The following is a 112,672-nucleotide window of genomic DNA, read 5'->3' on the forward strand; positions in this document are numbered from 1 at the left end:
GGCCTCGACGCTGGCCAGCGCCATCCGCTTGGTCGTCCAGCGGTCGCGCAGGTCGGCGGCCGACGAGCGCTGCTGGGTGATCGAGCTGCCGTCGTGGCGGATCCGCCAGTGGTAGACCACCTCCGGCAGCACCCCGAACCGCCGCGCGCGCAGGAACGCCTCCGTCGTCGTCGGCTGGTCCTCGTAGCGCACGCCTTCCGGCCACGACAGCCCCGCGCCCTCCCAGAAGTCGCGGCGGAACAGCTTGTTCCAGGCGAACACGTCGCCGAGCACCTCCGGGTGCTCCTCGATGCCGAACGCGCCCGCCCGCGCGTGCAGCCGGCGCATCCACGGCGGCTCGGCCAGCCCGCCGTCCTCCCACCGCGCCACGGACCCGGTGACGAAGTCGGCGGCGTGGGCCTCCAGCCGACGGGCCATCAGCTCGTACGCCGCCGGGGGGACGACGTCGTCGGAGTCCGTGAACGCCACCAGGTCGCCCGTCACGTGCCGCAGGCCCTCGTTGCGCGCCGCGCCCAGGCCTCGGTTGGTCGTGTGGACGACCCGCACCCGCGGGTCGCGGGCGGCGTACTCGTCCGCGATGGCGCCGGAGGCGTCCGGCGACCCGTCGTCGACGACGACCACCTCGAGGTCGACCCGGCGGGAGGCCTGGGCGAGCACGCTGTCGAGGCACGCGGGGAGGTAGCGCTCCACGTCGTAGACCGGCACCACGACGCTCACCCGGGTCCGGCGCCGGGCCCACGGTCGCAGCTGCATGGCCCGACAGTAGTGAGCGATAGGCTCCCGGGTCGTGAGTGCCCCCGACGCCGTCCCCTCCGCGCAGCAGCCTGCGGACCCGTCCGCCGTCGACCCCGCCGACTACCCCCGCAAGGTGCTCTTCGTCGCCGGCGCGGGGCGCAGCGGCACCAGCACGATGGCCGGTCTGATGCAGATCCTCGGCCTGCACGTGCCGCAGCCGGAGGTCGTCGCCGACGAGACCAACCCGAAGGGCTTCGGCGAGCCGGCCTGGGCCGTCGAGCACCACGACCGCCTCCTGAAGGAGGCCGGCGTGCAGGTCAGCGACTCGCGCCCCGAGGCGTGGTTCGAGACCGGCCGGGTCTCCACGCGGGAGAAGGAGCGGATCACCACCGCCGACTGGCTCGAGTCGCACTTCGCGGTGAGCAGCGAGCTCGTCGTCAAGGACCCGCGCCTGGCGTGGTTCCTCTCGCTGTGGCGCGTCGCCGCCGTCCGCACCGGCGCCACCCCCGTCTTCGCCACGATGCTCCGCCCGCCGGCCGAGGTCGTCGGCAGCAAGCAGACCTACTACAAGAACCGCCTCGGCTCGGCCCACCTCGCGGCGTCCTGGCTCAACATGCTGCTGCACACCGAGCGCGCCACCCGCGGCTCCTTCGAGGGCGGCGACGGCAGCGCGCGGGTCTTCGTGCGGTACGCCGACCTCCTCGACGACTGGACCCGGACCTGCATGCACGCCGGGGAGACCCTCGGCCTGCAGCACGTGCTCCACGCGCGCTCGGAGCAGATCCGCGACGGTCACCGCTTCGTCGACCCCTCCCTGCGCCGGGTCACCCAGTCGCTGGAGGACCTCGGCCTCCCCAAGCGGCTCCACGACCTGACCGCCGACACCTGGTCGGAGCTCAACAAGCTCGCCGAGCCCGGCGGCGACACCCCCGACGTCCACGCCGCCCTGGACCAGCTGCGCGAGGCGTACGTCGAGCTCTACGAGGAGTCCGAGGCCATCTCGCGCTCCTCGGTCGTCGCTGCCGAGCAGCGAGTGCGGCGCGAGCTCAAGGGCCGCGGCCCGGCTGCCGGTCGCCCCGGGCCCGCTGCGGGCGCACCGGCTCCGGCCGCCGGCGGCGACCTGGCCGACAAGATCCCGCACGGGCTGCGCGCCGCGATCCCGCCGTCGGTGCGCCGCGGCCTGCGCAAGGCCGTCGGCAAGACCCGCCCGTGACCGCGCACCTCGGCCGCACCGGGCTGACCAACCTCGAGGGCCACACCGACTACGACATCACCTGGCCGTGGGCGCGGCCCGAGGGGCTGCGGCCCGGCACCACCGCGGTGCTCCGGGTCAAGGACGAGGCCCCGTCGCTGCCGTTCGTGCTGCCGCCGCTGCTGCGCGCCTGCGACCACGTGCTCGTCGTCGACAACGGCTCGACCGACGGCACCCCCGACGTCGTCCGCGAGACCGCCGAGCGGCACGGACGCGCCGACAAGCTGACGCTCACGTCGTACCCCTTCGCCGTCGCCCGCGCCGGCGCCGAGCACCTCGCCGTGCACGAGCTGTCGGTGCACTCGCTGTCGTACTTCTACAACTGGTGCTTCGCGCAGGTCGGCACCCGCTACTCGTGGAAGTGGGACGGCGACATGGTGCTGACCACCGAGGGCGAGGCGTCGATCGCCGACCTCGGCTGGCAGGTCGGCGAGGTGCAGACGATCGTGCGGGTGCCGCGGCACCCGCTGTTCCTCGCCTCGGACTCCCTCGGCTACCTCGACCTCGGGCTGCGCAACGCCGAGGAGTGGGGCTTCCCGATCGGGCCGGACTTCGTCTACACCAAGGCCTTCGAGTGGGAGATCCGCACGACGCCCGAGGACGTGCGGTCGATCGGCCTGCCGTTCGGGCTGTGCGTGGAGCTGAAGTACCTCGACGGCGACGAGTTCGCCCACTGGACCGACCCCGCGTCGTTCGCCACCTCATGGCGCAACAAGCGCAAGCGGCGTGAGTGGGAGGTCTTCAACGCCCTGCGGGACGGCACCGTCCCCGCCGGCGTCGTCCGCATCGAGGCCCCCGCCGGCACCCACATCGTCGACCACGTCACCCACGACTGGCTGCCCCGCGCCCCCCGCCCGCTCGACGTGGGCCCCCAGCGCCGCTGATCGTCCCGCTGGTCGACGCGGTTGGTTGAGAAGGGCGCGCCAGCCGGTGGGTTGAGGAGGGCGCGCAGCGCCCGTCTCGAAACCGAGCGTCGACGAGCGCCCCCGCTGGTCGAGCAGCGAGCGCCAGCCGGTGGGTTGAGGAGGGCGCGCAGCCCCCGTCTCGAAACCGAGCGTCGACGAGACCCGCCCCCGCTGGTCGAGCAGCGAGCCCTGGCGAGCGTCGACGAGACCCCGTGAGCCGACCACGGCCTGTGCCCCTCGCGGCTGGCCGCGGGGCGTGGGTACGCCGGGTGCGGGGTCGGGGCCTGCGGCTCCCGCCGGCCGGGCAGGCCCGGTCTACCAGGCCTGCGCTCGTTTCTCGCTCCGGCCCCGCCAGACCCATCCACGACCGGGCCTGCCCGCCCGTCGTCCGCCTCCGGCCCGACCCGCGCGGCGTACCCGAACCGCTCCGCCCCACGAGCCCCATGTAGCCCAGCAAGCCCACGGCCGACGCGACTCCTGCACATATCGGGGTAGATCTGCCCCGATATGTGCAGGAGTCACCGGTTAACCGGTGACCCCGACACCCGGCAGCACCCGCCGAGACCCGGCCGCGCCCGATGAGGCCCAGGTCACGTGGGCCAACCGTTCTCCCGGACGACGGGACGGGCGTACCGTTGCGAGCGCTGGACCCGCCCGATCGGGGGTACAGCACGGCACCACTCCATCGAGGACACGAGCACACCGTCCGGTACCCACACCGGCCCACGGACCCGAGAACCGGGCGAGCGGGTGGTCGGAGGGACTGGAACGAAAGGTTCGAACCATGACGCACCGACCCCTCGGGGTGGGCGTCGTCGGCGCTGGTCGCGTCGGCGCCGTCCTCGCCGCCGCCCTGGGCGCCGCCGGCCACCACGTGGTCGCCGCCGCCGGCGAGTCCGACGCCTCCCGTGCGCGGATCGCCGCGCTGCTGCCGGGCGTGCCGAACGAGAAGCCGACGACCGTCGCGCGTGGCTGCGACGTGCTGCTGCTGACCGTGCCGGACGACATGCTCGGCAACGTCGTCTCGATGCTCGCCGCGAGCGGCGCGATCCGCGCGGGCCAGCTCGTCGTGCACACCTCCGGCCGCCACGGCCTGGCCGTGCTGGAGCCGGCCCGCGAGGTGGGGGCACGGGTGGTCGCGATGCACCCGGCGATGACCTTCACCGGCACCGCGATCGACCTCGAGCGGCTCGGCGGCTGCGTCTTCGGCCTGACCGCGGGCCCCGACGAGCGGGCCGACGCGGAGGCGCTCGTCGCCGACCTGGGCGGCCGGCCGATGTGGGTGCCGGAGGAGATGCGCACGCTCTACCACGCCGGTCTCGCCCACGGCGCCAACCACCTGGTCACGCTGGTGACCGAGGCGATGGAGATGCTCGCCGCGGCCGGCGCCGACGACCCGTCCGGCACGCTGCGCCCGCTGCTCACCGCCGCGCTCGACAACGCGCTGGCCCACGGCGACGCGGCGCTCACCGGCCCGATCGTCCGCGGGGACGCAGGCACCGTCGAGGCCCACCTCGAGGACCTGCTCGCCAACGCCCCGCAGACGCTGCCGTCGTACGTCGCCATGGCCCGCGCCACGCTCGACCGGGCCGTCACCGACGGCCGGCTGCTGCCGATCCGCGCGCTGAAGATCCACGACCTGCTCGCCCGGGCGAGCGTGGCCGCGGCGGCGGCCGCCGGCCCGACCACGACCCGGGTGACCCACCTGTCATGAGCGACCGTCCCGTCCTCGCGCCGACGCGCGAGGAGCTCTCGACCCTGCTCGCCGACGCCCGCCGGGCGGGCCGCCCGGTCGGCCTGGTGCCGACGATGGGTGCCCTGCACGAGGGCCACGCCGCCCTGATGAGGGAGGCCCGTGCCCGCGTCGGCGACGGCCCCGTCGTGGTCTCGGTCTTCGTCAACCCGCTGCAGTTCGGCGCCGGCGAGGACCTCGACCGCTACCCGCGCACCCTCGACGCCGACCTCGAGGTCTGCGCCCGCGAGGGCGTCGACGTGGTCTTCGCGCCGAGCGTCGACGAGGTCTACCCGGGCGGGGACCCGCAGGTCACCGTGGAGCCCGGCCCGCTGGCGTCGGTGCTGGAGGGGCGCAGCCGCCCCGGTCACTTCCGCGGCGTGCTCACCGTGGTCGCCAAGCTGTTCGGCCTGGTCCGCCCCGACGTCGCGGTCTTCGGTCAGAAGGACTACCAGCAGCTGGCGCTCATCCGCCGGATGGCCGCCGACCTGTGCCTCGCCGTCGACGTCGTCGGCGCGGAGACGGTCCGCGAGGCGGGCGGCCTCGCGCTGTCGAGCCGCAACCGGTACCTCGACGAGGAGCAGCGCACCGAGGCGCTCGCGCTGAGCAGGGCCCTGTACGCCGCGCAGGAGGCCGCGGCGTACGGCCTCGCGCCCGCGCTGGACGCCGCCCGCGCCGAGCTGCGCGCGGCCAAGGCCGTCGACCTGGACTACCTCGAGGTCACCACCCCCGACCTCGAGCCGCTGCCCGACCCGGTCCCGCCGGGGACCGAGGCCCGCGTGCTCGTCGCGGCCCGGGTCGGCAGCACCCGCCTCATCGACAACATGGCGCTCCGGATCGGGGCCGCCACCGACGACCGAGACCAGCAGGGAGAGCGCTGATGCTCCGCACGATGATGACGTCCAAGATCCACCGGGCGACCGTGACCCAGGCCGACCTGCACTACGTCGGGTCGGTGACCGTCGACGAGGACCTGCTCGACGCAGCCGACCTGCTGCCCGGCGAGCTGGTGCACATCGTCGACATCACCAACGGCGCTCGGCTGGAGACCTACACGATCGCCGGCGAGCGGGGCTCCGGCGTGATCGGCATCAACGGCGCCGCGGCTCGCCTGGTGCACCCCGGCGACCTGGTGATCCTCATCGGCTACGGCCAGATGGAGACCGCCGAGGCCCGGGAGCACCAGCCGCACGTGGTCTTCGTCGACGCCGACAACAAGATCCTCGCCACCGGCCTCGACCCGGCCGAGACCTTCGGCGGCGACGGACTGGTCCGCGGCGACGCCACCGCGGCTCGCTAGCCTTCGCCCCATGGCCGGCCCCTCCACCGCCCCGCCGGCACGCCGCCTCCCGGCGAGGCTGTCCGCCCCCGAGCCCGGGTGGACCACCGACGCCGACGTCGTCGTCATCGGCTCCGGCATCGCCGGGCTGACCGCTGCGCTGCGGCTGCGCCAGCACGTGGAGAAGGTGCTGGTCGTCACCAAGGACGTGCTGGCCGCCGGGTCGACCCAGTGGGCGCAGGGCGGGATCGCGGCCGCGCTCGGCGAGGGCGACACCCCCGAGCAGCACGAGGTCGACACGCTGGTCGCCGGCGCGGGCGCCTGCGACCTCGACGCGGTGCGGGTGCTGGTGGGGGAGGGGCCCGAGGCGGTCCACGAGCTGATCGCGCTGGGCGCCCGCTTCGACGTCGATGCCTCGGGGCTGCTCGCGCTCACCCGCGAGGGCGGCCATCTGCGTGACCGCATTGCGCACGCCGGCGGCGACGCCACCGGTGCGGAGATCCAGCGGGCGCTCATCGCGGCGGTCGAGGCGGCGACCGACATCGAGGTCGTGCCGCACGCGCTCGCCGTCGACCTGCTGCTCGCCGACGACGGCGGTGTCGCCGGCGTGACCCTGCACGTGATGGGGGAGGGCGAGCGCGACGGGATCGGCGCGGTCCGCTGCCGCGCGGTCGTGCTGGCCAGCGGCGGCCTGGGGCAGGTCTTCTCCCAGACCACCAACCCTGCCGTGTCCACCGGCGACGGCATGGCGCTGGCCCTGCGCGCGGGCGCGACTCTGCGCGACCTGGAGTTCGTGCAGTTCCACCCCACCGTGATGTACCTCGGCCCGGACTCCCGCGGGCAGCAGCCGCTCATCTCCGAGGCGGTGCGCGGCGAGGGCGCCGTGCTCGTCGACGACGAGGGCCGCCGGATCATGGAGGGCGTCCACGCGCTCGCCGACCTGGCCCCGCGCGACGTGGTGGCCAAGGCGATCACGCGGCGGATGCACGAGACCGGCCGGCCGCACGTGTGGCTCGACGCCCGCCACCTCGGCGCGGACTTCTGGGAGCGGCGGTTCCCCACCATCCTCGCGACCGCCCGCAGCCACGGCGTCGACCCGGTGATCGAGCCGATCCCGGTCGCGCCGGCCTGCCACTACGCCTCGGGCGGGGTCCGCACCGACCTGTGGGGCCGCACCGACGTGCCGGGGCTGTACGCCACCGGCGAGGTCGCCTGCTCCGGCGTCCACGGCGCCAACCGGCTGGCGTCCAACTCCCTGCTCGAGGGCCTCGTCTTCTCCCGCCGCATCGCCACGGTCCTGCCCGGGGAGCTGCGGCCCTGGGCCGAGCCCGCGGCCGACCCCCGGGCCGCCGGCCTCGTGGCCGGCTCGGTGCGCCGGCAGCTGCAGGAGGTGATGACCGGCCGCGTCGGCGTGCTCCGCTCCGCCGCCGGTCTCGACCAGGCGGCCACCGAGCTCGACGCGCTCGCCGGCACCTCCTCGCCGACCGTCGACCTCGACGCCTGGGAGACCACCAACCTGCTCACCATCGCCGCGGCGCTCACCGACGCCGCCGCGCTGCGCGAGGAGACCCGCGGGTCGCACTGGCGCGAGGACCATCCCGAGCGCGACGACGCCCGCTGGGCCGGCCACTTCGACGTCCGCCTCGACCCCGCGACGGCGACCACCACGCTCGCCTTCGACCCCGCCCCCGCGACCGATGGAGGCCTCGGCCGATGATCACCCCCACGGCGTACGACGCCCTGCCCGTCGACCTGCTCGCCGAGCTCGAGGCCGCCGGGCTCGACCCGCGCGCGGTCCACGCGCACGTGCTGCAAGCGCTCGCCGAGGACGTCCCGACCGAGGACGTCACCAGCGTCGCGACGATCGCCGCCGACGCCCGCGCCGTCGGGGACTTCGGGGCCCGCGAGGCCGGCACCGTCGCCGGGCTCGGCATCGCCGCGCTCGTCTTCCACGCGGTGCTCGGCGACGCGGTCGAGGTGACCGACCGGCTGCCCGACGGCACCCGCGTGCGCCCCGGGGACGTCGTCATGCGGGTCGCCGGACCGGCGCGCGGGCTGCTGACGGCCGAGCGCACCGCCCTCAACTACGCCAGCCACCTCTCCGGCGTCGCCACCGCCACCGCGGCCTGGGTCGACGCGCTCGAGGGGACCGGCGCCCAGGTGCTCGACACCCGCAAGACCCTGCCGACCTACCGCGCGCTGCAGAAGTACGCCGTGCGGTGCGGCGGCGGGCTGAACCACCGCACCAGCCTCTCGGACCGCGCGATGGTCAAGGACAACCACGTGGTGGCCGCCGGCGGCGTCGTGCCGGCCTACCGCGCCGTCCGCGCGGCGTACCCCGACCTCCGGGTGGAGGTCGAGGTCACCGACCTCGACCAGCTGCGCGAGCTGCTCGACGCCGGCTGCGAGGAGGTCCTGCTCGACAACATGCCGACGGAGACGATGGCCGAGGCCGTGGCGATCACCGCCGGCCGGGCGCGGCTCGAGGCCTCCGGCGGCCTGACCTTCGACCGCGCCCGCGAGGTCGCGGCCACCGGCGTCGACTACATCTCGGTCGGCGCGCTCACCCACTCCGTCGACGTCTTCGACCTCGGCCTGGACCTCCACGAGGAGTGAGGACGTGCCGCTCCTCGCCGCCGACATCGGCAACAGCCACACCCAGCTGGGCCTCGTCCAGGACGGGGAGGTCACCGCGCACTGGCGCGTCGGCACCGAGGAGCGCCGCACCTCCGACGAGTGGTCGGTCCTCATCCGCGGCCTGCTCGGCCGCGACGCCGCGACCGTCGACGGGGTGAGCGTCTGTGCGACGGTCCCGGCGGTGCTGCACGAGTGGCGCGACATGCTCGCGCGCCACTTCGCCGAGCTGCCGTGCCTGGTCGTCGAGCCCGGGGTGCGCACCGGCGTGCCGATCCTCATGGACAACCCGCGCGAGGTCGGCTCGGACCGCATCATCAACGCGCTCGCCGCGGCGACGCTCCACGGCGGGCCGGCGATCGTCGTCGACTTCGGCGGCACCGCGACGACGTTCGACGTGGTGAGCGCGCAGGGGCAGTACGTCGGCGGGGCGATCGCGCCCGGCATCGAGCTCTCCCTCGAGGCGCTCGGCCGCCGCGGCGCGCAGCTGCGCAAGGTCGAGCTGGCCCGGCCGCGCACGGTCATCGCGAAGAACACCGTCGAGGCGCTCCAGTCGGGCATGGTCTTCGGTCTCGCGGCCCAGGTCGAGGGGATCGTCGCGCGGATGACCGCCGAGCTCGGCGCGGACCCCGCCGACGTCCGGGTCATCGCGACCGGTCACCTCGCGCCGCTCGTGCTGGAGGAGTGCTCGGCATTCACCGCGCATTCCCCGTGGTTGACGCTCCAGGGCCTGGAGCTGGTATTCCGCCGCAACATCCGTGAATGACGCGTCGACACCCGGACAATTCATCCCCGATCCCGGGTAAAGAATCGCTGATCGGCATTAGTGGAATTGTTTCCGGCGCATTGCGTCTGGCACGATGAAACTCGCCGGAAATCCCATGCCGGTTCCATTTCCGCTATTCGCAGGAGTCAGTGACCCATGGCCCAGAAGATCCACATCGTGCTGGAGGACGACCTCGACGGCAGCGAGGCGACCGAGACCGTCTCCTTCGGTCTCGACGGCACGTCGTACGAGATCGACCTGAACGACGAGAACGCCTCCGCGCTGCGTGAGTCGCTGGCGACGTACGTCGGTCACGCCCGCAAGGTCAGCGGTGCCCGCCGCGGCGGCGGTCGTCGCTCGAGCGGCGGCTCCTCGACCTCCGCGAACGGCTCCGGCGGCCCGACCGCCAAGGAGGTCCGTGAGTGGGCGCGCGAGAACGGGTACGAGGTCCCCGACCGAGGTCGCGTGTCGGCCGAGGTCCGTGAGGCGTACGACGCCGCGCACTGAAGCCCGCAGCACCGAAGCAGCACCACGCAGCACCCGCACCACCGCACGTCGCCCCCGGGGCATCCGCCGAGCCTGTTCGCTCTCAGCGGATGCCCCGGGTGCGTTGTGCGGGAACGCGTAGGCTGTCCGCGGGGTTGAGCCTCATGTCCCGTCCACCCCGGATGTGGTGGACGGTCCCCCAGATCTTGAGGAGCGTTGCATGTTCGAGCGGTTCACTGACCGAGCCCGCCGGGTGGTCGTGCTGGCCCAGGAAGAGGCCCGCATGCTCTCCCACAACTACATCGGGACCGAGCACATCCTGCTCGGCCTCATCCACGAGGGCGAGGGTGTGGCCGCCAAGGCCCTCGAGAGCCTCGACATCTCCCTCGAGGCCGTCCGCGCCCAGGTCGAGGAGATCATCGGCCAGGGCCAGCAGGCGCCCAGCGGCCACATCCCCTTCACCCCGCGCGCCAAGAAGGTCCTCGAGCTGTCCCTGCGCGAGGCGCTGCAGCTCGGCCACTCCTACATCGGCACCGAGCACATCCTGCTCGGCCTGATCCGCGAGGGCGAGGGCGTCGCCGCCCAGGTGCTGCAGAAGCTCGGCGCCGACCTCAACCGCGTGCGCCAGCAGGTCATCCAGCTGCTCAGCGGCTTCCAGGGCAAGGAGTCCTCGCAGTCCGCGGCCGCCGCGACCGGTGCCGGCGGCGACGCTCCGTCGTCCTCGCTGGTCCTCGACCAGTTCGGCCGCAACCTGACCCAGGACGCCCGCGAGGGCAAGCTCGACCCGGTCATCGGGCGCGAGCAGGAGATCGAGCGGGTCATGCAGATCCTCTCGCGGCGCACGAAGAACAACCCGGTGCTCATCGGCGAGCCGGGCGTCGGCAAGACGACCGTCGTCGAGGGCCTGGCCCAGGACATCGTCAAGGGCAACGTGCCCGAGACGCTGAAGGACAAGCAGATCTACACCCTCGACCTCGGTGCGCTGGTTGCGGGCTCGCGCTACCGCGGTGACTTCGAGGAGCGCCTGAAGAAGGTGCTCAAGGAGATCCGCACCCGCGGCGACATCGTGCTGTTCATCGACGAGATCCACACCCTCGTCGGCGCCGGTGCGGCCGAGGGCGCGATCGACGCCGCCAGCATCCTCAAGCCGATGCTGGCCCGCGGCGAGCTGCAGACCATCGGCGCGACCACGCTCGACGAGTACCGCAAGTACCTCGAGAAGGATGCCGCGCTCGAGCGCCGCTTCCAGCCCATCCAGGTCGCCGAGCCGTCGATCGCGCACACGATCGAGATGCTCAAGGGCCTGCGCGACCGCTACGAGGCGCACCACCGCGTGACGATCACCGACGAGGCGCTCGTCTCGGCGGCGACCCTGGCGGACCGCTACATCTCCGACCGGTTCCTGCCGGACAAGGCGATCGACCTCATCGACGAGGCCGGCTCGCGGCTGCGCATCCGCCGGATGACCGCCCCCGCCGACCTGCGCGAGTTCGACGACAAGATCGCCGAGGTCCGCCAGCGCAAGGAGGCGGCGATCGACGGGCAGGACTTCGAGGCCGCCGCGCGACTGCGCGACGAGGAGAAGCAGCTCATCCTCACCAAGTCCGAGCGCGAGAAGCAGTGGCGCGCCGGTGACATGGACGAGGTCGCCGAGGTCGACGAGGAGCTGATCGCCGAGGTGCTCGCCGTGGCGACCGGCATCCCGATCGTCAAGCTCTCCGAGGAGGAGTCCACGCGGCTGCTCAAGATGGAGGACGAGCTCCACAAGCGCGTCATCGGCCAGGACGAGGCCGTCAAGGCGCTCAGCCGCGCCATCCGGCGTACCCGTGCCGGCCTGAAGGACCCCAAGCGTCCCGGCGGGTCGTTCATCTTCGCCGGCCCCTCGGGCGTCGGCAAGACGTGGCTGTCCAAGACGCTCGCGGAGTTCCTCTTCGGCGACGAGGACGCGCTCATCCAGCTCGACATGTCGGAGTTCGGCGAGAAGCACACCGTCTCGCGGCTCTTCGGCTCGCCTCCGGGCTACGTCGGCTACGAGGAGGGCGGCCAGCTCACTGAGAAGGTGCGCCGCAAGCCGTTCTCCGTCGTCCTCTTCGACGAGGTCGAGAAGGCCCACCCCGACATCTTCAACAGCCTGCTGCAGATCCTCGAGGAAGGTCGCCTGACCGACTCGCAGGGCCGGGTCGTGGACTTCAAGAACACCGTCATCATCATGACCACCAACCTCGGCACCCGGGACATCGCCAAGGGCATGAACCTCGGTTTCGCCGGTGCCGCCGGTGGCCCCGGTGACTACGACCGGATGAAGAACAAGGTCTCGGAGGAGCTCAAGCAGCACTTCCGCCCCGAGTTCCTCAACCGCGTCGACGAGGTCATCGTGTTCCCGCCGCTGTCGCAGGAGCAGATCGTCGCGATGGTCGACAACATGGTCGCCTCCGTCGAGGTCCGCCTCCGCGACCGCGACATGAAGCTGGAGCTGACGCAGAACGCCAAGAACCTCCTGGCCCAGCGCGGCTTCGACCCGGTCCTCGGTGCCCGTCCGCTGCGCCGGACGGTGCAGCGCGAGATCGAGGACGTCCTCGCCGAGAAGATGCTCTTCGGCGAGGTCGGCCCCGGGATGATCGTGCTGGTCGACGTCGAGGGCGAGGGTCCTACCGCGACCTTCACCTTCGAGGGCCAGAAGGTCGGCGAGCTGCCCGACATGCCGCCGTTCGAGACCGCCGGCGTCGAGACCAGCATCGAGACGACCCCGGTCGAGGGCGAGGGCCCGAACGACGAGGCCTCCGGCACCGACGTCCCCCGCACCGGCGGCGAGGACTGACCGGCCTGCTCCACCTGCTCCACCCGTCACGGGCGGCACCCCTCGGGGTGCCGCCCGTGCGGCGTTCCCGGGGGTCCTCGGGGTCGTCGGCGGGGGGAGACAGGTTCACCGGTCAACCGGTGAATTGGTCGGCTGGACCGACCGACCTCTCGACCTGACCGAGAGAACTCGCACTCGACCGAGGAACCTTCATCGGTCAGGCGCGAGTTCCTTCGGTCAAGTGCCGAGGAGACCTCGACGCCGTGCCCGTCCGCGACGACGAGCGCCTAGGGTGGCGGCGTGCTCTTCACCGTCAGCACCGTCAAGGACACCCTGCCCAACATCGAGCGGTTCGTGACCGGCAACCTCGCGGGCGGCGTCGACCACATGGTCGTCTTCCTCGACGCCGGCGACCCCGAGGTGCGGGCGTGGCTCGACGAGCACCCGCACGTCACGTGCGTGCGCACCGACGCCTCCTGGTGGCACGGCGAGCGGCCCGCCGAGCTCAACGTGCGCCAGCGGATCAACGCCAACGTCACCAAGGCGCTGCTCAGCCTCGTCGAGGGGGCCGAGTGGGTCTTCCACGTCGACGCCGACGAGGTCGTCCAGGTCGACCGCGCCGTGCTGGCGGCGGTGCCCGAGGAGACCCGGGTGGTGAGGCTGGCGCCGCTGGAGGCGGTCAGCCGCAAGCACTGGGACGGCGACCCCACCTGGTTCAAGCGACTGCTCGACAAGCCCGACCTGACCCTGCTGCAGACCCTCGGGGTCATCGACCGGCCCTCGAACGGCGCGCTCTTCCACGGCCACGTCGACGGCAAGTCGGGCGTCCGGCCGGCCACCGATGTCTGGCTGACCCTCCACCACGGCGTGGACGCCGCCAAGGCCGAGCTGCCGGCGTACGCCGACGCCGACCGGCTGCGGCTGCTGCACTACGAGTCGTACTCGGGGGAGGACTTCGTCCGGAAGTGGACCTCCATCCTCGCCGCCGGCCCGATGGCCAACTTCCGCCCGGCCCGCGAGCCCACGGCGGTCGCCCTGCGGGCGCTGATCGGCAAGGGGCTCAGCGAGGAGCAGGCCGCGCCGTACCTCATGCGGATCTTCGAGCGCACCACCGAGGACGACTTCGACACCCTCCGCGACCTCGGCCTGCTCGTCGAGGTCGACCCGCGGCAGGGCACCCACGTCCCGGCCCCGGCGCCGGAGGGCGACCTGGACCTGCTGCGCTCGCTGCTCGACGGCATGCGCACCGAGCCCAAGCGGCCCTTCCACCCCGGCGAGCCGGCGGCCGCGGCCGAGGAGGTCCTCACCCGGGTCGCCGGCGGCAGCCGGTACGCGGCTAGGGGAGCGCGTAGGTTCCTGCGTCGGTCCTGACCGCCAGGCCGTCCTCGACCAGCCCGGCCAGGCAACGGACGCGCTGCGCCTCCTCGGCCCAGACCGCCTCCAGCCGGCTGAGGTGGACCGGACCGTCCGCGTCGCGCAGCACCGCCAGCAGGCGGCCGCGGCACTGCCGATCGGTGCCGGCCCAGGTCTGCACCTTCCGCGGGGGTCCGTCGTACGCCGGGTGGCCGGCCGCGCGCCACGCGCACAGCGAGGCCACGGGGCACTCGCCGCACCGGGGGCGGGTGGCGGTGCAGACGAGGGCGCCGAGCTCCATCGTCGCGACGGCCCAGGTCGCTGCGGTCGCCTCGTCGTCGGGCAGCAGCTCGGCCGCGGCCTCGCGCTCCGCCCTGGTCACGTGCTGGGCCGGCAGCTCGACGCCCCCGACGGTGCGGGCGAGGACCCGGCGGACGTTGGTGTCCAGCACGACGTGGCGGCGGCCGAAGGCGAAGCTGGCGACCGCGGCAGCGGTGTACTCCCCGACCCCGGGCAGCGCCAGCAGCGCGGCGTGGTCGTCGGGCACCTCGCCGTCGTGGCGCTCGACGATCGCCTGCGCGGCCGCGTGCAGCCGCAGCGCCCGTCGCGGGTAGCCCAGCCGGCCCCACATCCGCACGGCCTCGCCCGTCGGCTCCGCGGCGAGGTCGGCGGGGGTCGGCCAGCGCTCCAGCCACTGCTCGTGGACGGGCAGCACGCGTGCCACGGGCGTCTGCTGGAGCATCAGCTCGGAGACGAGCACCGACCAGGGGGAGGCCTCGGGCCGGCGCCACGGCAGGTCGCGCTGCGCCGCGGCGTACCACCGCAGGACCGGCTCGTGCAGGGCGCTCACCGCGACATCCTCCCCGAGGCGCGGTGACGCGCGGTGTGGCACCCCGGATCGGCCCCGGCTGCTCGCTAACCTGCGGCCATGACGACGCTCACCCGCGGTCCGCTGCCGCCCGCGGTGTACTGGCGGCGCCGGCTCGTCGTGCTGACCGTCGCGCTCGTGCTGGTGCTGGGCATCGGCCGGCTGCTGGGCGGCGGGAGCGACGGCTCCGACCCGGACCGGGCCGCTCCGGCCGCCGCCGACGCGAGCCCGAGCGCGACCGTCACGGTGACCCCGTCGACCGACGTCACCGCCGCCGCCACGCCGGGCGCCACCGCCTCGGCCGGGTCGGGGGAGAGCCGGCCCGGCGGCAAGGGCGGCACGAAGGGCGGCCAGGGGAACGGCGGCGCGAGCGCGTCCGCCGAGCCGGTGCTCGCCCCGCCGGTCGGCCGATGCGAGGGCACCGACGTCGCGGTCACGCCCGAGGTCGAGAAGGCCACCGCCGGGCGCGACGTCACCGTCGTGCTCAACCTGCGCACCGTCGCCACCCCCGCCTGCACCTGGCGGGTCACCCGGGCCAACGTGGCCCTGTCGATCACCTCGGGGCGCGACCGCATCTGGTCGACCCGCGAGTGCGGCAAGGTGCTCCCCGGCGAGGACGTCGTCGTCCGCAACAACGTCACCACGGCCGTGCCGGTCACCTGGAACGCCGCCCGCATGGACGACTCCTGCTCGCGCGTCACCGAGTGGGCCCTCCCGGGCTACTACCACGCCACCGCTGCGGCCCTCGGGGGTGAGCCGAGCGACGTGCAGTTCGAGCTGAGGGCACCGGTCGCCGCCACCGTCACCAAGACCGCGGAGCCCAAGCGCCGCTGACCGTTGGTCTCGGCCGGTTGAGGAAGGCGCGCAGCGCCTGTCTCGAAACCCCGTGACCGTGGTTGCGGCCCTGCGCCGCTCCCGGGGTTTCGAGACGGTTGCCAGCGCAACCTCCTCAACCAGCGGACGAGGGGCGGCGAGAGGGGCGGAGCCTCAGACGTAGCGCTCGAGGATCGTCGACTCGGCGAGGCGGGAGAGCCCCTCGCGCACCGAGCGGGCCCGGAGCTCGCCCACGCCCTCGACGGCCTGGAGGTCGTCGATGCCGGCGGAGAGGAGCTTCTGCAGGGTGCCGAAGTGCTCGACGAGCCGGTCGACCACGGACGCGGGCAGGCGGGGGACCTTGGCCAGCAGCCGGTAGCCCCGCGGGGCCACGGCGCCGTCGAGGTGCTCGGCGGTGCCCAGGCCGAGCACGCGGGCGGTGGAGGCGGGGTCGACGAGCTCGGTCGGGGTGAGCGCCTCGAGCTTGGCGATGACGTCCTCGGGGCTCTTGCTGCGCTTGCCGGTCGGCAGGTAGTCGCGGATGACCAGCTCGCGCTCGGCGTCGACGCCGGTGACGAGCTCCTCGAGCTGGAGGCTGAGCAGGCGGCCGTCGGTGCCGAGCTCGAGCACGTAGTCCTCGATCTCGCGGGCGATCCGGATGACCATCTCCAGGCGCTGGGCGACGACGGCGACGTCGCGCACGGTCACCAGGTCCTCGATCTCCAGCGCGGAGAGCGTGGAGGCGACCTCGTCGAGGCGCAGCTTGTAGCGCTCGAGGGTCGCCAGCGCCTGGTTGGCGCGGGAGAGGATCTGCCCGGAGTCCTCGAGCACGTGGCGGGTCTCCCCGACGTACGCCGCGATGATCTGCATCGACTGCGACACCGAGATCACCGGGAAGCCGGTCTGGCGGGCCACCCGGTCGGCCGTGCGGTGCCGGGTGCCGGTCTCCTCGGAGGGGATCGTGTGGTCCGGCATCAGGTGGACGGCGGCGCGCAGGATGCGCGTGAGGTCGGCGTCGACGATGATCCCGCCGTCCATCTTGGCCAGCTCGCGCAGGCCGGTGGCGGTGAACGGCACGTCGAGCACGAACCCGCCGGTCGAGATCGACTCGACCGCCTTGTCGTTGCCCAGCACGATCAGCGCGCCGGTGCGGCCGCGCAGGATGCGCTCGAGGCCGTCGCGCATCGCGGTGCCGGGGGCGATCGAGGCGAGCGTCGCGCGGAGCCGCAGGAGGTCGTCGGAGCGGTCGTTGGCCACCACGCATGTCCTCCTGGTCGGGTCGTCGCTGGTGCAGCCTAAGGGACGAAGGCCGTCACTCGCCCAGGGGCAGACGGCGCGCCTGCCGCGCGGTCAGCCCGAGGTAGTGCAGCGCGGCCGCCACCGACGGCACCTCGACCACTCGCATCCCCTCGACGGTGCGCGGCTGCTCGGCCCGCGGGTCGACCGGTGCGCCCGCCGGACGGGGCACCACGGCGGTCTTGAAGCCCAGCCGGGCGGCCTCCCCGAGCCGGACCTCGAGGTCGCGCACGCGCCGCAGCTCGCCGGAGAGACCGATCTCGCCCATCGTCACCACGCCGGGCGGCGGCGGGGTGGCCAGGGTCGCCGAGGCGAGCGCGACCGCGAGCGCCAGGTCGGCCGACGGCTCGTGCAGCCGGGCGCCGCCGACGGTGGAGGCGAACACGTCGTGGTTGACCAGCTTGAGCCCGACGTGCTGCTGCAGGACCGCGAGGACCATCGCGAGCCGGGAGGAGTCGAGCCCGGACGTCGTACGCCGGGGCCGCTCCTGCGCGGACAGCGTGGCGAGCGCCTGCACCTCGGCGAGCAGCGGGCGGCGCCCCTCCATCATCACCGCGACGCAGGTGCCGGCCACGCCGGCGTGGTGGTGCTCGACGAAGAGCCCGGTCGGGTCGGAGACCGCCGAGATGCCGTCGGGACCGAGGTCGAAGCAGCCCACCTCGTCGACGGGCCCGAAGCGGTTCTTCATCGCGCGGACCATCCGGAAGCGGGAGTCGCGGTCGCCCTCGAAGTGCAGCACCACGTCGACGAGGTGCTCGAGCACCCGGGGGCCCGCGATCGAGCCCTCCTTGGTCACGTGGCCGACCAGGATCGTGGTGATGCCGCGGGTCTTGGCCATCCGGACCAGTGCGGCCGAGACCTCCTTGACCTGGGTGACCCCGCCGGGCACGCCCTCGACGCCCGAGGCGCCGATCGTCTGCACCGAGTCGACCACCAGCAGCGTCGGCCGCACCTGCTCGACGTGGGTGAGCACGGCGCCGAGGTCGGTCTCCGCGGCGAGGTAGAGCTGGTCGTGCACGCCGCCGGTGCGGTCGGCCCGCAGCCGCACCTGGGAGGCGGACTCCTCGCCGGTGACGTAGAGCGTGCGGTGCTGGTAGCGCGCGGTCTGGGCGGCCACCTCGAGCAGCAGCGTGCTCTTGCCGACACCGGGCTCGCCGGCCAGCAGGATCGCCGCACCCGGCACGAGGCCCCCGCCGAGCACGCGGTCGAGCTCGGGCACACCGCTGGAGCGGTGGGCGGCGTCCTCGACCGCGACCTGGCCGATCGGCACGGCGGCGGTGGTCACCGGCGTCGCCGCCTGGCGCGGCGTGGGGGCGAGGGCGGCCTCGGCGACCGAGCCCCAGGCCTGGCACTCGCCGCAGCGGCCGACCCACTTCGCGGTCTCCCACCCGCACTCGGTGCAGCGGTAGGTCGGACGCGGTGGCTTCGGCATGGGCCGAACGCTAGGCGACCCCGCCGACAACGCCGCCGACAACGCTGGGGCGCGCCGCCGCGACGCCACCCGGACGGACGAGGAACGTTCGCGGCCGGCCGCGGTTATATTGCTTTGGAACGTTCCAGAGACATCCGGTCGGACGTTCGCCACGAACGCACGAGGCAACGCACGAGTCAACGCACGAGTCAACGGACGGCACGACGGGTGGAGGTCGAGGTGGCGCGGATCCCCGGGCGCTCGCCCACGGCCCCGCCGACCCTCGCCGACGTCGCGGAGCGCGCGGGCGTCTCGCGGCAGACGGTCTCCAACGCCGTGAACAACCCCGACCTGCTGCGCTCCGACACCCTGCTGCGGGTCCAGGAGGCGATCGAGGAGCTCGGCTACCTCCCCAACCGCGCGGCCCGCAACCTGCGCACCCGGGCCTCCCACCTGGTCGGCCTGCGGATCAACCCGGTCCAGGAGGGCACGGCGAGCGCGATCATGGACCGCTTCGTCCACTCCCTCGTCGAGACCTCCCGCGAGGCGGGCAAGCACGTACTGCTCTTCGCCGGTGACCCGCTGGACCCGCTGGCGGGGTACGACGACCTCCTGCGCTCGACCGCCGTCGACGCCTTCGTCGTGACCGACACCTACCTCGGCAACCCCCAGGCGACCTGGCTCGGCGCCCGGCGCGCGCCGTTCGTCGCGTTCGGCCGGCCCTGGGACAACCCGGCCGCCAGCCACCCGTGGGTCGACGTCGACGGGGCCGCGGGCTGCGACCTCGCCACCACGCACCTGCTCGACCAGGGACACGAGCGCGTCGCGTGGATCGGGTGGCGCAAGGACTCCTGGATCGGCGAGGACCGCCGCTCGGGCTGGACCCGCGCCATGCGCGAGCGGGGGCTGGCCACCACCGGCCTGGCCTCCCGCGTCGAGGACACCGTCGCCTCGGGCCGCGGCGCCAGCGCGGTGCTGCTGGACGAGGCGCGCCCGACGGCGTTCGTCTGCGCCTCCGACACCCTCGCGATGGGCGTGCTGCACACCCTCGCCGAGCGGGGGCTGGTCGCGGGCCGCGACGTCGCGGTGGTCGGCTTCGACGACTCCCAGGTCGCCCAGGTGGTGCCGCCGGGCCTCACCTCGGTCCGCCAGCCGCTCGAGCAGGTCGCCGTCGAGGTGGTCAAGGCGCTCGAGGGCCTGCTCGCCCACCCGCCGGCCGTCGGGCCGGGCGTGCTGCTGACCCCCACCCTGGCCGTGCGCGGGTCGTCGTCGGCCGTCGGCTTCGGGTCCTAGCAGCCAGAGGTCAGAAGGTCCGCCACCACAGGTTCACGGCGTAGTCGACGCTGGTGCCCTCGTGCTCGAGCAGCACCTGCTCGGCCACCGTCGTCGGCAGCTCGATGCGCACGACCGCCTCGAGGTCCTCGCGCGACGAGAACGACCAGCCGACGTCGAGCGGCACGCGCGTCCAGCCCTGCTGGGCCCAGAACCGCTCGACCACGTCGGGTGCCGGCAGGTGGGGGAACCCTCGGCGGAACCACCGTCCGAAGGTCGAGCGGGAGGCGTCGTTGTCGATGACGAACGCGGTGCCCCCGCGGCGTACGACGCGGGCGACCTCGGCCAGGCCGGGCTCGCACCCCGGCCCGAAGAAGTAGGCCCACCGCGCGTGCACGACGTCGACCGAGGAGTCCGGCAGCGGCACCGCCTGCGAGGTGCCCTGGAGCACCTCCACCCCCGCCAGCCGACGCGTACGCCGCTGGGCCAGCGCGACGAGGTCGGGGTGCGGCTCCACGCCGACGACCCGGGCGGCCGTGGCGGCGAACCGCGGCAGGTGGAAGCCCGTGCCGCAGCCGAGGTCGAGGACGGTCCGTCCGGACCAGTCCGCGACCGCGGCCATCGCGGCCTCGAGGCGACCGTCGGGGTCGACGGCACGGTTCTCGGTCTCGTAGGTCGCGGTGTGGCGCCAGATGTTCGGGCTCGGCACCGCGCCCTGCGGGATCCCCGGGACGGTCAGAGACGGACCAGCCCGGTGGGCGTGTTGACCTGCGCGGCGATGATGCCGGGGGTGCCGTGCGGGGCGACCCACTCGACCTTGACGTCCTCCAGCGGCGCCTCGACGGTCTCGCCGAGCCACTCGCTGACCCGCTGCGGGTCGCCGGCGATCTCCAGGCAGGCCAGGGACCAGTCGGGCGAGGCGGCGGCGGAGGGGTGGAGCTCCGCGGGGCTCTCCCACTCGACGAAGAACGGCAGCTGCGGGTCGGCGATCAGGCCGTTGACGCCGATCTGCTTCCAGCGCAGCTCGGTGCCGTCGGGACGGTGCCGGTTGCCCTGCGCGGCCTGGCGGCCGAGGCGGGACTCGACCGGCCCGATGTCGGGGACGGCGACGACCCAGCCGAGCCAGCCGCCGCCGAGCGCGGAGCGGGCGCGCACGGCCTGGCCGAAGGGGGCCTTGTCCGAGGCGGGGTGGTCGAGGACCTCGACGATCTCGAGGTAGGTGCCGCCGCCGAGGGCGAGCGTCATGTTGCGGGTGCCGAAGCGCGGGTGCACGCCTCCGTCACTGAACTCCCGGCCGAGCAGTCCCCCGATGCGCTGGGCGGTGCTGGCCAGGCCATCGGGTCCTGCGGCGTACGAGAGATGGTCCAGGCGCATGTCGGCATTGTGCGCGAGAGGCGCAGATCACCCTGACATCGGGGTGGGGGTCTCTTGACGTCGAGAGGTCTGCTGTGTCCGCCGTCGCCGCCCGGACCCGCACCTGCGGAGGAGGCCCTGCCGAGGCCGGGCCGAGGCCGTCCCGACCCGCGGCCGCGAGGGTGGGGTCAGGAGGTGTGCGCGTCGGGGTCGGCCGGGTGGAGCGCGAGGGCCGAGCGGGAGCGCACGTGGGCCTCGCAGTGCCGCGCCAGCTCGTCGTACGCCGCCTGGCCGACGAGGGCGACCAGCTCGGCGGCCGAGGTCAGGTAGAGCGGCTCGGGGGCGACGTGGGCCTCGGTGTTGCCGGTGCAGTACCAGTCGAGGTCGTGGCCGCCGGGGCCCCAGCCGCGCCGGTCGTACTCGCCGATCGAGACCTCGGTGTAGGACGTGCCGTCGGGGCGCTCGACGTCGCGGAACGTGCGCCGGATCGGCAGCTGCCAGCACACGTCGGGCTTGGTCTCCAGCGGGTTGCGGCCCAGCACGTAGGCGAGCGCGTGCAGCGCGCAGCCGGCGCCGCCGCTGCCCGGCCCGCCGGAGGCCGGGGCGAAGTCGGGGCGGTTGTGGAAGACGCACGCCTGCTGGTCGTCGACCACCAGGGTCAGGGTCTTCCGCTCGCCCTCGTCGTCGACCTCGACCCAGTCGGAGCGCTCGACGGGGCGGCCGGCCGGCTTGTGCTGCCAGAGGTCCTCGTCGAGCAGCTCCACGAACTCGGCGACCCGCTCCTCGTCGGCCTCGTCGGCGAAGTGCGCGCCGAGCGTGCAGCAGCCGACGTCGGGGGCGTCGGCGTAGATGCCGGCGCAGCCGCGGCCGAAGATGCACGTGTAGGCTGAGGTCAGCCAGGTCAGGTCGGCGCGGACCACCTCGGAGGCGTCGTCGGGGTTGACGAACTCGACCCAGGCACGGGGAAAGACGAGGTCCACTTCCGGCACGCGCGCCAGCGTACGGCGCCGGGCCACCGGCCCTGGTCCGCGGCGCTAGGTTGAGCGCCATGCGTCTGGGCGTCCTGGACATCGGGTCCAACACCGGCCACCTGCTGGTGGTCGACGCCCACGGCGGCGCGGCCCCGCTGCCGGCGTCGTCGTTCAAGCGGCCGCTGCGCCTGGCCGAGCACCTGGACGAGGCGGGGGCGGTCACGCCGGCCGGCATCGAGGCGCTGGCGGCGTTCACCGCCGAAGCGCTGGTGGTGGCCGAGGAGCAGGGCTGCGAGGACCTGCTGCCGTTCGCGACCTCCGCGGTGCGCGACGCGACCAACTCCGACGCGGTGCTCGACCACGTGCGCGAGCGCACCGGGGTCGCGATCGGCGTGCTGCCGGGGGAGGCCGAGGCGCGGCTGACGTTCCTGGCGGTGCGCCGCTGGTTCGGCTGGTCGGCGGGGCGGCTGGCGGTCTTCGACATCGGCGGCGGGTCGCTGGAGATCGCGGCCGGGCCCGACGAGGCGCCCGACGTGGCCTGGTCGCTGCCGCTGGGCGCGGCGCGCCTGGCCCGCACGTGGCTGCCGGCCGGTCCGGTCGACGACGCGTCGGTCCGCGCGCTGCGCAAGCAGGCCCGCGCCGAGATCGCCCGCGACGCGGGCCAGCTGCTGCGCGCCGGCCGGCCCGACCGGGCGGCCGCGACCTCCAAGACGTTCCGCTCGCTGGCCCGCATCTGCGGCGCGGCGCCGTCGGCCGAGGGCCCGCTCGTCCCGCGCACCCTCCCGCTCGACACGCTCCGCACCTGGCTGCCGAAGATCGCCGCGATGGACCACGAGGCGCTGGCCGCCCTGCCCGGTGTCTCCGCGAGCCGCACCCACCAGGTGCTCGCCGGCGCCCTGGTCGCCGAGGCGTGCATGGACATCTTCGGCCTGGCCGAGCTCGAGGTCTGCCCCTGGGCGCTGCGCGAGGGCCTCATCCTCGAGCGCCTGGACCGGATGAGCGTCCTGGACGGCCCGTGACCACCCCGCGGATCGGCCTGTCCACCTCCTCGGTCTTCCCCGAGTCGGTCGCGCACGCCTTCGACTGGGCCGGCACCCTCGGCTACGACGCCGTCGAGGTGATGGTCGCCCTGGACAAGGTCAGCCAGCAGCCCGCGATGGTCCGGCGGCTCTCCGAGCACCACGGCGTGCCCGTCTCCGCGATCCACGCGCCCACGCTGCTCTTCACCCAGCGGGTCTGGGGCACCGAGCCGTGGGCCAAGCTCCAGCGCTCGGCCGACATGGCCCACGAGGTCGGCGCCGAGGTGGTCGTCGTGCACCCGCCCTTCCGCTGGCAGAAGGAGTACGCCGCCGGCTTCGTCGACGGCATCGCGGCGCTGGAGGAGTCCACGGGCATCGCGTTCGCGGTCGAGAACATGTATCCCTGGCGGGCCAGCCAGCGCCGCGGGGTGGAGATGTACCTGCCGGGGCGCGACCCGTCGGCCGAGCCCTACGCCAACACCGTCATCGACCTCTCCCACGCCGCGATCGCCCACGACGACCCGGTCGCGATGGCCGAGCGGCTCGGGCCCCGGCTGCGCCACGTGCACCTCACCGACGGGACCGGCTCGGCCAAGGACGAGCACCTCGTGCCCGGCCGGGGCTCGGTCGACGCCGCCGGCTTCCTGCGGCACCTGGTCGGGGCGGGCTTCGCCGGCGAGGTGGTGCTCGAGATCAACACCCGCCGCTGCACCACGCGCGCCGAGCGGGAGGCCGACCTGCGCGAGTCGCTGGAGTTCGCGCGCCGCCACCTCGCGGGGCCCGCGACGTAACCTCCACACCATGTCGTTGCTCCGCCAGCCGCTCCTCGCGCTCTCCCGCAGCGCAGCCGTCCGCGAGCTCGTCAGCACCCTGCCGGTCTCCAGCGGGATCGTGCGCAGCTACGTGCCGGGGGAGTCGACGCAGGCAGCGGTCGACTCGGCCAGCGAGCTGGTCGACGAGGGGCTGCGGGTCACCCTCGACTTCCTCGGCGAGGACACGACCGACCTCGCGCAGGCCGACGCGACCGTGCGGGCCTACGTCGAGCTGCTCGGCCAGCTCTCCGCGCGCGGGCTGGCCCGCCACGCGGAGGTGTCGGTGAAGCTGACCGCGATCGGCCTCGCGCTGCCCGCCTCGGAGCGGGGCAGCGGGCCGCGGGTGGCGCTGGAGAACGCCCGCGCGATCTGCCGGGCCGCCCGCAACGCCGGCACCACGGTCACCCTCGACATGGAGGACCACACCACCACCGACGCGACGCTGGCCGTGCTGCGCGACCTGCGCAAGGACTTCCCCGAGACCGGCGCCGTCCTCCAGGCCTACCTCCACCGCACCGAGGCCGACTGCCGCGAGCTGGCCCACGAGGGCTCGCGGGTGCGACTGTGCAAGGGCGCCTACGACGAGCCCGAGGAGGTCGCCTACCAGTCGCGGCTCGACGTCGACACGGCCTACGTGCGCTGCCTGAAGATCCTGCTCGCCGGCCAGGGCTACCCGATGATCGCCACCCACGACCCGCGGATGGTCGAGATCGCCTCGTCGCTGGCCAGCCGCTACGGCCGCGAGCAGGGCACCTACGAGTTCCAGATGCTCTTCGGCATCCGCCCCGACGAGCAGCGGCGGCTGGCCGCGAGCGGGGAGACCGTGCGGGTCTACGTGCCCTACGGCGAGCAGTGGTACGGCTACCTGGTCCGCCGCCTCGCCGAGCGTCCGCAGAACCTGACATTCTTCCTGCGTTCGTTGATCTCCAAGAAGTAGCACCTCGAGAAGTCAGGAGCAGCCCGTGTCGCAGACCGCGATCCTCGGTGCCGGCGTCATGGGGGAGACCCTGCTGTCCGGCCTGGTCCGCGCCGGCCGCCGGGTCGACGACCTCCTCGTCGGCGAGAAGCGCGCCGAGCGCGCCCGCGAGCTCGAGGAGCGGTACGGCGTCGCCGTCGTGCCCAACGTCGACGCGGCCGCCAGGGCCGACACGGTCGTGCTCGTCGTCAAGCCGCAGGACATGGGCGACGTGCTGGCGGAGGTCGCCCCCGTGCTGCGGGCCGGTCAGCTCGTCGTCTCGCTGGCCGCCGGCATCACCACGGCGTACATCGAGGCCCGCGTGCCCGACGGCGTCGCGGTCGTCCGGGTCATGCCGAACACCCCCGCGCTGGTCGACGAGGGGATGGCGGCGATCTCGCCGGGCTCGCACTGCTCCGAGGCCGACCTGGCCGAGGTCGAGTCGCTCATGGGCTCCGTCGGCCGGGTGCTGCGCATCCCCGAGCGCCAGCAGGACGCGGTGACGGCCATCAGCGGCTCCGGGCCGGCGTACCTCTTCTTCGTCGTCGAGTCGATGATCGAGGCCGGCGTGCACCTCGGCCTGCCCCGCGCGACGGCCACGGACCTGACGATCCAGACCCTCGTCGGCTCGGGCAAGATGCTGCGCGAGACCGGCACCCACCCCGCGGTGCTGCGCGAGCAGGTCACCTCGCCGGCCGGCACCACCGCCGCCGCGCTGCGCGAGCTCGAGGTGCACAAGGTCCGTGCGGCGTTCCTCGCCGCCATGGAGGCCGCCCGCGACCGGTCGCGGGAGCTGGCCGAGGGGTCCTGACCCGCCCGGGGTCCTGACAGGGCCCTGACATGCTCGGGGCATGACCGCCGACGTCCGGTTCTGGTTCGACCCCGTCTGCCCGTTCGCGTGGCTGACCAGCGAGTGGGTCCGGGAGGTGCAGCGCCAGCGCGACCTCGCGGTCGAGTGGCGGTTCATCTCGCTGCGCCTGCTCAACAAGGACGTCGACTACGACGCGCAGTTCCCGCCGGACTACGAGGCCGGGCACACCGCCGGGCTGCGGCTGCTGCGGGTCTGCGCGCAGGTCCGCGACGACCACGGCCCCGACGCGGTGGCCCGGCTGTACGAGGCGCTGGGGCGCCGCATCCACGACGCCGAGCCGACCGACCGCGAGGTCCGCGGCACGGCGGCGTTCCTCGAGCCGGTGCTCGAGGAGGTCGGCCTCCCGGCCGCGCTGGTGGGCGCGCTCGACGACGCCGGGCGCGACGCGCAGCTGCAGGCCGAGACTGACGAGGCGCTGGCGATCACCGGCAAGGACGTGGGCACGCCGATCATCGCCGTGGCCGACGGGCCCGGGTTCTTCGGACCGGTCATCAGCCGCCTGCCCGCACCCGAGGACGCCGCCCGGCTGTGGGACCACGTCGTCGGGCTCGCGTCGTTCCCGGGCTTCGCCGAGCTCAAGCGCAGCCTGCGCGAGCGACCGCAGCTGCGCTCCTTCGGCGTCGAGCCCGCGGCCGCGGCCCCGGAGGTCGTCGAGGAGGACTGGCACGGCGGCAGCAGGAGGCAGCACCGCTGATGGAGACCTACCGGACCCCCGACGAGCGCTTCGCCGACCTGCCCGACGTCGCGTGGGAACCGGCGTACGCCGAGGTGCCCGACCCCGACGGCCCCGAGGGCGCCACGCTGCGGATGGCGTACGTCGACGCCGGCCCCGCCGACGCCCCGGTCGTCCTGCTGCTGCACGGCGAGCCGACCTGGTCGTTCCTCTACCGCCACGTCGTCGCCGAGCTCGTGGCGGCCGGCCTGCGGGCGGTCGTGCCCGACCTGGTCGGCTTCGGCCGCAGCGACAAGCCGACCCGGCCCGAGGACCACTCCTTCGCCCGGCACGTCGCCTGGGTGCGCGCGCTCGCCCTGGACCACCTCGGCCTCACCGACGTCACGCTGGTCGGCCAGGACTGGGGCGGGCTGATCGGCCTGCGGCTCGTCGCCGAGCACCCCGACCGGTTTGCGCGCGTGGTCGCCGCCAACACCGGCCTGCCGACCGGCGACGTCGACATGCCGGAGGTCTGGTGGGCCTTCCGCCACGCCGTGGAGCGGGCCGAGGTGCTCGACGTCGGCCGGCTCGTGGCGTCGGGGTGCGTGCGCGGCCTCGACGACGCCGTGCGGGCGGCGTACGACGCGCCGTTCCCCGACGAGGCCGCCAAGGTCGGCCCGCGCGTCATGCCGACGCTGGTCCCGACCCGTCCCGACGACCCGGCCACCGAGGCCAACCGGGCCGCGTGGGAGGTGCTGCGCCGCTGGGACCGGCCGTTCCTGGTCGCGTTCTCAGACTCCGACCCGATCACCGGCGCGATGGCGCCCGTCCTGCGGGAGACCGTGCCCGGCGCCGCCGGCCTCGACCACCCGGTCCTCGAGCGGGCCGGCCACTTCCTCCAGGAGGACGCCGGCCGCGAGCTGGGCCGGGTCGTGGCGGGGTTCGTCCGCGGCTGAGGCCCGACGGTCAGGGAGCGCGCAGCGCGCCGACCAGCCCCACCACGTCGTCGACGACGCCGCGGACCACCGGCAGCCGGGACAGGCGCGCCAGCCGGTCGACGACGGGGACGACCCGCTCGACGAGCACCCGGCTGCGCTGCTGGTCCGGGCTGGTGTCGTAGACCCAGAACAGCACCACGCCCATCTGGGCCAGCCACAGCAGCTCCGGCAGCTCGCGGCGCAGCCCCGCCGCGACCTTGAGGTCCGAGCCGGCCACGACCTGCTCGAAGACCGCGACGCTGGCCTCGCGCGCCGGTGCGGACTCCGGGCTGAACGGCGACAGCGGGCTCGCCGGGTCCGCGGCGTTGCGGAAGAACTGCCCCGCGAACGCGTGGTGCGGCCGCGCCACGTCCAGCCACGCGAGCAGCACCCCGCGCAGCCGCGCCTCGAAGGTCCGCTCCTCGGCCAGCACCCGCTCCGCGGCCGCGGCGTGCTCGACCTGCATCCGGTCGTAGAACGCCTGGACCAGGTGCTCCTTGGAGCCGAAGTAGTAGTAGGCGTTGCCGACCGAGACCCCCGCCTCGCGGGCGATCGCGCGCATCGTCGTGCGGTCGTAGCCCTCGGCGCGGAACAGCCGCATCGCCGCCTCGGCGATCGCGGTGCGGGTCTGCTCAGCCTTGGGCGATCGGGGAGCAGGGTCCGGCACAGCGCCCAGGGTAGTCAGCACCCGTCACCTCCCCGGTGCTCTCCGGCCCGCCCGGCCCGCCGGGGAGGCCCGGGAGGCCCGGGCGGCCGGTCGACCCGAGCAGGTGTCGCAGGCCGGCCGCGCTGCACGCGGCTCCGCGGGCCAGCGGCAGCCACTGCGGCCGCGCCAGCCGCTCGGCGCTCGCCCGGTGGCGGGCCGTCGCCCACAGGCACATCACCCAGGCGTGCTCCCCGGTCCACACCGCGCCGTCGTCCCTGACCACGGTCACCTCGCGCAGCGTGCGCCCGTGGTCGAGCCGCGGGAACCGACGCCGCGCCTCCGCCGAGCCCGCCGGCACCAGGTCCAGCCGCACGAGCAGCGCCTGGTCGGCCAGCCAGTCGCGGAACCGCGAGCACAGCGGGCACCCGGCGTCGTACAGCACGGTCAGGCCGGCGACGGGGCCGCTGACGGCGCTGGTCACGGGGCCGGGTACGGCGCGGCGACGTAGGACTGCGGCTCGAGCGGCGGCCGGCGCAGCTCCTCGAGGCGGTGGCGCCGGCGGATCGCGTTGAAGACGTAGACGTTGACGAAGTGGACGACGCCGAGCACGACGGCGACCACGCCGACCTTCACGCTGAGCTCCTCGACCATGCCGCGCAGGTCCGGCACCTCGCCGCCCACCCGGAGGTACAGGCTCACGAACCCCAGGTTGAGCAGGTAGAAGCCGACGACGAGCAGCCGGTTGACCGCCCCCGCGAGGTCGTCGTTGCCGGCGTAGACGTCCTGCAGGAACAGCCTGCCGTTGCGCGAGAGCGTGCTCGCCACCCAGATCGTGAGTGGCACGGCGATCAGCAGGTAGGCGGCGTAGGTGCCGACGGTCCAGTCCATGGGAGCTCCTTCGTTGAACGTGTTCAAAACCGACAGGGGGACCGTACGCGAAGTTTTGAACACGTTCAAGACGGTCGCGGCCGGGGGTGCTGCGCAGGCAGGCCCTCGGTGACGCGCCGTCGGTGCTCGGACAGCGCGGGGGCGATGGCGCCACGGCCGAGTAGCGTCGCGCCCATGCCGAGCTGTGCAGGGCCGTCGACCGTGGTCTTCGACCAGACGCTGGCGGGCTACGACTTCGGGCCGTCCCACCCGATGTCGCCGCTGCGGGTCGACCTGACCATGCGGCTGGCGACCGAGCTCGGTGTGGTCGGCCCGACCTCGACGAGCGGCCTGCGCACCTGCGCGGCTCCGATGGCCAGCGACGACCTGATCGCCACGGTCCACCAGCCGCAGATGATCGAGGCCGTCGAGCGGGCCGGCCGCACGGCCGAGCCCGACGAGCTGCACGGGCTCGGCACCGAGGACAACCCGGTCTTCCGCGACATGCACCGTGCGTCGGCGCACGTGGTCGGGGCGAGCGTGGAGGCCTTCCGCCAGGTCTGGGCGGGGGAGGTGCTGCACGCCGCGAACATCACCGGAGGGCTGCACCACGCCATGCCCGACCGTGCGAGCGGCTTCTGCATCTACAACGACGTCGCCATCGGCATCCAGCACCTGCTCGACAGCGGCGCGCAGCGGGTGGCCTACGTCGACGTCGACGTCCACCACGGCGACGGCGTGGAGAAGGTCTTCTGGGACGACCCGCGGGTGCTGACCATCTCGCTGCACGAGACCGGCCAGATGCTCTTCCCCGGCACCGGCTTCGCCGACGAGATCGGCGGCCCCGAGGCGCAGGGCATGGCGGTCAACGTCGCGCTGCCGCCCGGCACGTCGGACGCCGGCTGGCTGCGGGCCTTCCACGCGGTCGTCCCGCCGCTGCTGCGTGAGTTCGATCCTGAGGTGCTGGTGACCCAGCACGGCTGCGACTCCCACGCCCAGGACCCGCTGGCCCACCTGATGCTCAGCGTCGACGGCCAGCGGGCGGCGTACCTCGCCCTGCACGAGCTCGCGCACGAGGTCGCCGGCGGCCGGTGGGTCGCGACCGGCGGCGGCGGCTACGCGCTGGTCGAGGTCGTGCCGCGGGCGTGGACCCACCTGCTCGCGATCGTCGGTGGTGCACCGCTCGACCCGCAGCTGGCCACGCCCGGCGGGTGGCGCGAGCACGTGCGCGAGCGGCTGGACCGCACCGCGCCGTACCTCATGACCGACGGACGGACCCCCGCCTACCGCGACTGGCGCGACGGCTACGACCCCGACACCTGGCTGGACCGGGCGATCCACGCGACCCGGGTGGCGGTCTTCCCGTGGCACGGCCTGGACCCGATGCCGTAGGTCCGCGCAAGCGGACACGCCGGTCTGGCAGAAGTTTTTTCCGCCAACCCTTCCCCACCAGTCACACCTGCCCCTATTCTCACCGACAGCGCGCCCGTGTGATCACCGGTGGGGAAGCCAGTGGCGGGCGCAGAGAAAGCACGGTGCGCCATGGCTGCCAACCCGCCCGGAGACATCTCCGACGCGAATTTCCTCACCGTCGCCGAGGTCGCGGCGATGATGCGGGTCTCGAAGATGACCGTCTACCGGCTCGTCCACAACGGCGACCTCGCCGCCGTGCGCGTCGGCCGGTCCTTCCGCGTGCGCCAGGAGGACGCGGACGAGTACATCCGGCGCAGCTTCTACGACGCCGGCTGACTCCGCGCGGCGGTCCAGCGGCCCCGCGGGCCCACGCCTCGGCACCGATTCTGCGCAGTTCGGAGCGGCCAGTAGGCTGTGCCGGTCCCTCGGGCGACTCCCGAGGTGGCGCACAGCTGTCGAAAGGTATCCCGTGGGTTCTGTCATCAAGAAGCGGCGCAAGCGCATGGCCAAGAAGAAGCACCGCAAGCTGCTGAAGAAGACGCGCGTCCAGCGTCGCAAGCTCGGCAAGTAGGCCTGCGCGCGGCGGTGTGGTGACCAGCGGCCGGGTCGTGCTCGTCACCGGGGTCTCGCGTGACCTCGGTCGACGATTCGCGCGCTCGCTCGCCGCTGAGCCCTCCGTCGGACGCGTCATCGGCGTCGACGTGGTCCCCCCGCGGGGGGACCTCGGCGACGTCTCCTTCGTGCGGGCCGACATCCGCAACCCGGTGATCGCCAAGGTGATCGCCAAGGAGGACGTCGACACCGTCGTCCACATGAGCGTCATCGCCACCCCCGCCAGTGCCGGCGGGCGGGGGACGATGAAGGAGCTCAACGTCATCGGCACCATGCAGCTGCTCGCTGCGTGCCAGAAGGCGACGAGCGTCCAGCACCTGGTCGTGAAGTCGACGACGACGGTGTACGGCGCCAGCAACCGCGACCCCGCGATGTTCACCGAGGACATGGAGCCCCGGCGCGCACCGCGCAGCGGCTACGCCAAGGACGTCGCGGAGATCGAGGGCTACGTGCGCGGGTTCGCGCGCCGCCGCTCCGACGTCCGGGTCACGCAGCTGCGCTGCGCGAACGTGATCGGCCCGCACGTCAGCAGCCCGATCACCTCCTACTTCCGGCTCCCGGTCATCCCGACCGTCGTCGGCCACGACCCGCGCCTGCAGTTCCTCCACGAGGACGACCTGCTCGCCGTGCTGCGCCACGCCACGGTCGAGGACGTCCCCGGCACGTTCAACGTCGCCGGCGACGGGGTCCTCATGCTCTCCCAGGCCGTACGCCGCCTGCGCCGTGCGACCGTGGCCATGCCCGCCCCTGCGGTCGGCGGCCTCGGGTCGGTGCTGCGCCGCGCCCGGGTCGCGGACTTCTCACCCGAACAGCTGGCGTTCCTCACCTACGGCCGCGGCGTCGACACCACCCGGATGCGCGCGGTGCTCGGCTTCGAGCCGGCCTACACGACCGCGGAGGCGTTCGCCGACTTCGGCCGCTCGCTCCCGCCGACCGGTGGCCACGCCGACCGCGTGCTCGCCGCCGTCGAGGAGCAGCTCGAGCGGGGCGCCGCCCGGCCGCTGCCGGCCGCGCCCGCGTCCGTGGTGCCGCACCCGGCCCGACCCGCGACCGCAGACCCGGAGGGGGCCGACCATGGGTGACGCCGAGATCATCCCGATCGGCACGCGCGGCCGACCCGGCCGCGGCACCGGCAAGCAGCCGTCGTCGGCCGCCCGCGACCTCGCCGCCGGCCGCCGGGCGCGCCCCACGGCCACCGAGAAGGACGAGACCCTCGGCGAACCGACCCCCGAGGTGCCCGCTGCGGCACCCGCGACCGGTGTCCAGCCGGTCGAGCCTGGCCCGGCGCCGGCTCCCCGCCCGCCGGTCACCACCGAGGAGCGCGACGCCCGCGGCGTACCCCTCTCCGACTGGCTCGCCGCCTTCCAGCACGCCGCCCGCGAGGTCTTCGGTGACCAGTGGGAGCCGCAGCTGGCCCGCCTGCTGGCCTTCCTGCGCCGCCGGGTGACCGGCGACTACGTCGTCGACGAGTACGGCTTCGACGAGGAGGTCACCCAGCGGTTCTTCATGGCCGCGCTGCGCCCGGTCGCGGAGAAGTGGTTCCGCATCGAGGTCCGCGGGATCGAGAACATCCCCGCCGACGGCGGCGCGCTCGTCGTCTCCAACCACTCCGGCACGGTCCCCGTCGACGGCCTGATGACGATGGTCTCCATCCACGACCACACCGGCCGCTACCTCCGCCCGCTCGGCGCCGACCTGGTCTTCCGCACCCCGCTGCTCAGCACCCTGGCCCGCAAGGGCGGCGCCACCCTCGCCTGCAACGAGGACGCCGAGCGGATGCTGCGCGGCGGCGAGCTCGTGGGGGTGTGGCCCGAGGGGTTCAAGGGGATCGGCAAGCCCTACTCCGACCGCTACAAGCTCCAGCGCTTCGGTCGCGGCGGCTTCGTCTCCGCCGCCATCCGCACCGGCGTGCCGATCGTCCCGCTGTCGGTCGTGGGCGCCGAGGAGATCTACCCGCTCGTCGGCAACATCCCCTCGCTCGCCCGGCTGCTCGGCCTGCCGTACGTCCCGATTACGCCGTTCTTCCCGCTGCTCGGCCCGCTCGGCCTCCTCCCGCTGCCCTCGAAGTGGCTGCTGGAGTTCGGCGAGCCGGTCCGCACCGACGAGTACGACGCCGGCGCCGCCGACGACCCGATGCTGGTCTTCAACGTCACCGACCAGGTACGCGAGTCGATCCAGCAGTCGCTCTACACGCTGCTCATGCAGCGGCAGTCCGTCTTCCGCTGAGTTGTTTGGGACGGGCGTGTCGCTACGGAGCTTCGCTCCGTGCCGCTGCGCGGCCGGCGCCACGCCGCCGTCCTGGTGCCGCTGCGCGGCCGGCGCCACGCCGCCGTCCTGGTGCCGCCGTCGGCCGGCTGGTTGAGGAAGGCCGGCACGGCCTGTCTCGAAACCTGCCGGTGCAGGTCGAGTGGCCCTCAACGGTCTCGAGACGGTTCCTGGCGGAACCTCCTCAACCAGCCGAGGCCGAGGTAGTGGGGCTCAGGGGGCCTTGGTGCCGTTCGGCGGCTGGAGCAGGCTGCCGACCAGGTCGCCGACGCCACCGAGGACGTCCTCGATGACCTCGGGGAGGGTGGTGGGCGTGGAGGTGGCGGTGCCACCGGATCCGCCCTTGCCGCCGTTGCCGTTGTTCCCGCCGCCGAGCAGGTTGCCGATGACGCCGCCGAGGGTGGACGGCTGGGCGGACGGTGTGGACGCCGGTCCCTCGTCGGCGCCGCCGAGGACGGGCGGGAGGGTCGGCGTGTCGGTGGGGAGGGCCTGGCCGCCCTGGTGGGGGGACGTGCCCTGGCCGCCCTGCTGCTTGCCGCCGCCGTTGCGGGTCTCGCCGCGGGCGTCGGAGGCGGGCTGGGCGCCGGCGGGCGTGGTCAGCGCGCCGACCAGGCCACCGAGGACGTCCTCGACGGCCTTGACGGCGAACGGCGGGATGACCGAGATGCCCTCGCCGCCGCAGACGGTGCACAGCGCGGCTGCCTGGGCGTCGATCGTGGTGAGCAGCTGGGCGGCCTGGATGAGCGCCGCGCGGGCCCCGTCGGGCAGCTGCTGCTCGAGTTCGGCGAGCGCGTCCATGCTCGAGCCGGTGAAGTCGCGCAGCTCGGCGATCGCCTCGGCGTGGCCGTTGTCCTCGTAGTCGCTGATCAGCAGCTCGGAGGCGGCGCTGGCCTGCTCGGTGAACGACGCGAGCGTGCTGGCGATGGTCGCCGCGGCGGCGTCGTCACGGGCGGCCTCGGCGCGGCTGAGCCGCTCGACCTCCTCGAGCCGGCCCTGCGCGTTGGCCAGCAGGGTCGAGCCCTTCTGGTTGTCGCTGACGCTGATGCCGGTCTGGGCGTTCTCGATGGCCCGCTTGAGCGGGTAGAGCGTGTCGCCGGGCAGCGCGGACTGGGACGCGACCGCCATCGAGGTGGTCGCGCCGACGATCGCCAGGCCACCGACGGCGGCGGCGATCCGCCGGTCCCGCGTCGTACGTCGCGGCGCCAGCGTCAGCCGGGCCTCGGTGTCGTCGCGGGTGCTCGTCGCGGCGGGCACGAGCGCGGTGGCCGCCTCGGCCATCAGGCGCTCGCGCAGGTCGGCGACGAAGGCCGGCCGCGCCTCGACGGGCGCGGTGGAGCGCATCGCGCCCACGAGCTCGGCGAGCTCGACGGTCCGCGTGTCGTGCAGCTCGCGGGTCGAGGTGCCCTCGACCAGGGAGTTGAACTCCTCGGCGCGGCGTCGCGCCGTGAACACGGGGCTCATCGGATCAGTCCTGTCGTCTCGGTCGTGCCCACGCCACACTGCGCGGACACCCGGCTCAACGACGGGTCGAGGAGCGAGGTTACGCGGATCGTGACGCGGTGGACGTCACGGTCTGCGGACCTGCGGAGGAGGGCACCGGAGTCAGCCACGGATCCCCTCCGGCATCAGCTTGGCGAGGTTGCGGACGCCGCGCAGCTGCAGCTGCTTGACCGCCCCGTCGCTGCGTCCCAGCACCGCCGCGGTCTCGGCGATGCTCATCCCCTGCAGGAAGCGCATGACCAGGCAGTCGCGCTGCTCGACGGGCAGCTCGGTGAGGGCCTGCAGCAGGATCTCGTTGGTGAGGCCGGCGAGCACCGCGGCCTCGGGGCCCTCGGTGGCGTCGTCGTGCTGGCCCATGTCCTCGGTGGTCATCTCCAGGCGGGTGCGGCCGGCCTTGAAGTGGTCGGTGGCGAGGTTGCGGGCGATGGTCATCAGCCAGGCGCCGAAGTCCTTGCCCTGCCAGCGGAAGTTCTGCATCGACCGCAGCGCGCGGAAGAAGGTCTCGGAGGTGAGGTCCTCGGCCAGCGGCGCGGAGCGGGTCCGGTAGAAGAGGAAGCGGTAGACCGAGCCCTGGTAGTGGTCGTAGAGCAGCCCGAACGCGTCGGCGTCGCCGCCGCGGGCCAGCTCGACCAGCGCGATCAGCCGGGTGCGGTCGGCCTCGGACTCCTCCGAGGAGGTGGCCAGCGCGCCGTCGTCGTACGACGGTCCGCCCGGCCCGGAGGGCGGCGCGGGGGTGGGCGCGGTGCCGTCGTCGGCGATCGCCTCGGTCAGCAGCAGCTGCGCTCCGCCGGCCGTCTGGAGGGCCACGCCGCCGAGGAGGAGGGTCGCGACGTCGTGGCGCAGGGCGGCGAGCCCGCGCGCGACATCAGCACCGTCCCACGGCATGTGGACAACCCCTCCCGACCATCGGCTCCTCCCGAGCCGCCTCGATGGTAGGCCCGGTCACGGTCCCGTGGGAACGAAACCGTCCAGAACAGGTCTGGACCGGACGGTGCGCGGAGGGCCTCAGCGTCGGCGGCCGCGCAGCGCGACCCCGGCCGCGACGGTGCCGGTGGCGGCGCCGGTGACGGCCCCCAGCAGCAGCCCGGCGCGGGCGGCCTTGCGGCCGGTGCGGTAGTCGCGCACCCGCCACCCCTGCTGCCGCGCGTGCGAGCGCAGGCGCGCGTCGGGGTTGATCGCGCACGGGTCGCCGACCAGCTCGAGCATCGGGAGGTCGTTGTAGGAGTCGGAGTACGCCGAGCAGCGGGCGAGGTCGAGCCCCTCGCGGGCGGCGAGGGCCTTGACGGCCTCGGCCTTGGCCGGTCCGTGGAGCATGTCGCCCACCAGGCGGCCGGTGTAGACGCCGTCGACGTGCTCCGCGACGGTGCCCATCGCCCCGGTGAGGCCGAGCCGGCGAGCGATGATCGACGCGATCTCGATCGGGGCGGCGGTCACCAGCCAGACCCGCTGGCCCTCGTCGAGGTGGAGCTGGGCCTGGGCGCGGGTGCCGGGCCAGATCCGGTGGGCCATGGCCTCGTCGAAGATCTCCTCGCCGAGCTCCTCGAGCTCGGTCACCGTGTGCCCGGCGATGAAGCTGAGGGCGGAGTTGCGTGCCTCGGCGACGTGCTCGGGGTCCTCGACGCCGACGACGCGGAAGTAGGCCTGCTTCCAGGCTGCGCCGAGGATCTCGCGGCTGGTGAAGAAGTGGCGGCGGTGCAGCCCCCGGGCGAGGTGGAAGATGCTCGCGCCCTGCATGACGGTGTTGTCGACGTCGAAGAACGCCGCCGCGGCGGGGTCCGAGGGGTGGTGCAGCGCCCGCTCGACCTCCGCGGCCGAGGCCGCCGCCTCCCCGGCGAGCGCGGAGCGCTGGCGCAGGTCCAGCGGCAGGCGGGGACGCTCCGGCGGGGTCACGCCGTCAGCGTAGACCGGCGCAGGAGGGTCCGCAGGCGGCCGTGGCGGCGCGCCGGATGTGGAAGGATCCGGCCATGCCCGCCCCGTCCCGACCGGCCGACCTGGCCGACCTGGTGGCGGTGGCCGCGCAGGAGAACCCCGCCAAGCTCGCGCTGGTCGAGGCCGGCGGCCGCAGCGCGACCTGGGCCGGGCTCGAGGACGAGGTCGGCCGGGTCGCCACCGGGCTCGGGGCCGCCGGGGTCGTCGCCGGAACCCGGGTGCTGATGGTGCTCGGCAACCGGCTGGAGTTCGTGACGACGTACCTCGGGGTGCTGCGCGCGCAGGCCGTCGCCGTCCCCGTGAACCCACGCTCCACCCCCACCGAGCTCGCCCGCGTGCTCGGCGACTGCGGCGCCCGGATGGTCGTGGCCGACCCCGACACCGTGACCGCCGTGCGCGCCGCGGTGGCCGCGCTCGGGCCGGCGGCCGAGCAGCCCGCCCCGCGCGTCGTGGTCGTCGGCACGACGCTCCTGCCGGGGGAGCGGTCCTACGACCAGCTGCGCGCCGACCGGGCGCGGCCGGTCCCGCCGCTGCAGGACCCCGACAAGCTCGCCGTGCTGCTCTACACCAGCGGCACGTCGGGCCTGCCGCGCGCCGCGATGCTCACCCACCGCGCCCTGCTGGCCAACATCGACCAGGTCGCCTCCGTCGAGCCGCCGATGATCCACGGCGACGACGTCGTGCTCGGCGTGCTGCCGCTCTTCCACGTCTACGGCCTCAACGCGGTGCTCGGCGGGGTGCTGCGGCACCGGGCGAAGCTGGTGCTCGTCGACCGCTTCGAGCCCGAGGGCACCCTCGACCTCGTCGAGGACGAGGCGTGCAGCGTCGTGCCGGTCGCCCCGCCGGTCTTCGCCCACTGGCGCGGCGTCGAGGGGCTAGCCGAGCGGCTCGGGCCGGTGCGGGTGGTGCTCTCCGGCTCCGCCCCGGTTGCCCCGGAGCTGGTCGAGGAGTTCACCGCGCTGACCGGGGTGCCGGTCCACCAGGGCTACGGCCTGACCGAGGCGGCACCGGTCGTCACCAGCACGCTCTGCTCGACTGGTACGCCGACGCGCGGCTCGGTCGGCGCCCCGCTGCCCGGCATCGAGGTGCGCCTGGTCGACGCGACCGGCCGCGAGCTCCCGCCCGAGGGCGACCCGGGCGAGGTGCAGGTGCGCGGCGCCAACCTGTTCAGCGGCTACTGGCCCGACGGCGCCGACGGCCCGGACGCCGACGGCTGGTGGAGCACCGGCGACGTCGGCTTCCTCGACGAGGCCGGCGACCTCACGCTGGTCGACCGGGTCAAGGAGCTGGTCATCGTCTCCGGCTTCAACGTGTTCCCCGTCGAGGTCGAGGACGTCCTCGCCGAGGTGGCCGGCGTCGCCGAGGCCGCCGTCATCGGGGTGCCCGACGAGCTGACCGGCGAGGCGGTCGTCGCGTACGTCGTCGCCGCGGCGGGCGCCGACCCCGTGACGGTCGAGGCGGCCGCGGTCGAGCGCTGCGCGACCCACCTGGCGGCGTACAAGCGTCCGGCGCGGGTGGAGGTCGTCCCCGAGCTGCCGCTGACGGTGACCGGCAAGGTGCAGAAGGGGCGGCTGCGCCAGCTCGAGCGACGCCGCGCCACGGGCCTGATCGAGTGAGGCTCCGGCGGAAGCGCCAGGACGGACCGGGCGACCGAGGCGACGGAGCAGACGGGGGTGACGGCGGCGGGCCGCGGGTCACCCTCTACGGCAAGCCCGGCTGCCACCTGTGCGACGACGCCCGCGCGGTGGTCGAGCGGGTCTGCGACGACCTCGGCGTCGGCTGGGTGGAGGAGTCGATCCTCGACGACCCGGCGCTGCGCGAGCGGTACGCCGAGGAGATCCCGGTGGTGCTCGTCGACGGTCGCCAGCACACCTTCTGGCGGGTCGACGAGGCCCGCCTGCGCGCGGCGCTCACCCGTCCCTGAGCAGGACATGTCAGAGCTGCGGGACCCCCGGCTCTGTTGGGCTTCTCACATGTGCTAGGCCAACGGGCGCAACGGCTCCCGTCCGTTTTGTTCTCCCGTTCACAAACTCCTACAGTGGCGGAGCCGCTGAGCGAATCCGGGCCCGGAACGGCCCCCGCTGCGGCATGGCTGGGAAGAGCTGCTCGTGACTGCACGGACTTCGACCGAGAGTGCCCGGGACATCCCCGAGGCGACGGTCGCGCGACTGCCCGTCTACCTCCGTGCGCTGACGACGCTCTCGGAGGCGGGCACCGGCACCTGCTCGAGCGAGGCGCTCGCGGCCGCGGCCGGCGTCAACAGCGCCAAGCTGCGCAAGGACCTGTCCTACCTGGGGTCCTACGGCACCCGCGGGGTCGGCTACGACGTCGACTACCTGCGCTACCAGATCGCGCGCGAGATCGGCGTGACCCAGGACTGGCCGGTCGTCATCGTCGGCATCGGCAACCTCGGGCACGCGCTCGCCAACTACTCTGGCTTCCGCAGCCGCGGCTTCCGCACGGTCGCGCTGCTCGACGCGGACCCCGCCCGCCACGGCGAGATGGTGGCGGGGATCCAGGTGCGGCCGTTCGTCGACCTCGAGTCGATCGTGGCCGAGCACGGCGTCGCGATCGGGGTCATCGCGACCCCGGCGGTCGCCGCGCAGGCCGTCGCCGACCGGATGGTGGCGTGCGGCATCACCAGCATCCTGAACTTCGCCGCCGGTGTCCTCTCGGTGCCGGCCGGGGTCGACGTGCGCAAGGTCGACCTCTCCGTCGAGCTGCAGGTCCTCGCCTACCACGAGCAGCGCAAGGCCCAGGGGGAGCTCGCATGAGCGTCTTGGTCGTCGGCATCTCGCACAACACCGCGCCGGTCGCGCTGCTCGAGCGGCTCGCCATGACGCGCGACGAGGTGCCCAAGCTCGTGCACGACGCGTCGACCTGCGCGCACGTCAACGAGGCGACGGTCATCGCGACCTGCAACCGCCTCGAGCTGTACGCCGACGTCGACCGCTTCCACGGCTCGGTCGAGGAGCTCTCCACCCTGCTCGTCGACCGCGCGGGCGAGACGACCGGCGCGATGCTGCCGCACCTCTACGTGCACTACGACGACGGCGCCGTCTCCCACCTCTTCCAGGTCGCCGCCGGGCTGGACTCGATGGCCGTCGGCGAGGGCCAGATCCTCGGCCAGACCCGCGAGGCGCTGCGGCTGGGCCAGGAGCTCGGCACCGTCGGCCCCGCGCTGAACGTGCTCTTCCAACAGGCCCTGCGCGTCGGCAAGCGCTCGCGCGCCGAGACCGGCATCGACCGGGCGGCCCCCTCGCTGGTGACCGCCGCGCTCGAGCGGGTCGGCGGCGACCCGACCGCGCCCGACGACGAGCTCGACCCGACCGCCGACCTGCGCAGCTCGGTGCGCGGCAAGCGCGTCGTGGTCGTGGGTGCCGGTGCGATGGCCGGCCTGGCCACCGCCACCGTCGCCCGCCTGGGCGCGGAGGACATCGTGGTCGTCAACCGCTCCGCCGAGCGCGCCGAGCGGCTCGCCGCCGAGCACGGCGCCCGGCCCGCGGTGCTGGCCGACCTCGAGGTCGAGCTCGCCCACGCCGACCTGGTCGTGACCTGTGCGGGCGCCACCGGCGTCCTCGTCACCGCCGACATGGTCAGCTCCCGCCCGGTGCAGAAGTCGATCTCTTTCGTCGACCTCGCGCTGCCCCACGACGTCGACCCCGCGGTCGCCGACCTGCCGGGCGTCACGCTGGTCGACCTCGCGTCGCTGGCCGAGGCGCTGCACGCGTCCGAGGCCGGCCGCGAGGTGCTCGAGGTCCGCCGGATCGTCACCGAGGAGGTCGGCGCGTTCCTGGCCGCCCGTCGCAGCGCCAGCGTCACCCCGACGGTGGTCGCGCTGCGCTCGATGGCGACCTCCGTGGTCGACGCCGAGATGACCCGCCTCGACCACCGGCTGCCCGACCTCGACCCCGCCGTGCGCACCGAGGTGCTCCACACGGTGCGTCGCGTCGCGGACAAGCTGCTCCACGAGCCGACCGTGCGGGTCAAGGAGCTGGCCAACGAGACCGGCGCGGTGTCGTACGCCGCCGCGCTCGCCGAGCTCTTCGCCCTCGACCCCGAGGCGGTCACCGCCGTCACCCGGCCCGAGGGGCTCTCGTGAGCGCCCCGATCCGGGTCGGCACCCGCGCGTCCCTGCTCGCGACCACGCAGTGCGGCCACGTCGCGGACATGATCCGCGAGCGTCTGGGCCGCGAGGTCGAGCTGGTCGAGGTCCGCACCGACGGCGACCGCACCCAGGCCTCCGGCATCCCGCTGGCGGAGTACGGCGGCGTGGGCGTCTTCGTCGCCGCGCTGCGCGACGCTCTGGTGGCCGGCGAGGTCGACGTCGCGGTGCACTCCCTCAAGGACATCCCGACCTACCCCGCCCCCGGCATCACGCTGGCGGCCGTGCCGACGCGGGAGGACCCGCGCGACGTCGTCGTCGCCCGCGACGGGCTGACGCTCGGCGAGCTGCCGGTCGGCTCGCGCGTCGGCACCGGCTCGCCGCGCCGCGTGGCGCAGCTGTCCGCGCTCGGCCTGGGCCTGGACCTGGTCGGGGTGCGCGGCAACGTCGACACCCGGATCGCCAAGGTCCGCTCGGGGGAGTACGACGCCGTCATCCTCGCCCGCGCCGGGCTGTCCCGGATCGACCGGCTGCACGAGGTCACCGAGGTCCTCGACCCGCTGCAGGTGCTGCCCGCCCCCGGGCAGGGTGCCCTCGCCGTGGAGTGCCGCAGCGACGACCCGCTCCTCGCGGAGCTGGTCGTGCTGGAGGACCCCGCTACCCGCGCGGCCGTGGACGCCGAGCGGGCCGTGCTCGCCACCCTCGAGGGCGGCTGCACCGCCCCGATCGGCGCGCTCGCCGAGGTCGTCGAGGGCGAGGACGGAGAAGAGCTGTGGGTGAGGGCCGTGGCGCTCTCGCCCGACGGGGCGCTGTCGGTGCGGATGTCCGCGACCGGCACCCCGGCCGACGCGGTCGGCGTCGGCACCCGGCTCGGCGGCGAGATGCTCGCCGACGGCGCCGGGGACCTCGACCAGCAGGACCAGCACGACTCGCAGGACCAGCCACAACTCGAGCCAGAACAGGTGCGCAACGCATGACCCGAGGCAAGAACACCACCACCGCCACCACGACCCCCGGCTGGGTGTCGTTCGTCGGCAGCGGGCCCGGTGACCCGGACCTGCTGACCGTGCGTGCCGCGGAGCTGCTCCGCCAGGCCGACGTCGTCGTCACCGAGGCGCCCGAGCACGTCGAGCTCGTCCGCACCGTCCTCGGCCTCGCCGAGCCGGTCGAGGGCGAGGAGGCCGCCGGTCCGGAGGTCGTCGACGGCGGCTTCGGCGAGGACGGCCAGCCGCTGACCCACGCCGCCCGCGCGAAGGTCGTCGTCAAGCAGGCCAAGCGCGGCCTGCGCGTGGTCCGCCTGATGACCGGCGACCCGTTCCTCTACGCCTCCGGGCCCGAGGAGGCGCAGGCCTGTGCGAAGGCGTGCATCGGCTTCGAGATCGTCCCCGGCGTCTCGTCGGTCAGCGCGGTCCCGGCGTACGCCGGCATCCCGCTCACGACCAAGGACCACCGCGAGGTCGCCGTCGTGACCTGCGGGGACAAGGTCGACTGGTCGCAGTACGCCGACGACCGCACGCTCGTGCTGCTCTCGGCCGTCGGCCAGATCGGCGAGATCTCCAAGGCGCTCGTCGCCGCCGGCCGCAGCCCGCAGACGCCGGTCGCGATGACCCGCGTCGGCACCACCACCGGGCAGTCCACGGTCTGCTCGACGCTGGCCGACATCGCCGCCGACGCCCGTGCAGCCCGGATGGCGCCGCCGGCGATCATCGTGGTCGGCGCCGTCGTCGACCTGCGCGAGACGCTGTCGTGGTTCGAGACCAAGCCGCTCTTCGGCTGGCGCCTGCTGGTGCCGCGCACCAAGGACCAGGCCGGCGTGCTGTCGGCCCGGGCCCGCGGCTACGGCGCGGTGCCCGAGGAGGTGCCGACCATCTCGGTCGAGCCGCCGCGCAACCCGCTGCAGATGGACAAGGCCGTCCGCGGCCTCGTCGAGGGCCGCTACGAGTGGATCGCCTTCACCTCGGTCAACGCGGTCAAGGCCGTGCGCGAGAAGTTCGAGGAGTACGGCCTCGACGCCCGCGCCTTCTCCGGCCTCAAGATCGCCGCGGTCGGCGACAAGACCGCCCAGGCCATCGCCGCCTGGGGCCTGCGCGCCGACCTGGTGCCGACCGGTGAGCAGTCCGCCGCCGGCCTGCTCGAGGTGTGGCCGGAGTACGACGAGGTGCTCGACCCGATCAACCGCGTCTTCCTGCCCCGCGCCGACATCGCCACCGAGAACCTCGTCGCCGGCCTGGTCGACCTGGGCTGGGAGTGCGACGACGTGACGGCGTACCGCACCGTCCGCGCCACCCCGCCCCCGGCGCCGGTGCGCGACGCGATCAAGACCGGCAAGTTCGACGCGGTCGTCTTCACCTCCTCCTCGACCGTGCGCAACCTGGTCGGCATCGCCGGCAAGCCGCACCCCTCGACGGTCATCGCGGTCATCGGCCCGCAGACCGCCAAGACCGCGGAGGAGCACGGCCTGCGGGTCGACGTGATGGCGCCTAAGCCGGACGTCGAGCTGCTCGTGGACGCGCTCGCCGACTTCGGCGCGGCCCGCCGCGCTGCGATGCTCGAGGCCGGCCAGCCGGTCACGCGCCCCTCGGAGCGCAAGCCGTCCGCCCGGCGTACCAAGGCCTCCTCGCGGTGACCGAGGCCGCCGCCGAGGGGCTCGCGAAGGGCCTGCGACCCGTCGTCCGACCGCGGCGCCTGCGCACGACGCCGGCGCTGCGGCGGATGGTCGCGGAGACCTCGCTCGAGGCGCGGCAGCTGGTGCTGCCGCTCTTCGTGCGCGAGGGGATCGACGCCCCGGTGCCGATCTCCTCGATGCCGGGCGTCGTGCAGCACTCGCGCTCCTCGCTGCTCGGCGCGGTGGCCGAGGCGGCCGAGCTGGGCCTCGGCGGCGTCATGCTCTTCGGCATCCCCGAGACCAAGGACGCCACCGGCTCCGGCGCGATCGACCCGGCGGGCGTGCTCAACCTCGCGATCACCGACGTGGTCGCCGAGGTCGGCGACGCGCTCACCGTGATGAGCGACCTTTGCCTCGACGAGTTCACCGACCACGGGCACTGCGGGCTGCTCACCCCCGACGGCCGCGTCGACAACGACCGCACGCTGGAGCGGTACGCCGAGATGGCGCTCGCCCAGGCCGACGCCGGCGTCGACATGGTCGGCCCCAGCGGGATGATGGACGGCCAGGTCGCCGTCGTCCGCGCCGCGCTCGACGCGGCCGAGCACACCGACGTCTCGGTCCTTGCCTACTCCGCGAAGTACGCCTCCGCCTTCTTCGGCCCCTTCCGCGAGGCCGTCGACTCCTCGCTCGTCGGGGACCGGCGCACCTACCAGCAGGACCCGGCCAACGCGGTCGAGGGCGTCCGCGAGGCGCTGCTCGACGTCGCCCAGGGCGCCGACCTGGTGATGGTCAAGCCCGCCCTGGCCTACCTCGACGTCCTGCGGCGCGTCCGCGACGCCGTCGACGTCCCCGTCGCGGCGTACAACGTCTCCGGTGAGTACGCCATGCTCGAGGCCGCCGCCGCCAACGGCTGGATCGACCGCGAGCCGGCCATCCTCGAGTCGCTGACCTCCATCCGCCGCGCCGGTGCCGACGTCGTCCTCACCTACTGGGCCGCCGAGGCCGCCCGGCTCCTCCGCGCCTGACGCTTGCCGCCCGGCTGACCCTCCCGCCCCCTGGTTGTCCACAGCCGGCGGGTGGGTGGCGGGGTAGTCCGTGACGTTTCGCAGGTCGGCGGAGGCGGTCGGCGTACTCCGTGACGTTCCGCAGGGTATTTCGCTCGATCCGCCCGCCGAACGTCACGGACTACCCCGACGTTGTCCACAGGGCGACCCGAGAACCTGCCGAACGTCACGGACTACCGCGACGGCATCCACAGTCACCGGCGCCAAGCGGAACGACCGAGGGCCCCACCCGGCGTACGGATGGGGCCCTCGAGAGCGGGACGACGGGTGGCTACGGGTTGGTGTAGCCCTTGACGCACTGGTCGAAGGGGTCGTCCTTCTTGAAGATGTTGTCGAGGTAGCCGTCGAGCGTGCACTGGATGACGGCCTGGGCGTAGCTCAGGATCCCGTCGACGGGGTCGATGCCGGTGGAGGGCAGCGGGGGAAGCGAGGGGGTCGGGAGGCCCGGGATGCCGAGGCCGCCCTTGGGGCCGTCGCCCTTGCCGCCGTCGTCCTTGCCGCCACCGTCGTCGTCGCCACCGGTGGCCGGGCCCTGGGTGGGCTGGGGCGCGGTGGGCTCGGTCGGGGCGGTGGTCGGGTCGGCCTGGGGCAGGATCGCGGTCTCGCCGCCGCCGGAGCGGGGGCCGTCGCCGTCGCGCGGGCCCGGGTCGACCGGGGTGGGCGAGGGGGCGATCACGCCGGCGGCCACGGTGCCGTTCGGGATCGACATGAAGTCGCCCTCGAGGTAGGCGTCCATGATGCCGAGCACGAGCGAGACGTAGCTGTTGGAGTGGTTGTAGCGGTAGACCGCGGCCCGCTGGCCGCTGGTGGTCGAGAGGTCGTCGCCGCCCGAGCAGAGGTAGACGGCGGTGGCGAGCGCCGCGTCGTCGATGTCCTGCGGGTTGCGCTGCGAGTCGCCGTCGGCGTCCACGCCGACGACCGACCACGTCGAGGGGATGAACTGCATCGGGCCGACCGCGCGGTCCCAGACGCCGTCGTTGTCGAACTGCCCGGCGTCGGTGTCGCGGATCGCCTGGGTGTTCTTCTTGCCGTTCAGCGCGATGCCGTAGATGCCCGGCCGCGCCACGCCCTCGTCGTCGAGGGAGTTGCCGCCGAAGCGCCCGTGGTCGGACTCGACGCGGCCGATCGCGGCGACGAGCTGCCAGGTGAGGTTGCAGGTCTTGTCGGCGGAGTTGATGACCGTCTCGGCCCGCTGGTACGCCGCGAGCGCGGCCGACGGGATCGCGTTGGTCGACGCTGTGCGCACCACCTCGGTGGTGTCGCCCTCGACGCCGGGCGCGACCGAGCCGGTCGACCCCGTCGAGACGCTGGCGGGCGCCTGGATGGCCTCGGTCGGTACCGAGGTGCCGTCCGGCAGCGACTCGGCCACCGGGGTCTCCGCGGAGACCGTGACGGGGGCTCCCACACCCGCCAGGCTCGCGGTCCATGCGGTCGAGAGGACGGCGAGGGGCACGAGGGCCGTCGCTCGCTGCCAGCGACCGAAACGCTTGACGGACATAAGGGGTTCACTCCCGGTAGTAGCCGACCCGACCGCGCTCCCTACGAAGCCGGGTGTGACGTCCACAACGAAGGGTGTCACAGCGGGGTTACGCACGTGTCCGCTTCGTGGGACACCGGGCCGCCTCCCACCGCGGCCAGACGCCAGGTTGCCCAACACGGCGTCGCGTGAAACACGTCACCCGACCCCGCTCGGCGTGGCGCACCCGGGGTGCCGGGTTTCGCGTCCTCGGCGACAATGGCGGGGTGCCTCTCGAGACCGCTGCCTCTGCCGAGCTGTTCGAGCGCGCCCGCGCGGTGACGCCCGGCGGCGTGAACTCCCCGGTGCGCGCGTTCAACGCCGTCGGCGGCACGCCGCGCTTCATCCGCTCCGCCGCCGGCGCCTGGCTCACCGACCACGACGGCAACGAGTACGTCGACCTCATCTGCTCGTGGGGCCCGATGCTGCTGGGCCACGCCCACCCCGAGGTGCAGGCCGCGGTGCAGGCCGCCGTCGCGCGCGGCACGTCGTACGGCGCCCCCACCGAGCCGGAGGTCGAGCTGGCCGAGGAGATCGTGGCCCGCACGCCGGTCGAGCGGGTCCGCTTCGTCTCCTCCGGCACCGAGGCGACCATGTCCGCGATCCGCCTGGCCCGTGGCTTCACCGGCCGCGACGTGGTCGTGAAGTTCGCCGGCTGCTACCACGGCCACGTCGACCCGCTGCTGGCCTCGGCCGGATCCGGCCTGGCGACGTTCGCGGTGCCGGGCACCCCCGGCGTGCCCGCGTCGTCGACCGAGCTCACGCTCGTGCTGCCCTACAACGACCGGGCCGCGGTGGAGAAGGTCTTCGCCGAGCACGGCGACCGGATCGCCTGCCTGATCACCGAGGCCGCCCCGGGCAACATGGGCGTCGTCCCGCCCGAGCCGGGCTTCAACGCCTTCCTCGCCGAGACCTGCACCGAGCACGGGGCGCTCTTCGTCAGCGACGAGGTGATGACCGGCTTCCGGGCCTCCCGACAGGGCCAGTGGGGCCTCGACGGCGCCGTCGAGGGCTGGCGCCCCGACCTGGTCACCTTCGGCAAGGTGATGGGCGGTGGCTTCCCGGCCGCGGCCTTCGGTGGCCGCGCCGACGTGATGGCCCGCCTCGCCCCGGAGGGGCCGGTCTACCAGGCCGGCACGCTCTCGGGGAACCCGGTGGCGACCACCGCCGGCCTCACCACGCTCCGCCTGGCGACCCCGGAGGTCTACGACCACGTCGGCCGCGCCGCGGACGTGGTCAAGGCCGCCGCCGCCGAGGCGCTCACCGCCGCCGGCGTGCCGCACACCGTGCAGTCGACCGGCACGATGTTCTCCGTGTTCCTCACCGAGGGCCCGGTCCGGGACTTCACCGACGCCTCGCGGACCTCCGCCGCCGGGTACGCCGCGTTCTTCCACGCGATGCTGGAGCGCCACGTCTACCTCCCGCCCTCGGCGTACGAGGCGTGGTTCCTGTCCTCCGCCCACGACGACCGCGCCGTGCAGACGGTGGTCGACGCGCTGCCCGACGCCGCCCGGGCGGCCGCGGCCGCGATGGACGGGGAGCGCTGATGGGGACCCCCGACACCGTCGTCCACCTGCTGCGCCACGGCGAGGTCCACAACCCCGAGGGCGTGCTCTACGGCCGCCGCGACGGCTTCCACCTCTCCGACCTAGGCCGCCAGATGGCCGAGAAGGTCGCCGGAGCGCTGCAGGACCGCGACATCGTCCACCTGCGCGTCTCCCCGCTCGAGCGGGTCCGCGAGACCGCCGCGCCGCTCGCGCTGGCCCGCGGCCTGGAGCCGGTCGTCGACGAGCGGGTCATCGAGTCGACCAACGTCTTCGAGGGCGAGCGGTTCGGCGGCGGCGGCAACGCGCTGAAGGACCCGCGCAACTGGCGCTACCTGTGGAACCCCCTGCGTCCGTCGTGGGGGGAGCCCTACCGCCAGGTCGTCGCCCGGATGATGTCCGCGGTCCACGACGCCCGCATCGCCGCGGCCGGCCACGAGGCGGTCGTCGTCTCCCACCAGCTGCCGATCTGGATCACCCGGCTGCACGTCGAGCGCCGGTCGTTCCTCCACGACCCGCGCAAGCGGCAGTGCACGCTGTGCTCGGTGACCTCGCTGCACTTCGTCGGCGACCGGGTCGCCCAGGTCTCCTACAGCGAGCCCGCCGGCGACCTCATCCCGGTCCAGGACAAGTCCGCCCCGTTCTCGGCCGGCGGCGCCACCGAGGAGAAGAAGCCACCCACATGAGCCGCCCGTCCCTCGCCCGTCGCACCGCAGCCGCCCTGGCCACGACGACCGCCCTCGCGACCCTCGCCTCCTGCTCCACCTTCGAGGGGACCGGCGACAAGGGCTACGTCACCGGCGACGGCACGGTGCGGGTGCTGGAGGCGGCCGAGCGGACCGACCCGGTCGAGCTGTCCGGCACCGACCTCGCGGGGGAGGAGGTCGACCTCGCCGACCTGCGCGGCACCCCCGTCGTGGTCCCGGTGTGGGCCGAGTGGTGCGTGCCGTGCCGCGCCGAGGCGCCCGACGTGGTCGCCGCCGCCGAGGAGCTCGACGGCCGGGCGGCGTTCGTCGGCATCAACTTCCGCGACAACGACACCCGCGCCCGCGCGTTCGAGCGCGAGTTCGACGTCCCGTACCCCTCGCTCGTCGACGACGGCACCGCCCTGCTCGCCTTCCCCGGCACGCTGAGCCCGCAGACCGTGCCGGCCTTCGTCGTGCTCGACGCCCAGGGCCGCGTCGGCGGCAGCATCATCGGTGAGCTGCCGTCCACGCAGACGCTGGTCGACCTCGTCGACGAGGTCGCCGGTGGCTGACTGGTTCCGCGACCAGGTCTTCACCGGGTCGCTGCTGCTCGCCATGCCCGTGGCGCTGGTCGCCGGGCTGGTCTCCTTCTTCTCCCCGTGCGTCATCCCGCTGCTGCCCGGCTACCTCTCCTACGCCACCGGCCTCTCCGGCGCCGACCTGGCCTCGGGCGAGGCACGGACGCGCCGCGGCCGGATGCTGCTCGGCTCGGTGCTCTTCGTGCTGGGGTTCGCGGTCGTCTTCGTCTGCATCGGCGCGCTCTCCGGCCAGGTGGGCGCGTGGCTGGTCACCTGGCGCCGGGAGCTGACCGTCGGGCTGGGCCTGATGACGATCGTCCTCGGTCTGGTCTTCGCCGGTGTCCTGCCGATGCTGCAGCGCGACTGGCGGGTGCACCAGGTGCCGGCGGTCGGCCTGGCGGCGGCCCCGCTGCTGGGCTTCCTCTTCGGCCTGGGGTGGACGCCCTGCATCGGGCCGACGCTCGCCGCGATCAGCACCCTCTCGGTCAACGAGGCCACCGTCGGCCGCGGCGCGCTCCTCTCGGGCGTGTACGCCGTCGGGCTGGGCCTGCCCTTCATCGTCGCCGGCCTGGCCTACCAGCGGGCCCTCGGCGCCTTCTCCTGGATCCGGCGTCACCAGACGACCGTGGTCCGCACCGGTGGCGGGATGCTGGTCGTGGTCGGGCTGCTGCTCGTCACCGGCTGGTGGGACCAGGCCGTCACCTGGGTGCAGTCCGAGGTCGTCCAGAGCACGGAGACATCCCTGTGAGCGATCCCCGCGACCGGCAGTACGACCGGCTGCCCGAGGGCCGGCGCGCCGGCGAGCTGACCGTGCGCGAGCTGCTGCGCTTCGCGTGGCGGCAGATCACCTCGATGCGCACCGCGCTGGTGCTGCTCCTGCTGCTCGCGCTGGCCGCGGTGCCGGGCTCGATCGTGCCGCAGGAGGGCGTCGACGCCCTCGCGGCCTCGCGCTGGCGCGACGACCACCCGCGGCTCGCGCCGGTCTACGAGACGCTCGGTCTCTTCGACGTCTACGGCTCGGTGTGGTTCTCCGCGATCTACCTGCTGCTGATGATCTCGCTGGTCGGCTGCATCGTGCCGCGCACGATCGTCTACTGGCGCGCGATGCGGGCGCAGCCGCCCCGGGCGCCCCGCAACCTGTCGCGCCTGCCCGACGCCACGGCGTACCGCACCGACGAGAGCGCCGAGCAGGTGCTCGCCCGGGCCCGCGAGGTCCTCGGCCGGCGGCACCGGGTGCGCGCGGCCGGTGACGGCGACGCCGCGGACGACGGAGCGGTCAGCGCCGAGCGCGGCTACCTGCGCGAGGCCGGCAACCTGGTCTTCCACCTCTCGGTGGTGGTGGTGCTGGTCGGCTTCGCGACCGGAGGACTCTTCGGCTACAAGGGCGGCGTGATCGTCGTGGAGGGCGAGCCCTTCGGCAACACCCCGCAGTACTACGATGACCTGGTGCCCGGCCGGCTCTTCAGCCCCGACCAGCTCGACCCCTTCACCTTCACTGTCGACGACTTCGAGGTCACCTGGCTGACCGAGGGCCGCGGCGCCGGGCAGGCCCGCGGCTTCAGCGCCGACGTGCGCTACCGCGAGGAGCCGGGCGCGGAGGAGCAGACCTACGACCTGCGGGTCAACCACCCGCTGACCATCGGCGGCACCGACCTGTTCCTCATCGGGCACGGGTACGCCCCGGTGATCACCATCCGCGACGGCACCGGCGAGCTCGTGTACGACGGCCCGACGGTCTTCCTGCCCGAGGACCAGAGCCTGCGCTCCTTCGGCGTGGTCAAGGCCGCGTCTGCCGAGCCGCAGGAGATCGGCCTCCAGGGTCTGCTGTTCCCGACCTTCGCGATGACCGAGGAGGGCGACCCGGTCAACCTGTTCGGCCAGGCGGTCAACCCGCTGCTGTCGCTGTCGGTCTACGCCGGCGACCTCGGCATGGACGACGGCGGCGCGCAGTCGGTCTACGAGCTCGACCTCGACGGCCTCGAGCAGGTCACGGACGAGGACGGCAAGAACGTCCGGCTCGACCTGCGGCCCGGCGAGAGCGCCGAGCTGCCGAACGGCCTCGGCACGGTCACCTTCGAGGGCCTCGAGGACTGGCAGCGGATCCAGATCAGCCAGACGCCGGGCAAGCTGGTGGCCCTCGGCGGCGTCGTCGCGGCGCTGGTCGGGCTGCTCGGCTCGCTGTTCATCCGTCCGCGCCGCGTCTGGGTTCGTGCCCGTGAGGACGGGGACGGCACACTGGTGGAGGTCGCCGCGCTCGACCGCTCCGGCGGCGGCGACATCGCGCCGGTCCTCGCGGACCTGGTGGCGGAGCTGCGGGGCCAGGAGCCCCCTGAGACGAAGAGGGATGGGACGTCGTGACCGATGCTGCGTGGGAGACGCTGAGCAACCAGGCGGTGGCCGTCTGCGGCGTCGTGTACTTCCTGGCGCTGATCAGCCACCTGGTGCAGTGGACGGCGCTGCGCAAGCTGCCCGTCGACGCCGAGGTGGGCACCGAGGTCCCGGTCGCCGTCGGCGCCGGCGCCCCGGTCGTGCAGGACGTCTCCGAGCGCGAGCCCGACGTGGAGCGGCGTACGGCGCTCTTCGGGCGGCTCGGCCTGCTGCTGACGATCATCGCGGCGGCCGTCCACCTGGTGGCGCTCGTGGGGCGCGGCATGGCCGCGGACCCCAACCGGGTGCCCTGGGGCAACATGTACGAGTTCACCCTCAGCGGCACGTTCGTCGTCGCCGCGGGCTACCTGCTCCTCCAGCGCCGCTTCGGCCTGGCGTGGATGGCCCCGATCGTCGTGGCCCTCGTCGTCGTGCTGCTCATGGTCGACGTCGTGTGGCTCTACGACCCGGTCTCCCCGCTCTCCGAGGCGCTGTCGTCGCCGTGGCTGGTCATCCACGTGGTCTCCGCGGTCATCGCGACCGGCGCGTTCACCCTCGGCGGCATCTGCTCGGTGCTCTACCTGCTCAAGGACCGCCGCCCCGCGCGCTCGACGGGCTACCTCGCGCGCGTGCCGGAGCCGGCCACCCTGGACCGCATCTCCTACCGGATGCACGCCTTCGGCTTCCCGGTGTGGACCTTCGCGGTGCTCATCACCGGCCCGATCTGGGCCCACCAGGCCTGGTCGTCCTACTGGAGCTGGGACCCCAAGGAGGTCTGGGCGTTCATCACCTGGGTCGTGTACGCCGCGTACCTCCACGCCCGCGCCACCGCCGGCTGGAAGGGCCGCAACGCCGCGATGCTGGCGCTGCTCGGCCTGGCGACCCTGTGGTTCAACTTCATCGGGATCAACTTCTTCTCCACCACCAGCCAGCACTCCTACGCCGCGCCCGCGGTCGTGCAGGTCGTCCCGCAGGACGTCCCGGTGGGTGCCACGGGTGCGGGGCCGGCGTCAGCCGGCGAGCTCGGCCAGCCGCTCGGCTGAGAGGTCGTCTGCCGACTCGAACTCGCCGGGGTGGGAGGCGACGATCTCCCCGTCGACGATGAGCACGGTGGAGGGCAGCCAGCTCGGGCTGACCGCGGGGGCGTAGCTGAGCATCAGCTCCATGTCGGGGTCCTGCCAGCTGGGGTAGTCCGCACCGGTCTCGTCGAGGAACTCCACGGCGTACTTGCGGAAGCGGTCCAGCGAGACGCCGACGACCTCGACGTCGTCGCGCTCGGCGACGTCGGAGAGCAGCGGCATCTCGGTGCGGCAGGGCACGCAGGTGCTGGCCCAGAAGTTCAGCAGGACCGGCTTGTCGCCGGTCGGGGTGCCGGTGCGGGCCGGGCGGATCGGGTCGCCCGCCGGGAGGTCGACGGCCTTCGGGTCGTCCAGGCGGGTCCAGCCGAGGCTGATCGGGCCGTCGTCCTCGTCCGGGCCGGAGGACCCGCTGCCGCTGCAGCCCGCCGTGGCGGCCGCGCCGAGGAGCACGACGGCGGCGAGGCCGGCGCGGAGCCTGGTCACAGGTCGGGGTCCTCGGGGTGCTTGCGCTTGCGGTCGAGGTCGCGCAGGAAGTCCGGGTCGTCGTCGGGGCCAAGCGGGCGCGGCGGCTGGGCCGGGCCGGAGCCGCGGGGACCGCGCGGGCCACGGGCGCCGGACGAGCCGCTGGGCCCGCCGGCGATCGGCGGGGTGCCGCGGCGCTCGAGGAACCGCACCGCGGCGTACGTCGCGAGCGCGAAGAGCACGACGACCAGCAGGAGCTTCAGCACACCTCCAATGTAGGCGGCCGCTCCACAGCGCCTACCCTGAGGTCGTGAAGGAGTTCGTGGTCTACACCGCCCTGCGCATCGCCCTGTTCGTCGGGTCGCTGGCGCTCGTCCTCGGCCTGTGGTGGGCCATCGCGGGCGAGGTGCCGGTGCTGTGGGCGGTCGTGATCGCGTTCGTGCTCAGCGGCCTGGGGTCGCTGTGGCTGCTCAACGGGCCCCGCGAGGCGTTCGCGCTGCGGGTCCAGGAGCGCGCCTCGAAGGCGTCGAAGGCCTTCGAGGAGATGAAGGCCAAGGAGGACGCCGACTAGGCGTCCGCCCCGCTCAGCGGCGCTTGCGGGCGTTCAGCTGGCGCTGGACGCGCGCCTCGGACTGGCCGAGGACCTTGGCCAGCAGCGGCACGCGCATCTTCCACGCGACGACGGCGACGACGACGAGCGCGATGAAGATCAGGAAGCCCATGCGGCCAGCCTACGCAGCGAGGAACAGCGGCACGGCGACGAGCACGGCCCAGGCCAGCTCGGCCGCGCCGGTGCGCTGCAGCACCGGGATGAGCGCCGGGCCGGTGGCACCGCCGAGCACGACGCGGGTGGCGATCCCGGCGGGGACCAGGAACGCGAGGCCGACCAGCGCCCACCAGGTCGTGAGCGCGGCGACGCCGACCACGGCCAGCGCGGCGACGAGCACCAGGGCGGCGTACAGCAGGCGGGTGCCGCGGTCGCCCAGCCGCACCGCGAGGGTGCGCTTGCCGGCGACGGTGTCGGTGGGGATGTCGCGCAGGTTGTTGGCGACGAGGATCGCGCAGGCCAGCGCGCCGATGCCGACCGCGGCGGCGAGCGCGGCGGCATCCCAGGTCTCGGTCTGCACGTAGGTCGTGCCGACGACGGCCACGAGGCCGAAGAACACGAAGACCATGACCTCGCCGAGGCCGAGGTAGCCGTAGGGCCGTGCGGTGCCGGTGTAGCCCCAGGCCGCCACGACGCAGACCAGGCCCACCGCCACCAGCCACCAGGCGGTGGTGGCCGCCAGCGCGATGCCGGCCACGCCGGCGACGCCGAAGGCGAGGAACGCCGCCCGCTTGACCGCGGCCGCGGTCGCGGCGCCGGAGCCGACCAGCCGCATCGGGCCGACCCGCACGTCGTCGGTGCCGCGGACGCCGTCGGAGTAGTCGTTGGCGTAGTTGACCGCGACCTGCAGCGCCAGGCTCACCACCAGGGCCAGCAGCGCCCTCTCCCACACCCACGCGTCGACGTACGCCGCGACGCCGGTGCCGGCGAGGACCGGCGAGACCGCCGCGGGCAGGGTGCGCGGACGCGCGCCCTCGAGCCACTCGGATGCAGATGCCACGAGGGACGATTCAACCCGACCGGCCTGCGGGGCGGGCGGACCGGGGCCTCCGGATAGCGTGGAGGGCGTGGTGACCGCCGGCATGACGCTCGAGTCCTGGCTCGCCGCGGAGACCGAGCCGGCCCCGTGGGTGGTGGAGACCTCCGGGTCGACCGGGCGTCCCAAGCGGGTGCTGCTGCCGCGCACGTCGGTGCTCGCCTCCGTGCACGCCTCGGCCCGCCGGCTCGGCGCGAGCGGGCAGTGGCTGCTCGCGCTGCCCGAGGAGTACGTCGCCGGGCTGCAGGTGGTCGCCCGCTCGCTGGTCGCCGGGCACGCCCCGGCGCGCCTGGAGGACCACGGGTCGTTCGTGGCGGCCGCGGAGGCGATGACCGCGGAGCACCGGTTCACCTCGTTGGTGCCGACCCAGCTGCGGCGGATGCTGGAGGACCCGGCCGAGGCCGCGGTGCTCGCGTCGTTCCACACGGTGCTGGTCGGCGGCGGGCCGGTCGACCCGGCGCTGCGCCGGCGGGCCGAGGAGGTCGGGGTGCGCGCCGTGGCGACGTACGGCTCGGCGGAGACGGCGGGCGGCTGCGTCTACGACGGCGTGCCGCTCGACGGGGTCGGCCTGGCGACCGACCGCGGCGGCCGGGTCCGGATCACCGGGCCCACGCTGTTCGCGGGCTACGGCGGCGACCCGGCGCTGACCGCCGAGGTGCTGGTCGACGGGTGGTTCCTCACCTCCGACGCGGGCCGCCTCGACGAGGACGGGCGGCTGCAGGTGCTCGGCCGGCTCGACGACGTGGTGGTGACCGGCGGCGTCAACGTGCCGGCGCCGGCCGTCGCCGCCCGGCTGCGTGAGCACCCGCTCGTGGCCGCCGCGGAGGTGCTCGGCGTCCCCGACGACGAGTGGGGCAACCGGCTGGTCGCCTTCGTCGTGCCGACCGGCCGCGCCGGCGACGACCTGTCGCTGGACGAGCTGCGCGACTGGGTGGGCGCGGAGCACCCCCGGTCGTGGGCGCCGCGGCAGCTGGTCGTGCTCGACGACGTGCCGCTCCTGGCCACCGGCAAGCCGGACCGGCTCCGGCTGCGCGCGCTGGTGGGGGGAGGCCTGAGATGACCGGACCGGAGCACGAGGTGCGGGTCTTCAGCCTGCCGATGCGCACCCGCTTCCGCGGGATCACGGTGCGCGAGGGCGTGCTGTTGCGCGGCGCGGCCGGGTGGGGCGAGTGGTCGCCGTTCCTGGAGTACGACGCCGCGGTCGCCGAGCCGTGGCTGCGCTGCGCAGAGGAGGCCGCCGCGGGGGACTGGCCCGACCCGGTGCGCACGAGCGTGCCGGTCAACGTCACCGTGCCGGCCGTCGACGCCGAGCGGGCCCACGCGGTCGTGCTCGCCGGCGGCTGCACGACCGCGAAGGTGAAGGTCGCCGAGCCCGGGCAGACGCTCGCCGACGACCAGGCGCGGCTCGAGGCGGTGCGCGACGCGCTCGGCCCGGCCGGCCGGGTGCGCATCGACGTCAACGGCCTGTGGAGCGTCGAGCAGGCGCTGGAGCGGCTGCCGGTGCTGGACCGCGCCGCGGGCGGCCTGGAGTACGTCGAGCAGCCGTGCGCGACCGTCGAGGAGCTCGCCGCCGTGCGCCGGGCGGTCGACGTCCCCGTGGCCGCGGACGAGTCGATCCGCCGCGCGGCCGACCCCTACCGCGTCCGCGACCTCGAGGCCGCCGACGTGGCGGTGCTGAAGGTCCAGCCGCTCGGTGGCGTCCGGGCCTGCCTGCGCATCGCCGAGGACATCGGCCTCCCGGTCGTCGTCTCCTCGGCCCTGGAGAGCTCGGTCGGGCTGGCCGCCGGCGTCGCGCTGGCCGCGGCCCTGCCGGAGCTGCCCTACGCCTGCGGCCTGGCCACCGCACAGCTGCTGGCCGCCGACACGAGCACCGAGCCGCTGCTGCCGGTGGCCGGCGAGCTGCCGGTGCGGGTGCCCGCCCTCGACCCCGGCCACCCGGTCGCCGACCCCGACCGGGTCGCCCACTGGGAGGCACGGCTCGCGGAGGTCCGCGCGCTGCGCGAGGATCGGCTCCCGTGACCGGCGCCCCGAGCTCGACCGACTCGACCGACTCGACCGACTCGACCGACCTGGCCCGCTCGGTGGTGACCGCGCTGCTCGAGTCCGGCGTCACCGAGGTGGTGCTCTCGCCGGGCTCGCGCAACGCCCCGCTGTCCTTCGCGGTGCACGCCGTCGCCGAGGCGGGGCTGCTGCGCCTGCACACCCGCGTCGACGAGCGGACCGCGGCCTTCCTCGCCCTCGGGCTGACCAAGGTCGGCGCCCGCGCGGCCGTGCTGTGCACCTCGGGCACCGCGGTGGCCAACCTGCACCCGGCCGTCCTCGAGGCCGCCCACAGCGGCCTGCCGCTGGTCGTGCTCACCGCCGACCGGCCCGCCCGGCTGCGCGGCACCGGCGCCAACCAGACCACCGACCAGGTCGGCGTCTTCGGCCGGCTGGTGATCACCCGCGACCTGCCGGCCGACGACCTGGTCCTCGCCGACGACGGCCCCACGCACCTCAACGTCCGGCTCGACGAGCCGCTCGTGCCGGCCGACGTGTGGGTGCCGCCCGCGGTCGCCCCTGCGGCCCGCGCTGCCCGTCCCACCGGTCCGGAGGCGCAGGCCGCCGCCGGGGAGGTGCTGCCCCTCGGCCCGCGCACGGTGGTCGTCGCCGGCGACGACGCCGGCCCGCCCGCCCGCGTGCTCGCCGAGCGCGCCGGTTGGCCGCTGCTCGCCGAGCCGACGTCGGGCTCGCGCACCGGCGACAACGCGCTGCGCTGCTACCGCCTGCTGCTCGACACCGACCTCGGCCGCAGCGTCGAGCGGGTCGTCGTCGCCGGCCACCCGACGCTGTCCCGGCCGGTCACCCGGCTGCTGTCCCGCACCGACGTCGAGGTCGTCTCCGTCCCCGCCCGCGGCGCCTGGCCCGACCGGCCGTTCCCCGTCGACCACGAGGTCGCCCGGCCGGTCGTCGAGGGCCACGACGACCCCGCATGGCTGGAGGCCTGGCGCGAGGCCGACCGCTCGGTGGGCCGGCAGCTCGACCGGCTGCTGGCGGCCGAGCCCGGGCTCACGCCGCACGAGGTGGCGGCGGCGGTGAGCCGCGGCGTACCTCCCGGCGGACTGCTGTACGTCGGCGCCTCCAGCCCGGTCCGCGACCTGGACCTGTCCGTCGCGCGCTACGAGGTCGGCGACCGGCGCAAGGTGGTCGCCAACCGCGGCCTGGCCGGCATCGACGGCACGATCTCCTCGGCGATCGGCGCCGCGCTCGGTCGCCCGCACGGCACGCGGAACCTCGCCCTGATGGGCGACGTGACGTTCCTCCACGACAGCGGCGGGCTGGTGCTCGGCCCCCGCGAGGAGCGGCCCGACCTGACGATCGTCGTGGTCAACGACGACGGAGGCGCGATCTTCTCGATGCTCGAGCAGGGCGCGCCGGAGCACGCCGACCCGTTCGAGGTCCTCTTCGGCACGCCGCACGGCGTCGACCTGGGCAGCCTCTGCGCCGCCACGCGCACCCCGCACTGGCGCGTCGACAACCTCCCCGAGCTCGAGCACGCGCTGGCCAACCCCAACGGCGGCATCGAGGTCGTCGAGGCGGTCGTCGACCGGCGCACCCGGCGCGACCTGGACGAGCGGATCCGCGCGCTGCGGCCCTGAGCGGCCGCCACCACCGGGCGAGCACAATGGCGCGGTGGAGATTGCCCTGCTGCTGTGCGGCATCGCCGTCGCGGTCCTGGTCGGGACCTCGGTCGCGGAGCGGCTGCACGTTCCCGCGCCGCTGCTGCTGACCGCGATCGGTGTAGCGGCGTCGTACGTCCCCCAGGTGCCGCAGGTCTACCTCGAGAGCGACGTCGTCCTCATGGGGCTCCTGCCACCGCTGCTGTACGCCGCGGCGCAGTCGACGTCGCTGGTCGACTTCAACGCCAACCGGCGCCCGATCCTGCTGCTCTCGGTCGGCCTGGTGGTCTTCACCGCCGTCGGCGTGGGCGCGGCCGCGAGGCTGGTGCTGCCCGACCTGCCGTGGGCCGTCGCCCTCGCGCTGGGTGCGGTCGTCGCCCCGCCGGACGCCGTCGCGACGACCGCCATCGGTCGGCGGATCGGCCTGCCGAGACGGGTCGTGACGATCCTCGAGGGCGAGTCGCTGCTCAACGACGCCACCGCGCTGGTCGCCCTGCGCACCGCGGTCGCGGTCGCGGCCGGCACCGGCCTCGACGCCTGGGGGATCACGCTCGACTTCGTGATCGCCGCGGGCGGCGGGCTGCTGGTCGGCGGCGCGCTGTTCCTCGTGGTCGCCAAGGTGCGGCGGCTGGTCACCGACCCGGTGATCGACAGCGCGATGTCGCTGGTGGTGCCGTTCGTGGCGTACCTGACCGCCGAGGAGCTGCACGCCTCCGGCGTCCTCGCGGTCGTCGTCGCGGGGCTCCTGCTGGCGCACAAGGCGCCGGTGCTGCAGAGCGCGCAGTCGCGGATCGCCGAGCGGCTCAACTGGCGCACGATCGCCTTCGTCCTGGAGAACACCGTCTTCCTGCTCATCGGGCTGCAGGCCTGGTGGATCATCGAGGGCGCCGTCGACAGCTCGATCGGCCTCGGCCGGATCGCGGCGCTCTGCCTGGTGACGCTCGGCGCCGTGGTGGTGCTGCGGATGCTGTGGGTCTTCCCGACCCGCTACGGCCTGGTGCGCCCCGGCGCGGACCCCGACACCGGCCGCCCGCCGCCGTGGACCTACACCTTCATCCTCGGCTGGGCCGGCATGCGCGGCGTGGTCACGCTGGCGGCGGCGTTCGTGCTGCCCGAGGACACGCCGTACCGCGAGGTGCTGCTGCTCGCCGCCTTCACCGTCGTCGCCGGCACGCTCTTCGTCCAGGGGCTGACCCTGCCGTGGCTCGCCCGCCGGCTGCACGTGCCGGCGCCGGACCCGGCCGAGGACGCGCTCGCCCGCGCGACGCTGCTCCAGCAGGCGTCCAAGGCGGCCTTCGAAGAGCTCGAGCGGCTGGAGTACGACGACCAGCACGGCGTCGTCGACCTCATCCGCCAGCGGGTGGACCAGCGCAACTTCGCGGCCTGGGAGCGGCTCGCCACGGTGGCGGACCAGGAGAGCCCGAGCGACCTCTACGCGCGGGTGCGGATGGCGATGATCGACGCCGAGCGCCGCCGGGTGCTCGAGATCCGCGGGTCCGGCTCGACCCCCTCCGACGTGGTCGCCGACGTGCTGGCGATGCTCGACGTCGAGGAGTCGATGCTCACCGTCGCGAGCGCGGAGCGGGCCGAGCTGCAGGTCGCGCAGCGCGAGTCGCGGCGCACCGGCGCCGGGTGCGAGGAGCTCGGGCGGTTCCCGGCGGTCGAGACCCTCGAGGAGCCGGCCTGCGAGGGCTGCCTGGCCGACGGCACGCCCTGGGTCGCGCTGCGCCAGTGCCTGGCCTGCGGGCACGTCGGCTGCTGCGACTCCTCACCGCGGCAGCACGCCACCGGCCACTTCCACGAGACCGCCCACCCGGTCATGCAGTCCGCGGAGCCCGGCGAGGACTGGCGCTGGTGCTACGTGCACCACACGACGGCCTGAGCCCCGGCCCGGCCGTCCGGCCCGGCCGCCCGGCCGTCCGCCCGGCCGGCCGCGTCAGTGGCCGGGCGTGAAGCGGATCGGGAACTCCACGGCGCCGGTGTTGCCGGAGACCGGCAGCCACCGGCCGGGGCTGTCGGGGACGGCGTTGGGCATCCGCCGCGCGAGCAGCGGCAGCGCGACCGCCATGTCGGTGCGCGCGACGTAGTGGCCCAGGCAGTGGTGGATGCCGGCGCCGAAGCCGTGGTGCGGCGGCCGCTCCGCGGTGATGTCGAACGCCGGGTCGGGCACCGCCCGCGGGTCGGTGCCGGCGGCGTGGGAGAGCACCTGCACGATCCCGCCGGCCGGCACGTGCAGCCCGTCGAGGTCGACGTCCTCGACCGCCTCGCGGGTCACCCAGGTGACGGTCGGGTTGACCCGCATGACCTCCTCGACCGCGTTGCGGCCGAGCTCGGGCCGCTCGCCCAGCAGCCGCCACTGGTCGGGGTGCTGCAGCAGCGTCTGGACGGCCAGGCCGATCTGGTTGCGGGTCGTCTCCATGCCGGCGAAGGCCAGGAAGACCAGCGCCACGTCGAGCTCGCGGCGGCTCAGCCGCTCGGCGCCGTCGGCGCCCTGGCTGGCCTGCACGAGCGCGGTGACCAGGTCCTCCCGCGGGTGGGCCGCCCGGTCGGCGACGACCTCGTCGAGGTAGCCGGTCAGCCCCTCGATCGCCGCCTCGATCCGCGGCACCTGGTTGCCGACGTCGATGGAGAACGACGCGCCCAGGTCGTCGGCCCAGTGCGCCACCTGCTGCCAGTGGGACTCCTCCAGCCCGAGCAGCCGGCAGATGATGCGGGCGGCGTAGGGCTCGGCGAACCCACCGATCAGCTCGACCTCGCCGCGCGGCGCGAAGCCGTCGACGAGCTCCTCGGCCAGCTCGGTGAAGCCCGGGACCATCGCCTCGATCGACCGCTTCCTGAACGCTGGGAGCATCAGCCGGCGGATCCGGGCGTGGTCGTCGCCCTCCAGGCTCAGCAGCGTCTCGCCCCACCAGTCGCTGAAGAGGCCGGCGTGGATGCCGTTCTGCTCCGGCCAGCGCGCGTTGCCCTGGCGGAACCGCCGGTCGCGCAGCAGCGCCGACGCCTCGGCGTACCGCACCACGGCCCAGCCCCAGGTCGTCTCGACGTACCAGTCCTGCTCGCGGGCCGCGTGGACCTCCGGCGAGGTGACGTCGAAGGTCGGGTCGCCGAGGTCGAAGCGGGTCGTCACGGCCGCACCATGCGGATGTGGAGCCCCTCCTCGGCGTGCTGGAAGGCGCCGTCCGGGTGGTACCCGTGGTTCTCGTAGAAGCGGATCGCGCGCTTGTTGGGCTCGAGCACCCACAGGTACGACGGGGCGCCGCCGATCGTCGCCTCGAACAGCAGGTGGCCCAGGCCGGAGCCCCACCAGTGCGCCCGCACGTAGAGCGCCAGCAGCGGCAGGCCCAGCTCGTCGGGCTCGCCCGCGCCGGCGAAGCCGACCAGGCCCTCGGGCGCCTCGGCCACCAGCGTGCGGTCGTGCAGCGCGACCATCTCGCGCCAGACCTCGATCCGCTCGGCGAGGTGCTCCTCGCTGTCGGCACGGATCCTGTCCGGCACCAGGTGCGCGTAGGCCTCGTGCCAGGAGTCCACGTGCAGCTGCCCGAGCGCGTCCGCGTCGTCGAGGACGGCCGGGCGGATCGTCACGCCGTCGGAGTGGTCCTCGGGCTGGGCGGTGGAGCTCATCCGGCCATCGTATGGAGCGCCAGCCCCGCGACCACGACCGCGGACCCCAGTCCGGTCACCAGCCGCCCCCGCGGGCCGGTCACCGCGCGGCCCAGCACCGCGCCACCCGTCGCGAGCAGCAGCTGCCACGACGCGCTCGCGGCCAGCGCGGCCAGCACGAACACGGTCCCCTCGGCCGCGCCGTCGGTCAGGTCGCGGCCCAGGACCACGGCGGCGAAGTAGACGACCGTCGTCGGGTTCACCGCCGTGATCCCCACGAAGAGCGCGTACGCCGTGCGCGGCCGCATCCCCCGGTCCGTCGCTCCTCGCGTGCTCGGCGCCGCCGCGCCGCTCCGCAGCGCCGCGCGGCCCATCAGGGCCGCCACGACGAGCAGCACCACGCCCGAGCCGAGGCGCAGGGCGTCCTGCGCCGGGGCGAGCAGCGCGGACAGGGCCGTCCCCGCGACGACCGCGAGGGCGGCGTACGCACCGTCGACGGAGGCGATGCCCAGCGCCGCCGCGGCGCCGGTGCGCCAGGAGGTGCGGGCGGTGAGCGCGACGAGGTACGCCCCGACCGCGCCGATCGGCACCGCGATCGCCCAGCCGGTGACCAGACCGGAGACGACGACCTCGCGCACGGCCCGATGGTGGGGCAGCGGCGGGGGCTCCCGCACCCGCTTTACGGTGGGCGTCATGCGGATCACCAAGCTCGGGCACGCCGGCATCCGGATCGAGCACGACGGCACCACCGTCGTCCTGGACCCCGGCGTCTTCACCGACCCGGGTGCCGTCGACGGCGCCGACGCGGTGCTGGTCACCCACGAGCACCCCGACCACTACGTCGCCGACACGCTGCGCCGCACCGACGCCGCCGTGCACACCATCGAGGGGGTCGCCGCCCACGTGCGGACCGACGCCCCGGACGTGGCCGAGCGGCTGCACGTCGTGGCGCCGGGGGAGTCCTTCGGCGTCGGCTCGATCTCGGTGCGGGCCGTCGGCGAGCTGCACGCCGTCATCCACCCCGAGCTGCCGCGGATCACCAACTCCGGCTACCTGCTCGACCTCGGCGGGACGAAGGTCTTCCACCCCGGCGACGCCCTCACCGGCCCCGGCGAGCCGATCGACCTGCTGCTGCTCCCCGTCTCCGCGCCGTGGCTCCGCGTGGGGGAGGCCGTCGACTTCGCCCGCGAGGTCGGCGCCCCCCGCAACCTCGCCATCCACGACCGCGTCTACTCCGACGCCGGCCTCGGCATCGTCGACGGCCACCTGCAGCGCTTCCTCGAGCCCGCCGGCCAGGCCTACGCCCGCCTCCCCGACGGCGCCGACCTCTGACCCCACCCGCGCCCACCGCTGGTCGAGCAGGGAGGCGCGCCAAAGCCGACCGTTGACGAGACCCCTGGCAGCCGAACGTCGGCCTTGAGGCCGTGGGTGGTCGCGGTAGGGCAGCAATAAGGACGAGGTACGCCGCGGGTCGCGGTTGCTTCCCGGCTCACGGCAGCCTCGCCTCGGCTGCTGCCTCCGGCTGGTTGAGGAGGGCCGCCAGGCCCGTCTCGAAACCCGCCGCCCCGCTGGTCGAGCAGCGAGCCCTCGGCGAGCGTCGACGAGACCCTGCAGCCGACCTTCGGCATGCGGGCCTGGGTGGTCGCGGTGGGAGCAGCGATGAGGACGGGTACGCCGTGGCTCGCGGTTGCTTCCCGGCTCGCGGCGGGCGGTTTCGGCTGGTTGAGGAAGGCGCGCAGCGCCTGTCTCGAAACCCGCCGAGACTCGTTGAAGTTGTTGTCCGAATGCTGGTCTGACCTGGGGAAACAGCCCCGTGACTGTCGGTGGTCGCTGCTTGAGTAGACCCATGGCCAAGGACTCCCGACACAGTGCGCACCCGGTGTGCCGCGCGGTTGCGAAGTCCCGCAAGAAGGCCCGTTCGGCCTGCAGCTCCCAGCTGTGGCAGATGTCGGATGACGAGGTCTCGACCGCCCTGCTGGAGGCGACCCGGCTCCGGGCCCAGGTCGAGGCCCTCGAGCTCAAGCTGGCCGCCGAGGCCGACCGCCGCGCGGTCGGCGACAAGGTCGGCGCGACCGACACCGCCTCGTGGTGGGGACACGAGACCCACCAGGACCGACCGACGGCCAAGCGGCGGATGCGCTTGGCCGAGTCGCTGGACCGTCATACGCCGACGTCGGCCGCGCTGGCGGAGGGCGCGATCAGCGTCGACCACGCGAAGGTCATCGCCGACTGCGTCGACCGGCTGCCCGACGACCCGCCCGACGCGACCATCCCGGAGCGGGCCGAGAAGCACCTCTTGAACGAGGCGCTCGACGTCACGCCGAAGACGCTGGCGATCCTGGCCAAGCATGTCCTCACCGTCGTCGCACCCGGGATCGGCGAGGAACGCGACGCCCGCGCCCTCGAACGAGAAGAACGCGAAGCCCGCGCCAACGCCTGGCTCACGATGTGTCCCGACGGCAAAGGATCGGTGCGCGGCAAGTTCTCCATCCCCACCCTGCACGGCGAGATGCTGAGGAAGATGCTGCTCGCGTTCGCTGCCCCGAAGCACCAAGCCGCCGTCAAGGGCGAGGAGGCTGCAGAAGCAGGGGATCGCCGTCCTTCGCCGGAGCGGATGGGCGACGCGTTCTGCGAGCTCCTCGAACGCCTGCCCGCCGATCGCCTCCCGAACCTCGGCGGACTCAACGCCTCCGTCGTCGTCACCATCGACTACTCGAGCCTGACCAGCGACGCCGGGCGAGCGGCTCTGGACGACGGCCAGCCGATCTCCGCGTCGATGGCGCGCCGGATGGCCTGCGAAGCCGGCCTTCTCCCCGCCGTCCTCGGCACCCGGAGCGAGGTCCTCGACCTGGGACGCACCGCACGGCTGTTCTCCGCCGGCCAGCGGCGGGCCCTCGCGGTCGGCCAGCGCACCTGCACCGCGACCGGATGCGACTGGTCCGCCCACCTCTGCCACGCCCACCACGACGAGAGCTGGCTCCGAGGCGGCCACACCGACATCGGCAACGCCCGGTTGCTCTGCCCGCGGCACCACGCCCGCATCCACGACCCACGCTTCGAGACCACGATCCACCCCGACAACCAGGTCACGTTCCACATGCGGACCTAGACCGCGATACCGCCGGTCGAGCAGCGAGCCCCGGCGACACCGCCGGTCGAGCAGCGAGCCCCGGTGGCACCGCTGGTCGAGCAGGGAGGCGCGCCGGCGCCGGCCGTTGACGAGACCCCGCGACGGGCGCAGGGCAGCGACCACGGTCACCGGGGCTCGAGACGGTTGCCAGCGCAACCTCCGACCGGCGGGAGGAGGGGTCAGTCGGCGAGGGCGTCGCGGACGGGGACGAACTTGGCCTGCGACTCGGCGAGCTCGGACTCAGGGTCGGAGTCGGCGACGACCCCGCAGCCGGCGAAGAGGCGGACGGAGTCGCCCTCGTGGAAGCCCGAGCGCAGGGCGATGCCCCACTCGCCGTCGCCGGAGGCGTCCATCCAGCCGACGGGGCCGGCGTACTGGCCGCGGTCCATCCCCTCGATCCGCGAGATGAGGGCGGTGGCCTCGGGGGTGGGGGTGCCGCCGACGGCCGCGGACGGGTGCAGGGCCTCGGCGAGTTGGAGCGAGGACACGGTGGCGGCGTCGTGGACGACCCCGTTGACGTCGGTGGCGAGGTGCATGACGTTCGGCAGGTGCAGGACGAACGGCGCCTCGGGGACGTTCATCGACGAGCAGTGCGGCTCGAGCGCGTCGGCGACCGAGCGGACGGCGTACTCGTGCTCCTCGAGGTCCTTCGACGACCGCGCCAGCGTCGCGGCCAGCGCCAGGTCGCGCTCGTCGTCGCCGGTGCGGCGGATGGTGCCGGCGAGCACGCGCGAGGTGACCAGGCCGCGCTCGCGGCGGACGAGCATCTCGGGCGTCGCGCCGAACATGCCGTCGACGTGGAAGGTCCAGCACATCGGGTAGCCGGTGGCCAGGCGCCGCAGCGGCCACCGCACGTCCAGCGGCTCGGCAGCGGTGGCGATGAGGTCGCGGGCGAGCACGACCTTCTCCAGCTCGCCGCCCTCGATCCGGGAGACGGCGTCGGCGACGACGCTCATCCACCGCTCGCCGTCCAGGGCGCCGTCGGCGAAGGTCAGCCCGACGGGCGGGGGAGGTACGTCGCGGACACGGACGTCCGCGACCGGCTCCGGCGCGTCGGCCGGCGAGACGGTGGTGACCCAGGCCCGGTCGCCGCGGCGGCCGACGACGACCGACGGCACGACGAGCACCGAGTCCCCGGGCTCGTCGGCGAAGGCGAACGTCCCGAACGACACGAGCCCGGTGCCGGGCTCCTGCACCTCGTCGACGACCTCGGCGCGGGCGACCATCTCGCTCCACCACTTGGCGGCGTCGGCGAACCGGGTCGGCCCCTGCGTTCGCAGCCGCGCCGCCACGCCCCAGCCGACGATCCCCTCGCCGCGACGCAGCCAGGTGACCGGGGCGTCCGACGGGAGGAGGTCGAGCAGCGAACCGAGCGCTGCGGGTGAGTCCGGGTCGAGCGCGGTCGTCCGCGCGACCAGCCGGCCTGCGGACACCTGCTCGTCCGGAGCCGTACGGGTGGTCACCCCGCGAGCCTACCCGCGGGTCCGGCCCGGTCCGGAGGCCAGGCGGACCCGCTCAGCGGCGTCTCAGGCCGGCCGGTTAGCGTCCCGGGGGCGCCCGTCCGGGGTGCCCGGCCCTGCAGTCAGCACCCAGGAGTACTCCCGTGAGCAGCCCCACGACCTCGTCCGCCAAGACCACCGTCCTCGGCCTCCTCGCCGGGCTCGTCGTGCTCGCCCTGCTGGTGGTCTTCGCCGTGCTGCTGCCCCGGGCGACCGACGGCGCCGGCGCGGAGGAGTCGCTGGGCCTGCCCGACACGCTGCCGGGCGGCTACACCGCGGCCGACCTGGAGAAGGCGTTCACCGAGCAGTACGACGCCGACCAGGCCAAGACCGTCGCCGACCGCGAGTCCGCGGCCCGCGAGCACGCCGACGAGGTGCTGGGCGACGTCTACGAGTACGCCGTCGAGACCCGCGTCTACGCCAGCGAGGACCTCTCGACGGCCGTCTCGGTCCAGGCCTTCCGCGCCCCCGGCGGCGCGTTCGCGCCGGAGCGGATCTCCGAGGACGGCGCGGCCGCGTCCGGCGTGGCCACCCAGGAGCTGGTCCGCGAGGGCGACGCGGTCTGCATCGTGCAGCGCGCCGCCGCCGACCCCGCCGCCGGCGCGCCCCAGGGCGACACCCCGTCGTACGTCTCGTGCCAGCGCAGCGAGGACGACCTGACCGTGCAGGCCGCCGCCGGCGCGATGTCCGCCGAGGACCTCGTCGCCATCGTCGACGCCGCGTGGGACGCCGTCGTCTGAGCCGCGGGTACGGCGGCGCCGTGCCGCCGCCGTAGGGTTCAGCCGTGGCCCGTGCAGAGCTCGACAAGCAGCCGACCGACGTCCGTCGGATGTTCGACGCGGTCGCGCGTCGCTACGACCTGACCAACGACGTCCTGTCCCTGGGGCAGGACCGCCGCTGGCGCCACGAGGTCATCGAGGCGGTCGACGCCGGCTGGGGCGACCTGGTGCTCGACCTCGCCGCCGGCACCGGCACCTCGAGCCAGCCCTTCGCCGACCGCGGCGCGACCGTGGTGCCGTGCGACTTCTCCCTCGGGATGCTCCGCGTCGGGAAGCAGGCCCGCCCGCACCTGCCGTTCACCGCCGGTGACGGGACCCGGTTGCCGTTCGCCGACGACACCTTCGACGCGGTGACGATCTCCTTCGGGCTGCGCAACATCGTCGACCCGCTGGCCGGCCTGCGCGAGATGCGCCGGGTCACCAAGCCGGGCGGGCGGCTCGTGGTCTGCGAGTTCAGCCACCCGACCAACGCCGCGTTCCGCACGGTCTACCTGGAGTACCTCATGAAGGCGCTCCCCGCGATCGCCCGCGCGGTCTCCTCCGCGCCGGACGCCTACGTCTACCTCGCCGAGTCGATCCGCGCCTGGCCCGACCAGCGCGGCCTCGCCGACCTCGTCGCCGAGGCTGGCTGGGAGCGCCCCGAGTGGCGCGACCTCTCCTCGGGCATCGTCGCCCTCCACCGCGCGACGAAGTAGCGCCGCCCCGGCCGATCTACCCGACCCCGACCCGACCCCCGAAGGTCGGTCCGCGGTTGTCCACAGGTGCGGGCGCCCCGGCGGGGTAGTCCGTGACGGTCCGCAGGCCCGGGAGCCCGATCCGCCTGCCGAACGTCACGGACTATCCCGGCGACCGCGCGCGGGCTGTGGACAAGGGTGGACTGCGCCACAAGCCGCGTGCACGCACCGTTCCCGCAGGTCAGACCGGCGATCCATATAAGCAACGCCGCCGTGTCCTAAATGCCCAGGTCAGACCCGGTTTGACCGGTTCCCACCCCCGGGGTGCACCAACCCGGGGCGAGTGGCACTATGTGTTCCGCACCACTTAGTGATTCTGTTCACAAGGTCACATGGTGCACGGAAGCGACACCCGACCGACGTTCCGATCAGGACCGAACAGGAGTGCCCGTGGAGCTCTACACGCCGGTGCTGGCCCTCGTCGCGCTGGCCACCCTGTTCGCGGTCGGCTCGGTCGCGATGAGCGCGCTGGTCGGCCCCAAGCGCTACAACCGGGCCCGGCTCGACAGCTACGAGTGCGGCATCGAGCCCACCCCGCAGCCGGTCGGCGGCGGCCGCTTCCCGGTGAAGTACTACATCACCGCGATGCTCTTCATCGTCTTCGACATCGAGATCATCTTCCTCTACCCGTGGGCCGTGCACTTCGACGCGATGGCCTTCTTCGGGCTCATCGAGATGGTCGTCTTCATCGCCACCGTCTTCGTCGCCTACGCCTACGTGTGGCGCCGCGGCGGCCTCGAGTGGGACTGAGAGCCGCGATGCACCTGACCTCGCGCACCTCGCGACTCCCAGCACCTGCACCTGCGGAAGGAACTGCCTGATGGGCATCGAGGAGAAGCTCCCCAGCGGCGTCCTGCTGACGACCGTGGAAGGCGTCGCCGGCTACATGCGCAAGGCGTCGTTCTGGCCCGCGACCTTCGGCCTGGCCTGCTGCGCCATCGAGATGATGACCAGCGGCGGACCGAAGTACGACCTGGCCCGCTTCGGCATGGAGGTCTTCCGCGCCAGCCCGCGCCAGGCCGACCTGATGATCGTGGCCGGGCGGGTGAGCCAGAAGATGGCGCCGGTCCTGCGCCAGATCTACGACCAGATGGCCGAGCCCAAGTGGGTGCTGGCCATGGGCGTGTGCGCCTCGAGCGGCGGCATGTTCAACAACTACGCGATCGTCCAGGGCGTCGACCACGTCGTGCCGGTCGACATGTACCTCCCCGGCTGCCCGCCGCGCCCGGAGATGCTCATCGACGCGATCCTCAAGCTCCACGACCAGGTGCAGCAGACCAAGCTCGGTCCCCACCGCGCCCGCGAGGTCGAGGAGCAGGAGAACGCCGCGCTCCGTGCCCTGCCCACCTCGGACATGAAGGGCCTGCTGCGGTGACGGACGACGACAAGACCGGCACGGCCGACAAGACCGACACGACCGGCAAGGCCCCGGACCAGCGCGCGGTCGAGGAGTCCCCGGAGAACGCCCCGGCCACCCTCGACCCCGAGGTGCGCGCCGTCGGCGCCCGGCACGGCATGTTCGGCACCCGAGGCTCCGGCGACACCAGCGGGTACGGCGGTCTGGTGCAGCCGGTGGTGTATCCCGGCCTGGCCCGTCGTCCGCTGGACGGCTGGCACGAGGAGGTCGCCTCCGCGCTCGACGCCGCGCTGGCCGCGGCCGGTGTGAGCGACGGGATCGAGGGGGTCGTCGTGCACCGCGGCGAGCTCACCTTCCACGTCCGCCGCGACGCGCTGCCGTCGGTCGCCCGGGCGCTGCGCGACGACCCGTCGCTGCGTTTCGAGGTGCTCAGCGGGGTGAGCGGGGTGCACTATCCCGACGACGCCGGTCGCGAGATCCACGTGGTCCACCACCTGCTGTCGATGACCTGGAACCGCCGGGTCCGCCTCGAGGTCTCGGTGCCCGACGCCGACCCGCACCTGCCGTCGGTCGTGACGACGTACCCCACGGCCGACTGGCACGAGCGCGAGACCTACGACATGTTCGGCGTGGTCTTCGACGGCCACCCCGCGCTCACGCGCATCCTCATGCCCGACGACTGGCCGGGCCACCCCCAGCGCAAGGACTACCCGCTGGGCGGCATCCCCGTGGAGTACAAGGGCGGCAGCGTGCCGCCGCCCGACCAGCGACGGAGCTACAACTGACATGACCGCTGACCAGGATCTCTACGCCAGCTCGACCGAGACCACCGAGGGACGGGTCTTCACCGTCTCCGGCCAGGACTGGGACCAGATCGCCGAGGGCCTCGCCGAGGACGACACCGAGCGTGTCGTCGTCAACATGGGCCCCCAGCACCCGTCGACCCACGGCGTGCTGCGGCTGATCCTCGAGCTCGAGGGCGAGACGGTGACCGAGGCCCGCTGCGGCATCGGCTACCTGCACACCGGCATCGAGAAGAACATGGAGTTCCGCTCCTGGGTCCAGGGCGTCACGTTCTGCACCCGGATGGACTACCTCTCGCCGTTCTTCAACGAGGCGACGTACTGCCTGGGCATCGAGCGGCTGCTCGACATCGAGGACCAGGTGCCGGAGAAGGCCACCGTGATGCGGGTGCTCCTCATGGAGCTCAACCGCATCTCCTCCCACCTGGTCGCGATCGCGACCGGCGGCATGGAGATCGGCGCGCTGACGGTGATGACCGTCGGCTTCCGCGAGCGCGAGCTGGTGCTCGACCTGTTCGAGCTGATCACCGGCCTGCGGATGAACCACGCGTTCATCCGCCCCGGCGGCGTCGCCCAGGACCTCCCGCCGGGCGCGCTCGACGAGATCCGCGCGTTCGTGGCGCTCATGCGCAAGCGCCTGCCGGAGTACGCCGCGTTGTGCAACGCCAACCCGATCTTCAAGGCACGTCTCGTCGACGTCGGCCACCTCGACCTCGAGGGCTGCGTGGCGCTCGGCATGACGGGCCCGGTGCTCCGCAGCACCGGCTACCCGTGGGACCTGCGCAAGACCCAGCCCTACTGCGGCTACGAGACCTACGACTTCGACGTGCAGACGTGGGACACCGCGGACTCCTACGGCCGGTTCCGCATCCGGCTGGCCGAGATGGAGGAGTCGCTGAAGATCGTCGAGCAGGCGGCCGAGCGGCTCGCCGGCCTCGAGGGCGCCCCGGTGATGATCGAGGACAAGAAGATCGCCTGGCCCAGCCAGCTGGCCATCGGCAGCGACGGGATGGGCAACAGCCTCGACCACATCCGCCACATCATGGGCGAGTCGATGGAGGCCCTGATCCACCACTTCAAGCTGGTGACCGAGGGCTTCCGGGTGCCGGCGGGCCAGGCCTACGTCCCGGTCGAGGGGCCGCGCGGCGAGCTCGGCGCGCACGTCGTCTCCGACGGCGGCACCCGTCCCTACCGGGTCCACTTCCGCGACCCGTCGTTCACCAACCTGCAGGCGACGAGCGTGATGAGCGAGGGCGGCATGGTCGCCGACGTCATCGTCGCCATCGCCTCCATCGACCCCGTCATGGGAGGTGTCGATCGATGAAGCTCACCCCACGGAGTTCTTCGCTCCTCCGCTCTGCTCCTCCGCGAACAACACCGCGGGGACCCCGAAAGGTCGGTGGCCGATGATCAGCGACGAGTCGCTGGCCGAGCTGCGCGCGATCGCCGCGCGCTACCCGCAGCCGCGCTCGGGCCTGCTGCCGATGCTGCACCTGGTGCAGTCGGTCGAGGGCCGGATCACCCCCGAGGGCATCGAGGCCTGCGCCGACGTGCTCGGCATCTCCGCGGCCGAGGTCAGCGGGGTCGCGACGTTCTACACGATGTACAAGCGCAAGCCCGTCGGCGACTACCACGTCGGCGTCTGCACCAACACGTTGTGCGCGGTCATGGGCGGCGACGAGATCTTCGCCCGGCTCAAGGAACACCTCGACGTCGGCAACGACGAGACCACCGCCGACGGCAAGGTGACGCTGGAGCACCTCGAGTGCAACGCGGCCTGCGACTACGCGCCGGTGATGATGGTGAACTGGGAGTTCGTCGACAACCAGACCCCCGAGTCGGCGGTGCAGCTGGTCGACGACCTCCGCTCGGGAGCCGAGGTCCGCTCCACGCGGGGCCCGCGCATCTGCACCTGGCGCGAGGCCTCCCGGGTGCTCGCCGGCTTCCCCGACGGCCGCGTCGACGAGGGCCCGAGCGCGGGCCCGGCGTCGCTGGTCGGCCTCGGCATCGCGGCCGAGCGCGGCTGGTCCGCGCCGTCCGTCGAGGAGGCCCAGGACGCCCAGGACGCGCGCGACGGCGAGGGCGGCCACGCGGTCGCCGAGGAGCCGGAGCGCGAGGCGGCGGCCACCGAGGACGCCGGCACGAAGGAGGCCGAGGCCGCCGTGGTGGAGAAGGAGAGCCCGACCACCGGGACGGCCGCGGAGAAGGGAGACGCGCAGTGACCGAGACGTCCGCTCGCACGACCGACACCCTCACCCCGGTGCTCACCGCGGGGTGGGCCGACGAGCGCTCCTGGACCCTCGACGCCTACGCGCGCCGCGGTGGCTACGAGGCGCTGGACAAGGCCTTCGCGATGGGCCCCGACGCCGTCATCGGGGCGGTCAAGGACTCCGGCCTGCGCGGCCGCGGCGGGGCGGGCTTCCCGACCGGGATGAAGTGGTCCTTCATCCCGCAGGACAACCCGAACCCGAAGTACCTCGTCGTCAACGCCGACGAGTCCGAGCCGGGCACCTGCAAGGACATCCCGCTGATGATGGCCAGCCCGCACACGCTGGTCGAGGGCGTCATCCTCAGCAGCTTCGCCATCCGCGCGCACACGGCGTTCATCTACATCCGCGGCGAGGTCCTCCACGTCATCCGCCGCGTCCAGGCCGCGGTCGCCGAGGCGTACGCCGCCGGCCACCTCGGTCGCGACATCCACGGCTCCGGCTACGACCTCGACGTCGTGGTGCACGCCGGCGCGGGCGCCTACATCTGCGGCGAGGAGACCGCGCTGCTCGAGGGCCTCGAGGGCCGGCGCGGGCAGCCGCGGCTGCGGCCGCCGTTCCCGGCGGTGGCGGGTCTCTACGCCAGCCCGACGGTCATCAACAACGTCGAGTCGATCTCGTCGGTGCCGAGCATCATCGCCCACGGCGCCGAGTGGTTCTCGAGCATGGGCACGGAGAAGTCCAAGGGCTTCGGGATCTTCTCCCTCTCCGGCCACGTGCAGCGCCCCGGCCAGTACGAGGCGCCCCTGGGCATCACGCTGCGCGAGCTCATCGACCTCGCCGGCGGGATCCGCCAGAAGTCGGACGGCCAGCGGCACGAGCTGAAGTTCTGGACCCCGGGCGGCTCCAGCACGCCGCTGCTGACCGCCGAGCACCTCGACGTACCCCTGGACTTCGAGGGCGTCGGCGCGGCCGGCTCCATGCTCGGCACCCGGGCGCTGCAGATCTTCGACGAGACGGTCTGCGTGGTCCGCGCGGTGCTGCGCTGGACGGAGTTCTACAAGCACGAGTCCTGCGGCAAGTGCACCCCGTGCCGCGAGGGCACGTGGTGGCTGGTGCAGACCCTCGCCCGGCTGGAGAAGGGCCAGGGCAGCGAGGCCGACCTCGACCTGCTGCTCGACCAGTGCGACAACATCCTGGGCCGCTCGTTCTGCGCGCTCGGCGACGGCGCCACGAGCCCGATCTCGAGCTCCATCAAGTACTTCCGCGAGGAGTACCTCGCCCACCTCACGCACGGCGGCTGCCCGTTCGACCCGGCCGCCTCGACCGCGTGGTCCGACCGCACCGTGGGAGCGACGGCATGACGCTGCAGCAGGACCGCACCGGCCAGGAGGTCGACCGCACCGACCTGGTCTCCCTGACCATCGACGGCGTCCAGGTCAGCGTCCCGAAGGACACCCTGGTCATCCGCGCCGCCGAGCAGGTCGGCATCCAGGTGCCCCGCTTCTGCGACCACCCGCTGCTCGCGCCGGTCGGCGCGTGCCGCCAGTGCCTGGTCGACGTCCCCGACGCCGGCAACGGCCGCGGCTTCCCCAAGCCGCAGGCCTCGTGCACGCTGCCGGTCGCCGAGGGCATGGTCGTCAACACCCAGGCGACCAGCGAGGTGGCCGACAAGGCGCAGCAGGGCGTCATGGAGTTCCTGCTGATCAACCACCCGCTGGACTGCCCCGTCTGCGACAAGGGCGGCGAGTGCCCCCTGCAGAACCAGGCGATGTCCAACGGCCGCGGGGAGTCCCGCTTCGCCGCCAGCGGCGGGGTCAAGCGCACCTACCCCAAGCCGATCAACATCTCCGCGCAGGTCCTGCTCGACCGCGAGCGCTGCGTGCTGTGTGCGCGCTGCACGCGCTTCTCCGAGCAGATCGCCGGCGACCCGTTCATCGCGCTCATCGAGCGCGGCGCGCTGCAGCAGGTCGGCATCTACGAGAAGGAGCCCTTCGAGAGCTACTTCTCCGGCAACACGATCCAGATCTGCCCCGTCGGCGCGCTCACCAGCGCGGAGTACCGCTTCCGCTCGCGCCCCTTCGACCTCGTCTCCACCCCCGCTGTCGCCGAGCACGACGCCTGCGGCTCGGCGATCCGCGTCGACCACCGCCGCGGCAAGGTCATGCGCCGCCTGGCCGGCAACGACCCCGAGGTCAACGAGGAGTGGATCACCGACAAGGACCGCTTCGCGTTCCACTACGCCCGCCAGGCCGACCGGCTGACCTACCCGCAGGTCCGCGACACCGACGGCTCGCTGCGGCCAGCGTCGTGGCCCGAGGCGTTCGCCGTGGCCGCCCGCGGTCTCGCCGAGGCCGGCGCCGTCGGCGTACTGCCCGGCGGCCGGCTCACCGCCGAGGACGCCTACGCCTACAGCGTCTTCGCCCGCGTCGCGCTCGGCACCAACGACGTCGACTTCCGCGCCCGTCCGCTCTCCGCGGAGGAGGCGGACTTCCTCGCCTCCGAGGTCGTGCTCACCGGCCCCTGGGCCGGCGCCGTGACGTACGCCGACCTCGAGGCCGCGCGGACCGTCGTCCTGCTCGGGCTCGAGCCGGAGGACGAGGCCGGCGCGATCTTCCTGCGGCTGCGCAAGGCGTCCGGCCGGGGCACGCGCGTGCTCTCCGTCGCGCCCTTCAGCAGCCGCGGCCTGCGCAAGATGGCCGGCGTCCTCGTCCCGGCCGCGCCCGGTACCGAGGCCGAGGTGATCGCCTCGCTGGCCGAGCGCTCCGAGCACGGCCTCGACACCGACACCGTCCTGCTGGTGGGGGAGCGGCTCGCGACCTCGCCCGGCGCCCTCACCGCGGCGGCCGCGCTCGCCCGGCGCACCGGCGCCCGGCTGGCCTGGGTGCCGCGCCGGGCCGGTGACCGCGGCGCGGTCGAGGCGGGCTGCCTGCCGACGCTGCTGCCCGGCGGCCGCCCGGTGGCCGACGCCGGCGCCCGCGTCGACGCAGCGACCACCTGGGGCGTCGACTCGCTCCCGGAGGCCCCCGGTCGCGACGCCGACCAGATCGTGGCCGCGCTGGTCTCCGGCGAGCTCGGTGGTGTGGTGGTCGGCGGGGTGGACCCCGACGACACCGCCGACCCGGCCGCGACCCGCGCCGCGCTGCGCGCCGCCCGGTTCGTGGTGGCGCTCGAGCTGCGCGAGACGGACGTGACCCGCGAGGCCGACGTCGTCCTCCCCGTCGCGCCGGTCAGCGACAAGGCCGGCACGTTCATCACCTGGGAGGGCCGCCCGCGTCCCTTCGACCCGGTCTTCACCCACCCCGGCTCGCTGCCCGACCTGCGGGTGCTCGCCGGCATCGCCGAGGAGCTCGCAGCGCTCGGCCGCGGCCGTCCGCTGGGCTTCCGCACCGTCGACGACGTCCGCGCCCGGATGGCCGAGCTCGGCGGCTGGGACGGCGAGCGTCCCGCGCCGTCGGCCGACCCCGCGCCCACCTCCCTCGCGCCCACCGGGCACAGGGACGGGCAGGCAAGCGCCGGCACGGACGGCATGGTGCTCGCCACCTGGAAGCAGATGCTCGACCGGGGCTCCATGCAGGACGGCGACGACGCGCTGCGGGCCACGGCCCGGATGCCGGTCGCCCGGGTGACCGCGGCGACCTACGACGTCGTCGGCCCCACCGTCACCCTCACCGGTGACCGCGGCTCGGTGACGCTGCCGGCCGAGATCACCGACGACCTGGTCGACGGCGTGGTCTGGGTGCCGGCGAACTCCTTCGGCGACGGGGTGCTGGCCGGCCTGGCCTCGCCCGGCTCGCGAGTCAGCGTGAAGGGAGCGGGCGCGTGACCCCTCTGGCGGCCGACGGGCCGGACCTCTCGGCGTTCGGCGGTGATCCCTGGTGGGTCATCGGCGTCAAGACGCTGCTGATCTTCGTGGTGCTGGTGCTCCTCACCCTGTTCAACATCTGGTGGGAGCGCCGGGTCGTGGCGCGCATGCAGCACCGCATCGGCCCCAACGTCAACGGGCCCTTCGGCCTGCTGCAGTCGCTGGCCGACGGTGTGAAGCTGGCGCTGAAGGAGGACATCATCCCGACGGCCGCCGACAAGGTGGTCTTCCTCCTGGCCCCGGTGATCGCGGTGGTCCCGGCGTTCGTCACGTTCTCGGTGATCCCGTTCGGTCCGGAGGTCAACTTCTTCGGCGAGCGGACCCCGCTGCAGCTGACCGACATGCCGGTCGCCGTGCTGTTCGTGATGGCGATCGCCTCGGTCGGCATCTACGGCATCGTGCTGGGCGGCTGGTCCAGCGGGTCGACGTACTCCCTGCTCGGCGGCCTGCGCTCGAGCGCGCAGATGATCTCCTACGAGGTCGCGATGGGCCTCGCGCTCGTCGCGGTGTTCCTCTACGCCGGCTCGATGTCGACCTCGGAGATCGTCGAGGCCCAGGACGACCTCTGGTTCGGCCTGATCCTCGTGCCGTCGTTCGTCATCTACGTGATCGCGATGATCGGCGAGGTCAACCGCGCGCCGTTCGACCTCCCGGAGGCCGAGGGCGAGCTGGTCGGCGGCTTCCACACCGAGTACTCCTCGCTGAAGTTCGCCCTGTTCTTCCTCGCCGAGTACATCAACATGGCGACCGTCTCGGCCCTGGCCACGACGCTGTTCCTCGGCGGCTGGCACGCGCCGTTCTGGATCGACGAGCTGTACGCCGGGTTCAACGAGGGCTACTGGCCGGTGCTGTGGTTCTTCGGCAAGGTCCTGTTCTTCATCTTCTTCTTCATCTGGCTGCGCGGCTCGCTGCCCCGCCTGCGCTACGACCAGTTCATGGCGTTCGGCTGGAAGCGGCTCATCCCGGTCGCGCTGGTGTGGATCATCGCCGTGGCGACGATCCGCGCGATCTCGCTGGAGGGCGGCATCGACCGGCGCTACCTGCTGATCGCGATCGGCGTGCTGGCCGTGGTCTTCCTGGCGCTGTTCTTCGTCGGTGACTCCGACGACGACGGCGACCGCACCGACGGCGATCGCGCCGGCGGCGAGCGACCCGAGACCGGCCCCGGCTCCGGGGTGAGCACCGGCACCGCCGGTGGCTTCCCGGTCCCGGCGATGCCGGCCGGCGGCCCGGTCCGCGGCGCGGCCGCGCCGCTGACCTTCGACCACCCGTCCAGCACCCGCTCGACGGCAGGAGAGAGCTGATGGCGACGATCAAGGAACAGTTCTGGGACCCGATCGCGGGCTTCGGCGTCACCTTCCGCACGATGTTCAAGAAGGTCGTCACCGAGCAGTACCCGTTCGAGAAGCAGCCGACGGCACCGCGCTTCCACGGCCGGCACCAGCTCAACCGCTGGCCCGACGGCCTGGAGAAGTGCATCGGCTGCGAGCTGTGCGCCTGGGCGTGCCCGGCCGACGCGATCTACGTCGAGGGTGCCTCCAACGTCGACCTGCCCGACGGGTCGGGGCGCTACAGCCCCGGTGAGCGCTACGGCCGCGTCTACCAGATCAACTACCTGCGCTGCATCCTGTGCGGGCTGTGCATCGAGGCGTGCCCGACGCGCGCGCTGACGATGACCAACGAGTACGAGCTGGCCGACGACAACCGCGCGGACCTCATCTACGAGAAGTCCGACCTGCTCGCGCCGCTGCTGCCCGGCATGGAGCAGCCGCCGCACGCGATGCTGCTCGGGTCCGACGAGGGCGACTACTACCGCGGCACGACGCGGGCCCCGGGCGACACCTCCGAGGTGGGGTCGGAGGGGACGGCATGACCGCCTTCTGGATCCTCGCGCCGGTCATGGTGATCGCCGCGCTCGGCATCCTCGTGGTGCGCAAGGCCGTGCACGCGGCGTTGCTGCTGGCCGTGGTGATGATCAGCCTCGCGGTGCTCTACGCCGTCCTCGAGGCGCCGTTCCTGTTCGCGGTGCAGATCATCGTCTACACGGGCGCGATCCTGATGCTCTTCCTCTTCGTGATGATGATCGTCGGCGTCGACGCCTCCGACTCGGTCGTGGAGACGATCCGCGGCCAGCGCGCGATGGCGGTCGTGCTGGGTGTCGGGCTCGCCGTCGTCCTCATCGCCGGGGTCGGCCAGCTCACCCTCGGCACCGTGGTCGGCCTCGACGCCGCCAACGAGGGCGGCAACATCGAGGCCCTCGCCAACATCCTCTTCTCCCGCTACGTGTTCGTCTTCGAGACGACCAGCGCGCTGCTGATCACCGCGGCGGTCGGGGCGATGGTGCTCGCGCACCGCGAGCGCACCGGCCCGCGCCCGACGCAGGCCTCGCTGGCCGCCCAGCGGGTGCGGGGCTACGCCGAGCGCGGCGAGCACCTCGGTCCGCTGCCGGCGCCGGGTGTCTACGCCCGCCACAACGCGGTCGACACCCCGGCGCTGCTGCCCGACGGCACGCCGGCGGAGTCGTCGGTCTCGCGCACGCTGGCCGCGCGCGGCACGATCCGCAACGCCCCCGACCTGGCCGACGACATCGAGGACGTCCAGCGCTCGCTCGGCGGACTGCCCGGCGGCTCGGGCACGCCCGCGGACACCTCGGCCGGCTCCGGCCACAACACCGAGAACCCGAGCACCGGCACCGGCGGCCCGGGAACCGACGAGGAGGCCCACCGGTGACCGACGTGACGCCGTACGTCGTGCTGTCGGCGATCCTGTTCAGCATCGGCTGCGTGGGGGTGCTGACCCGCCGCAACGCGATCGTGGTGTTCATGTGCGTGGAGCTGATGCTCAACGCCTGCAACCTCGCGCTCGTGGCCTTCGCCAAGCAGCACGGCAACCTCGACGGCCAGATCGCGGCGTTCTTCGTCATGGTCGTGGCCGCCGCCGAGGTCGTCGTCGGGCTCGCGATCATCATGACCATCTTCCGCACGCGCCGGTCGGCCTCGGTCGACGACGCCAGCCTGCTGAAGTACTGAGGAAGAGGACGGATGTACTCACTGTCCGAGGCTGCCCACCAGGTGCCGGTCATCGAGCCGAGCGCCGCGGACGGCACCTTCTCCCTGCTGTGGCTGGTCATCGGCCTGCCGCTGCTCGGCGCCGTCGTGCTGCTGCTCGGCGGCCGGGCCACCGACCGCTGGGGCCACTGGCTGGGCACGCTGATGTCGCTGGCGTCCTTCGCGGTCAGCCTGCTGCTCTTCGTCGAGCTGCTCGGCCGCGACGAGGGCGACCGGTCGATCACCCAGCACCTCTACGACTGGATCGCCGTCGGTGACCTCCAGGTCGGGATGGACCTGCTCTACGACCCGTTGTCGGCGCTGTTCCTGCTGCTGATCACGGGCGTCGGCTCGCTGATCCACGTCTACTCCATCGGCTACATGGAGCACGACCCGCGGCGCCGCCGGTTCTTCGCCTACCTCAACCTGTTCGTCGCCGCGATGCTGATGCTGGTCCTGGCGGAGAACTACCTGGGGCTCTTCCTCGGCTGGGAGGGCGTCGGCCTGGCGTCGTACCTGCTCATCGGCTTCTGGCAGCACAAGCACTCCGCTGCCGCGGCGGCCAAGAAGGCCTTCGTCATCAACCGCGTCGGCGACATCGGCATGGCGCTGGCGATCGCGCTGCTGTTCACGACCTTCGGCACCACCAGCTTCACCGCGATCAGCCAGGTCTCCGGCGCCGCGGAGGAGGACACGCTCACCGCGGTCGGCCTGCTCCTGCTGCTCGCCGCGTGCGGCAAGTCCGCCCAGGTGCCGCTCCAGGCCTGGCTGCTCGACGCGATGGAGGGCCCGACCCCGGTCTCGGCGCTCATCCACGCCGCGACCATGGTCACCGCCGGCGTCTACCTCGTCGTCCGGTCCAACTTCATCTTCGAGCTCGCCCCGACCGCGCAGACGGTGGTCGTCATCGTCGCCACCGTCACGCTCCTGTGGGGTGCGGTCATCGGCTGCGCCAAGGACGACATCAAGAAGGCGCTGGCCGGCTCCACGATGAGCCAGATCGGCTACATGATGCTCGGCGCCGGCCTCGGCGTCGCGGGCTACGCGTTCGCGATCTTCCACCTGATCACCCACGGCTTCTTCAAGGCCAACATGTTCCTCGGCGCCGGCTCGGTCATGCACGGCATGAACGACGACGTCGACATGCGGCGGTACGGCGCGCTGCGGCACGCCATGCCGATCACGTTCCTGACCTTCGCGATGGGCTACCTCGCGATCATCGGCTTCCCGGGATTCTCCGGGTTCTGGTCCAAGGACAAGATCATCGAGACCGCGCTGGCCGAGAACTGGGTCGTCGGCGTGCTCGCGCTGCTGGGTGCCGGCATCACCGGCTTCTACATGACCCGGCTGATGCTGATGACCTTCTTCACCACCAAGCGCTGGAAGGACGACGTGCACCCGCACGAGTCGCCCGGCGTGATGACCGTGCCGCTGGTCGTGCTGGCCGCCCTCTCGGTGCTCGGCGGCGTGCTGCTGCTCGGTGACTGGATCGTCGACTGGCTGGCGCCGGTCGTCGGCGAGGCGCCGCACCACGAGCCGCCGCTGCCGATCATCGTGATCACGCTGCTGACCGTCGCGGTCGTCGCCGTCGGCGTCGCGGCCGCCTGGTTCCTCGTCGGCAAGCGCGAGGTCCCGCTGACCCCGCCGCAGGACGTGTCGTTCGCGACCCGTGCCGCCCGGGCGGACCTGTACGGCGACGGGATCAACGACCTGCTCGTCGGCCGTCCCGGCACGGCGACCGTCCGCGGCCTGGTGACCGGCGACCGCACGCTGGTCGACGGGGTCTTCACCGGCGGCTCGTCGGGCATCAAGGCCGTCGGTGACCTCCTGCGGCGCCTGCAGAACGGCTTCGTCCGCTCCTACGCCCTGTCCGTCCTCGGCGGCGTGCTCCTCGTCGTCCTCGCACTCCTGGCGGTGAACCTCGCATGAGCGACTTCCCCTGGCTCACCGTCCTGGTGGCCGTGCCGCTCGTCGGCTCGGTCGTCGTCGCCGCGCTCCCGCGCGCCGAGCTGGCCAAGCTGGTCGCGCTGCTCGTCTCCGTGCTGACCCTCGGGGTCGGCGTCGCGGTCGCGCTGCAGTACGAGCTGCGCGAGGGCATGCAGCTGACCGAGACCCACGACTGGATCTCCGCGTTCGGCGTCCACTACGCCCTCGGCGTCGACGGGCTCTCGCTGCTGATGGTCCTGCTGACCGTCGTCCTCGTCCCGCTCGTCCTGGCCTACTCCTGGACCCACGCCGACCCCGGCAGCGGCGCGAGCGGCTCCGCCCGGTCGTTCTTCGCCTGGGCGCTGGCGCTCGAGGCGCTCTCCCTCGCGGTCTTCCTCGCCACCGACGTCTTCCTCTTCTACGTCGTCTTCGAGGCCACGCTGATCCCGGCGTACTTCCTCATCGGCGGCTTCGGCAAGGCCGGCCGGGGCGCGGCCGCGGTGAAGTTCCTGATGTTCCAGCTCGGCGGCGGCTTGGTGCTGCTCGCCTCGGTCATCGGGCTCTACGTCGTCTCTGCGCAGGCCGGCGAGCCGTCGTACCTCCACTCCGACCTCGCCGCGCTCGACATGTCGACCGCGGCCGAGCGGTGGATCTTCGCCGGCTTCCTCATCGCCTTCGTCGTCAAGGCGCCCCTGTTCCCGCTGCACACCTGGCTGGCCGACACCACCGAGAAGGCCACCCCGGGCACGAGCGTGCTGCTGGTGTGCGTGCTGGACAAGATCGGCACCTACGGCATGCTGCGCTTCTGCCTGGAGCTGTTCCCCGGCGCCTCGCAGTGGGCGACGCCGCTGGTCGTCACGCTCGCGCTGATCTCGATCGTCTACGGCGCGCTGCTGGCCATCGGCCAGGACGACCTGCTGCGGCTGGTCGGCCTCACCTCGCTGAGCCACTTCGGCTTCATCACCCTGGGCATCTTCGCCTTCAGCAGCCAGGGCCAGAGCGGCGCGATCCTCTACATGGTCAACCACGGCCTCGGCACCGCCGCGCTGTTCCTGACCGCCGGCCACGTGATCGAGCGGCGGGGCACCTCCTCGATCCGCCGGATGGGCGGGATGGAGAAGCTCGCGCCCGTGCTGGCCGGGTTGTTCCTCGTCGCCGGCCTGGCCACGCTGAGCCTGCCCGGCCTGAGCCCGTTCGTCTCCGAGCTGCTCGTCATCATCGCGGCCTTCGACTACCACTGGTGGGTGGGCGCTGTCGCGGTGACCGGCATCGTGCTGGCCGCGATCTACGTGCTGTCGATGTACCAGCGCGTGATGACCGGGCCCGGCCCCCTGGCCGGCGACCACGCCGCCGCCGGCGAGCACCACGACGACCCGGCGCACCGCGAGCCGGCCGGCCACGGCACGGCCGCGGGCCCGGGGACCGGCACCGCGACCGCCACCCGGCCCGAGGCGGCCGTCGCGCCGCCGGCGGTGCCCGAGGCGCGGGACCTGCGCCCGCACGAGGTGGCGGTGCTGACGCCGCTGGTCGTGGGCCTGGTGCTGTTCGGCTTCTTCCCGATGCCGCTGTTCGACGTGGCGAACCCCTACGTCGAGGACCTGATGGCCCGCGTCGACGTCGACGACGACGCCCCGGCCGTGCCGCCGGGGACGACCGTCGAGCACGCCGCTGAAGAGGGAGCTCACTGAGCATGGACTTCGTCAAGCCGACCATCGAGTACGCCGAGCTCGCTCCGCTGCTCATCGTCCTCGGCGGCGCCTGCCTCGGCGTGGTGGTCGAGGCGTTCCTGCCCCGGGCCGTGCGCCGCACCGTGCAGGTGGCGCTGGCCACCGTCGTGCTCCTCGCGGCGTTCGCCACCACGATCTGGGTCGCGACCGACCTGGCCGAGGTGGCCGACGGTGCCGCGCGCGGCCTGCTCGCCGCCGAGGGCACGATCGTCGTCGACGGCCCGACCGTCTTCCTGTGGGGCCTGGTGCTCCTGCTCTCCCTCGGTGGCGTGGCCCTCTTCGCCGAGCGCCGGATCGAGGGCGGTGTCTCCGCGTTCGCCGGCCAGGCCGCGGCGCTGCCCGGCACCGAGGCCGAGCGCGAGGTCTCGACCCGCGGCTGGGAGCACACCGAGGTCTACCCCCTGCTGCTCTTCGCGGTCGGCGGCATGATGCTCTTCCCCGCCTCCAACGACCTGCTGACGATGTTCGTCGCGCTCGAGGTGCTCTCGCTGCCGCTCTACCTGCTGACCGGCCTGGCGCGGCGCCGCCGCCTGCTCAGCCAGGAGGCCGCGCTCAAGTACTTCCTGCTCGGCGCCTTCTCCTCCGGCTTCTTCCTCTACGGCGTCGCGCTCGTCTACGGCTTCGCTGGCTCCATGCAGCTGGCCGCGATCGCCGAGGCGGTCCGCAACGACACCGGCAACCAGGGCCTGCTCCTCGTCGGCATGGGCATGCTCGCCGTCGGCCTGCTGTTCAAGGTCGGTGCGGCGCCGTTCCAGGGCTGGACCCCCGACGTCTACCAGGGCGCACCGACCGCGGTCACGGCGTTCATGTCCGCTGCCACCAAGGTCGCCGCGTTCGGCGCCCTGCTGCGGCTGTTCTACGTCGCCTTCGGCTCCGACCGCTGGAGCTGGCAGCCGATGATGTGGGTCATCGCGATCCTCACCATGGTCGTCGGCGCGGTCGTCGCGGTCTCCCAGACCGACGTGAAGCGGATGCTCGCCTACTCCTCGGTGGCCCACACCGGGTTCCTGCTGACCGGCGTGCTCGGCGTCCAGGGCGCCGGCGAGCTGGCCGACGGCCAGGTCACCTCGCTCCAGGCGGTGCTGTTCTACCTGGCGACGTACGGCGTCGCGACGCTCGGCGCGTTCGCGGTCGTCACGCTCGTGCGGGACTCCAACGGCGAGGCCACCCACTTCGACCGGTGGGCCGGGCTGGGCCGCCGCTCGCCGTGGCTGGCCGGCGCGTTCGCGCTCTACCTGCTCTCGATGGCCGGCATCCCGCTGACCGCCGGCTTCGTCGGCAAGTGGGCGGTCTTCACGGTCGCGATGTCCGCGGGCGCCTGGCCGGTCGTGCTGACCGCGATCGCCTCCAGCATCGTGGCGATCTTCTTCTACGTCCGCTACATCCGGATCATGTTCTTCGCCGAGCCCGACGTCGGCCCCGACGGCCACCCGGGCGAGGTGGCGTCGGTGACCACGCCGTCCCTGCTGACCTCGGCGACCATCGCGGCCGGCGTGCTGGCGACGATCGTGATCGGCGTCGTGCCGGGGCCGGTTCTCGATCTCGCGTCCCGTGCGGGAGACTTCATCAGGTGAGCTCCCGATCGACCGTGGGCACCTCGTCCGCGGGCCTGGCCCTGCCGGTCACCGACCCGACCCTCGAGGCGCGCCTGCGCGATCGGATGGTCGAGGTCGAGGAAGCGCTCTACGCGCACGTGCAGAGCCGCTACCCCTACGTCACCGAGGCGGCCAGCCACCTGCTCGACGCCGGCGGCAAGCGGTTCCGGCCGCTGCTGGTGCTGCTGGCGGCCGAGACCGGTCCGGATCCGCTGGCCGCGGAGGTCCTCACCGCGGCGTGCGTCGTGGAGATCACCCACGTCGGGTCGCTCTACCACGACGACGTCATGGACGAGGCCGACCTGCGCCGCGGGGCCGTCTCGGCCAATGCCCGCTGGGACAACCACGTCGCGATCCTCACCGGCGACTTCCTCTTCGCGAAGTCCTCCGAGCTCACCGCGCAGCTCGGTGCGGACGCGGTGCGCATCCAGGCCGAGACCTTCAGCCGGCTCGTCGAGGGGCAGATCCTCGAGACCGTGCCGCCGGCCGAGGGGGAGGACCCGCTCGCGCACTACCTCGACGTGGTCGCCGGCAAGACCGGCTCGCTCATCGCGACCTCCGCGCGCTACGGCGCCCGCTTCGGCGGCGCGTCGGCCGAGGTGGAGGAGGCGCTGACGGCGTACGGCGAGATCGTCGGCTCCGCCTTCCAGCTCTCCGACGACATCCTCGACATCGCCTCGGAGTCCGCCGAGTCGGGCAAGACCCCGGGCACCGACCTGCGCGAGGGTGTCCCCACGCTGCCGGTGCTCATGGCCCGCGCGTCGACCGACCAGGCCGACGCCCGGCTGCTCGAGCTGCTCGACGCCGACCTCTCCGACGACGCCCTGCACGCCGAGGCGCTCGGCCTGCTGCGCCAGCACCCCGCCCTCGAGGAGGCCCGGGCGTACGTCGTGGGCCGCGCCGCCGAGGCCAAGGCACTGCTCTCGGTGCTGCCCGAGGGCCCGGCCCGCGCCGCCCTCGAGGCCTTCGCCGACGCCGTGGCGGTCCGCTCCGCCTGACGCCCGTCCGGCGACCGACCCGGCGTTTCCCCGGGCCGGGGCCGGGAAGGGTCTCCTCGATGCGACGCGAGGAGGAGCTCGGATGAGCCAGCTGCAGGTGGTCCCGGCCGACATGGCGCAGGCCGCGGACGCGGTCCGCGACAGCGCCGCCGAGGCCCGGACCCTCGGCTCGTCCGGCCACCTCGCCACCGCGGCGGGTGCCCTCCCCGGAGCGGACTGCGTCGATCACCTCGGCGAGCTCGGGAGCTCGTGGGACACCGGCGTCGAGGCCTGGGCCGACGACGTGACCGGCTTCGCCGAGGACCTGACCGCCCACACCGACGACGTCACGGGCACCGACGCGGGGGCCGGTGGGCTCCTCGGCGGCCTGGGCGGGCTCGTCGGCAGCGAGGACGAGGAGGGCTGATGCCGGCGACCTTCGGTGACGTCCGCCTGTGGCGCGCGGCCCCTCTCGGCACGGCCGGGGACGGGCTCAAGAGCGACGCCGACGGGCTCGAGCGCTGCCGCGACACCCTGGTGGCCCAGGCGGTCCCCGAGTCGTGGACGGGCTTCGCGCGCTTCATGGCCGAGGGGCGGCGTCGCCTGCTGGTCGCGCGGATCGAGGCGCACGTCGAGGGCAAGCGCGCCGTCCAGCGCGCGCTCTACACCGCCGAGAGCGAGGTCGCCGCGATCGAGCGGCTCGTCGCCGACGTGGAGGCCACGGCGAGGAGCCAGGAGTTCGCCCTCGGCGACGACGGTTCGGTCACCGACGTCAGCGACCCGCCCACGTTCGACGGCATCGACGGCGTCGTCGAGGCGGTGCAGTGGACGGTCCGACGCACCGCCCTCGCCCAGGCCCTCGCCGACGACATCACCACCATCCTCGGCAAGGCGGCCGCCGTCGACGCGCTGCTGAGCGGCAGCATCCCGAGCGGACACGTCGACGCCGTGGACGAGCGCGGTGTCCCCTCGCCGGAGGTCGCCGAGCAGTGGGCGACGATGACCGACGACGAGCGGCGCGCCTTCATCGAGGAGTACATCGAGGAGTACGCCGAGATGATCGGCATCGACACCCCCGCGCTCGTCTGGGAGCCGGAGTCGTGGGGTCCCAACGGCCAGGCGCGTGACGGCGGGGCGACCATCGCCCTCAACGAGCGCCTGCTCGACGACCCGCAGATCATCAACACCCTGGCCCACGAGATGCGCCACGCCCACCAGTTCGAGGCGATCGACGACCTCGACGGGTTCCGCTGGCCCTGGCAGGACGACCCGTTCGACCACCACGAGGACCTCGGGGTCACCGAGGACCAGGCCGAGACCTGGCGCGACAACTTCGACGACTACCAGGACGCCGACGCCGACGGCTTCGAGGCCTACTACGAGCAGCCGGTCGAGGTCGACGCCCGCGAGGAGGGCCGCGAGGTGCTGGAGGACATGACCGCCGAGGAGCTCGAGCGGCTCGCCGAGGAGGGGGCCCGATGAGCACCCTCGACGCCCACCTCGACGCCTGGCTGGCCGACCCCTCCCCGGAGACCCGGCAGCCGCTCGTGGCCGCCGCTCGGGCCGGCGGACCGGACGACCGCGACCGGCGGCCCGAGGGCGCCCGGATGCTGCGCGAGGGCGACGCCGCGGGGGCGCTCCGCGTGCTCGAGTCCGCGCTCCCCGGTGCGCTCCTCAGCCCCTCGGTGCACACCGGGCTGGCGACGGCCCTGGCCGCGCTCGGCCGGCCCGAGGAGGCCCAGCGGCAGCAGCGCATCGCCCGGGCCGCGGTCGACGCCGTCCTCGCCTCCGGCGACGGCACCGCCGACCGGCCGTGGTCGGTGCTGCGGGTCGCCGACGAGCACGACGTGCTGCGGGCGCTCGGCCGGCGCCCGGAGAGCCAGAGCCTGGTCGAGCGCGACGGCCGCACGCTGGACCGCCTGGTCACCACCGACGGCGGCGAGGCCTGGTTCGTCGTGCCGCTCGCCCCTGCACCGGCCCGTGCGTAGGCGCGGGCGAGCGGCGGCTGCCGTCGCCGCGCCGGTGCTGGGGCTGGTGCTGCTCGGCGGGTGCGGCGACGACGAGGCCGGCGCCGGCCGGGGCGGTCCCGCGACGGGCAGCACCGGCGTCGCGGGCGACGTGCCGTTCGAGCTCGTGACGACCGACGACCTCGTGGTCAGCCCGGACGGGGGTCGGGTGCTCGCCGACTGCTGGGACGCGCTGTGTACCTGGGACACCGGGTCCGGGCGCCTGGCGCGGGACCCCGACCGGGGCCAGGTCGCGGTCGCGCCCGACTGGTCCACCGTCGCGACGGTCGACGGGGGCGACGTGGTGCTGGTCGGGCTCGACGACGGCGAGCCGGTGCGGACGCTGCGCGGGCTCCCCGATGCCGAGGTCACCGACGGCTCCCCGGTGACGGCCGTCGCCTACAGCCCCGACGGCGCGCTGGTCGCCGCTGCCGGCCTCGACGGCTCGGTGCGTGTCTGGGCCGCCGACGACGGCAGCGAGCGGGCGGCGTTCACCGCGGCGTACGCCCCGCAGGCCCTGGCGTTCAGCCCCGACGGTTCGCTGCTCGCGCTCGCCGGCGGCGGACCGGTCGAGGTCCGCGGCACCGACGACGGCGAGCTCGTCGGCGCCGTCGAGGAGTCCGGCCGCAACGGCGCCGTCGCGTGGACCCCGGACGGCCGCCACCTCGTCGGTCCGGGGACGGACGAGGCGCCGACCGCGTGGCGGGTGCCGGGGCTCGAGCCGGTCGACGACCTGCCGGGGGTCCGCCTGCACGAGGTGGCGGTGGCCCCGGACGGGCGGACGGTCGCGGTGACCGCCTTCGACACCACCGCTGTCCGGCTGTGGCGCCCCGAGGCGCTCGGCGGGCCCGGCCGCGCGCGGACGCTGGCGGGCCACGTCGGCGAGCCGGGCGCGGTGGCGTTCGCGCCCGACGGCGCCACGCTCTGGTCCGTCGCCGCCGACGACGGGGTGCGGGGCTGGGACGTGCGCTCGGGCCGCCCGACCGCGACGACCTTCGCGCTGCCCGCCGGCCCTCCCGCTGGTTGAGCCGGGAGGCGCCCCGGCGCCGACCGTGTCGAAACCCGGTGAGCCCGGCCGGGACCGGCCCGGCTCAGGCGTGCCGGTAGACGACCGCGACCGAGGGACGCGGGAAGTCGTCGGTGTGCGGCCAGGTGCTCGCCGGCGACTCGAAGGTCGCGCCGTCGACCTCGCCGGGGTGCTGCACGGCGACGAAGAGCGACCGGTCCCGGTCGGCGAGCAGCGGTCCGCAGGCCTCGGCGCCGCGGGGGACGGTGAGGAACTGCTGGACCCGCCCGCGCTCGGGGCCGGCGGTGGGCACGCGGAAGACGCCGTCGTTGGAGCCGAGCGCGTTGCCGTCGGTGGAGATCCACAGGTTGCCCTCGGAGTCGAAGGCGACGTTGTCCGGGCAGCTGATCGGGCTGACCTCGGCCTTGTCGTAGCCCGCGAAGTACGTCTCCTGCGCGGCCGGGTCGCCGCAGACGAGCATCAGGTCCCAGGTGAACCGGTCGGCCGCGTGGTCACCGCGCGCCGGGGTCAGCTCGAGCACGTAGCCGTTGCGGTTGCCCGACTTCTGCTCCAGCGGTGCCCCGAGCGCGGGGCGGGTCATCGACGAGCCGATCGGGTTGGCCTCGTCGACGGGCAGCGCGTCCGACCCGCGGTTGGAGTTGTTGGTCAGCGCGACGTACACCTTGCCGTTCACCGGGTTCGGCTCGACGTCCTCCGGGCGGTCCATCCGGGTCGGGGCCACCCGGTCGGCGGCCAGGCGGGTGTCGATGAGCACGTCGGCGACGCTCATGCCCTCGACGTACGACGTGGTGTCGCTCGTGAGGCGGATCCACTCGCCGGTGCCGTCGTGGCGGCCGTCCGCGGTGCCGTCGCCGGTGAGCCGGGCGACGTACAGCGTGCCCCGCGTCAGCAGCGTCATGTTGTGGCGGCGGGCCGCGGCCCCGTTGCCGGACCGCACCCTGTCGCGCGAGACGAACTTGTAGAGGTAGTCGCCGCGCTCGTCGTCGCCCAGGTACGCCACCGCGCGGCCGTCCTCCGCCAGCGCGACGTTGGCGCCCTCGTGCTTGAACCGACCCAGCATCGAGTGCTTGCGCGGCGTCGACCGCGGGTCGCTGGGGTCCAGCTCGACGACCCAGCCGAAGCGGAACGGCTCGTGCGGCTCGGTGGTCAGGTCGAAGCGTGGGTCGATCGAGGACCAACCGCGGCCGTCGCCGGTGAACCCCATGCGCCGGTAGGAGTCGGCGTAGCGGGCGTCGAGGTCGCCGGACGCGTCGAAGTACTGGTTGACGTTCTCCTCGCCCGACAGCACCGTCCCCCACGGGGTCGTGCCGCCGGCGCAGTTGTTGAGCGTGCCCATGACCCGGCGGCCGGTCGGGTCGGCCGTGGTCCGCAGCCGCGGGTCGCCGGCGGCGGGGCCCGTCATCGTGAACGCGGTGCGGGCGCTGACCCGGCGGTTGCGGCGGGCGCGGGTGTGGTCGGCGCGCAGCCAGGACCCGGGCGTGCGGCCGCGGACGATCTCCACCACGGACATGCCGTGGGCGAGGACCTCGATCTCCTTCTGGGTGTCCTCGTCGTAGAGGTCGGTCGGGAACATCAGGTTCGGGTCGGTGTACTCGTGGTTGACCACGAGCAGCGCCCGGTCCCTGCGTCCGCGCAGCGGCAGCACCCCGACGTAGTCGCAGTTGTAGCCGAACTGCTTCGCCGCCGCGTCCGGGGTCTGCCGGCGCACGTCGAAGCGCGGCGCGCCCTTCTCCACCGGGTCGCCCCACCGGACGACGACGTCGCTGCGGAAGCCCTCGGGGCTGACCAGCGCGTCGCGACGGTTGGGCGGCACCGGCCGGAACGCAGTCCGCCCCAGGTCCGCCGCCACCGCTGCCCGCGCCACACCGACCCCCGCGCCGGGTGCGGCCGCCGCAGGGGCTGACGCCAGCCCCGCCAGCACGAGCGCCCCGCCCCCGACGGCCGCCCCCTGCAGCACCGACCGCCGCGCCACGGCCTTCGCGACCTCGTCCCGGACGTGGCCGTGGTCGGTGGTGTTGGGCAACGGCTGGTCGCAGGCGTCGCCGCACCGGAACCGGCAGGTCAGCCTGCTGCGGGAGCCGTGCGGCCCCTGCGGCACGAGCAGGGGGAGCGCGGGCCGGTCGGTGCGCGGAGCGCGGGGGAGGGTCGTCATGGCGCGGACGCTAGGGACGGCCGGTGGAGCCCCGGGGAGGTCACGGGGAGCGAGCGGTGACCAGCAGGTGAACGCCTCGAGACCCGCGCTGGTTGAGCCGGGAGGCGCCCCAGCGCCGACCGTGTCGAAACCCGGTGAGGGGCGCAGGGCCGCGACCACGGTCACGGGGTCTCGTCGACGCTCGCCGGGGCTCGCTGCTCGACCAGCGGGGGCCGCGGGTTTCGAGACGGTTGCTGCGCAACCTCCTCAACCAGCGGTTGAGGCCAGCGGTGGCGAAGCCCGGCTCAGGCGGCGGTGCTGGTGGTGGCGAGGAGCCGCAGCTGGCGGCGACGGTGGTTGTTGGCCTCGACGGTGAAGATGACGAGCGCGACCCAGACCAGCGCGAAGCCGGCCCAGCGGGCGGGCGGCATCTCCTCGTGGAACCACAGCACGCCGAGGGCGAACTGCAGGACCGGGGTGAGGTACTGCAGGAGGCCGAGGGTGACGAGCGGGATCCGCGTCGCGGCGGCGCCGAAGGCGATCAGTGGGATGGCGGTCACGATCCCGCTGCTCATCAGCAGCAGGGTGTGGCCCCAGCCGTGCTGCCCGAAGCCGGAGGCGCCGGTGGCGACCAGCACGGCGACGTACACCGCGGCGAGGGGCGCGACGACGGCGGTCTCGACCGCGAGGCTCTCCACCGCGCCGACGTTCGCGGTCTTCTTGGTCAGCCCGTAGCCGGCGAAGGAGAACGCGAGCACGAGCGCGACCCACGGCGGGTGGCCGTAGTCGACGGTCAGCACGACGACCGCGGTGCCGGCGACGCCGACCGCGGCCCACTGCGCGGGCCGGAGCCGTTCGCCGAGCACGAGCACGCCCAGCAGCACGGTGACGAGCGGGTTGATGAAGTAGCCGAGGGAGGACTCCACGACGCGGCCGTTGTTGACGCCGTAGATGTAGGTGCCCCAGTTGACGCTGATCGTCAGCGCCGCCGCGGTGAGCAGCAGCATCGTGCGCGGCGAGCGGAGCAGCGCGCGCAGGTGCGGCACCCGGCCGAGCACCACCACGAGCAGCCCCATGGTGACCGCCGACCACAGGATCCGGTGGGCGAGCACCTCGACCGCTCCCGCCGGCTCGAGCAGCGGGAAGTAGAGCGGGAAGCCGCCCCAGATGGTGTACGCGGCGAGGCCGAGCAGGAGGCCGCGGCGCGTGTCCGACACCAGGGAAGGATACGGCCGGGGGTTTGTCCCACGGCCGGTGGGGGCAGATGACCGGGCACGTCATCGAACCCCTGCGGAGGAAACATCCCCATGCGCATGCACCGCCTCGTCGCCAGCCTGATCGCCCTGGTCGTCCTGGCCGCCACCCCCCTGGCCCTCGCGACGCCGGCGACCGCGGCCGACAAGGTCAAGCGGGAGATCAGCGTCCAGGGCATCGAGCCCAAGCCCAACAAGTTCTTCATCAAGGGCGGTGTCGAGACCGGCACCTACCCGAAGTCGAAGCTCGTGATGATGCGCAAGCCCGGCGGCACGAAGAAGTGGAAGCAGTTCTCCACCTTCAAGACCGACGGCAAGAGCAAGTTCCGCGTCCGCGTCTACGGCCCGGCCCGCGGCCAGAAGAAGGTCTGCTACAAGGTCAAGGCTCCCTCGAGCAAGAAGTACAAGACCTCGTTCTCGCGCAGCCTCTGCATCGTGCGCCTCTGACTCTCCGAGCCGCTGAGGCGCTGCCGCTCCTCGGCGGCACGGAACGACGAAGGGTCCCCGCTCTCGGGCGGGGACCCTTCGTCGTTCGTGCGTGCTGGCGGGTGCCGGTCAGACGACCGTCCAGGTGTCGCCGGAGCTGATGAGCGCGGCGAGCCGGTCCGAGGCCTCGCCGGGGGCGTCCTGGCGGGCGCTGTCGACCTGGGCGCGGGTCTGGTCGTCGTACGTCGGGCGCTCGACGGCGCGGAAGATGCCGATCGGCGCCTGGTGCAGGTAGTCGGCCGCGGTCAGGCGGCTGATCGCGAACGCCGTGGACGGGTCCGGGTCGTGCGCGTCGTGCACGAGGACCGCCGACTCCTCGACGTCGGCGGCGAGCGCGACCTCGATCGAGCCGGTCCGCGGGTTGCGGACGACGACCTTCGAGCCGCGGCCGTCCTCGCCGGGCGCGCCGAAGCGGACCTGCTCGCCGTGGACGAGCGGGATGATCGCGTCGGCCTTGCCGTCCTTGTAGTCGCCCTGGCCCTTGATGGCGTCGAAGGCGCCGTCGTTGAAGATCGGGCAGTTCTGGTAGATCTCCACCAGCGACGTGCCGCGGTGGGCGGCGGCCGCGGACAGCACCGAGGTGAGGTGCTTGCGGTCGGAGTCGATGGTGCGGGCGACGAACGACGCCTCGGCGCCGAGCGCGAGCGAGACCGGGTTGAACGGGTGGTCGACCGACCCCATCGGGGTGGACTTGGTGACCTTGCCCGGCTCGGAGGTGGGGGAGTACTGCCCCTTCGTCAGGCCGTAGATCCGGTTGTTGAACAGCAGGATCGTCATGTTGACGTTGCGGCGCAGCGCGTGGATCAGGTGGTTGCCGCCGATGGAGAGCGCGTCGCCGTCACCGGTGACGACCCAGACCGAGAGGTCCTCGCGGGCGGTGGCGATGCCGGTCGCGATCGACGGCGCGCGGCCGTGGATCGAGTGCATGCCGTAGGTGTCGAGGTAGTAGGGGAAGCGGCTGGAGCAGCCGATGCCCGAGACGAAGACGATGTTCTCCCGCCGCAGCCCCAGGTCGGGCAGGAAGCCCTGGACCGCCTTGAGCACGGCGTAGTCGCCGCAGCCGGGGCACCAGCGCACCTCCTGGTCGGAGGAGAAGTCCTTGCCGGTCTGTGCCTGGTCGGTGGTGGGGACCAGCTCCGTGCCCGAGCGCAGGCCCGGGGTGGGCAGGTCAGAGGACAGGGCGGTCATCAGGAGATCTCCTCCGCGCTCGTGGTGGACAGGTCGACGTCGATCCCCTCCGCGTCGGCGACCAGGTTGCCGATCGCCTCGGCGAGCTCGGCCGCCTTGAGCGGCAGGCCGCGGACGTGGTTGTAGCCGATGGCGTCGACGAGGTACTTCGCGCGCAGCAGCATCGAGAGCTGGCCGAGGTTCATCTCGGGGACGAGGACCTTGTCGTAGCGGCGGAGGATCTCGCCGAGGTCCTTCGGGAACGGGTTCAGGTGGCGCAGGTGGAGCTGCGCGACGTCGTAGCCGGCGCGGCGCACGCGGCGTACGCCGGCGCCGATCGGGCCGTAGGTCGAGCCCCAGCCCAGGACGAGCACCTTGGCGCGGCCGGAGGGGTCGTCGACGACCAGCGGCGGCAGGGACTCCGCGATCCGGTCGACCTTGGCCTGGCGGGTGCGGACCATGAAGTCGTGGTTGCCGGGGTCGTAGGAGATGTTGCCGTGGCCCTCGCCCTTCTCCAGCCCGCCGATGCGGTGCTCGAGGCCGGGGGTGCCGGGGACCGCCCACGGCCGGGCCAGGGTCTCCTCGTCACGCAGGTAGGGCCAGAAGTCCTTCTCCTCGGCCTGCACCGTGCCGTCCTCGAGCACCAACTCGTGCTTGAGGACGTGGTTGGCCTCGGTGGCGAACTTCGGGTCGATCACCGGGAGGTCGGCGGTCTCCGGGACCCGCCACGGCTCGGAGCCGTTGGCGAGGTAGCCGTCGGAGAGCAGCATCACCGGCGTGCGGTAGGTGATCGCGATCCGGGCCGCCTCGATCGCGGCGTCGAAGCAGTCGCCCGGCGACTGCGGCGCGACGATCGGGACCGGCGCCTCGCCGTTGCGGCCGAACATCGCCTGGAGCAGGTCGGCCTGCTCGGTCTTGGTGGGCAGGCCGGTGGAGGGGCCGCCGCGCTGCACGTCGACGACGACGAGCGGCAGCTCGGTCATCACCGCCAGGCCGATGGCCTCGGATTTCAGCGCGACGCCGGGTCCGGAGGTGGTCGTCACGCCGAGGTGGCCGGCGAAGGAGGCGCCGATGGCGGAGCCGACGCCGGCGATCTCGTCCTCGGCCTGGAAGGTCGTGACGCCGAACGCCTTGTGCTTGCTCAGCTCGTGGAGGATGTCGGAGGCCGGGGTGATCGGGTAGGACCCGAGGAAGACCGGCAGGCCGGACTGCACGCCGGCCGCGACCAGGCCGTAGGAGAGGGCGAGGTTGCCGGAGATGTTGCGGTAGGTGCCCGGCGAGACCGGGGCCGGCTTGATCTCGTAGGAGACCGCGAACGTCTCGGTGGTCTCGCCGAAGTTCCACCCGGCCTTGAACGCCGCGAGGTTGGCGTCGCGGATCGCGGGCACCTTGGCGAAGCGCTTGGTGAGGAACGCCGTCGTCGACTCGGTCGGGCGGCCGTACATCCACGACAGCAGGCCGAGGGCGAACATGTTCTTGGCCCGGGCGGCGTCCTTGCGGGACAGGCCGAACTCCTTGACCGCCTCGACGGTCATCCCGGTGAGGTCGACCGCGTGCACGGCGAACTCGCCGAGCTCGGAGCCTGCGTCGCCGAGGAAGTCGAGCGGATTGGCGTCGTACCCGGCCTTGGTCAGGTTGCGCGCGGAGAAGTCGTGGGTGTCGACGATGATCGTGGCGCCCTTGGGCAGGTCGCCGATGTTGGCCTTGAGGGCCGCGGGGTTCATCGCGACGAGCACGTCGGGCGCGTCGCCCGCGGTGAGGATGTCGTGGTCGGCGAAGTGCACCTGGAAGGACGAGACGCCCGGCAGCGTGCCCTGGGGGGCACGGATCTCGGCCGGGAAGTTCGGCAGGGTCACCAGGTCGTTGCCGAAGACGGCCGACTCCTGGGTGAACCGGTCCCCGGTCAGCTGCATGCCGTCACCGGAGTCACCGGCGAACCGGATGATCACGCGGTCGAGCTGCTTGACCTGCTTCTGTACCTGGCTGGACACCTCGCGCCCACTTCCCTTGCTTGCTGCGTCTTCCGGACGACACGGGTCCGATGGATGTCGATCGATCGTACGGCTCAACGAACAGAACTGAAACACGTTCCAGTTCTGGGGCAAGGACGACCCGACCTCTCCACGATAGAGACCGCGCGGGCGCATCCGAAGTCGTCTCCGTGGTTGGACCCGGCCCAGACCAGTGAGTCCCGACACACCGTCCCATCCACACTTTCTCAGTTAAGTGGCCTAATCTGCTCGGCATTAGTCATCAACCCGGGTTTCCGGGACGAGCGAGAGTCGAGACGGACATGAAGATCAAGGTTGCCGCGGCGGGCCTCGCCGCGGGGGTGCTGGCCTTGGGCCTGGCAGCGTGCGGCGGCGACGCCGAGGGTTCGGACAGCGAGACGATCAGCATCGTGGGCTTCGCGGTCCCCGAGGCCGCCAACAAGGCGATCGCCGAGGAGTTCACGCAGACCGACGCGGGCGAGGGCGTGAGGTTCAAGACGTCGTACGGCCCCTCCGGCGACCAGAGCCGCGCGGTGGCCGACGGGCTCGAGGCCGACTACGTCCACTTCTCCGTCGCGACGGACGTCGCCCGCCTCGTGGACGCCGACCTCGTCGACCCGTCCTGGAACCAGGGCGACAACAAGGGCATCGTCTCGACCTCCGTCGTGGTTCTCGGCGTCCGCGACGGCAACCCCAAGGACATCCAGGGCTGGGACGACCTCGTCAAGCCCGGCGTCGGCATCGTCACTGCCAACCCGGCGTCGTCCGGCGCCGCGCGCTGGAACGCGCTCGCCGCCTGGGGCCACGTGACCGAGAACGGTGGCTCCGAGGAGGAGGCGACCGCGTTCGTCGACAAGCTCTTCGCGAACGTCGTCTCGCTGACCAACTCCGGCCGCGACGCCACCACGAGCTTCCTGCAGGGCAACGGCGACGTGCTGCTGGCCTACGAGAACGAGGCGATCCTGGCCGCGCAGAACGGCGAGGGCTTCGAGTACGTCATCCCCGAGACCACCCTGCTCATCGAGAACGCCGGCGCGATCCTCAAGGACGCCGCCCCGGCCGCGCAGGACTGGCTCGACTTCGTGCTCAGCGAGGACGGCCAGCGCCAGTTCGCCCTCACCGGCTTCCGGCCGGTCAACACCGCCGAGCCCGGCACCGTCGACTGGGAGGCCGTCGGCCTCGAGCCCGGCGACATCGAGGGCGCCCCGGACAGCGAGGACCCCTTCCCGGCGGTCCCCAACCTGCTGACGCTGGACGGCAACTTCGGCGGCGGCGACTGGAGCGGCGTGGCCGACAAGCTCTTCGGCGACGGTCAGGACGGCAACCCGCTCGGCATCGTCACCGAGGCCATCGCCAAGTCCGGCAAGGCCAGCAGCTAGCAAGCGCGGGACGAGAGGACAGGGTGCAATGACTGTCGCGCTCGAGGGTCGGCCGGGACGTGCCCGGCCGACCCTGGTCAACCACAACCTCACCACGGCGTCCGGGATCGGTCTCGGCGTCTCCATGATCTGGTTCAGCCTGCTCGTGCTCATCCCCCTCACCGCCGTCCTCGTGACGGCGTCGTCGGGGGGCTGGGCGGAGTTCTGGCGCAGCATCACCAACGAGCAGACCCGTGCTGCCATCCGGCTCACCGTCATGGCCGCGGCGTCGGTCACGCTCGTCAACATCGTCGCCGGCACCGCCATCGCCTGGGTGCTGGTCCGCGACCGGTTCCCGGGCAAGGGCCTGCTCGAGCTCGTCATCGACATCCCGTTCGCGCTGCCCACGATCGTCGCCGGCCTGGTGCTGGTCTCGCTCTACGGCAACGACAGCCCGCTGGGGCTGCACCTGGCCAACACCAGCGGCTCGGTCTACCTGGCGTTCCTCTTCGTCACGCTGCCGTTCGTCGTGCGGATGGTGCAGCCGGTGCTCGAGGAGCTCGACATGGAGGTCGAGGAGGCCGCGGCGTCCCTGGGTGCCGGTCGGGCCACGATCTTCCGCCGGGTCGTGCTGCCCAGCCTGGCCCCGGCCATCGCGGCCGGCGCGGCGCTGTCCTTCGCCCGGGCGATGGGGGAGTACGGCTCGCTCGTGCTGCTGTCGGGCAACCTGCCCTTCGAGTCCGAGGTGACCTCGGTGCGCATCCTCAGCGCGATCGAGAACGACAACCAGGCCGCGGCCGCGTCCATCGCGGCGGTGCTGCTGGTGATCTCGCTGCTGGTGATCGTGGCCCTCGACATCCTCCAGCGACGGGTGGCCCGCCGTGGCTGAGACACGACGCGCCTCTGCCGGCCCGACGACGTACGTCCTGCGCGTGCTGGTGATCGCCTACCTGGCGCTGCTCGTCGCGTGGCCGGTCGTCCTCGTGGGCACCAACGCCTTCGCCAACGGCACCCAGGCCATGGTCGACGTCCTCGCCGACCCCGACACCGTCCACGCGCTGCAGCTCTCCGCGATCGCGGCCGTCGTTGCCACCGTCATCAACACGGTCTTCGGCGTGACGATCTCGATGCTGCTCGTGCGCAAGGAGTTCCCCGGCAAGCGTGTGCTGAGCGCGCTCATCGACCTGCCGCTGTCGGTCTCGCCGATCGTCGTCGGCCTCGCGCTGATGCTGGTGTACGGCGGTCGCAACGGCTGGCTCGGCCCGACGGTCGAGGACTGGGGCCTGCAGGTCGTCTTCGCGACGCCGGGCATCGTCCTGGCCACGGCGTTCGTGTCCCTGCCCCTCGTGATCCGCGAGGTCGTGCCCGTGCTGCACGAGCTCGGCACCGAGCAGGAGCAGGCCGCGCAGAGCCTCGGGGCCAGCGGCTGGCAGACCTTCTGGCGGATCACCCTGCCGAGCATCAAGTGGGCCGTCATCTACGGCGTCGTGCTGACGCTGGCCCGTTCCCTGGGCGAGTTCGGCGCGGTCAAGGTCGTCTCGGGCAACGTCCTGGGCGAGACCAGGACCGCGACCCTGGCGGTCGAGGAGAGGTACCTCAACTTCGACCAGGAGGGGGCCTACGCGCTCGCGTTCCTCCTCGCCAGCGTCTCCGTCCTCGCCATCCTCGTGGTCTTCGTGCTGCGCGCACGCGGGACCCGTCACCGAGCCTTCGAGAGGCAGTCATGAGCATCGACGTGTCCGGCGTCAACAAGCGCTACGGCGAGTTCGTCGCCCTCCAGGACATCAACCTCACCCTCCCCACCGGCCAGCTCACCGCGCTGCTCGGGCCCAGCGGCGGCGGCAAGACCACGCTGCTGCGGATCATCGCCGGCCTCGAGACCGCCGACTCCGGCTCGGTCGTCATCGAGGGGGTGGAGGCCACCCGGCTGCCGGTGCAGAAGCGCAACGTCGGCTTCGTCTTCCAGCACTACGCGGCGTTCAAGCACCTCTCGGTCGCCCGCAACGTCGCCTTCGGCCTGGAGATCCGCAAGAAGCCCAAGGACGAGATCAGGGCCAAGGTCGACGAGCTGCTCCGGCTCGTGCACCTCGACGCGTTCGCCGACCGGCTGCCCTCCCAGCTCTCCGGCGGGCAGCGCCAGCGGATGGCGCTCGCCCGGGCGCTGGCGATCGAGCCGAGCGTGCTGCTGCTCGACGAGCCCTTCGGCGCGCTCGACGCCAAGGTCCGCAAGGAGCTGCGCGACTGGCTGCGCCGCCTCCACGACGAGGTGCACGTGACCACCGTCTTCGTCACCCACGACCAGGAGGAGGCGCTCGAGGTCGCCGACGAGATCGTCGTCGTGAACGAGGGGCGCGTGGAGCAGGTCGGTAGCCCCGACCAGCTCTACGACGCGCCGGCCAACGAGTTCGTCATGGGCTTCCTCGGCGAGGTCACCGTGCTCGGCGGCGTGCGGCTGCGGCCCCACGACGTCGAGATGACCACGGCCCCGGTGCCCGGCGCGCTGGAGGGCCGGGTCGTGCGCGCGCTGCGCGTGGGCTTCGAGGTGCGGGTGACGGTCGACGTCGCCGGCCAGGACGCCCCGGTCACCGTCGTGATGACCCGCACCCATGCCCGCTCGCTCGGCCTCGAGCCCGGGACCGCCGTCTGGCTGGCCCCCGCCGAGGGCGCGACCGCCGTCGCGAGCGCCACCCCCGCAGCCCGACCCGCCCCGGAGGCGGTCGCGGGCTGACCCCGGACCGGGCGTCCGCCCGAGCCGTGCACCCGGCTCGGGCGGACGTCCACCTGTCGTCGTGCCGCTGTCGTGCGGCCGGCGTACCGCTGTCGTGCGGCCGGCGTATGGCGGCGTACGGCTCAGCGGTAGTTGGTGAACTGCACCGCGAAGTCGTAGTCCTGCTGCTTGACCAGCGCGATGACCTGCTGGAGGTCGTCGCGCTTCTTGGACGAGACGCGCAGCTCGTCGCCCTGGATCTGCGCCTTGACGCCCTTGGGGCCCTCGTCGCGGATGAGCTTGGAGATCTTCTTGGCGTCCTCGGAGGTGATGCCCTCCTTGAGGTTCACCGTGATCTTCGAGACCTGGCCGGACTGGCGAGGCTCGGAGGCGTCGAGCACCTTGAGCGAGACGTCGCGCTTGACCAGCTTGCCCTTGAGCACGTCGAGCACCGCGCTCGCGCGGTCGTCGGCGGACGCGCTGATCTCGATGACGTGCTCACCCGACCACTCGATGGTGGCGCCGGTGCCCTTGAAGTCGAACCGGGTCGCGATCTCCCGCGCGGTCTGTCCCAGCGCGTTGTCGACCTCCTGGCGGTCGATCTTGCTGACGATGTCGAACGACGAGTCGGCCATCTGTCCCTCCCGGTGACGGTTTTTCGCTGCGGATGCTGCTGCGCTATTGTTTCGCCTCGTCGTCACCGTGGGCCAATCGCCCGTGGACGACAACCCGGCAGGTTGCCCGAGCGGCCAATGGGAGCGGACTGTAAATCCGTCGGCTTTGCCTTCGAAGGTTCGAATCCTTCACCTGCCACCGACGCCCCTGGCCCTGCGGCCCGGGGCGTCGAGTCATTTCTGCGCCTCCGTGCCGACCGGGCGGGCGGACGGGCAGGGGCGACTCAGGCCAGCAGCGGCCGCACCTCGGTCCCCAGGCGGTGGATCGAACCGAGGGTCTCCTCGTAGGAGGGGCCCTGCGGCAGGCGCGAGCGCAGGATCACCCAGTCGTCGTCCCCGAGGTCCATCTCGTCGCGGAAGCGCGCGATCGTCGCCGCGGCGTCCTGCGGGGCGCCGACCACCATGTACTGCTGGAGGTTCTCGAAGGTCACGTCGGCCATGGACCGGATCTCCTCCGACCAGCCGATCATCCCCCACTTCAGGTAGTAGGCGATCTCGTCGACCCACAGGTGGCCGAAGGTGTCGCGCGCGGCCTCGAAGGTGTCGGCGACGAAGCCGTCGAGCAGCTGCGCGACCACCGGCTTGCGGCCCGCCTTGCGCGCCTCGGAGCGGTAGAGGTCGACGATCCGACGGCGCTCGGGGAGCGGGTCGTAGAAGCCGAGCAGCACGAGCCCGTCGCCCTCCCGTGCCGCGCGGCGCACCGCGGTCTCGGTCGTGCCGGCGAACCACATCGGCGGGCCGCCCGGGCGGTAGGGGGCGGGGTTCACCAGCACGTCCTGCATCTGCCAGTGCTCCCCGTCCCAGTCGAAACGTTCGCCCTCCCAGGCCCGGCGCAGGAAGCGGACCGACTCGCGGAAGCGCCCCAGGCGCCGCTCGTAGGGCTCGCCGAAGTGCCGGAAGTACCCCTCGTGGTAGCCGGAGCCCACACCGAGGACCAGCCGCCCGCGGCTCGCGACGTCGACGAGCGCGGCCTGCTCGGCGAGGTGGGTCGGGTTGTAGTACGCCGGCTGCAGGACGCACGTGCCGAGCTGGATGCGGCTGGTGCGCATCGCCATCGCCATCAGGGCCATGAGCGGGTCCGGCCACATGGTCTCGGTGCGGGCGTGCCGCTCGGGCACGAACGCGCCGTCGAACCCAGCCTCCTCGGTGGCGACCGCCTCGGCAATCAGGTGCTCGGCGAACGCAGCCGCCCGCTCGCGGTCGGGCATCGGCTGGTCGTACGGCCCGCCATGGGTGTCCGGCATGTACCCAAACTTCATGACCCCTCCTCCGAACCGACCGAACGGTCGATTTGAACATTGACGCTAGCCAGGGCCTTGTGTGATCGCAACCACTTCTCCTACGGTCTGGACGACCGAGCGGTCGATAGGAGCAGGCATGAAGCGCATGGTGGTTGCCGGGGCGAGCGGCGTGGTCGGGTCGGCGCTCGTGGACGCGCTGGTCCGCAGCGGGGAGTGGTCGGTCGTGGCCCTGTCCCGGCGCCCACCGGAGCTGGAGGTCGAGCCCGATCCGGCCCGCTACCAGCACCTCGCGGTGGACCTGCGGGACCGCTCGGAGGTCGCCCGGGCCGTGGGCGGGCTCGGCGCGGTGTCCCACCTGGCCTACGCCGCGTTGTACGAGAAGCCCGGTCTCGTCGACGGCTGGACGGCAGCCGACCAGATGGCGGTCAACGACGAGATGTTCCGCAACCTGCTCGACCCGCTGGCAGGGTCCGGCTCGCTGGAGCACGTCACGGCGCTGCAGGGGACGAAGGCGTACGGCGCGCACCTGCACCCGATCCCCGTGCCGGCCCGTGAACGCGCGCCGCGCGACGACCACGCGAACTTCTACTTCCTGCAGGAGGACCACCTGCGCGAGTCCGCCGACCGGTCGGGGTTCGGCTGGACGGTCCTGCGCCCGCAGCTGATCTTCGGGGGCGCGATCGGGGCCGCGATGAACCTGGTGCCGGTGCTCGGTGCCTACGCGGCGATCTGCCGCGAGACGGGGCTGCCGTTCTCCTTCCCCGGCGGTGCGAGCTACGTCTGGGAGGCCGTGGACGCCCGGCTGTGCGCTGACGCCGCGGTCTGGGCGGCCGAGGCGCCGGCGGCGTCCGGGGAGATCTTCAACCTCACCAACGGCGACGTCTTCGAGTGGCGTCACCTGTGGCCGGCGATCGCGGACGCGGTCGGGCTCGAGCCGGGGCCCGACGAGCCCCGGACGATGGCGTCGTTCATGCCCGGCCACGCCGCGACGTGGGACCGCGTCGTGGACCGGCACGGCCTGCGGCGCCTGGGCCTGGCGGAGGTGATGGGCGAGTCCCACCACTACGCCGACCTCTGCTTCAACCTCGGCGACCTCGAGGAGGTGTTCCCCCGCTTCGTCTCGACGGTGAAGATCCGCCAGGCCGGTTTCGGGGGGTGCATCGACACCGAGGAGACCCTGCGGCACTGGCTCGACGTGCTGGCGCGCCGCCGGGTGCTGCCGCCCCCCGGCTGAGACGTCGACGCCGCGCGGGCAATCCGCAGCGCCCGCCGCTCCGAAGGCAGAGCACGCAGGCCGGTGTGGCCTGCCTCACGGAATGGTGCTCCCCCATGCGTCGACCCACCCCCTCGTTCTTCATCTCCGTCGCGGCCCTGGTCGTCGCGACCAGCGGCACGTCGTACGCCGCGATGACCATCGGCTCCGCGGACATCGAGGACAACTCGATCCGCAGCCAGGACGTCAAGGACGGCACGCTCAAGGCCAAGGACTTCCGCCCCGGCCAGCTGCCCGCCGGCGCCCAGGGCCCGGCCGGCCCCGCGGGTGCGGACGGTGCCGACGGCGCCGGTCGGTGGCTGCTCGTCGACGCGAGCGGCGCGATCGTGGCCCAGTCGGGCGGGTTCGAGATCGTGACGGCGTACCCCACCCTCGCCAACACCGCCCCCGCCGGCAGCCCGGACAACGCGCTGCGCGCCAACGGCAACGTCTACATCGACGCGGGGGAGGACCTCTCCGACAACGGCATCCTCGCCACCGTCGCCCTGCAGAACACCGTCGACCAGAACGGCGACGCCGTCACCAGCGACCGCGCCCCCGGCGCCGACGCCAACCCGGAGTTCTCCGGCGAGATCAACGCCAGCCTGTGCAGCTTCCCGGGCGCCACCGGCATCCCGACCAACTGCGCGCCGGCCGGGGCGCAGAACAACACCTCGTTCGTCGTCAGCCCTCGCAACAGCGACGGGTCGGTCACCACGACCACGTCCCGCAAGCGGTTCTACGTGGTGCTCACCGGCGACTCCTCGGACTACGCCGCCCCGACCGCGCCCTGATCGTCACGCGGGACACCGTCGGGGGGCCCGGCTACCAGCGGCCGAGCTCCTCGGCGAGCTCGCCGCGGTTGAAGGCGGAGTCCTTGCGGCTCAGCAGCTCGCGGCGCTCCTCCGCGCTCAGCGCCTCGAGCTGGGCGGTGACGGTCGGCAGCACGCCGCTGACCTCCGGCGCGTCGCCGAGCGGGACGACGGTCTGCACGACGCGGTCGTCGTAGACGTGGACCATCGTGATCGCCTGGTGGCCGTCGACGCCGGAGACGAAGCGCCCCAGCGGCGCCGGGTCGGAGGTGTAGCAGCTGGCGGAGGCCACCGAGACCGGGATGCCGGCGAAGGTGGAGTAGGTCGAGAAGTGGAAGTGGCCGCCGAGGATCGACCGGACGTCGGTCCCGGCGACCACCTCGGCGAGCCGGTGCTGGTCGGCGAGCTCGATGATCTCGGCCGCGCGCAGCATCGGCACCGGGATCGGTGGGTGGTGCAGGGCGAGCAGGGTCCCGTGCGGAGCGGGCTCGGCCAGGACGCCCGCCAGCCAGTGCAGCTGGTCGTCGGTGACCTCGCCGTGGTGGTAGCCGGGCACGCTGGTGTCGAGCGCGACCACGCGCAGCCCGCGGACGTCGTACGTCCGGTCCTGCGGGGCGTCGGACTCCTCGTCGAACAGCAGCCGGGAGTACGTCGAGCGCTCGTCGTGGTTGCCCATCACCCACACCACCTGCGCGCCGAGGTCGGCGGCGACGGGCTCGACGACCTCGCGGAGCCGGACGTACGCCGACGGCTCGGCCTCGTCGGCGAGGTCGCCGGTGAAGACCAGCGCGTCCGGGGCGTGCGGGAGTCGACGCAACCGCTCCAGGGCGGTCCGCAGGCCGGCCTCCGGGTCGACCGCGTCGTACTGCAGCGCGCCGTCTGCGAGCAGGTGCGGGTCGCTGAGGTGGGCGATCGTGTGGGTGGGCGCCGGGTGCTGGCCCAGGGGGACGTGGGGGGTCACGGGCCGGATCACGGGCCGGGTCACGGGCTGGTCGGGGGGAACCACGGGGATCCAGGCTACGGAGCGGGCCTGAGGTGGAAGACCGGGATGGTGCGCTCGGTGCGCTCCTCGTAGACCGCGTAGTTGGGCCAGGTCCGCAGCATCACCTGCCAGGCCGCCGCGCGGTCGGCGTCGGTGAGCTCGCGCCAGTGCACCGTGCGGGTGCGCCCGCCGACGGCCGCGATGGCCGCGTCGCCGTCGGGGTCGGTGGCGCGCAGGTTGCGCACCCACATCGGCATCTTCGGGTCGCCGAAGTAGGACCCGGCGATGAGCCAGCCACCCTCGTGCGGCACGCAGAGCAGCGGGGTGCTGCGCGGGACGCCGGACTTCCGGCCGGGCACGGTCAGCGTGAGGTTCGGCAGGCCCGCGATGTCGAGGATGCTGACACGTCCCCGGCTGGCCTGCTGGAGCCGCTTGTCGACCCACACGACCTGCGGCAGCAGCCTCGGCATCCACGGGAGGGCGCCGATGCGCACGGCGAGCGGGGTGAGCAGGCCCATGCCCGCAACCTAGACCAGCGCGGCGCGTGCGGGCTCGACCCGTCCACGGACGTCGCCGAGCGTGATCCGCCCGCCCGCGGCGCCGGGCGCGGAGTAGCGCAGGACCACCTCGGAGCCGTCCTCGACGAACCGCTCGCCCTCCCACAGCTCGAGGAACGACCCGCGCTGGTCGGCCTCGGGCCCGCTGATCGTGCCGGAGGCGAAGAGGTCGCCGGTGCGCAGCGAGGCGCCGTTGGAGGTGAGGTGGGCGAGCATCTGCGCGGGGGACCAGTACGTCGTGCGGTACGGCGGGCGGCTGACGACCTCGCCGTCGAGCTCGACCTCCACGTCGATGTCGAGCCCGCGGACCTGGCCGGGCCCCAGGTAGGGCAGCGGCTCGGGGTGCTGCGTGGGCAGGTCGCACCACGCGGCGTCGAGCGCGGCCACCGGGGTCACCCAGTGGGAGATCGTCGTGGCGAAGGACTTGCCGAGGAACGGGCCGAGCGGGGCGTACTCCCAGGCCTGGATGTCGCGGGCGGACCAGTCGTTGAGGCCGACGACGCCGAAGACGTGCTCGCCGAAGGCGGAGTAGGGCACCGGGTCGCCCAGCGAGGAGGGTGCGCCGACGACGAACCCGAGCTCGGCCTCGACGTCGAGCCGCTGCGTCGGTCCCCAGGTCGGGCCGTCGGGGCCGCGGCGCTGGCCGACCGGGCGCACGACGGGGGTGTCGCTGGGCACGACCGTGCCGGCGCGGCCGTGGTAGGCGACCGGCAGGTGCTTCCAGTTGGGCAGCAGCGGCTCGGAGTCCGGGCGCAGGATGCGGCCGACGTTGGTCGCGTGGTGCTCGGAGGCGTAGAAGTCGACGTAGTCGGCGACCTCGACGGGCAGGTGCAGCTCGACGTCGGCGAGCGGGATGGTCTCCGCGCCCGCTTCGAGCAGGGCCCGGGCCTCCTCGCGGGTCTGGCGCCACACCTCCGGGCCGAGCGCCATGAACGCGTTGAGCGAGGGCGTGGCGAGCTCGGGTCGCCCGGTCGCGGCGGCGAGGTCGAGGACGGTGTCGCCGTGCCGCACGCCGACCCGGCGCCGGTCGCCGGCGACGGAGAAGACGCCGTAGGGGAGGTGGTCGAGGTCGAATCCGGTGCTCACGCGGGACCCCGTACCCCGGAGCCGCGCACGCCGACGCCCGCGCGCAGGTCGGCCATCGGCTCGCTGGTGCTGCACGAGCCGAACGACGTGAACCAGCGGCGTGCGCCGGCCAGCTCGGCCGGGTCGGCCTCGAGCGCGCGGTCCTCGAGGGTGGCGACGACCTCGTCGCGGGCGGCGCCGTCGAAGGCGCGGCGGGTCGCCGCGAGCACGTTGACGAAGCCGTGCCGCTCCGCGCCGTCCTCCGCGGTGTGGCGCAGGGCGCGGTGCAGGCCGGCGGTGCAGCGGAACGGCGTCTCCCGGTCCAGCGCCGCGTCGATCCACGACGCGAGCAGCGGCGCGGACGGGTGCTGGTGCGGCTCGACGCCCCCGGTGCGCAGCTTGAGGCGAAGCTCGGCGGCGGCGACCTCGTCGGCCGCAGCCAGCCAGGCGTACGTCGCCTCCGACTGCGGCAGCTCGACGTGGACGGGCACGTCGTCGTCGAGCACGCCCTCGGCGCGGGCCGCGTCGACGGCCGCGACGACCCGGCGGGCGTTGCCGGCCAGGTCGTCGAGGTCACGCAGCGCGACGTCGAGGCCGGTGAGCACGAGCCCCCGCCGGCGGCACAGGGCGGCCGGGCCCGCGAGCTGGCCGGCGCCACCGGTCACCACGACCGACACCGGTGCGTCGAAGCCGGTCGGCAGCGCGGGCAGGTCGGTGTCGCGCACGACGAACGAGCCGACCAGGGCCGCCTCCTCGCCGGACCGCGCGGCGTGCGCGGCGGCAGCGGTCGCGAGGTCGGCGTCCCCGGGCGGGAAGGTGGCCGCGTCGTCGACGAGCCCGGTCCAGAAGTGTTCCGTCGTCACGGTGGCCACGATAACCTCGGCCTGCATAGCGGACGAGTGCGTCCGGTTATCGGCGAAACGATGTGCATGGACGAGGAGGACGGCGATGGCCTACTACCGCTCGGTGGGGGACGTGCCGCGCACGCGGCACACCCAGCACCGCGACGAGTCCGGTCGCCTGCGGTTCGAGGAGCTCATGGGCGAGGAGGGGTTCAGCTCCGACTCCTCGCTGCTCCACCACCGCGGTGTGCCGTCGGCGATCGTCGCCTCCGAGGTCTGGGACCTCCCGGACCAGGGCGCGGAGCCCAACCACCCGCTCGCGCCACGCCACCTGCGGCTGCACCAGCTGGAGACCGGGCCCGACGCGGTCGCGGACCGCCGCCTGCTGCTCGGCAACGCCGACGTGCGGATCTCCTACGTCGTCACCGGCACCGACCCCTCGGCGCTCTACCGGGACGCCGTCGGCGACGAGTGCGTCTTCGTGGAGACCGGCAGCGGGGTCGTCGAGACCGTCTTCGGCGTGCTGCCCTACCGCGCCGGCGACTACGTCGTGCTCCCGCGTGCGACCACCCACCGGTGGCTGCCGGCCGAGCCCAGCCGGCTCTACTGCATCGAGGCCAGCGGCCACGTCGCCCCGCCCGAGCGCTACCTCTCGCGCTACGGGCAGCTGCTGGAGCACGCGCCGTACTGCGAGCGCGACCTGCACGGTCCGGCCGAGCCGCTCCTCGTCGAGGGCACCGACGTCGAGGTGCTCGTCAAGCACCGCACCTCGGCCGGCGTCGTCGGCACCCGCCTGGTGCACGACACCCACCCCTTCGACGTCGTCGGGTGGGACGGCTGCCTCTACCCCTACACGTTCAACATCGAGGACTACATGCCGATCACCGGCAAGGTGCACCAGCCGCCGCCGGTGCACCAGGTCTTCGAGGGGCCGCGGTTCGTGGTCTGCAACTTCCTGCCGCGCAAGGTCGACTACCACCCGCTCGCGGTGCCAGTGCCCTACTACCACTCCAACGTCGACAGCGACGAGGTCATGTTCTACGTCGCCGGCGACTACGAGGCGCGCAAGGGCTCGGGCATCGGCGTCGGCTCGGTCTCGCTCCACCCCGGCGGCCACGCCCACGGACCGCAGCCGGCGGCCATCGAGGCCTCGCTCGGCGCCGAGCGGTTCGAGGAGTCCGCAGTCATGGTCGACACCTTCGCGCCCCTCGGGCTCGGCGAGGGCGGCCGGGCCTGCGAGGACGGCGACTACGCCTGGTCCTGGGCCGGCCGCCGGCTCTGACGCGCTGGTTGAGCCGGGAGGGCCGCTGACCGCTGGTTGAGCCCATTGTCGGCGGTGCGGGCCATGATGGCGGGGTGACCGACCTCGAGGTGCTGACCCCGCGCGAGGTGCCGCTCGGCGGCCCCCGCGCGATGAACGTGCGGCGCACCCTGCCGCAGCGGCAGCGGACGCTCATCGGCGCCTGGTGCTTCCTGGACCACTACGGCCCCGACGACGTCGCCGAGACCGGCGGCATGGTCGTCGCGCCCCACCCGCACATCGGGCTGCAGACCGTCAGCTGGCTCTTCACCGGCGAGATCGAGCACCGCGACAGCGCCGGCAACGTCGCGACGGTGCGCCCCGGCGAGCTGAACCTGATGACCGCCGGGCGCGGCATCAGCCACTCCGAGGTCTCCACCCCCGCCACGACCGTGCTGCACGGCGCGCAGCTCTGGGTCGCGCTGCCGTCCGGCTCCCGCGGGATCGACCCCGACTTCACCCACCACGCGCCCGACCCGGTCGGCGGCGAGGGGCTCGAGGCGCGCGTCTTCCTCGGCTCGCTGCTCGGGGTCACCTCCCCGGTCGCCACGCACACGCCGCTCCTGGGCGCCGAGCTGCTGCTCGAGGTGGGCGCGCGGGTGGAGCTCGAGGTCGACCCCGCCTTCGAGCACGGCGTGCTCGTCGACACCGGCTCGGTGGCCCTCGAGCACGGGTCGCCCGGCGGGTCGCTGGGCCGGGACGAGCTGGGGTACGTCGCGCCGGGGCCCGACCGCCTGGTGCTCGTCGCCGGCGACGAGCCCACCCGGCTGCTGCTCATCGGCGGCCCGCCCTTCGGCGAGCAGGTGGTGATGTGGTGGAACTTCCTGGGCTCGGGCCACGACGAGGTCGTCGCCGCGCGCGAGGCCTGGCAGGGCCAGGTGCTCGCCGAGGACGACGACGCCCGCGACCACCCCGAGACGCATCCCGACGCGGCTGGCGGGCTGCCCGAGCGACCGGCGGCGAGCCAACGGGTGGTGCCCACCGGCGAGGACGTGCGGCCGGGGCGCTTCGGCGTGGTGCCCGGCCAGCCCCTCGCGCCGATCCCGGCGCCGCCGCTCCCCAACGCCCGGCTGCGAGCGCGCGGGTGACCCGCCGGTGACCGGCCCGGTCGTCGGCGAGGACGGCGTCCCGCGCTGCCCGTGGGCGGGTGCGCCGGGGCTGATGCGCGACTACCACGACGTCGAGTGGGGCCGCCCGGTCGCCGGCGAGGCGGCGTACCTCGAACGGCTGACGCTCGAGGCGTTCCAGTCGGGGCTGTCGTGGGCGACGATCCTGCGCAAGCGCGAGGCGTTCCGCGCGGCGTTCGCCGGGTTCGACGCCGACGTCGTGGCGGCGTACGACGACACCGACCGCGCGCGGCTCATGGCCGACGCCGGCATCGTCCGCAACCGGCTCAAGGTCGACGCCGCGATCACCAACGCCCGCGCCACCGTCGCGCTGCGCGAGCAGGAGGGGCTCGAGGCGCTGCTGCTCTCCTTCGCCCCCGACGTCGCGCCCGCGCCGGCCACCACCGAGGAGGTCGCGACCACCTCGCCGGGGTCGGTGGCGATGTCGAAGGAGCTCAAGCGCCGGGGCTTCGTCTTCGTCGGTCCCACGACCATGCACGCGCTGATGGAGGCGATCGGGATCTTCGACCCGCACCTGGTCGGATGCCACCGTCGGGGTGCCTGACCGGCAGGATGCGCGGGTGCGTGGAGGAATCGTCGTCGGGCTCACCTGGCTGGTCGTGTGCCAGCTCGTCGGGGAGGTGCTGGTCCGGCTGACCGACGCACCGGTCCCCGGCCCGGTCGTCGGGATGGTGGTGCTCCTCCTGGCCCTGGAGGTACGCCGCCGGCGCGGCCACGACACCGACCGCGACCCCGCCGTGCGGGCCGCCGACGGGCTGCTGCGCCACCTGCAGCTGCTCTTCGTCCCGGCCGGCGTCGGCGTCGTCGCCTACCTCGGCGCGATCCGCGACGACGCGGTGCCGATCGTCGTCGCGATCGCCGGCTCGTGGGCCCTGGGCCTCGTGGTCGTCGGATGGACGACCCGGCTGCTCGAGCGCAGCGAGGGCCGGGCGTGAGCGACCTGGCGGACTCCCCGGTCCTCCTGGTCGCGCTGACCCTCGCGACCTACCGGCTCGGGTGCTGGATCCGCGACGCGAGCGGCGGCCACGCGCTCGCACAGCCGGTGCTGGTGGCGATCGTGCTGACCGGCGCCGGGGTGCGGCTGCTCGACGTCGACATCGCGACCTACGCCCGCGGCACCGAGGTCATCTCGTTCTGGCTGGGCGCGGCCACCGTGGCGCTGGCGGTGCCGCTGCACCGCCAGGCCGCGCGGCTGAAGGGGTTCGTCGTCCCCTTGGTGGTGGCGATCCCGGTCGGCGCCGCGACCTCGATCGTGTCAGTGGTGCTCCTCGCCCGCTGGACCGGCGCGGGGGAGGAGCTGGTGCGCACGCTGAGCCCGAAGGCCGCGACGACCCCGGTGTCGATCGCGCTGTCGGAGACCGTCGGGGGCATCCCGTCGCTGACGTCGGTCTTCGCCATCGCCGTCGGCATCCTGGGCGCGGTCGCCGGGCCCGCCGTGCTGACCCTCGCCCGGATCACCGACCGGCGCTCCCGCGGCCTCGCGATGGGCGCGGTGTCCCACGGCGTCGGCGCCTCCCGCGCCCTGGCCGAGGACGAGACCGAGGGCGCCTTCGCCGGGCTCGCGATGGGCCTCACGGCGCTCGCCACGAGCCTGCTGCTGCCGCTGCTCCTGGCGGTCCTGCTGTAGCCCTGCCGCGGGGCTGACTGGTGTGGGAGGTTGTCGCCCGTGCACCGGGTCCACGCCTTCCGCGACGACGCCCTCGCCCACCACGACGCCGTCGGCCTGGTCGACGCCCTGCGCTCGGGGGAGGTCGGCACCCGCGAGGTCGTCGACGCCGCGATCGCGCGGGTCGAGGCCGTCGACCCCGACCTCGGCGCGGTCGCCCACCGCGCCTTCGACCGGGCCCGCGCGGAGGCGCGCGACCCCCGCGGCGGCTACTTCGCCGGCGTCCCGACCTTCGTCAAGGACAACGTCGACGTCGCCGGGATGCCGACCCAGCACGGCGCCGACGCTTTCGTGGCGCGGCCGGCCCGACGCGACGGCGACCTGGCCCGGATGTACCTCGCCACCGGCCTGGTGCCGCTGGGCAAGACCCGCCTCTCGGAGTTCGGCTTCTCCCCGGCCGCCGAGCACCCGCGGCAGGGGCCGGTGCGCAACCCGTGGTCGACCGACCACACCGCCGGCGCCTCCTCGGCTGGCTCGGCCGCGCTGGTCGCCGCGGGCGCGGTGCCCATCGCGCACGCCAACGACGGCGGCGGCTCCATCCGCATCCCCGCCGCCGCGTGCGGGCTGGTCGGCCTCAAGCCCACCCGCGGCCGGCTGGCGCAGGACGCGATGCACCGGTCGATGCCGCTGCGCATCGTCGCCGACGGCGTCGTGACCCGCTCGGTGCGCGACACCGCCGCCTTCCTGCGCGAGTCCGAGCGGGTCTACCGCGCGCTGCACCTGCCACCGGTCGGCGACGTCACCCGGCCCGCTCGACGCCGGCTGCGCGTCGGGGTCGTCACGACGAACGCCGGCCGGACGGCGAGCCCCGAGGTCGCGGCCCTCACGCGGCGTACCGCCGACCTGCTCGCGGGCCTCGGCCACGCCGTCGAGGAGGCGGCCTCGCCTGCGCCCGCGTCGTTCGCCGACGACTTCCTGCTCTACTGGGGCAGCCTGGCCACCGCCATCGTGCGGACCGGACGGCTCACCCACGGCCGCTCGTGGGACGTGGAGCGCTGCGACCCGCTCACCCGCGGCCTCGACCGGCTCGCGACCCGCCAGCTGCACCGCTTGCCGGGGGCCGTCCGGCGGCTGCGCGCGACGGCGCGGGCGGCCGTGGCCTTCCACGAGCGGTACGACGTCGTGCTGAGCCCCACGCTGGCCACCACGACCCCGCGGGTCGGGCACCTCGACCCGGCCGCGGGCTACGAGCAGACGATGGCCCGGGTGCTCGACTGGGTGGCCTTCACCCCGTGGCAGAACGTCACCGGCGAGCCGGCCGTCTCCCTGCCGCTCGCGACCACCGCCGAGGGCCTCCCGCAGGGGATGATGCTGGGCGCCGGAGCCGGTCGCGAGGCGCTCCTGCTCGAGCTCGCGCTGGAGCTGGAGCAGGCCGTTCCGTTCCCCCGGATCGCCGCCGCGACGGGCTCCTGAGGGCCGCTCCGCGGCCGATTTTGTGGTCCCGACCGACGTCTGTATGGTTCTCCGTCGTTGCCCCTTTAGCTCAGTCGGCAGAGCGTCTCCATGGTAAGGAGAAGGTCTACGGTTCGATTCCGTAAAGGGGCTCTGGGAAGCGGGATTGCGTCGGCCGGGTAATCTGGTCGACGCACCCCTGTCCCGGTGGCGGGGTAGCTCAGGTGGTTAGAGCACACGGCTCATAATCGTGGTGTCGCGGGTTCGAGTCCCGCCCCCGCTACTGAAGAACCACCGCTGATCCGCAGTCAGCACCGCGCAGCACTGCAGCACCCCGACCCAGAAGGACTTCCCGTGGCCTCCAAGAGCTCCGACGTTCGCCCCAAGATCACGCTCGCCTGTGTCGAGTGCAAGGAGCGCAACTACATCACGAAGAAGAACCGCCGCAACGACCCCGACCGGCTCGAGCTGGCGAAGTTCTGCCCCCGGTGCCGCACGCACCAGGCGCACCGCGAGACCCGCTGACCCCAGCGCGGCACCCCGCGGTTCCACCGCACTCCACGCACGACCCGTCCGGACCTCCGGGCGGGTCGTTCGTCGTTCCCGGAGGCGGCATCGGCCCGGGGGACCGCCCGCTC

Annotated in this window: 111 protein-coding genes and 3 tRNA genes; 82 read left to right on the forward strand and 32 right to left on the reverse strand. The window is 73.5% G+C overall.

Going from position 1 to position 112,672, the window contains the following annotated elements; all coding sequences use genetic code 11:
- On the reverse strand, positions 1-753 hold a 753-nt coding region (locus tag QWY29_RS00005; RefSeq protein ID WP_300958548.1), incomplete at its 3' end, for a glycosyltransferase family 2 protein.
- Positions 754-787: 34 nt separating this feature from the next.
- Between QWY29_RS00005 and QWY29_RS00010 the strand changes: the two genes are divergently transcribed.
- From QWY29_RS00010 to QWY29_RS00060, 11 genes are all read left to right on the forward strand, one after another.
- Positions 788-1,948 carry a sulfotransferase family protein gene (locus tag QWY29_RS00010; protein WP_300958549.1) on the forward strand — a complete coding sequence of 387 codons (1,161 nt, stop codon included), beginning with the start codon at positions 788-790 and terminating at the stop codon, positions 1,946-1,948.
- Positions 1,945-2,871 carry a dolichol-phosphate mannosyltransferase subunit 1 gene (locus tag QWY29_RS00015; RefSeq protein ID WP_300958551.1) on the forward strand — a complete coding sequence of 309 codons (927 nt, stop codon included), beginning with the start codon at positions 1,945-1,947 and terminating at the stop codon, positions 2,869-2,871. The genes QWY29_RS00010 and QWY29_RS00015 overlap by 4 nt, the downstream gene beginning before the upstream one ends.
- Positions 2,872-3,676: 805 nt before the next feature.
- Positions 3,677-4,606: a Rossmann-like and DUF2520 domain-containing protein gene (locus QWY29_RS00020; protein WP_300958552.1), complete on the forward strand. Its 930-nt coding sequence runs from the start codon at positions 3,677-3,679 to the stop codon at positions 4,604-4,606.
- The gene (panC, locus tag QWY29_RS00025) at positions 4,603-5,505 is read left to right on the forward strand and encodes a pantoate--beta-alanine ligase (protein WP_300958553.1); all 903 of its coding nucleotides are present in this window, start codon (positions 4,603-4,605) and stop codon (positions 5,503-5,505) included. Before QWY29_RS00020 ends, panC begins: the two co-directional genes overlap by 4 nt.
- The gene (gene panD, locus QWY29_RS00030; protein ID WP_300958555.1) at positions 5,505-5,924 is read left to right on the forward strand and encodes an aspartate 1-decarboxylase; all 420 of its coding nucleotides are present in this window, start codon (positions 5,505-5,507) and stop codon (positions 5,922-5,924) included. Before panC ends, panD begins: the two co-directional genes overlap by 1 nt.
- A 10-nt stretch (positions 5,925-5,934) precedes the next feature.
- Positions 5,935-7,620: an L-aspartate oxidase gene (locus QWY29_RS00035; protein WP_300958557.1), complete on the forward strand. Its 1,686-nt coding sequence runs from the start codon at positions 5,935-5,937 to the stop codon at positions 7,618-7,620.
- On the forward strand, positions 7,617-8,519 hold the full coding sequence (gene nadC / locus QWY29_RS00040; RefSeq protein WP_300958558.1) for a carboxylating nicotinate-nucleotide diphosphorylase: 903 nt from the start codon (positions 7,617-7,619) through the stop codon (positions 8,517-8,519). The genes QWY29_RS00035 and nadC overlap by 4 nt, the downstream gene beginning before the upstream one ends.
- 4 nt (positions 8,520-8,523) lie before the next feature.
- Positions 8,524-9,303: a type III pantothenate kinase gene (locus tag QWY29_RS00045; RefSeq protein WP_300958559.1), complete on the forward strand. Its 780-nt coding sequence runs from the start codon at positions 8,524-8,526 to the stop codon at positions 9,301-9,303.
- A gap of 156 nt (positions 9,304-9,459) precedes the next feature.
- On the forward strand, positions 9,460-9,810 hold the full coding sequence (locus QWY29_RS00050; protein ID WP_300958560.1) for a histone-like nucleoid-structuring protein Lsr2: 351 nt from the start codon (positions 9,460-9,462) through the stop codon (positions 9,808-9,810).
- Positions 9,811-10,009: 199 nt separating this feature from the next.
- Entirely contained in the window at positions 10,010-12,607 is a 2,598-nt protein-coding gene (locus tag QWY29_RS00055) for an ATP-dependent Clp protease ATP-binding subunit (protein WP_300958561.1), read from the forward strand.
- A 279-nt stretch (positions 12,608-12,886) separates the two neighbouring features.
- Complete coding sequence (locus QWY29_RS00060) at positions 12,887-13,957, forward strand: glycosyltransferase family 2 protein (protein ID WP_300958562.1); 1,071 nt, start codon at positions 12,887-12,889, stop codon at positions 13,955-13,957.
- Here QWY29_RS00060 and QWY29_RS00065 read toward each other — a convergent pair.
- Positions 13,923-14,789, reverse strand: a complete 867-nt coding sequence (locus QWY29_RS00065; protein WP_300958563.1) for an iron-sulfur binding domain-containing protein — start codon at positions 14,787-14,789, stop codon at positions 13,923-13,925. The two genes, QWY29_RS00060 and QWY29_RS00065, sit on opposite strands and share 35 nt — an antisense overlap.
- A 78-nt stretch (positions 14,790-14,867) precedes the next feature.
- Between QWY29_RS00065 and QWY29_RS00070 the strand changes: the two genes are divergently transcribed.
- On the forward strand, positions 14,868-15,641 hold the full coding sequence (locus tag QWY29_RS00070) for a hypothetical protein (protein ID WP_300958564.1): 774 nt from the start codon (positions 14,868-14,870) through the stop codon (positions 15,639-15,641).
- A gap of 153 nt (positions 15,642-15,794) precedes the next feature.
- Here QWY29_RS00070 and disA read toward each other — a convergent pair whose 3' ends face one another.
- Both disA and radA read right to left on the reverse strand, forming a co-directional pair.
- Complete coding sequence (gene disA, locus QWY29_RS00075; protein ID WP_300959577.1) at positions 15,795-16,877, reverse strand: DNA integrity scanning diadenylate cyclase DisA; 1,083 nt, start codon at positions 16,875-16,877, stop codon at positions 15,795-15,797.
- 55 nt (positions 16,878-16,932) lie between these two features.
- Positions 16,933-18,348, reverse strand: a complete 1,416-nt coding sequence (gene radA / locus QWY29_RS00080; protein ID WP_300958565.1) for a DNA repair protein RadA — start codon at positions 18,346-18,348, stop codon at positions 16,933-16,935.
- 207 nt (positions 18,349-18,555) lie between these two features.
- Here radA and QWY29_RS00085 point away from each other — a divergent pair, with 207 nt between their 5' ends.
- The gene (locus QWY29_RS00085; RefSeq protein WP_300958567.1) at positions 18,556-19,620 is read left to right on the forward strand and encodes a LacI family DNA-binding transcriptional regulator; all 1,065 of its coding nucleotides are present in this window, start codon (positions 18,556-18,558) and stop codon (positions 19,618-19,620) included.
- A 10-nt stretch (positions 19,621-19,630) separates the two neighbouring features.
- On the opposite strand, the gene QWY29_RS00090 is transcribed toward QWY29_RS00085, so the two are convergent.
- From QWY29_RS00090 to QWY29_RS00100, 3 genes are all read right to left on the reverse strand, one after another.
- On the reverse strand, positions 19,631-20,308 hold the full coding sequence (locus QWY29_RS00090) for a class I SAM-dependent methyltransferase (protein WP_300958568.1): 678 nt from the start codon (positions 20,306-20,308) through the stop codon (positions 19,631-19,633).
- A gap of 26 nt (positions 20,309-20,334) precedes the next feature.
- Entirely contained in the window at positions 20,335-20,973 is a 639-nt protein-coding gene (locus tag QWY29_RS00095; RefSeq protein WP_300958569.1) for a VOC family protein, read from the reverse strand.
- 167 nt (positions 20,974-21,140) lie between these two features.
- Entirely contained in the window at positions 21,141-21,941 is an 801-nt protein-coding gene (locus QWY29_RS00100; protein ID WP_300958570.1) for a DUF3109 family protein, read from the reverse strand.
- Between the two features lie 59 nt (positions 21,942-22,000).
- On the opposite strand from QWY29_RS00100, the gene QWY29_RS00105 reads away from it, so the two are divergent.
- From QWY29_RS00105 to QWY29_RS00130, 6 genes are read left to right on the forward strand one after another with little or no spacing between them, the layout of a single operon-like run.
- Positions 22,001-22,942, forward strand: a complete 942-nt coding sequence (locus QWY29_RS00105; protein ID WP_300958571.1) for a Ppx/GppA family phosphatase — start codon at positions 22,001-22,003, stop codon at positions 22,940-22,942.
- Positions 22,939-23,733 (forward strand): sugar phosphate isomerase/epimerase family protein, encoded by a 795-nt coding sequence (locus QWY29_RS00110; protein WP_300958572.1) that lies wholly within the window; start codon positions 22,939-22,941, stop codon positions 23,731-23,733. The genes QWY29_RS00105 and QWY29_RS00110 overlap by 4 nt, the downstream gene beginning before the upstream one ends.
- Positions 23,734-23,743: 10 nt before the next feature.
- The gene (locus tag QWY29_RS00115) at positions 23,744-24,691 is read left to right on the forward strand and encodes a proline dehydrogenase family protein (RefSeq protein ID WP_439117364.1); all 948 of its coding nucleotides are present in this window, start codon (positions 23,744-23,746) and stop codon (positions 24,689-24,691) included.
- A 25-nt stretch (positions 24,692-24,716) separates the two neighbouring features.
- Positions 24,717-25,520, forward strand: coding sequence for a pyrroline-5-carboxylate reductase (gene proC, locus QWY29_RS00120; protein ID WP_439117365.1), 804 nt, complete (start codon positions 24,717-24,719; stop codon positions 25,518-25,520).
- A 40-nt stretch (positions 25,521-25,560) separates the two neighbouring features.
- On the forward strand, positions 25,561-26,274 hold the full coding sequence (locus tag QWY29_RS00125; protein ID WP_300958573.1) for a mycothiol-dependent nitroreductase Rv2466c family protein: 714 nt from the start codon (positions 25,561-25,563) through the stop codon (positions 26,272-26,274).
- Positions 26,274-27,188, forward strand: coding sequence for a haloalkane dehalogenase (locus QWY29_RS00130; RefSeq protein WP_300958574.1), 915 nt, complete (start codon positions 26,274-26,276; stop codon positions 27,186-27,188). Before QWY29_RS00125 ends, QWY29_RS00130 begins: the two co-directional genes overlap by 1 nt.
- A gap of 10 nt (positions 27,189-27,198) precedes the next feature.
- Here the strand turns inward: QWY29_RS00130 and QWY29_RS00135 are convergent, their stop codons facing one another.
- From QWY29_RS00135 to QWY29_RS00145, 3 genes are read right to left on the reverse strand one after another with little or no spacing between them, the layout of a single operon-like run.
- Entirely contained in the window at positions 27,199-27,876 is a 678-nt protein-coding gene (locus QWY29_RS00135; RefSeq protein ID WP_300958575.1) for a TetR/AcrR family transcriptional regulator, read from the reverse strand.
- Entirely contained in the window at positions 27,842-28,336 is a 495-nt protein-coding gene (locus QWY29_RS00140) for a thiol-disulfide oxidoreductase DCC family protein (RefSeq protein ID WP_300958577.1), read from the reverse strand. The genes QWY29_RS00135 and QWY29_RS00140 overlap by 35 nt, the downstream gene beginning before the upstream one ends.
- Positions 28,333-28,743, reverse strand: coding sequence for a hypothetical protein (locus QWY29_RS00145; RefSeq protein WP_300958578.1), 411 nt, complete (start codon positions 28,741-28,743; stop codon positions 28,333-28,335). Before QWY29_RS00145 ends, QWY29_RS00140 begins: the two co-directional genes overlap by 4 nt.
- Positions 28,744-28,917: 174 nt before the next feature.
- On the opposite strand from QWY29_RS00145, the gene QWY29_RS00150 reads away from it, so the two are divergent.
- From QWY29_RS00150 to QWY29_RS00170, 5 genes are all read left to right on the forward strand, one after another.
- On the forward strand, positions 28,918-30,114 hold the full coding sequence (locus QWY29_RS00150; protein ID WP_300958580.1) for an acetoin utilization protein AcuC: 1,197 nt from the start codon (positions 28,918-28,920) through the stop codon (positions 30,112-30,114).
- A 150-nt stretch (positions 30,115-30,264) separates the two neighbouring features.
- Positions 30,265-30,471, forward strand: coding sequence for a helix-turn-helix domain-containing protein (locus tag QWY29_RS00155; RefSeq protein WP_300958582.1), 207 nt, complete (start codon positions 30,265-30,267; stop codon positions 30,469-30,471).
- A gap of 133 nt (positions 30,472-30,604) precedes the next feature.
- Positions 30,605-30,706, forward strand: a complete 102-nt coding sequence (locus QWY29_RS00160) for a 30S ribosomal protein bS22 (protein ID WP_008356322.1) — start codon at positions 30,605-30,607, stop codon at positions 30,704-30,706.
- Between the two features lie 16 nt (positions 30,707-30,722).
- Complete coding sequence (locus tag QWY29_RS00165) at positions 30,723-31,829, forward strand: NAD-dependent epimerase/dehydratase family protein (RefSeq protein WP_300958583.1); 1,107 nt, start codon at positions 30,723-30,725, stop codon at positions 31,827-31,829.
- Positions 31,822-32,973 carry a lysophospholipid acyltransferase family protein gene (locus tag QWY29_RS00170; RefSeq protein WP_300958584.1) on the forward strand — a complete coding sequence of 384 codons (1,152 nt, stop codon included), beginning with the start codon at positions 31,822-31,824 and terminating at the stop codon, positions 32,971-32,973. Before QWY29_RS00165 ends, QWY29_RS00170 begins: the two co-directional genes overlap by 8 nt.
- A gap of 252 nt (positions 32,974-33,225) precedes the next feature.
- On the opposite strand, the gene QWY29_RS00175 is transcribed toward QWY29_RS00170, so the two are convergent.
- The 3 genes from QWY29_RS00175 to QWY29_RS00185 form a co-directional block, all read right to left on the reverse strand.
- Positions 33,226-34,473 carry a DUF5667 domain-containing protein gene (locus QWY29_RS00175; protein ID WP_300958585.1) on the reverse strand — a complete coding sequence of 416 codons (1,248 nt, stop codon included), beginning with the start codon at positions 34,471-34,473 and terminating at the stop codon, positions 33,226-33,228.
- A 141-nt stretch (positions 34,474-34,614) separates the two neighbouring features.
- Complete coding sequence (locus QWY29_RS00180; RefSeq protein ID WP_300958586.1) at positions 34,615-35,397, reverse strand: sigma-70 family RNA polymerase sigma factor; 783 nt, start codon at positions 35,395-35,397, stop codon at positions 34,615-34,617.
- Between the two features lie 120 nt (positions 35,398-35,517).
- Complete coding sequence (locus tag QWY29_RS00185; RefSeq protein ID WP_300958587.1) at positions 35,518-36,402, reverse strand: HAD family hydrolase; 885 nt, start codon at positions 36,400-36,402, stop codon at positions 35,518-35,520.
- A gap of 74 nt (positions 36,403-36,476) precedes the next feature.
- Between QWY29_RS00185 and QWY29_RS00190 the strand changes: the two genes are divergently transcribed.
- The 7 genes from QWY29_RS00190 (at position 36,477) to hemB (ending at position 44,179) form a co-directional block, all read left to right on the forward strand.
- Positions 36,477-38,057 (forward strand): class I adenylate-forming enzyme family protein, encoded by a 1,581-nt coding sequence (locus QWY29_RS00190; protein ID WP_300958588.1) that lies wholly within the window; start codon positions 36,477-36,479, stop codon positions 38,055-38,057.
- The gene (locus QWY29_RS00195; protein WP_336621817.1) at positions 38,054-38,365 is read left to right on the forward strand and encodes a glutaredoxin family protein; all 312 of its coding nucleotides are present in this window, start codon (positions 38,054-38,056) and stop codon (positions 38,363-38,365) included. The genes QWY29_RS00190 and QWY29_RS00195 overlap by 4 nt, the downstream gene beginning before the upstream one ends.
- A gap of 184 nt (positions 38,366-38,549) precedes the next feature.
- Positions 38,550-39,215 (forward strand): redox-sensing transcriptional repressor Rex, encoded by a 666-nt coding sequence (locus QWY29_RS00200; RefSeq protein ID WP_300958589.1) that lies wholly within the window; start codon positions 38,550-38,552, stop codon positions 39,213-39,215.
- Positions 39,212-40,543 (forward strand): glutamyl-tRNA reductase, encoded by a 1,332-nt coding sequence (locus QWY29_RS00205; RefSeq protein ID WP_300958590.1) that lies wholly within the window; start codon positions 39,212-39,214, stop codon positions 40,541-40,543. Before QWY29_RS00200 ends, QWY29_RS00205 begins: the two co-directional genes overlap by 4 nt.
- On the forward strand, positions 40,540-41,523 hold the full coding sequence (hemC, locus tag QWY29_RS00210; RefSeq protein ID WP_300958592.1) for a hydroxymethylbilane synthase: 984 nt from the start codon (positions 40,540-40,542) through the stop codon (positions 41,521-41,523). The genes QWY29_RS00205 and hemC overlap by 4 nt, the downstream gene beginning before the upstream one ends.
- Positions 41,520-43,172, forward strand: a complete 1,653-nt coding sequence (locus QWY29_RS00215; RefSeq protein ID WP_300958594.1) for a bifunctional uroporphyrinogen-III C-methyltransferase/uroporphyrinogen-III synthase — start codon at positions 41,520-41,522, stop codon at positions 43,170-43,172. Before hemC ends, QWY29_RS00215 begins: the two co-directional genes overlap by 4 nt.
- Positions 43,169-44,179: a porphobilinogen synthase gene (hemB, locus tag QWY29_RS00220; protein ID WP_300958596.1), complete on the forward strand. Its 1,011-nt coding sequence runs from the start codon at positions 43,169-43,171 to the stop codon at positions 44,177-44,179. The genes QWY29_RS00215 and hemB overlap by 4 nt, the downstream gene beginning before the upstream one ends.
- A gap of 310 nt (positions 44,180-44,489) precedes the next feature.
- On the opposite strand, the gene QWY29_RS00225 is transcribed toward hemB, so the two are convergent.
- Positions 44,490-45,623 (reverse strand): lytic transglycosylase domain-containing protein, encoded by a 1,134-nt coding sequence (locus QWY29_RS00225; protein WP_300958597.1) that lies wholly within the window; start codon positions 45,621-45,623, stop codon positions 44,490-44,492.
- Between the two features lie 338 nt (positions 45,624-45,961).
- On the opposite strand from QWY29_RS00225, the gene hemL reads away from it, so the two are divergent.
- Genes hemL through ccsB form a run of 6 tightly spaced genes read left to right on the forward strand, consistent with a single transcriptional unit; the run spans position 45,962 to position 51,952 of the window.
- Positions 45,962-47,281 (forward strand): glutamate-1-semialdehyde 2,1-aminomutase, encoded by a 1,320-nt coding sequence (gene hemL / locus QWY29_RS00230; RefSeq protein ID WP_300958598.1) that lies wholly within the window; start codon positions 45,962-45,964, stop codon positions 47,279-47,281.
- Complete coding sequence (locus tag QWY29_RS00235) at positions 47,281-47,964, forward strand: histidine phosphatase family protein (RefSeq protein WP_300958599.1); 684 nt, start codon at positions 47,281-47,283, stop codon at positions 47,962-47,964. Before hemL ends, QWY29_RS00235 begins: the two co-directional genes overlap by 1 nt.
- A complete protein-coding gene (locus tag QWY29_RS00240; protein WP_300958600.1) occupies positions 47,961-48,536 on the forward strand; it encodes a TlpA family protein disulfide reductase in 576 nt (191 codons plus the stop codon). The genes QWY29_RS00235 and QWY29_RS00240 overlap by 4 nt, the downstream gene beginning before the upstream one ends.
- A complete protein-coding gene (locus QWY29_RS00245) occupies positions 48,529-49,290 on the forward strand; it encodes a cytochrome c biogenesis CcdA family protein (protein ID WP_300958601.1) in 762 nt (253 codons plus the stop codon). Before QWY29_RS00240 ends, QWY29_RS00245 begins: the two co-directional genes overlap by 8 nt.
- Positions 49,287-50,900, forward strand: a complete 1,614-nt coding sequence (gene resB, locus QWY29_RS00250; protein ID WP_300958602.1) for a cytochrome c biogenesis protein ResB — start codon at positions 49,287-49,289, stop codon at positions 50,898-50,900. Before QWY29_RS00245 ends, resB begins: the two co-directional genes overlap by 4 nt.
- Entirely contained in the window at positions 50,897-51,952 is a 1,056-nt protein-coding gene (gene ccsB, locus QWY29_RS00255; protein ID WP_300958603.1) for a c-type cytochrome biogenesis protein CcsB, read from the forward strand. Before resB ends, ccsB begins: the two co-directional genes overlap by 4 nt.
- Here ccsB and QWY29_RS00260 read toward each other — a convergent pair.
- Both QWY29_RS00260 and QWY29_RS00265 read right to left on the reverse strand, forming a co-directional pair.
- Complete coding sequence (locus tag QWY29_RS00260; protein ID WP_300958604.1) at positions 51,920-52,471, reverse strand: TlpA family protein disulfide reductase; 552 nt, start codon at positions 52,469-52,471, stop codon at positions 51,920-51,922. The genes ccsB and QWY29_RS00260 overlap by 33 nt on opposite strands.
- Entirely contained in the window at positions 52,468-52,716 is a 249-nt protein-coding gene (locus QWY29_RS00265) for a hypothetical protein (RefSeq protein ID WP_300958605.1), read from the reverse strand. The genes QWY29_RS00260 and QWY29_RS00265 overlap by 4 nt, the downstream gene beginning before the upstream one ends.
- Before the next feature lie 44 nt (positions 52,717-52,760).
- On the opposite strand from QWY29_RS00265, the gene QWY29_RS00270 reads away from it, so the two are divergent.
- Positions 52,761-53,021, forward strand: a complete 261-nt coding sequence (locus QWY29_RS00270; protein ID WP_300958606.1) for a DUF4229 domain-containing protein — start codon at positions 52,761-52,763, stop codon at positions 53,019-53,021.
- 13 nt (positions 53,022-53,034) lie between these two features.
- Here QWY29_RS00270 and QWY29_RS00275 read toward each other — a convergent pair whose 3' ends face one another.
- Together QWY29_RS00275 and QWY29_RS00280 are read right to left on the reverse strand one after the other, a co-directional pair.
- The gene (locus QWY29_RS00275; RefSeq protein ID WP_300958607.1) at positions 53,035-53,172 is read right to left on the reverse strand and encodes a hypothetical protein; all 138 of its coding nucleotides are present in this window, start codon (positions 53,170-53,172) and stop codon (positions 53,035-53,037) included.
- Between the two features lie 9 nt (positions 53,173-53,181).
- On the reverse strand, positions 53,182-54,057 hold the full coding sequence (locus QWY29_RS00280) for a 1,4-dihydroxy-2-naphthoate polyprenyltransferase (RefSeq protein WP_300958608.1): 876 nt from the start codon (positions 54,055-54,057) through the stop codon (positions 53,182-53,184).
- A 67-nt stretch (positions 54,058-54,124) separates the two neighbouring features.
- Between QWY29_RS00280 and QWY29_RS00285 the strand changes: the two genes are divergently transcribed.
- From QWY29_RS00285 to QWY29_RS00300, 4 genes are read left to right on the forward strand one after another with little or no spacing between them, the layout of a single operon-like run.
- A complete protein-coding gene (locus QWY29_RS00285; protein WP_300958609.1) occupies positions 54,125-55,153 on the forward strand; it encodes an AMP-binding protein in 1,029 nt (342 codons plus the stop codon).
- Positions 55,150-56,112 carry an o-succinylbenzoate synthase gene (locus QWY29_RS00290; protein WP_300958610.1) on the forward strand — a complete coding sequence of 321 codons (963 nt, stop codon included), beginning with the start codon at positions 55,150-55,152 and terminating at the stop codon, positions 56,110-56,112. Before QWY29_RS00285 ends, QWY29_RS00290 begins: the two co-directional genes overlap by 4 nt.
- Positions 56,109-57,731, forward strand: a complete 1,623-nt coding sequence (gene menD / locus QWY29_RS00295; protein ID WP_300958611.1) for a 2-succinyl-5-enolpyruvyl-6-hydroxy-3-cyclohexene-1-carboxylic-acid synthase — start codon at positions 56,109-56,111, stop codon at positions 57,729-57,731. The genes QWY29_RS00290 and menD overlap by 4 nt, the downstream gene beginning before the upstream one ends.
- A 34-nt stretch (positions 57,732-57,765) precedes the next feature.
- Positions 57,766-59,634: a Na+/H+ antiporter gene (locus tag QWY29_RS00300; RefSeq protein ID WP_300958613.1), complete on the forward strand. Its 1,869-nt coding sequence runs from the start codon at positions 57,766-57,768 to the stop codon at positions 59,632-59,634.
- 54 nt (positions 59,635-59,688) lie between these two features.
- On the opposite strand, the gene QWY29_RS00305 is transcribed toward QWY29_RS00300, so the two are convergent.
- The 3 genes from QWY29_RS00305 to QWY29_RS00315 are packed head-to-tail and all read right to left on the reverse strand — an operon-like array spanning position 59,689 to position 62,047.
- Positions 59,689-60,879: a cytochrome P450 gene (locus tag QWY29_RS00305; RefSeq protein WP_300958615.1), complete on the reverse strand. Its 1,191-nt coding sequence runs from the start codon at positions 60,877-60,879 to the stop codon at positions 59,689-59,691.
- Positions 60,876-61,373 (reverse strand): GNAT family N-acetyltransferase, encoded by a 498-nt coding sequence (locus QWY29_RS00310; RefSeq protein ID WP_300958616.1) that lies wholly within the window; start codon positions 61,371-61,373, stop codon positions 60,876-60,878. Before QWY29_RS00310 ends, QWY29_RS00305 begins: the two co-directional genes overlap by 4 nt.
- Positions 61,370-62,047, reverse strand: coding sequence for a LysE family transporter (locus QWY29_RS00315; protein ID WP_300958617.1), 678 nt, complete (start codon positions 62,045-62,047; stop codon positions 61,370-61,372). The genes QWY29_RS00310 and QWY29_RS00315 overlap by 4 nt, the downstream gene beginning before the upstream one ends.
- Between QWY29_RS00315 and QWY29_RS00320 the strand changes: the two genes are divergently transcribed.
- Positions 62,046-62,684 carry an MBL fold metallo-hydrolase gene (locus tag QWY29_RS00320; RefSeq protein ID WP_300958618.1) on the forward strand — a complete coding sequence of 213 codons (639 nt, stop codon included), beginning with the start codon at positions 62,046-62,048 and terminating at the stop codon, positions 62,682-62,684. The two genes, QWY29_RS00315 and QWY29_RS00320, sit on opposite strands and share 2 nt — an antisense overlap.
- Positions 62,685-63,198: 514 nt before the next feature.
- Positions 63,199-64,461, forward strand: coding sequence for an HNH endonuclease signature motif containing protein (locus QWY29_RS00325; protein ID WP_300958619.1), 1,263 nt, complete (start codon positions 63,199-63,201; stop codon positions 64,459-64,461).
- Between the two features lie 200 nt (positions 64,462-64,661).
- Here the strand turns inward: QWY29_RS00325 and QWY29_RS00330 are convergent, their stop codons facing one another.
- The gene (locus QWY29_RS00330; RefSeq protein ID WP_300958620.1) at positions 64,662-65,945 is read right to left on the reverse strand and encodes an isochorismate synthase; all 1,284 of its coding nucleotides are present in this window, start codon (positions 65,943-65,945) and stop codon (positions 64,662-64,664) included.
- A gap of 140 nt (positions 65,946-66,085) precedes the next feature.
- Here QWY29_RS00330 and QWY29_RS00335 point away from each other — a divergent pair, with 140 nt between their 5' ends.
- The 21 genes from QWY29_RS00335 to QWY29_RS00435 all read left to right on the forward strand — a co-directional run bounded on the left by QWY29_RS00335 (position 66,086) and on the right by QWY29_RS00435 (position 88,031).
- On the forward strand, positions 66,086-66,721 hold the full coding sequence (locus QWY29_RS00335; protein ID WP_300958622.1) for a hypothetical protein: 636 nt from the start codon (positions 66,086-66,088) through the stop codon (positions 66,719-66,721).
- A gap of 44 nt (positions 66,722-66,765) precedes the next feature.
- Positions 66,766-67,455, forward strand: a complete 690-nt coding sequence (locus QWY29_RS00340) for a demethylmenaquinone methyltransferase (RefSeq protein WP_300958623.1) — start codon at positions 66,766-66,768, stop codon at positions 67,453-67,455.
- A gap of 429 nt (positions 67,456-67,884) precedes the next feature.
- Positions 67,885-68,244, forward strand: coding sequence for an NADH-quinone oxidoreductase subunit A (locus QWY29_RS00345; RefSeq protein WP_300958624.1), 360 nt, complete (start codon positions 67,885-67,887; stop codon positions 68,242-68,244).
- Positions 68,245-68,314: 70 nt separating this feature from the next.
- A complete protein-coding gene (locus QWY29_RS00350; protein WP_300958626.1) occupies positions 68,315-68,869 on the forward strand; it encodes a NuoB/complex I 20 kDa subunit family protein in 555 nt (184 codons plus the stop codon).
- A complete protein-coding gene (locus QWY29_RS00355; protein WP_300958627.1) occupies positions 68,866-69,636 on the forward strand; it encodes an NADH-quinone oxidoreductase subunit C in 771 nt (256 codons plus the stop codon). The genes QWY29_RS00350 and QWY29_RS00355 overlap by 4 nt, the downstream gene beginning before the upstream one ends.
- Before the next feature lies 1 nt (position 69,637).
- On the forward strand, positions 69,638-70,978 hold the full coding sequence (locus QWY29_RS00360; protein ID WP_300958629.1) for an NADH-quinone oxidoreductase subunit D: 1,341 nt from the start codon (positions 69,638-69,640) through the stop codon (positions 70,976-70,978).
- 82 nt (positions 70,979-71,060) lie between these two features.
- On the forward strand, positions 71,061-71,876 hold the full coding sequence (nuoE, locus tag QWY29_RS00365; RefSeq protein ID WP_300958630.1) for an NADH-quinone oxidoreductase subunit NuoE: 816 nt from the start codon (positions 71,061-71,063) through the stop codon (positions 71,874-71,876).
- Positions 71,873-73,225: an NADH-quinone oxidoreductase subunit NuoF gene (gene nuoF / locus QWY29_RS00370; RefSeq protein WP_300958631.1), complete on the forward strand. Its 1,353-nt coding sequence runs from the start codon at positions 71,873-71,875 to the stop codon at positions 73,223-73,225. Before nuoE ends, nuoF begins: the two co-directional genes overlap by 4 nt.
- Positions 73,222-75,687: an NADH-quinone oxidoreductase subunit G gene (locus QWY29_RS00375; protein WP_300958633.1), complete on the forward strand. Its 2,466-nt coding sequence runs from the start codon at positions 73,222-73,224 to the stop codon at positions 75,685-75,687. Before nuoF ends, QWY29_RS00375 begins: the two co-directional genes overlap by 4 nt.
- Positions 75,684-77,030, forward strand: coding sequence for an NADH-quinone oxidoreductase subunit NuoH (gene nuoH, locus QWY29_RS00380; RefSeq protein WP_300958634.1), 1,347 nt, complete (start codon positions 75,684-75,686; stop codon positions 77,028-77,030). The genes QWY29_RS00375 and nuoH overlap by 4 nt, the downstream gene beginning before the upstream one ends.
- Positions 77,030-77,599, forward strand: a complete 570-nt coding sequence (gene nuoI / locus QWY29_RS00385) for an NADH-quinone oxidoreductase subunit NuoI (RefSeq protein WP_300958635.1) — start codon at positions 77,030-77,032, stop codon at positions 77,597-77,599. Before nuoH ends, nuoI begins: the two co-directional genes overlap by 1 nt.
- Positions 77,596-78,456, forward strand: coding sequence for an NADH-quinone oxidoreductase subunit J (locus QWY29_RS00390; protein WP_300958636.1), 861 nt, complete (start codon positions 77,596-77,598; stop codon positions 78,454-78,456). Before nuoI ends, QWY29_RS00390 begins: the two co-directional genes overlap by 4 nt.
- Before the next feature lie 5 nt (positions 78,457-78,461).
- Positions 78,462-78,755, forward strand: a complete 294-nt coding sequence (gene nuoK / locus QWY29_RS00395; protein ID WP_300959579.1) for an NADH-quinone oxidoreductase subunit NuoK — start codon at positions 78,462-78,464, stop codon at positions 78,753-78,755.
- A 12-nt stretch (positions 78,756-78,767) separates the two neighbouring features.
- On the forward strand, positions 78,768-80,702 hold the full coding sequence (gene nuoL, locus QWY29_RS00400; RefSeq protein WP_300958637.1) for an NADH-quinone oxidoreductase subunit L: 1,935 nt from the start codon (positions 78,768-78,770) through the stop codon (positions 80,700-80,702).
- Positions 80,699-82,387 (forward strand): NADH-quinone oxidoreductase subunit M, encoded by a 1,689-nt coding sequence (locus tag QWY29_RS00405; RefSeq protein WP_300958638.1) that lies wholly within the window; start codon positions 80,699-80,701, stop codon positions 82,385-82,387. The genes nuoL and QWY29_RS00405 overlap by 4 nt, the downstream gene beginning before the upstream one ends.
- A gap of 2 nt (positions 82,388-82,389) precedes the next feature.
- Positions 82,390-84,000 carry an NADH-quinone oxidoreductase subunit NuoN gene (gene nuoN / locus QWY29_RS00410; RefSeq protein WP_300958639.1) on the forward strand — a complete coding sequence of 537 codons (1,611 nt, stop codon included), beginning with the start codon at positions 82,390-82,392 and terminating at the stop codon, positions 83,998-84,000.
- Positions 83,997-85,019 (forward strand): polyprenyl synthetase family protein, encoded by a 1,023-nt coding sequence (locus QWY29_RS00415; protein ID WP_439117367.1) that lies wholly within the window; start codon positions 83,997-83,999, stop codon positions 85,017-85,019. The genes nuoN and QWY29_RS00415 overlap by 4 nt, the downstream gene beginning before the upstream one ends.
- 82 nt (positions 85,020-85,101) lie before the next feature.
- Positions 85,102-85,425, forward strand: a complete 324-nt coding sequence (locus QWY29_RS00420; protein WP_300958640.1) for a hypothetical protein — start codon at positions 85,102-85,104, stop codon at positions 85,423-85,425.
- Positions 85,425-86,480, forward strand: coding sequence for a SprT family zinc-dependent metalloprotease (locus tag QWY29_RS00425; RefSeq protein ID WP_300958642.1), 1,056 nt, complete (start codon positions 85,425-85,427; stop codon positions 86,478-86,480). The genes QWY29_RS00420 and QWY29_RS00425 overlap by 1 nt, the downstream gene beginning before the upstream one ends.
- Positions 86,477-86,986 (forward strand): DUF4919 domain-containing protein, encoded by a 510-nt coding sequence (locus tag QWY29_RS00430; RefSeq protein ID WP_300958643.1) that lies wholly within the window; start codon positions 86,477-86,479, stop codon positions 86,984-86,986. The genes QWY29_RS00425 and QWY29_RS00430 overlap by 4 nt, the downstream gene beginning before the upstream one ends.
- Positions 86,979-88,031, forward strand: coding sequence for a WD40 repeat domain-containing protein (locus tag QWY29_RS00435; protein WP_300958644.1), 1,053 nt, complete (start codon positions 86,979-86,981; stop codon positions 88,029-88,031). The genes QWY29_RS00430 and QWY29_RS00435 overlap by 8 nt, the downstream gene beginning before the upstream one ends.
- A gap of 64 nt (positions 88,032-88,095) precedes the next feature.
- Here QWY29_RS00435 and QWY29_RS00440 read toward each other — a convergent pair whose 3' ends face one another.
- Together QWY29_RS00440 and rarD are read right to left on the reverse strand one after the other, a co-directional pair.
- Positions 88,096-90,183: a PhoX family protein gene (locus tag QWY29_RS00440; RefSeq protein WP_300958645.1), complete on the reverse strand. Its 2,088-nt coding sequence runs from the start codon at positions 90,181-90,183 to the stop codon at positions 88,096-88,098.
- Between the two features lie 284 nt (positions 90,184-90,467).
- Positions 90,468-91,379 carry an EamA family transporter RarD gene (gene rarD / locus QWY29_RS00445; RefSeq protein WP_300958646.1) on the reverse strand — a complete coding sequence of 304 codons (912 nt, stop codon included), beginning with the start codon at positions 91,377-91,379 and terminating at the stop codon, positions 90,468-90,470.
- A 90-nt stretch (positions 91,380-91,469) separates the two neighbouring features.
- On the opposite strand from rarD, the gene QWY29_RS00450 reads away from it, so the two are divergent.
- Complete coding sequence (locus tag QWY29_RS00450; protein WP_300958647.1) at positions 91,470-91,862, forward strand: hypothetical protein; 393 nt, start codon at positions 91,470-91,472, stop codon at positions 91,860-91,862.
- Positions 91,863-91,970: 108 nt separating this feature from the next.
- On the opposite strand, the gene QWY29_RS00455 is transcribed toward QWY29_RS00450, so the two are convergent.
- Together QWY29_RS00455 and QWY29_RS00460 are read right to left on the reverse strand one after the other, a co-directional pair.
- On the reverse strand, positions 91,971-93,089 hold the full coding sequence (locus QWY29_RS00455) for a 2-oxoacid:ferredoxin oxidoreductase subunit beta (RefSeq protein ID WP_300958649.1): 1,119 nt from the start codon (positions 93,087-93,089) through the stop codon (positions 91,971-91,973).
- Positions 93,089-95,125 carry a 2-oxoacid:acceptor oxidoreductase subunit alpha gene (locus tag QWY29_RS00460; RefSeq protein ID WP_439117387.1) on the reverse strand — a complete coding sequence of 679 codons (2,037 nt, stop codon included), beginning with the start codon at positions 95,123-95,125 and terminating at the stop codon, positions 93,089-93,091. The genes QWY29_RS00455 and QWY29_RS00460 overlap by 1 nt, the downstream gene beginning before the upstream one ends.
- A 236-nt stretch (positions 95,126-95,361) precedes the next feature.
- Between QWY29_RS00460 and QWY29_RS00465 the strand changes: the two genes are divergently transcribed.
- From QWY29_RS00465 to QWY29_RS00480, 4 genes are read left to right on the forward strand one after another with little or no spacing between them, the layout of a single operon-like run.
- A complete protein-coding gene (locus QWY29_RS00465) occupies positions 95,362-96,438 on the forward strand; it encodes a sulfate ABC transporter substrate-binding protein (RefSeq protein ID WP_300958652.1) in 1,077 nt (358 codons plus the stop codon).
- 28 nt (positions 96,439-96,466) lie between these two features.
- Complete coding sequence (gene cysT, locus QWY29_RS00470; protein ID WP_300958654.1) at positions 96,467-97,306, forward strand: sulfate ABC transporter permease subunit CysT; 840 nt, start codon at positions 96,467-96,469, stop codon at positions 97,304-97,306.
- Positions 97,299-98,144: a sulfate ABC transporter permease gene (locus tag QWY29_RS00475; protein ID WP_300958655.1), complete on the forward strand. Its 846-nt coding sequence runs from the start codon at positions 97,299-97,301 to the stop codon at positions 98,142-98,144. The genes cysT and QWY29_RS00475 overlap by 8 nt, the downstream gene beginning before the upstream one ends.
- Positions 98,141-99,145, forward strand: a complete 1,005-nt coding sequence (locus tag QWY29_RS00480; protein ID WP_300958657.1) for a sulfate/molybdate ABC transporter ATP-binding protein — start codon at positions 98,141-98,143, stop codon at positions 99,143-99,145. The genes QWY29_RS00475 and QWY29_RS00480 overlap by 4 nt, the downstream gene beginning before the upstream one ends.
- A gap of 122 nt (positions 99,146-99,267) precedes the next feature.
- Here QWY29_RS00480 and QWY29_RS00485 read toward each other — a convergent pair whose 3' ends face one another.
- On the reverse strand, positions 99,268-99,759 hold the full coding sequence (locus QWY29_RS00485) for a YajQ family cyclic di-GMP-binding protein (protein ID WP_300958658.1): 492 nt from the start codon (positions 99,757-99,759) through the stop codon (positions 99,268-99,270).
- A 96-nt stretch (positions 99,760-99,855) separates the two neighbouring features.
- On the opposite strand from QWY29_RS00485, the gene QWY29_RS00490 reads away from it, so the two are divergent.
- Positions 99,856-99,937, forward strand: a tRNA-Tyr gene (locus tag QWY29_RS00490).
- 85 nt (positions 99,938-100,022) lie between these two features.
- Here QWY29_RS00490 and QWY29_RS00495 read toward each other — a convergent pair.
- Entirely contained in the window at positions 100,023-101,057 is a 1,035-nt protein-coding gene (locus QWY29_RS00495; RefSeq protein ID WP_300958659.1) for an LLM class flavin-dependent oxidoreductase, read from the reverse strand.
- A 118-nt stretch (positions 101,058-101,175) separates the two neighbouring features.
- Between QWY29_RS00495 and QWY29_RS00500 the strand changes: the two genes are divergently transcribed.
- Together QWY29_RS00500 and QWY29_RS00505 are read left to right on the forward strand one after the other, a co-directional pair.
- The gene (locus QWY29_RS00500; protein WP_300958661.1) at positions 101,176-102,273 is read left to right on the forward strand and encodes an SDR family oxidoreductase; all 1,098 of its coding nucleotides are present in this window, start codon (positions 101,176-101,178) and stop codon (positions 102,271-102,273) included.
- 95 nt (positions 102,274-102,368) lie between these two features.
- A complete protein-coding gene (locus QWY29_RS00505) occupies positions 102,369-103,085 on the forward strand; it encodes a hypothetical protein (protein WP_300958662.1) in 717 nt (238 codons plus the stop codon).
- A 31-nt stretch (positions 103,086-103,116) separates the two neighbouring features.
- Here QWY29_RS00505 and QWY29_RS00510 read toward each other — a convergent pair whose 3' ends face one another.
- Genes QWY29_RS00510 through QWY29_RS00525 form a run of 4 tightly spaced genes read right to left on the reverse strand, consistent with a single transcriptional unit; the run spans position 103,117 to position 106,570 of the window.
- Entirely contained in the window at positions 103,117-104,109 is a 993-nt protein-coding gene (locus tag QWY29_RS00510) for a metallophosphoesterase (protein ID WP_300958664.1), read from the reverse strand.
- 11 nt (positions 104,110-104,120) lie between these two features.
- Complete coding sequence (locus tag QWY29_RS00515) at positions 104,121-104,603, reverse strand: nitroreductase family deazaflavin-dependent oxidoreductase (RefSeq protein WP_300958665.1); 483 nt, start codon at positions 104,601-104,603, stop codon at positions 104,121-104,123.
- A gap of 9 nt (positions 104,604-104,612) precedes the next feature.
- Complete coding sequence (locus QWY29_RS00520) at positions 104,613-105,728, reverse strand: fumarylacetoacetate hydrolase family protein (RefSeq protein ID WP_300958666.1); 1,116 nt, start codon at positions 105,726-105,728, stop codon at positions 104,613-104,615.
- Positions 105,725-106,570: a hypothetical protein gene (locus QWY29_RS00525; protein ID WP_300958667.1), complete on the reverse strand. Its 846-nt coding sequence runs from the start codon at positions 106,568-106,570 to the stop codon at positions 105,725-105,727. The genes QWY29_RS00520 and QWY29_RS00525 overlap by 4 nt, the downstream gene beginning before the upstream one ends.
- An 85-nt stretch (positions 106,571-106,655) precedes the next feature.
- Here QWY29_RS00525 and QWY29_RS00530 point away from each other — a divergent pair, with 85 nt between their 5' ends.
- The 9 genes from QWY29_RS00530 to rpmG all read left to right on the forward strand — a co-directional run bounded on the left by QWY29_RS00530 (position 106,656) and on the right by rpmG (position 112,559).
- Positions 106,656-107,831, forward strand: coding sequence for a homogentisate 1,2-dioxygenase (locus QWY29_RS00530; protein WP_300958669.1), 1,176 nt, complete (start codon positions 106,656-106,658; stop codon positions 107,829-107,831).
- Positions 107,832-107,905: 74 nt separating this feature from the next.
- A complete protein-coding gene (locus tag QWY29_RS00535; protein WP_300958670.1) occupies positions 107,906-108,937 on the forward strand; it encodes a pirin family protein in 1,032 nt (343 codons plus the stop codon).
- Positions 108,938-108,944: 7 nt separating this feature from the next.
- Positions 108,945-109,520: a DNA-3-methyladenine glycosylase I gene (locus QWY29_RS00540; RefSeq protein ID WP_300958671.1), complete on the forward strand. Its 576-nt coding sequence runs from the start codon at positions 108,945-108,947 to the stop codon at positions 109,518-109,520.
- Between the two features lie 16 nt (positions 109,521-109,536).
- Positions 109,537-109,911 carry a CidA/LrgA family protein gene (locus tag QWY29_RS00545; protein WP_300958672.1) on the forward strand — a complete coding sequence of 125 codons (375 nt, stop codon included), beginning with the start codon at positions 109,537-109,539 and terminating at the stop codon, positions 109,909-109,911.
- The gene (locus QWY29_RS00550; protein WP_300958674.1) at positions 109,908-110,603 is read left to right on the forward strand and encodes an LrgB family protein; all 696 of its coding nucleotides are present in this window, start codon (positions 109,908-109,910) and stop codon (positions 110,601-110,603) included. The genes QWY29_RS00545 and QWY29_RS00550 overlap by 4 nt, the downstream gene beginning before the upstream one ends.
- A 39-nt stretch (positions 110,604-110,642) precedes the next feature.
- A complete protein-coding gene (locus QWY29_RS00555) occupies positions 110,643-112,055 on the forward strand; it encodes an amidase (RefSeq protein ID WP_300958675.1) in 1,413 nt (470 codons plus the stop codon).
- Positions 112,056-112,114: 59 nt separating this feature from the next.
- A tRNA-Thr gene (locus QWY29_RS00560) sits at positions 112,115-112,187 on the forward strand.
- A 56-nt stretch (positions 112,188-112,243) separates the two neighbouring features.
- Positions 112,244-112,317, forward strand: a tRNA-Met gene (locus QWY29_RS00565).
- A gap of 71 nt (positions 112,318-112,388) precedes the next feature.
- Positions 112,389-112,559, forward strand: a complete 171-nt coding sequence (gene rpmG, locus QWY29_RS00570) for a 50S ribosomal protein L33 (RefSeq protein WP_182525673.1) — start codon at positions 112,389-112,391, stop codon at positions 112,557-112,559.
- Positions 112,560-112,672 lie beyond the last annotated feature (113 nt).

Source organism: Nocardioides abyssi (assembly GCF_030412915.1).
Classification (GTDB): Bacteria; Actinomycetota; Actinomycetes; order Propionibacteriales; family Nocardioidaceae; genus Nocardioides; species Nocardioides abyssi.

What these genes read in the sequence shown, in the direction of transcription:
- QWY29_RS00020 (WP_300958552.1), top strand. Translation starts at nt 3,677, where the DNA reads ATGACGCACCGACCCCTCGGGGTGGGCGTCGTCGGCGCTGGTCGCGTC.
- panC (WP_300958553.1), top strand. Translation starts at nt 4,603, where the DNA reads ATGAGCGACCGTCCCGTCCTCGCGCCGACGCGCGAGGAGCTCTCGACC.
- panD (WP_300958555.1), top strand. Translation starts at nt 5,505, where the DNA reads ATGCTCCGCACGATGATGACGTCCAAGATCCACCGGGCGACCGTGACC.
- QWY29_RS00035 (WP_300958557.1), top strand. Translation starts at nt 5,935, where the DNA reads ATGGCCGGCCCCTCCACCGCCCCGCCGGCACGCCGCCTCCCGGCGAGG.
- nadC (WP_300958558.1), top strand. Translation starts at nt 7,617, where the DNA reads ATGATCACCCCCACGGCGTACGACGCCCTGCCCGTCGACCTGCTCGCC.
- QWY29_RS00050 (WP_300958560.1), top strand. Translation starts at nt 9,460, where the DNA reads ATGGCCCAGAAGATCCACATCGTGCTGGAGGACGACCTCGACGGCAGC.
- QWY29_RS00055 (WP_300958561.1), top strand. Translation starts at nt 10,010, where the DNA reads ATGTTCGAGCGGTTCACTGACCGAGCCCGCCGGGTGGTCGTGCTGGCC.
- QWY29_RS00070 (WP_300958564.1), top strand. Translation starts at nt 14,868, where the DNA reads ATGACGACGCTCACCCGCGGTCCGCTGCCGCCCGCGGTGTACTGGCGG.
- radA (WP_300958565.1), bottom strand. Translation starts at nt 18,348, where the DNA reads ATGCCGAAGCCACCGCGTCCGACCTACCGCTGCACCGAGTGCGGGTGG.
- QWY29_RS00095 (WP_300958569.1), bottom strand. Translation starts at nt 20,973, where the DNA reads ATGCGCCTGGACCATCTCTCGTACGCCGCAGGACCCGATGGCCTGGCC.
- QWY29_RS00105 (WP_300958571.1), top strand. Translation starts at nt 22,001, where the DNA reads ATGCGTCTGGGCGTCCTGGACATCGGGTCCAACACCGGCCACCTGCTG.
- QWY29_RS00115 (WP_439117364.1), top strand. Translation starts at nt 23,744, where the DNA reads ATGTCGTTGCTCCGCCAGCCGCTCCTCGCGCTCTCCCGCAGCGCAGCC.
- QWY29_RS00125 (WP_300958573.1), top strand. Translation starts at nt 25,561, where the DNA reads ATGACCGCCGACGTCCGGTTCTGGTTCGACCCCGTCTGCCCGTTCGCG.
- QWY29_RS00130 (WP_300958574.1), top strand. Translation starts at nt 26,274, where the DNA reads ATGGAGACCTACCGGACCCCCGACGAGCGCTTCGCCGACCTGCCCGAC.
- QWY29_RS00145 (WP_300958578.1), bottom strand. Translation starts at nt 28,743, where the DNA reads ATGGACTGGACCGTCGGCACCTACGCCGCCTACCTGCTGATCGCCGTG.
- QWY29_RS00150 (WP_300958580.1), top strand. Translation starts at nt 28,918, where the DNA reads ATGCCGAGCTGTGCAGGGCCGTCGACCGTGGTCTTCGACCAGACGCTG.
- QWY29_RS00155 (WP_300958582.1), top strand. Translation starts at nt 30,265, where the DNA reads ATGGCTGCCAACCCGCCCGGAGACATCTCCGACGCGAATTTCCTCACC.
- QWY29_RS00170 (WP_300958584.1), top strand. Translation starts at nt 31,822, where the DNA reads ATGGGTGACGCCGAGATCATCCCGATCGGCACGCGCGGCCGACCCGGC.
- QWY29_RS00175 (WP_300958585.1), bottom strand. Translation starts at nt 34,473, where the DNA reads ATGAGCCCCGTGTTCACGGCGCGACGCCGCGCCGAGGAGTTCAACTCC.
- QWY29_RS00180 (WP_300958586.1), bottom strand. Translation starts at nt 35,397, where the DNA reads ATGCCGTGGGACGGTGCTGATGTCGCGCGCGGGCTCGCCGCCCTGCGC.
- QWY29_RS00190 (WP_300958588.1), top strand. Translation starts at nt 36,477, where the DNA reads ATGCCCGCCCCGTCCCGACCGGCCGACCTGGCCGACCTGGTGGCGGTG.
- QWY29_RS00205 (WP_300958590.1), top strand. Translation starts at nt 39,212, where the DNA reads ATGAGCGTCTTGGTCGTCGGCATCTCGCACAACACCGCGCCGGTCGCG.
- QWY29_RS00215 (WP_300958594.1), top strand. Translation starts at nt 41,520, where the DNA reads ATGACCCGAGGCAAGAACACCACCACCGCCACCACGACCCCCGGCTGG.
- QWY29_RS00235 (WP_300958599.1), top strand. Translation starts at nt 47,281, where the DNA reads ATGGGGACCCCCGACACCGTCGTCCACCTGCTGCGCCACGGCGAGGTC.
- QWY29_RS00240 (WP_300958600.1), top strand. Translation starts at nt 47,961, where the DNA reads ATGAGCCGCCCGTCCCTCGCCCGTCGCACCGCAGCCGCCCTGGCCACG.
- QWY29_RS00275 (WP_300958607.1), bottom strand. Translation starts at nt 53,172, where the DNA reads ATGGGCTTCCTGATCTTCATCGCGCTCGTCGTCGTCGCCGTCGTCGCG.
- QWY29_RS00290 (WP_300958610.1), top strand. Translation starts at nt 55,150, where the DNA reads ATGACCGGACCGGAGCACGAGGTGCGGGTCTTCAGCCTGCCGATGCGC.
- QWY29_RS00310 (WP_300958616.1), bottom strand. Translation starts at nt 61,373, where the DNA reads ATGAGCTCCACCGCCCAGCCCGAGGACCACTCCGACGGCGTGACGATC.
- QWY29_RS00320 (WP_300958618.1), top strand. Translation starts at nt 62,046, where the DNA reads ATGCGGATCACCAAGCTCGGGCACGCCGGCATCCGGATCGAGCACGAC.
- QWY29_RS00315 (WP_300958617.1), bottom strand. Translation starts at nt 62,047, where the DNA reads ATGACGCCCACCGTAAAGCGGGTGCGGGAGCCCCCGCCGCTGCCCCAC.
- QWY29_RS00325 (WP_300958619.1), top strand. Translation starts at nt 63,199, where the DNA reads ATGGCCAAGGACTCCCGACACAGTGCGCACCCGGTGTGCCGCGCGGTT.
- QWY29_RS00350 (WP_300958626.1), top strand. Translation starts at nt 68,315, where the DNA reads ATGGGCATCGAGGAGAAGCTCCCCAGCGGCGTCCTGCTGACGACCGTG.
- QWY29_RS00360 (WP_300958629.1), top strand. Translation starts at nt 69,638, where the DNA reads ATGACCGCTGACCAGGATCTCTACGCCAGCTCGACCGAGACCACCGAG.
- nuoE (WP_300958630.1), top strand. Translation starts at nt 71,061, where the DNA reads ATGATCAGCGACGAGTCGCTGGCCGAGCTGCGCGCGATCGCCGCGCGC.
- QWY29_RS00375 (WP_300958633.1), top strand. Translation starts at nt 73,222, where the DNA reads ATGACGCTGCAGCAGGACCGCACCGGCCAGGAGGTCGACCGCACCGAC.
- nuoI (WP_300958635.1), top strand. Translation starts at nt 77,030, where the DNA reads ATGGCGACGATCAAGGAACAGTTCTGGGACCCGATCGCGGGCTTCGGC.
- QWY29_RS00390 (WP_300958636.1), top strand. Translation starts at nt 77,596, where the DNA reads ATGACCGCCTTCTGGATCCTCGCGCCGGTCATGGTGATCGCCGCGCTC.
- nuoL (WP_300958637.1), top strand. Translation starts at nt 78,768, where the DNA reads ATGTACTCACTGTCCGAGGCTGCCCACCAGGTGCCGGTCATCGAGCCG.
- QWY29_RS00405 (WP_300958638.1), top strand. Translation starts at nt 80,699, where the DNA reads ATGAGCGACTTCCCCTGGCTCACCGTCCTGGTGGCCGTGCCGCTCGTC.
- nuoN (WP_300958639.1), top strand. Translation starts at nt 82,390, where the DNA reads ATGGACTTCGTCAAGCCGACCATCGAGTACGCCGAGCTCGCTCCGCTG.
- QWY29_RS00420 (WP_300958640.1), top strand. Translation starts at nt 85,102, where the DNA reads ATGAGCCAGCTGCAGGTGGTCCCGGCCGACATGGCGCAGGCCGCGGAC.
- QWY29_RS00425 (WP_300958642.1), top strand. Translation starts at nt 85,425, where the DNA reads ATGCCGGCGACCTTCGGTGACGTCCGCCTGTGGCGCGCGGCCCCTCTC.
- QWY29_RS00430 (WP_300958643.1), top strand. Translation starts at nt 86,477, where the DNA reads ATGAGCACCCTCGACGCCCACCTCGACGCCTGGCTGGCCGACCCCTCC.
- QWY29_RS00440 (WP_300958645.1), bottom strand. Translation starts at nt 90,183, where the DNA reads ATGACGACCCTCCCCCGCGCTCCGCGCACCGACCGGCCCGCGCTCCCC.
- QWY29_RS00450 (WP_300958647.1), top strand. Translation starts at nt 91,470, where the DNA reads ATGCGCATGCACCGCCTCGTCGCCAGCCTGATCGCCCTGGTCGTCCTG.
- QWY29_RS00455 (WP_300958649.1), bottom strand. Translation starts at nt 93,089, where the DNA reads ATGACCGCCCTGTCCTCTGACCTGCCCACCCCGGGCCTGCGCTCGGGC.
- QWY29_RS00465 (WP_300958652.1), top strand. Translation starts at nt 95,362, where the DNA reads ATGAAGATCAAGGTTGCCGCGGCGGGCCTCGCCGCGGGGGTGCTGGCC.
- cysT (WP_300958654.1), top strand. Translation starts at nt 96,467, where the DNA reads ATGACTGTCGCGCTCGAGGGTCGGCCGGGACGTGCCCGGCCGACCCTG.
- QWY29_RS00480 (WP_300958657.1), top strand. Translation starts at nt 98,141, where the DNA reads ATGAGCATCGACGTGTCCGGCGTCAACAAGCGCTACGGCGAGTTCGTC.
- QWY29_RS00485 (WP_300958658.1), bottom strand. Translation starts at nt 99,759, where the DNA reads ATGGCCGACTCGTCGTTCGACATCGTCAGCAAGATCGACCGCCAGGAG.
- QWY29_RS00495 (WP_300958659.1), bottom strand. Translation starts at nt 101,057, where the DNA reads ATGAAGTTTGGGTACATGCCGGACACCCATGGCGGGCCGTACGACCAG.
- QWY29_RS00500 (WP_300958661.1), top strand. Translation starts at nt 101,176, where the DNA reads ATGAAGCGCATGGTGGTTGCCGGGGCGAGCGGCGTGGTCGGGTCGGCG.
- QWY29_RS00505 (WP_300958662.1), top strand. Translation starts at nt 102,369, where the DNA reads ATGCGTCGACCCACCCCCTCGTTCTTCATCTCCGTCGCGGCCCTGGTC.
- QWY29_RS00515 (WP_300958665.1), bottom strand. Translation starts at nt 104,603, where the DNA reads ATGGGCCTGCTCACCCCGCTCGCCGTGCGCATCGGCGCCCTCCCGTGG.
- QWY29_RS00530 (WP_300958669.1), top strand. Translation starts at nt 106,656, where the DNA reads ATGGCCTACTACCGCTCGGTGGGGGACGTGCCGCGCACGCGGCACACC.